The 92,337-nt window shown below is 70.5% G+C and carries 91 protein-coding genes, 1 tRNA gene and 1 pseudogene (1 of these 93 cut by a window edge); 51 read left to right on the top strand and 42 right to left on the bottom strand.

The window, feature by feature from the left end; translation table 11 throughout:
• Positions 1-143 precede the first annotated feature (143 nt).
• Positions 144-1,103, bottom strand: a complete 960-nt coding sequence (locus ACFXJ5_RS24620) for a PAC2 family protein (protein ID WP_384634874.1) — start codon at positions 1,101-1,103, stop codon at positions 144-146.
• 158 nt (positions 1,104-1,261) lie between these two features.
• Positions 1,262-2,359 carry a hypothetical protein gene (locus ACFXJ5_RS24615; protein ID WP_384634870.1) on the bottom strand — a complete coding sequence of 366 codons (1,098 nt, stop codon included), beginning with the start codon at positions 2,357-2,359 and terminating at the stop codon, positions 1,262-1,264.
• Between the two features lie 107 nt (positions 2,360-2,466).
• On the opposite strand from ACFXJ5_RS24615, the gene ACFXJ5_RS24610 reads away from it, so the two are divergent.
• A complete protein-coding gene (locus tag ACFXJ5_RS24610) occupies positions 2,467-3,783 on the top strand; it encodes an L-fuconate dehydratase (protein ID WP_384634868.1) in 1,317 nt (438 codons plus the stop codon).
• Complete coding sequence (locus ACFXJ5_RS24605; RefSeq protein WP_384634865.1) at positions 3,780-4,553, top strand: SDR family NAD(P)-dependent oxidoreductase; 774 nt, start codon at positions 3,780-3,782, stop codon at positions 4,551-4,553. Before ACFXJ5_RS24610 ends, ACFXJ5_RS24605 begins: the two co-directional genes overlap by 4 nt.
• A 9-nt stretch (positions 4,554-4,562) precedes the next feature.
• Here the strand turns inward: ACFXJ5_RS24605 and ACFXJ5_RS24600 are convergent, their stop codons facing one another.
• From ACFXJ5_RS24600 to ACFXJ5_RS24590, 3 genes are all read right to left on the bottom strand, one after another.
• A complete protein-coding gene (locus ACFXJ5_RS24600; protein ID WP_384634862.1) occupies positions 4,563-5,822 on the bottom strand; it encodes a patatin-like phospholipase family protein in 1,260 nt (419 codons plus the stop codon).
• 55 nt (positions 5,823-5,877) lie between these two features.
• Positions 5,878-6,549: a FadR/GntR family transcriptional regulator gene (locus ACFXJ5_RS24595; protein ID WP_384634859.1), complete on the bottom strand. Its 672-nt coding sequence runs from the start codon at positions 6,547-6,549 to the stop codon at positions 5,878-5,880.
• Between the two features lie 81 nt (positions 6,550-6,630).
• Positions 6,631-7,392, bottom strand: a complete 762-nt coding sequence (locus ACFXJ5_RS24590; protein ID WP_384634856.1) for a nucleotidyltransferase — start codon at positions 7,390-7,392, stop codon at positions 6,631-6,633.
• Positions 7,393-7,454: 62 nt separating this feature from the next.
• Here ACFXJ5_RS24590 and ACFXJ5_RS24585 point away from each other — a divergent pair, with 62 nt between their 5' ends.
• Complete coding sequence (locus ACFXJ5_RS24585) at positions 7,455-8,030, top strand: GNAT family N-acetyltransferase (RefSeq protein WP_384634853.1); 576 nt, start codon at positions 7,455-7,457, stop codon at positions 8,028-8,030.
• A complete protein-coding gene (locus ACFXJ5_RS24580; RefSeq protein WP_384634850.1) occupies positions 8,030-9,037 on the top strand; it encodes a hypothetical protein in 1,008 nt (335 codons plus the stop codon). The genes ACFXJ5_RS24585 and ACFXJ5_RS24580 overlap by 1 nt, the downstream gene beginning before the upstream one ends.
• Here ACFXJ5_RS24580 and ACFXJ5_RS24575 read toward each other — a convergent pair.
• The 6 genes from ACFXJ5_RS24575 to ACFXJ5_RS24550 are packed head-to-tail and all read right to left on the bottom strand — an operon-like array spanning position 9,002 to position 13,644.
• Complete coding sequence (locus tag ACFXJ5_RS24575; protein WP_384634848.1) at positions 9,002-9,220, bottom strand: hypothetical protein; 219 nt, start codon at positions 9,218-9,220, stop codon at positions 9,002-9,004. The two genes, ACFXJ5_RS24580 and ACFXJ5_RS24575, sit on opposite strands and share 36 nt — an antisense overlap.
• Complete coding sequence (locus ACFXJ5_RS24570; protein ID WP_384634845.1) at positions 9,204-10,250, bottom strand: lysylphosphatidylglycerol synthase transmembrane domain-containing protein; 1,047 nt, start codon at positions 10,248-10,250, stop codon at positions 9,204-9,206. Before ACFXJ5_RS24570 ends, ACFXJ5_RS24575 begins: the two co-directional genes overlap by 17 nt.
• Positions 10,247-11,110, bottom strand: coding sequence for an SAM-dependent methyltransferase (locus ACFXJ5_RS24565; protein WP_384634842.1), 864 nt, complete (start codon positions 11,108-11,110; stop codon positions 10,247-10,249). Before ACFXJ5_RS24565 ends, ACFXJ5_RS24570 begins: the two co-directional genes overlap by 4 nt.
• A complete protein-coding gene (locus tag ACFXJ5_RS24560; protein WP_384634839.1) occupies positions 11,107-12,231 on the bottom strand; it encodes a glycosyltransferase family 4 protein in 1,125 nt (374 codons plus the stop codon). Before ACFXJ5_RS24560 ends, ACFXJ5_RS24565 begins: the two co-directional genes overlap by 4 nt.
• Entirely contained in the window at positions 12,228-12,626 is a 399-nt protein-coding gene (locus ACFXJ5_RS24555; RefSeq protein ID WP_384634836.1) for a 6-pyruvoyl tetrahydropterin synthase family protein, read from the bottom strand. The genes ACFXJ5_RS24560 and ACFXJ5_RS24555 overlap by 4 nt, the downstream gene beginning before the upstream one ends.
• 4 nt (positions 12,627-12,630) lie before the next feature.
• Positions 12,631-13,644 (bottom strand): dehydrogenase, encoded by a 1,014-nt coding sequence (locus ACFXJ5_RS24550; protein ID WP_384634886.1) that lies wholly within the window; start codon positions 13,642-13,644, stop codon positions 12,631-12,633.
• A 46-nt stretch (positions 13,645-13,690) separates the two neighbouring features.
• Between ACFXJ5_RS24550 and ACFXJ5_RS24545 the strand changes: the two genes are divergently transcribed.
• Positions 13,691-14,524, top strand: a complete 834-nt coding sequence (locus tag ACFXJ5_RS24545) for a CDP-alcohol phosphatidyltransferase family protein (protein WP_384634833.1) — start codon at positions 13,691-13,693, stop codon at positions 14,522-14,524.
• On the opposite strand, the gene ACFXJ5_RS24540 is transcribed toward ACFXJ5_RS24545, so the two are convergent.
• Positions 14,415-15,098 carry a RibD family protein gene (locus tag ACFXJ5_RS24540; RefSeq protein ID WP_384634830.1) on the bottom strand — a complete coding sequence of 228 codons (684 nt, stop codon included), beginning with the start codon at positions 15,096-15,098 and terminating at the stop codon, positions 14,415-14,417. The genes ACFXJ5_RS24545 and ACFXJ5_RS24540 overlap by 110 nt on opposite strands.
• 188 nt (positions 15,099-15,286) lie before the next feature.
• Here ACFXJ5_RS24540 and ACFXJ5_RS24535 point away from each other — a divergent pair, with 188 nt between their 5' ends.
• The 5 genes from ACFXJ5_RS24535 to ACFXJ5_RS24515 are packed head-to-tail and all read left to right on the top strand — an operon-like array spanning position 15,287 to position 19,871.
• Entirely contained in the window at positions 15,287-16,537 is a 1,251-nt protein-coding gene (locus tag ACFXJ5_RS24535; protein WP_384634828.1) for an amino acid ABC transporter substrate-binding protein, read from the top strand.
• 3 nt (positions 16,538-16,540) lie between these two features.
• Positions 16,541-17,419, top strand: coding sequence for a branched-chain amino acid ABC transporter permease (locus ACFXJ5_RS24530; protein WP_384634826.1), 879 nt, complete (start codon positions 16,541-16,543; stop codon positions 17,417-17,419).
• Positions 17,416-18,381 carry a branched-chain amino acid ABC transporter permease gene (locus ACFXJ5_RS24525; protein WP_384634823.1) on the top strand — a complete coding sequence of 322 codons (966 nt, stop codon included), beginning with the start codon at positions 17,416-17,418 and terminating at the stop codon, positions 18,379-18,381. Before ACFXJ5_RS24530 ends, ACFXJ5_RS24525 begins: the two co-directional genes overlap by 4 nt.
• Positions 18,378-19,115, top strand: a complete 738-nt coding sequence (locus ACFXJ5_RS24520; RefSeq protein WP_384634820.1) for an ABC transporter ATP-binding protein — start codon at positions 18,378-18,380, stop codon at positions 19,113-19,115. The genes ACFXJ5_RS24525 and ACFXJ5_RS24520 overlap by 4 nt, the downstream gene beginning before the upstream one ends.
• Positions 19,116-19,121: 6 nt before the next feature.
• Positions 19,122-19,871: an ABC transporter ATP-binding protein gene (locus tag ACFXJ5_RS24515; protein WP_384634817.1), complete on the top strand. Its 750-nt coding sequence runs from the start codon at positions 19,122-19,124 to the stop codon at positions 19,869-19,871.
• An 18-nt stretch (positions 19,872-19,889) separates the two neighbouring features.
• Here the strand turns inward: ACFXJ5_RS24515 and ACFXJ5_RS24510 are convergent, their stop codons facing one another.
• Complete coding sequence (locus ACFXJ5_RS24510; protein ID WP_384634815.1) at positions 19,890-20,705, bottom strand: maleylpyruvate isomerase family mycothiol-dependent enzyme; 816 nt, start codon at positions 20,703-20,705, stop codon at positions 19,890-19,892.
• Between the two features lie 172 nt (positions 20,706-20,877).
• Between ACFXJ5_RS24510 and ACFXJ5_RS24505 the strand changes: the two genes are divergently transcribed.
• Complete coding sequence (locus tag ACFXJ5_RS24505) at positions 20,878-21,633, top strand: GntR family transcriptional regulator (protein ID WP_384634813.1); 756 nt, start codon at positions 20,878-20,880, stop codon at positions 21,631-21,633.
• 72 nt (positions 21,634-21,705) lie between these two features.
• Here ACFXJ5_RS24505 and ACFXJ5_RS24500 read toward each other — a convergent pair whose 3' ends face one another.
• Positions 21,706-22,806, bottom strand: a complete 1,101-nt coding sequence (locus ACFXJ5_RS24500) for a lectin (protein ID WP_384634883.1) — start codon at positions 22,804-22,806, stop codon at positions 21,706-21,708.
• A 297-nt stretch (positions 22,807-23,103) separates the two neighbouring features.
• Between ACFXJ5_RS24500 and ACFXJ5_RS24495 the strand changes: the two genes are divergently transcribed.
• From ACFXJ5_RS24495 to ACFXJ5_RS24485, 3 genes are all read left to right on the top strand, one after another.
• Positions 23,104-23,859 carry a GntR family transcriptional regulator gene (locus tag ACFXJ5_RS24495; protein WP_384634811.1) on the top strand — a complete coding sequence of 252 codons (756 nt, stop codon included), beginning with the start codon at positions 23,104-23,106 and terminating at the stop codon, positions 23,857-23,859.
• Between the two features lie 57 nt (positions 23,860-23,916).
• Complete coding sequence (locus tag ACFXJ5_RS24490; protein ID WP_384634808.1) at positions 23,917-25,845, top strand: primary-amine oxidase; 1,929 nt, start codon at positions 23,917-23,919, stop codon at positions 25,843-25,845.
• Positions 25,846-25,993: 148 nt separating this feature from the next.
• Positions 25,994-26,950 carry an SMP-30/gluconolactonase/LRE family protein gene (locus ACFXJ5_RS24485; protein WP_384634805.1) on the top strand — a complete coding sequence of 319 codons (957 nt, stop codon included), beginning with the start codon at positions 25,994-25,996 and terminating at the stop codon, positions 26,948-26,950.
• 24 nt (positions 26,951-26,974) lie between these two features.
• On the opposite strand, the gene ACFXJ5_RS24480 is transcribed toward ACFXJ5_RS24485, so the two are convergent.
• Genes ACFXJ5_RS24480 through ACFXJ5_RS24470 form a run of 3 tightly spaced genes read right to left on the bottom strand, consistent with a single transcriptional unit; the run spans position 26,975 to position 31,040 of the window.
• Entirely contained in the window at positions 26,975-27,613 is a 639-nt protein-coding gene (locus ACFXJ5_RS24480; RefSeq protein ID WP_384634803.1) for a GNAT family N-acetyltransferase, read from the bottom strand.
• Positions 27,610-29,316 (bottom strand): glycoside hydrolase family 9 protein, encoded by a 1,707-nt coding sequence (locus ACFXJ5_RS24475; protein ID WP_384634801.1) that lies wholly within the window; start codon positions 29,314-29,316, stop codon positions 27,610-27,612. Before ACFXJ5_RS24475 ends, ACFXJ5_RS24480 begins: the two co-directional genes overlap by 4 nt.
• 17 nt (positions 29,317-29,333) lie before the next feature.
• Positions 29,334-31,040, bottom strand: a complete 1,707-nt coding sequence (locus tag ACFXJ5_RS24470; RefSeq protein WP_384634798.1) for a beta-N-acetylhexosaminidase — start codon at positions 31,038-31,040, stop codon at positions 29,334-29,336.
• Between the two features lie 68 nt (positions 31,041-31,108).
• On the opposite strand from ACFXJ5_RS24470, the gene ACFXJ5_RS24465 reads away from it, so the two are divergent.
• The 11 genes from ACFXJ5_RS24465 to ACFXJ5_RS24415 all read left to right on the top strand — a co-directional run bounded on the left by ACFXJ5_RS24465 (position 31,109) and on the right by ACFXJ5_RS24415 (position 41,546).
• Positions 31,109-32,128 (top strand): ABC transporter permease, encoded by a 1,020-nt coding sequence (locus ACFXJ5_RS24465; RefSeq protein ID WP_384634795.1) that lies wholly within the window; start codon positions 31,109-31,111, stop codon positions 32,126-32,128.
• Complete coding sequence (locus ACFXJ5_RS24460; protein ID WP_384634793.1) at positions 32,125-33,012, top strand: carbohydrate ABC transporter permease; 888 nt, start codon at positions 32,125-32,127, stop codon at positions 33,010-33,012. The genes ACFXJ5_RS24465 and ACFXJ5_RS24460 overlap by 4 nt, the downstream gene beginning before the upstream one ends.
• 8 nt (positions 33,013-33,020) lie before the next feature.
• Positions 33,021-34,664, top strand: a complete 1,644-nt coding sequence (locus ACFXJ5_RS24455; RefSeq protein WP_384634790.1) for a hypothetical protein — start codon at positions 33,021-33,023, stop codon at positions 34,662-34,664.
• A 23-nt stretch (positions 34,665-34,687) separates the two neighbouring features.
• A complete protein-coding gene (locus tag ACFXJ5_RS24450; protein ID WP_384634788.1) occupies positions 34,688-35,422 on the top strand; it encodes a ThuA domain-containing protein in 735 nt (244 codons plus the stop codon).
• Positions 35,419-36,234 carry a sugar phosphate isomerase/epimerase family protein gene (locus tag ACFXJ5_RS24445; protein ID WP_384634785.1) on the top strand — a complete coding sequence of 272 codons (816 nt, stop codon included), beginning with the start codon at positions 35,419-35,421 and terminating at the stop codon, positions 36,232-36,234. The genes ACFXJ5_RS24450 and ACFXJ5_RS24445 overlap by 4 nt, the downstream gene beginning before the upstream one ends.
• A gap of 5 nt (positions 36,235-36,239) precedes the next feature.
• On the top strand, positions 36,240-37,241 hold the full coding sequence (locus ACFXJ5_RS24440; RefSeq protein ID WP_384634782.1) for an NAD-dependent epimerase/dehydratase family protein: 1,002 nt from the start codon (positions 36,240-36,242) through the stop codon (positions 37,239-37,241).
• Complete coding sequence (locus tag ACFXJ5_RS24435) at positions 37,238-37,999, top strand: GntR family transcriptional regulator (protein WP_384634779.1); 762 nt, start codon at positions 37,238-37,240, stop codon at positions 37,997-37,999. Before ACFXJ5_RS24440 ends, ACFXJ5_RS24435 begins: the two co-directional genes overlap by 4 nt.
• Before the next feature lie 116 nt (positions 38,000-38,115).
• Complete coding sequence (locus tag ACFXJ5_RS24430; RefSeq protein ID WP_384634776.1) at positions 38,116-39,150, top strand: SIS domain-containing protein; 1,035 nt, start codon at positions 38,116-38,118, stop codon at positions 39,148-39,150.
• Entirely contained in the window at positions 39,147-40,046 is a 900-nt protein-coding gene (locus ACFXJ5_RS24425) for an N-acetylglucosamine kinase (protein WP_384634774.1), read from the top strand. The genes ACFXJ5_RS24430 and ACFXJ5_RS24425 overlap by 4 nt, the downstream gene beginning before the upstream one ends.
• A gap of 1 nt (position 40,047) precedes the next feature.
• Complete coding sequence (locus ACFXJ5_RS24420; RefSeq protein ID WP_384634771.1) at positions 40,048-40,965, top strand: alcohol dehydrogenase catalytic domain-containing protein; 918 nt, start codon at positions 40,048-40,050, stop codon at positions 40,963-40,965.
• 44 nt (positions 40,966-41,009) lie between these two features.
• Positions 41,010-41,546, top strand: coding sequence for an NUDIX hydrolase family protein (locus ACFXJ5_RS24415; RefSeq protein ID WP_384634768.1), 537 nt, complete (start codon positions 41,010-41,012; stop codon positions 41,544-41,546).
• A 27-nt stretch (positions 41,547-41,573) separates the two neighbouring features.
• Here the strand turns inward: ACFXJ5_RS24415 and ACFXJ5_RS24410 are convergent, their stop codons facing one another.
• Positions 41,574-42,341 (bottom strand): PhzF family phenazine biosynthesis protein, encoded by a 768-nt coding sequence (locus ACFXJ5_RS24410; RefSeq protein ID WP_384634766.1) that lies wholly within the window; start codon positions 42,339-42,341, stop codon positions 41,574-41,576.
• Between the two features lie 154 nt (positions 42,342-42,495).
• Here ACFXJ5_RS24410 and ACFXJ5_RS24405 point away from each other — a divergent pair, with 154 nt between their 5' ends.
• The 5 genes from ACFXJ5_RS24405 (at position 42,496) to ACFXJ5_RS24385 (ending at position 46,003) form a co-directional block, all read left to right on the top strand.
• On the top strand, positions 42,496-42,834 hold the full coding sequence (locus ACFXJ5_RS24405; RefSeq protein ID WP_384634763.1) for an aldehyde dehydrogenase family protein: 339 nt from the start codon (positions 42,496-42,498) through the stop codon (positions 42,832-42,834).
• 49 nt (positions 42,835-42,883) lie between these two features.
• On the top strand, positions 42,884-43,336 hold the full coding sequence (locus tag ACFXJ5_RS24400; RefSeq protein ID WP_384634760.1) for a MarR family winged helix-turn-helix transcriptional regulator: 453 nt from the start codon (positions 42,884-42,886) through the stop codon (positions 43,334-43,336).
• A gap of 114 nt (positions 43,337-43,450) precedes the next feature.
• Positions 43,451-43,639, top strand: a complete 189-nt coding sequence (locus ACFXJ5_RS24395; RefSeq protein ID WP_384634757.1) for a hypothetical protein — start codon at positions 43,451-43,453, stop codon at positions 43,637-43,639.
• 178 nt (positions 43,640-43,817) lie between these two features.
• On the top strand, positions 43,818-44,774 hold the full coding sequence (locus ACFXJ5_RS24390; protein WP_384634754.1) for an SDR family NAD(P)-dependent oxidoreductase: 957 nt from the start codon (positions 43,818-43,820) through the stop codon (positions 44,772-44,774).
• A 17-nt stretch (positions 44,775-44,791) separates the two neighbouring features.
• A complete protein-coding gene (locus ACFXJ5_RS24385; protein WP_384634751.1) occupies positions 44,792-46,003 on the top strand; it encodes a low temperature requirement protein A in 1,212 nt (403 codons plus the stop codon).
• A 42-nt stretch (positions 46,004-46,045) separates the two neighbouring features.
• Here ACFXJ5_RS24385 and ACFXJ5_RS24380 read toward each other — a convergent pair whose 3' ends face one another.
• Positions 46,046-46,327, bottom strand: coding sequence for a hypothetical protein (locus tag ACFXJ5_RS24380; protein ID WP_384634748.1), 282 nt, complete (start codon positions 46,325-46,327; stop codon positions 46,046-46,048).
• Between the two features lie 125 nt (positions 46,328-46,452).
• Here ACFXJ5_RS24380 and ACFXJ5_RS24375 point away from each other — a divergent pair, with 125 nt between their 5' ends.
• Positions 46,453-46,902, top strand: coding sequence for a MarR family winged helix-turn-helix transcriptional regulator (locus ACFXJ5_RS24375; protein ID WP_384634745.1), 450 nt, complete (start codon positions 46,453-46,455; stop codon positions 46,900-46,902).
• 87 nt (positions 46,903-46,989) lie between these two features.
• On the opposite strand, the gene ACFXJ5_RS24370 is transcribed toward ACFXJ5_RS24375, so the two are convergent.
• Positions 46,990-47,586, bottom strand: a complete 597-nt coding sequence (locus ACFXJ5_RS24370) for a cysteine hydrolase family protein (RefSeq protein ID WP_384634742.1) — start codon at positions 47,584-47,586, stop codon at positions 46,990-46,992.
• 44 nt (positions 47,587-47,630) lie between these two features.
• On the bottom strand, positions 47,631-49,055 hold the full coding sequence (locus tag ACFXJ5_RS24365; protein ID WP_384634740.1) for an MFS transporter: 1,425 nt from the start codon (positions 49,053-49,055) through the stop codon (positions 47,631-47,633).
• Positions 49,056-49,490: 435 nt separating this feature from the next.
• Here ACFXJ5_RS24365 and ACFXJ5_RS24360 point away from each other — a divergent pair, with 435 nt between their 5' ends.
• From ACFXJ5_RS24360 to ACFXJ5_RS24345, 4 genes are all read left to right on the top strand, one after another.
• Complete coding sequence (locus ACFXJ5_RS24360; protein ID WP_384634737.1) at positions 49,491-49,613, top strand: hypothetical protein; 123 nt, start codon at positions 49,491-49,493, stop codon at positions 49,611-49,613.
• A 128-nt stretch (positions 49,614-49,741) separates the two neighbouring features.
• Positions 49,742-50,539 (top strand): SDR family NAD(P)-dependent oxidoreductase, encoded by a 798-nt coding sequence (locus tag ACFXJ5_RS24355; protein ID WP_384634734.1) that lies wholly within the window; start codon positions 49,742-49,744, stop codon positions 50,537-50,539.
• A gap of 69 nt (positions 50,540-50,608) precedes the next feature.
• Positions 50,609-51,676 (top strand): MBL fold metallo-hydrolase, encoded by a 1,068-nt coding sequence (locus tag ACFXJ5_RS24350; RefSeq protein WP_384634731.1) that lies wholly within the window; start codon positions 50,609-50,611, stop codon positions 51,674-51,676.
• A gap of 138 nt (positions 51,677-51,814) precedes the next feature.
• Positions 51,815-52,699 (top strand): oxidoreductase, encoded by an 885-nt coding sequence (locus tag ACFXJ5_RS24345; RefSeq protein ID WP_384634880.1) that lies wholly within the window; start codon positions 51,815-51,817, stop codon positions 52,697-52,699.
• Between the two features lie 140 nt (positions 52,700-52,839).
• Here ACFXJ5_RS24345 and ACFXJ5_RS24340 read toward each other — a convergent pair.
• The 6 genes from ACFXJ5_RS24340 to mtnB all read right to left on the bottom strand — a co-directional run bounded on the left by ACFXJ5_RS24340 (position 52,840) and on the right by mtnB (position 57,069).
• Positions 52,840-52,913, bottom strand: a tRNA-Pro gene (locus ACFXJ5_RS24340).
• Between the two features lie 34 nt (positions 52,914-52,947).
• Positions 52,948-53,688, bottom strand: a complete 741-nt coding sequence (locus ACFXJ5_RS24335) for a ferredoxin reductase (protein WP_384634728.1) — start codon at positions 53,686-53,688, stop codon at positions 52,948-52,950.
• Complete coding sequence (locus ACFXJ5_RS24330; RefSeq protein ID WP_384634725.1) at positions 53,681-54,301, bottom strand: sulfite oxidase-like oxidoreductase; 621 nt, start codon at positions 54,299-54,301, stop codon at positions 53,681-53,683. The genes ACFXJ5_RS24335 and ACFXJ5_RS24330 overlap by 8 nt, the downstream gene beginning before the upstream one ends.
• Positions 54,298-55,602 (bottom strand): amidohydrolase, encoded by a 1,305-nt coding sequence (locus ACFXJ5_RS24325; protein WP_384634723.1) that lies wholly within the window; start codon positions 55,600-55,602, stop codon positions 54,298-54,300. Before ACFXJ5_RS24325 ends, ACFXJ5_RS24330 begins: the two co-directional genes overlap by 4 nt.
• On the bottom strand, positions 55,599-56,363 hold the full coding sequence (locus tag ACFXJ5_RS24320; protein ID WP_384634720.1) for a nucleoside phosphorylase: 765 nt from the start codon (positions 56,361-56,363) through the stop codon (positions 55,599-55,601). The genes ACFXJ5_RS24325 and ACFXJ5_RS24320 overlap by 4 nt, the downstream gene beginning before the upstream one ends.
• Positions 56,364-56,460: 97 nt before the next feature.
• Positions 56,461-57,069, bottom strand: a complete 609-nt coding sequence (gene mtnB / locus ACFXJ5_RS24315; protein WP_384634718.1) for a methylthioribulose 1-phosphate dehydratase — start codon at positions 57,067-57,069, stop codon at positions 56,461-56,463.
• Positions 57,070-57,351: 282 nt separating this feature from the next.
• Here mtnB and ACFXJ5_RS24310 point away from each other — a divergent pair, with 282 nt between their 5' ends.
• Positions 57,352-58,074 (top strand): ArsR/SmtB family transcription factor, encoded by a 723-nt coding sequence (locus ACFXJ5_RS24310; protein WP_384634715.1) that lies wholly within the window; start codon positions 57,352-57,354, stop codon positions 58,072-58,074.
• Positions 58,071-58,886, top strand: a complete 816-nt coding sequence (locus ACFXJ5_RS24305) for an isocitrate lyase/phosphoenolpyruvate mutase family protein (RefSeq protein WP_384634712.1) — start codon at positions 58,071-58,073, stop codon at positions 58,884-58,886. The genes ACFXJ5_RS24310 and ACFXJ5_RS24305 overlap by 4 nt, the downstream gene beginning before the upstream one ends.
• Here ACFXJ5_RS24305 and ACFXJ5_RS24300 read toward each other — a convergent pair.
• From ACFXJ5_RS24300 to ACFXJ5_RS24250, 11 genes are all read right to left on the bottom strand, one after another.
• Positions 58,867-59,925 carry an LLM class flavin-dependent oxidoreductase gene (locus ACFXJ5_RS24300; protein ID WP_384634709.1) on the bottom strand — a complete coding sequence of 353 codons (1,059 nt, stop codon included), beginning with the start codon at positions 59,923-59,925 and terminating at the stop codon, positions 58,867-58,869. The genes ACFXJ5_RS24305 and ACFXJ5_RS24300 overlap by 20 nt on opposite strands.
• A 41-nt stretch (positions 59,926-59,966) precedes the next feature.
• Positions 59,967-61,094, bottom strand: coding sequence for an LLM class flavin-dependent oxidoreductase (locus ACFXJ5_RS24295; protein WP_384634706.1), 1,128 nt, complete (start codon positions 61,092-61,094; stop codon positions 59,967-59,969).
• 57 nt (positions 61,095-61,151) lie between these two features.
• The gene (locus ACFXJ5_RS24290; protein ID WP_384634703.1) at positions 61,152-62,825 is read right to left on the bottom strand and encodes a dipeptide ABC transporter ATP-binding protein; all 1,674 of its coding nucleotides are present in this window, start codon (positions 62,823-62,825) and stop codon (positions 61,152-61,154) included.
• Positions 62,822-63,724 carry an ABC transporter permease gene (locus ACFXJ5_RS24285; RefSeq protein WP_384634701.1) on the bottom strand — a complete coding sequence of 301 codons (903 nt, stop codon included), beginning with the start codon at positions 63,722-63,724 and terminating at the stop codon, positions 62,822-62,824. The genes ACFXJ5_RS24290 and ACFXJ5_RS24285 overlap by 4 nt, the downstream gene beginning before the upstream one ends.
• Positions 63,721-64,677, bottom strand: a complete 957-nt coding sequence (locus ACFXJ5_RS24280; RefSeq protein WP_384634698.1) for an ABC transporter permease — start codon at positions 64,675-64,677, stop codon at positions 63,721-63,723. Before ACFXJ5_RS24280 ends, ACFXJ5_RS24285 begins: the two co-directional genes overlap by 4 nt.
• Positions 64,674-66,233: an ABC transporter substrate-binding protein gene (locus ACFXJ5_RS24275; RefSeq protein ID WP_384634695.1), complete on the bottom strand. Its 1,560-nt coding sequence runs from the start codon at positions 66,231-66,233 to the stop codon at positions 64,674-64,676. Before ACFXJ5_RS24275 ends, ACFXJ5_RS24280 begins: the two co-directional genes overlap by 4 nt.
• Before the next feature lie 115 nt (positions 66,234-66,348).
• Complete coding sequence (locus ACFXJ5_RS24270) at positions 66,349-66,435, bottom strand: putative leader peptide (RefSeq protein WP_384634877.1); 87 nt, start codon at positions 66,433-66,435, stop codon at positions 66,349-66,351.
• 121 nt (positions 66,436-66,556) lie between these two features.
• On the bottom strand, positions 66,557-68,170 hold the full coding sequence (locus tag ACFXJ5_RS24265; RefSeq protein WP_384634692.1) for an FAD-dependent oxidoreductase: 1,614 nt from the start codon (positions 68,168-68,170) through the stop codon (positions 66,557-66,559).
• Between the two features lie 6 nt (positions 68,171-68,176).
• Positions 68,177-69,703, bottom strand: a complete 1,527-nt coding sequence (gene glpK / locus ACFXJ5_RS24260) for a glycerol kinase GlpK (RefSeq protein ID WP_384634689.1) — start codon at positions 69,701-69,703, stop codon at positions 68,177-68,179.
• A 32-nt stretch (positions 69,704-69,735) separates the two neighbouring features.
• Positions 69,736-70,494: an MIP/aquaporin family protein gene (locus ACFXJ5_RS24255; RefSeq protein ID WP_384634686.1), complete on the bottom strand. Its 759-nt coding sequence runs from the start codon at positions 70,492-70,494 to the stop codon at positions 69,736-69,738.
• A 189-nt stretch (positions 70,495-70,683) separates the two neighbouring features.
• Positions 70,684-71,448, bottom strand: coding sequence for an IclR family transcriptional regulator (locus ACFXJ5_RS24250; protein ID WP_384634683.1), 765 nt, complete (start codon positions 71,446-71,448; stop codon positions 70,684-70,686).
• Positions 71,449-71,665: 217 nt separating this feature from the next.
• Here ACFXJ5_RS24250 and metH point away from each other — a divergent pair, with 217 nt between their 5' ends.
• From metH to ACFXJ5_RS24230, 4 genes are all read left to right on the top strand, one after another.
• Positions 71,666-75,184 (top strand): methionine synthase, encoded by a 3,519-nt coding sequence (gene metH, locus ACFXJ5_RS24245; RefSeq protein WP_384634680.1) that lies wholly within the window; start codon positions 71,666-71,668, stop codon positions 75,182-75,184.
• Between the two features lie 168 nt (positions 75,185-75,352).
• Complete coding sequence (locus ACFXJ5_RS24240) at positions 75,353-76,057, top strand: HAD family hydrolase (RefSeq protein ID WP_384634677.1); 705 nt, start codon at positions 75,353-75,355, stop codon at positions 76,055-76,057.
• A 509-nt stretch (positions 76,058-76,566) separates the two neighbouring features.
• On the top strand, positions 76,567-78,159 hold the full coding sequence (locus tag ACFXJ5_RS24235) for an ABC transporter substrate-binding protein (RefSeq protein WP_384634674.1): 1,593 nt from the start codon (positions 76,567-76,569) through the stop codon (positions 78,157-78,159).
• Between the two features lie 88 nt (positions 78,160-78,247).
• The gene (locus ACFXJ5_RS24230; RefSeq protein ID WP_384634671.1) at positions 78,248-79,846 is read left to right on the top strand and encodes an ABC transporter substrate-binding protein; all 1,599 of its coding nucleotides are present in this window, start codon (positions 78,248-78,250) and stop codon (positions 79,844-79,846) included.
• Between the two features lie 42 nt (positions 79,847-79,888).
• Here the strand turns inward: ACFXJ5_RS24230 and ACFXJ5_RS24225 are convergent, their stop codons facing one another.
• Together ACFXJ5_RS24225 and ACFXJ5_RS24220 are read right to left on the bottom strand one after the other, a co-directional pair.
• Positions 79,889-80,560, bottom strand: coding sequence for a response regulator (locus ACFXJ5_RS24225; RefSeq protein ID WP_384634668.1), 672 nt, complete (start codon positions 80,558-80,560; stop codon positions 79,889-79,891).
• A 9-nt stretch (positions 80,561-80,569) separates the two neighbouring features.
• Positions 80,570-81,466, bottom strand: a complete 897-nt coding sequence (locus tag ACFXJ5_RS24220) for a RecB family exonuclease (protein WP_384634665.1) — start codon at positions 81,464-81,466, stop codon at positions 80,570-80,572.
• 95 nt (positions 81,467-81,561) lie between these two features.
• Between ACFXJ5_RS24220 and ACFXJ5_RS24215 the strand changes: the two genes are divergently transcribed.
• The 3 genes from ACFXJ5_RS24215 (at position 81,562) to ACFXJ5_RS24205 (ending at position 84,479) form a co-directional block, all read left to right on the top strand.
• The gene (locus ACFXJ5_RS24215; RefSeq protein ID WP_384634662.1) at positions 81,562-82,794 is read left to right on the top strand and encodes a site-2 protease family protein; all 1,233 of its coding nucleotides are present in this window, start codon (positions 81,562-81,564) and stop codon (positions 82,792-82,794) included.
• 19 nt (positions 82,795-82,813) lie between these two features.
• Positions 82,814-83,728: a tRNA (adenine-N1)-methyltransferase gene (locus tag ACFXJ5_RS24210; RefSeq protein WP_384634660.1), complete on the top strand. Its 915-nt coding sequence runs from the start codon at positions 82,814-82,816 to the stop codon at positions 83,726-83,728.
• Between the two features lie 190 nt (positions 83,729-83,918).
• Positions 83,919-84,479 carry a hypothetical protein gene (locus ACFXJ5_RS24205; protein ID WP_384634658.1) on the top strand — a complete coding sequence of 187 codons (561 nt, stop codon included), beginning with the start codon at positions 83,919-83,921 and terminating at the stop codon, positions 84,477-84,479.
• 4 nt (positions 84,480-84,483) lie between these two features.
• On the opposite strand, the gene ACFXJ5_RS24200 is transcribed toward ACFXJ5_RS24205, so the two are convergent.
• Complete coding sequence (locus tag ACFXJ5_RS24200) at positions 84,484-84,774, bottom strand: ferredoxin (protein WP_384634655.1); 291 nt, start codon at positions 84,772-84,774, stop codon at positions 84,484-84,486.
• 252 nt (positions 84,775-85,026) lie between these two features.
• Here ACFXJ5_RS24200 and arc point away from each other — a divergent pair, with 252 nt between their 5' ends.
• From arc to prcA, 6 genes and pseudogenes are all read left to right on the top strand, one after another.
• Positions 85,027-86,793 (top strand): proteasome ATPase, encoded by a 1,767-nt coding sequence (arc, locus tag ACFXJ5_RS24195; RefSeq protein ID WP_384634653.1) that lies wholly within the window; start codon positions 85,027-85,029, stop codon positions 86,791-86,793.
• A 275-nt stretch (positions 86,794-87,068) separates the two neighbouring features.
• Positions 87,069-88,580, top strand: a complete 1,512-nt coding sequence (gene dop / locus ACFXJ5_RS24190) for a depupylase/deamidase Dop (protein WP_384634651.1) — start codon at positions 87,069-87,071, stop codon at positions 88,578-88,580.
• Positions 88,581-88,714: 134 nt separating this feature from the next.
• On the top strand, positions 88,715-88,933 hold the full coding sequence (locus tag ACFXJ5_RS24185; RefSeq protein WP_384634649.1) for a ubiquitin-like protein Pup: 219 nt from the start codon (positions 88,715-88,717) through the stop codon (positions 88,931-88,933).
• Positions 88,934-88,994: 61 nt separating this feature from the next.
• Positions 88,995-89,216, top strand: a pseudogene (locus ACFXJ5_RS24180) (endonuclease VII domain-containing protein); the annotation flags it as partial.
• On the top strand, positions 89,168-90,013 hold the full coding sequence (gene prcB, locus ACFXJ5_RS24175) for a proteasome subunit beta (protein ID WP_384634647.1): 846 nt from the start codon (positions 89,168-89,170) through the stop codon (positions 90,011-90,013). The pseudogene ACFXJ5_RS24180 and the gene prcB, both read left to right, overlap by 49 nt.
• Positions 90,014-90,054: 41 nt before the next feature.
• Positions 90,055-90,804 (top strand): proteasome subunit alpha, encoded by a 750-nt coding sequence (gene prcA / locus ACFXJ5_RS24170; RefSeq protein ID WP_384634645.1) that lies wholly within the window; start codon positions 90,055-90,057, stop codon positions 90,802-90,804.
• 30 nt (positions 90,805-90,834) lie between these two features.
• On the opposite strand, the gene ACFXJ5_RS24165 is transcribed toward prcA, so the two are convergent.
• On the bottom strand, positions 90,835-91,833 hold the full coding sequence (locus ACFXJ5_RS24165; protein ID WP_384634642.1) for a LacI family DNA-binding transcriptional regulator: 999 nt from the start codon (positions 91,831-91,833) through the stop codon (positions 90,835-90,837).
• Between the two features lie 178 nt (positions 91,834-92,011).
• Between ACFXJ5_RS24165 and ACFXJ5_RS24160 the strand changes: the two genes are divergently transcribed.
• A protein-coding gene (locus tag ACFXJ5_RS24160; protein ID WP_384634640.1) for an MFS transporter crosses the window boundary here: on the top strand, positions 92,012-92,337 show its start. It continues 922 nt past the right edge of the window; 326 of the gene's 1,248 nt are visible here — the first part of the coding sequence; the start codon lies at positions 92,012-92,014; its stop codon lies beyond the right edge, outside the window.

Here is a 92,337-nt window from a genome sequence, read left to right as displayed (position 1 = left end):
GGGGGGTGGGCACCGGGCCGCCCCGGGTTTTACCCCGGGGGGGGGGCCCGCGGGCGGGGGCGTGGCGGTTTGGCCGGGTCCAGGGGGGGGGGGGCCCGCCCGGCGGGGCGGGCCCCCACCGCCGTTCAGTCTGTTCAGCCTGCTCAGTCCTCGTCGGGCTCGTCCTCTTCCGGCTTCGTCTCGCGCGGCGGCTGCGGGGGGCGGTCCCGCAGGTACGGTCCGTCCATCGGCTCGCCGCTCTGGGTGGCGTGGCCGGGCGAGCCGGGCTCGCGGCGGCGCAGGTAGCGCTCGAACTCGCGGGCGATGGCCTCGCCGGAGGCCTCGGGGAGCTCGGCGGTGTCGCGGGCCTCCTCCAGGCTCTGGACGTACTCGGCGACCTCGCTGTCCTCGGCGGCGAGCTGGTCGACGCCGACCTGCCAGGCGCGGGCGTCCTCGGGCAGCTCACCCAGCGGGATGCGCAGGTCGAGGAGGTCCTCCAGGCGGTTGAGCAGGGCCAGGGTCGCCTTGGGGTTGGGCGGCTGCGACACGTAGTGCGGAACGGCCGCCCAGAGGCTGACGGCGGGGATGCCGGCGTGGGTGCAGGCCTCCTGGAGGATGCCGACGATGCCGGTGGGGCCCTCGTACCGCGACTCCTCCAGGTTGAGCGCGGCGGCCAGGTCCGGGTCGGAGGTGACGCCGGTGACCGGGACCGGGCGGGTGTGCGGGGTGTCGCCGAGCAGCGCGCCCATCACCACCACCATCTCGACGCCCAACTCATGGGCGTAGCCCAGGATCTCGTTGCAGAACGACCGCCAGCGCATGCTCGGCTCGATGCCGCGGACCAGCACCAGGTCGCGCGGCTTGGGGCTTTCGATACGGACGACGGAGAGCCGCGTGGTGGGCCAGGTGACCTTCCGTACGCCGCCGTCCAGCCAGACCGTGGGCCGGTTGACCTGGAAGTCGTAGTAGTCCTCGGCGTCGAGCGCCGCGAAGACCTCGCCCTTGAACTCCCGGTCCAGATGTCCGACCGCCGTTGAGGCGGCGTCCCCGGCGTCATTCCAGCCTTCGAACGCGGCCACCATGACCGGGTCGATCAGCTCGGGCACACCCTCGAGCTCGATCACCCAGCGCCTCCTTCCGGCCGGAGGGGGAGTATCGCCGCCCCCACCGGCTGTCGTACTTTCGTCGCTTCACGTGCGGCACCAGCCTACGGCTTCCGGGGGCCGGTGCCGCAGCCCCCGTAGGGGGATGATCCCCACAGTCATCGGACGTACGCGTCCGGTCACGTCTTGCCCCACGAAGAGCGGTATGCGGCCCAATCCTCCTCGGTCGCGGTGAAGTCGACATAGAGCGCCAGTCCGAAACCCTCACGGCCCGCATCGTGCCGTGCCAGCCCGAGCCGCGCGCCACGCACGGCCGCGGTGACCGTCTCGGCGTCGGCGTGGTGCCCCATGGTGTCCTCGTGGTAGGCGGGCAGTCCGATCAGCAGATCCGTACCGGGCGGGGTCACTTCGAGGGCCAGGGCGGTCTGTTGGGCCACGTAGCCGCCGTACAGGCTCTCCAGCGGCATCGCGGTGTCGTACGCCATCACCGCCACCTGGTCGACCCGGCGGGCGACCTGGCCGAAGTACTTCTGGGTCCACCACTTGGGGTGGTTGAAGAGGGCCCCGGACGGGGAGTGCAGACCGGGGAGCGGGTCGATCTGGTGCGTCGCGACGGAGAGCGGGGCGCCGCGTGCGGCCGTCACGCGGTGAGTGGCGTCGAGCAGGTCCAGAAAACCCTGGTCGCCCGAATACATCGGCTCCAGGTCGAAGTGGACGCCGTCGAAGCCCACGTCGAGCGCCTGCGCCGCGCTCGCGCCGATACGGGAGCGGGTCGCCGCGTCGTCCAGCCGCAGCCCGGGCGAGCCTCCCCCAGACTCCGTCCGGGGGGACCCCCACGACACGATGTCCCCCAGCCAAGCCTGCACCCGCACCCCGGGGAGGGCGCGGTGCACCTCGCGGACCAGCCACGTGGCGTCGGGGTAGAGGGAGGCGTCCAGGCTCCCGTCGTGCGCCAGCGGCCCGGTGTGTACGTACAGGTCGTGGATCCCGGTGCCCTGCACGCGGTGGACCAGGGCCGCCAGATCCGCCGCGTCCCGGCGGCCGTCGACCCATGCGTGGCCGAGCCATACCGCGTCCCGGCCGCGCGTCAGGCCGGCGGCGTCGGGGTCGCCCGCGTACTCCAGCCGCAGGGAGACGCCGATGGCTGTCGCCGAGAGCAGCACCGCCAGGGCGAGGGCGAGTGCGCCCCGGCGCGCCCAGCGGAGGGCGCGGCGCCTTCGGGGCTGTCCCTTGCCGTTTCGCCCCTGCGAGGTCGCTGCTTCTTCGTGGTCAGACATCCGATCCTTCTCCCCCCATCCGCTGCCGACCTCTGGACCCGGCGGCATTCGTCACGCTATACATCGGATGTAAGGTGGGTCATCCGACGTATCAAGGCGGAGTGCGTATGAGTCCGACCATCACCCGCGTCGAGGTGATCGACGTCCGATTCCCCACCTCGGAAGAGCTCGACGGCTCGGACGCCATGAACCCCGACCCCGACTACTCCGCCGCCTATGTCGTGCTCCGCACCGACGCCCCCGGCGGACTGGAGGGGCACGGCCTGTGCTTCACGATCGGCAGGGGAAACGATGTCGTCGCCGCCGCCATCCGGTCGCTCCGACCCTACGTGGAGGGGCGCACCGTCAGCAGCGTGACGGGTGATCTCGGCAGTCTGTACCGCGAGCTGACGCATGACTCCCAACTGCGCTGGCTGGGACCGGAGAAGGGCGTGATGCACATGGCGGCCGGGGCCGTGGTCAACGCGACCTGGGACCTCGCGGCCAAGGAGGCCGGAAAGCCGGTGTGGGAGTTCCTGGCGTCGATGACGCCGGAGGAGATCGCCGACCTCGTCGACTACCGCTACCTGACGGACGCGCTGACCCGCGACGAGGCCGTGGAGATCCTGCGCGCCGCCGAACCGGGCCGGGCCGGGCGCACGGCGCGGCTGCGCGAGCAGGGGTATCCGGCGTACACGACGTCGCCGGGCTGGCTGGGCTACTCCGACGACAAGCTGGTCGCACTGGCGAAAGAGGCCGTCGCGGCCGGCTTCACCCAGATCAAGCTCAAGGTCGGGGGCAGCCTCGACGACGACATCCGCCGGATGCGACTGGCGCGCGAGGCCGTCGGCCCGGACGTCCGGATCGCCGTCGACGCCAACCAGCGCTGGGACGTGGACACCGCCGTTGCCTGGATGACGGCACTCACCCCGTACGACCCGTACTGGATCGAGGAGCCGACCAGCCCGGACGACATCCTCGCGCACGCCGCGATCCGCGCCGGGCAGCCGGTCAAGGTGGCCACCGGCGAGCATGTCGCCAACCGTGTCGTGTTCAAGCAGTTGCTGCAGGCCGGGGCCGTGGACTTCGTACAGATCGACGCGGCCCGGGTCGCGGGGGTCAACGAGAACATCGCGATCCTGCTGCTCGCCGCCAAGTTCGGCGTGCCGGTGTGCCCGCACGCGGGCGGGGTGGGGCTGTGCGAGCTGGTGCAGCATCTGGCGATGTTCGACTACGTGGCGGTGTCGGGGAGTTGGGAGGGCCGGGCGATCGAGTACGTCGACCATCTGCATGAGCACTTCACCGACCCGGTGGTCGTGGAGAACGCCCGATATCGCCCACCGAGCGCGCCCGGCTTCTCGGCCGCCATGCACCCCGAGTCCGTCGCCGATCACCGCTATCCCGAAGGGCCCGTCTGGCAGGCCCGGCCGGGGGCAGGCCGATGACATCCAACGCGGACTTCGCAGGCCTGAACGCGGTCGTCACCGGCGGTGCCTCCGGCATCGGCGCGGCCACCGCCGTGCTGCTCATGGCGCGCGGCGCGCGGGTCGCCGTCCTGGACCGGGACCCGTCGGCCGCACCGGCCGGGGCCCTGCGGCTCAAGGCCGACGTGACCTCGGACGAGACCGTACGGGCCGCTGTGGCCGACGCGGCCGAGGAGTTCGGCGGACTGCACATCGTCGTCAACAACGCGGGCATCGGCGCGATCGGCACCGTCGAGGACAACGCCGACGACGAATGGCACCGCGTCCTGGACGTCAACGTCCTCGGCATGGTGCGCACCAGCCGCGCGGCGCTGCCGCACCTGCGGCGGGCGGCGGCCGAGGGCCGGAACACCTCGATCACCAACACCTGCTCCATCGCCGCCACCGCCGGCCTGCCGCAGCGCGCCCTCTACAGCGCGACCAAGGGCGCCGTGCTCTCCCTGACCCTGGCCATGGCCGCCGACCATGTCCGGGAGGGGATCCGGGTCAACTGCGTCAACCCCGGCACCGCCGACACGCCGTGGGTCGGCCGGCTGCTCGACCAGGCCGACGACCCCGACGCCGAGCGCGCCGCGCTCAACGCCCGCCAGCCCCTGGGGCGGCTGGTCGGCGCGGACGAGGTCGCCGCCGCCATCGTCTACCTGGCCGGCCCCGCCGCCGCGAGCGTCACCGGGACGGCGCTGGCCGTGGACGGCGGCATGCAGGGGCTGAGGCTGCGCCCGGCCACGTAGCCGGCACCGTCACAGGTCCACCCACACCGGCAGGCTCGCGCCGGTCAGCACCTCCGGGTGGAACCGGGTCAGGGCCGCGCCGGTCAGCCACCAGCCGCGCTGGACCAGGCGGTGGCAGATCTCCAGCGGGAAACGGTCGAAGGAGGTCTTGTACTCGGCCAGCTCGATCCGCCACTCCGGATGCTCGTCCCGGTCCGCCCACTCGGGGGCGATGTGGTCCGGCCCGAAGGTGGTCGCCAGGCCGAAGAGCACGCCCTGGCGGCCCCAGGACGGGGGCTCCTGGCCGGCGCGTACGGCCTGCTCCCAGGCCTGGAAGCGGTCCACCATGTCGCGGGCGCGCAGCGCGGTGGACTGGCGGTAGAGCAGCGAGTTGGCGCGGGAGAGGTCCCGGATGACCGGGATACGGCCGTAGGCGGAGCCGGTGTGGAAGAGGCCGCCGGCGTTGACCCCGATCAGCAGGGTCTGCGGGAGGTCGTCGACGGCCTCCAGGCCGGAGTTGTCGTACGCTCCGCCGTCCAGGAGCTTGATCACCTGGCCGTTGGCGCAGGGGAAGTCGACCCCGCGCAGGGTGAAGGGCGCGAAGAAGCCGGGCACGGCGGCGGAGGCGGCTGCCGCCTGTGCCACCCGGATCCCCGTGCCGGCGGTGCTGACCTGCCCCACCACCCAGTCGCCGACCCGGTCGCGCTCGAAGCCGAAACGGACACCGCTGGTGAAGGACGCGGCGTTGAAGACGAAGCGGCAGGACGGCGACAGGCTCTCCAGCTTCCGCCGCCCCAGGAACCACTCGTCGAACTGCTCGGCCAGCAGGTCGGTCCGGGACGTGTGGGGACTCGCGGTACGCCACAGTTTCCGGGCGAGCGTCCAGGTCAGGGACTTGGCGCTGATCCGCTCCACGAACGGCCGGACGACCAGTTCGTCCAGGGCCTCCGGCGCGAACTCCCGCTTCTCCAGCTCCTCGTAATGGCAGGCGAACAGGGAGTTGGCCACCGACCCGCCCGATACGGAGGACACATACCGCACCTGCGGCAGCAGCCCGGCCTGGGCCAGGAACCGCAGTATCCCCAGGGCTGTCAGCGTCGCCCGGAAGCCGCCGCCGGAGAACGCCAGAGAAAGGGCGGGCGCGCGCGGCGGATCGGGCGGAGGCGGCTGCCGGGGCATCCGCACCGCGCAGGCCGTGATCAGGTCGTTGGCGGCGGCGCCGGTCGACTTGGAGGTGAGAGGCGACTTGGAGGTGAGGGGCGACCGGGTGGCCGTCGCGTTCCGTGGCATCGTTTGCACAACCCCCGTTGGTGATAAGGGGAAGTCAATCTACAACGGCCGACTTCTACAACGACGACCGCAGCCACTGCTCCACGCTGGCGATGTGCACCGTCGCCCACGAGCGCGCCGCCTCCGTGTCCCGGTCGCGCATCGCGGCCAGGATCGCCCGGTGCTCGTGCAGGGTGCGGCTCACCGCGTCCTCCTGCGTGATCCCGCGCCAGATCCGCGCCCGGGTGGTCGGACCCGACAGCCCGTCAAGCAGCGAGCACAGCACGGAATTGCCCGAGGCCTGGACGATCCCCCGGTGGAACTCCAGGTCGGCGGCGACCAGTTCCTCCACCGACGGCTGCTCGCCCAGCGCGTCGAGCTGCGCGTCCAGCACGTCCAGGTCGGCGCCGGGGATCCGGGCGGCGGCCAGCGCGGTCGCGGCGGGCTCGAGGATCCTGCGTACGGCGAGGAATTCCAGCACCGTGTCGTCCCGGTGGAAGTCCACGACGAAGCTCAGCGCCTCCAGGAGGAGCTGCGGGTCAAGGCTGGTGACATACGTGCCGTCGCCCTGCCGGACGTCCAGGATCCGGATCAGCGACAGCGCCCGCACCGCCTCGCGCAGCGAGTTGCGGGACAGGCCCAGCTCGGCGGCGAGCTCGCTCTCCTTGGGAAGCCGGTCGCCGGGGCGCAGCGCGCCGGAAACGATCATGCCCTTTATCTTCTCGATCGCCTCGTCGGTGACCGCCATGAGCGACCTCCTTTCCCTTTTCCGGACTCGCCGCGCCGCCGTGGCCGCACTGCCGAGCCAGACCTCCGATGTATCGGTCCATTATGCCCCGGCGAGCGTCCGATCGATTCCGGCTCGGACGAACGTCCTGGCCAGCCACGCCCTCCGCAGCCGCCACCCCCACGACACCGGCCGCTCCGGCCCGTACCGGCGGGCCCGGATGTCGGCGATCACCTCTTCCGGCGCGCCCAGCTCCGCCAGCACCTCCAGCGCCTCGCCCTTGGTGATCAGCCGTCCGTCACGCAGCGTCACCGCGGCCCTGGCCAGGGTCACGGGACCGAGGTCCACCCAGATGTCGCGCAGCCAGTTCGTGGACTTCCTGCGGTCGGTGGCCGGCCGCCAGTATCCGGCCAGGTCGGCCCGGACGAAGGCCTTCAGCTCCTCGTCGCCGACCGGCGGCAGCAGCTCGGCGGGGGAGGGGCCGCACAGGGCGCGGTCGCCGGTCAGCAGCTCGCGCCGGGCGACCGGGGTGACCGGGCGCTCGAAGAGGTGGCCGTGGGCGAAGGTCACATGCCGCAGGGCGGTGTCGGCGAGCCGGGACCGTACGAGATAGCTGCAGTGCAGCGATGTCGCCTGCGGGAACTCCTCGATGAGCCGCCGGTGCAGGCGCGTCACCTCGTCCTTCTGCCTGCGGTTCAGCTCCGCGTCCACCACCGCGATCATGTCGAGATCGCTGCGCCCCGGCTGGTAGTCGCCCATCACCAGCGATCCGTGCGCCCAGAGGGCGACCAGCGGGACGGCGGGCCCGAGCCCGGTGAGGAAGCGGTCGAGAAGCTCGGAGGTCCGGTCGTCATCGTCAGCCATGGCGGTGACTATCGCATTGAAATCCTTGGACAGGACGGCGTTACGGCTGCTTCCGTTGCCCCATGACATCGATGTGGACCGGGCAGCGGGTACGCCTGCGGGGGATAGAGCCGGAAGACTGGGAGCAGTTCCGGGAGTTCGACGCGGACTCGGACATCCAGCGCAAGGGATTCGTCGTCCTCCCGCCGCGCTCGGACGAGGTCCACAAGGCGCGGGCGAAGGAAAGCGCGGAGACGCAGCACAAGGCGGACGACTACGAGTTCGTGCTGGCGGTCGAGTCCCTGGACGAGGGCGTGCTGGTCGGATCGATCAGCACGCACCATGTCGACATCCGCGCCGGCCGCTTCGAGTACGGGATCGGGCTCGGCGGCCAATACCACCGGCGCGGCTACGCCTCGGACGCCGTACGGATCCTGCTGGCCTTCATGTTCCGCGAGCGGCGGTTCCACAAGTGCGAGGCCGCGGCCTGGTCGTTCAACGCCCCCTCGATCGCCTTCCACCTCGGCTTCGGGTTCAGGGAGGAGGGGCGGCTGCGCGAACACGACTTCGCCGACGGGCGCTACTACGACGAGGTCCTGTTCGGGATGACCGCCGAGGAGTTCGCCAAGCTCTACCCGGGCCCCTCTATCCTGGCCTGATGCTGAGGGGGATATGGCTGGGCGGGACGGTCGCGCTGACGCTGGGCTGCTACGTGGCGAGCATCGCGCTCGCCCCGGCCGGCTCGGCGCAGCCGGTGCCGGCGCTCGGCGGGCTGCTGTTCCTGGGCACGTCGGTGCACGTCGCCACGACCGCCTGGTTCTGGAGCGTGCCCGAGGTGCGCGGCCACATGCTGGCGCGGCGCGGCCGTTACGTACTGGCCCCGGTCGCCCTGGTCGTCGGCACGGCGGTGCTCGCGGCCGCCGCGTCGCCCCGGGCCTTCGTCTGGATCCTGCCGGTCTTCCTCGCCTGGCAGTTCTTCCACTTCCAGAAGCAGAACCTGGGCCTGGCCGCGCTCAGTGCCACCGCCTACGGCGCCGGCCGCCTCGACCGCGGGGAGCGGGCCTGCGTCACCGCCGCCGGGGTGGCCGGGATCGTGGCGCTGCTCTCGCGGCCCGAACTGCTGCAGCTGACCGTGGACCTGCGGCTGCGCTTCCTGTTCCCACCGGCGGCCATCGCCTACTCGGCGGCGGTCGGGGCCGGTTGCGTACTGCTGCTGCGCCGCAGGCGGCCCGGCGGGGCCTTCGTGGCGGTGTACGTGATGTCGCTGCTGTTCTTCCTGCCGGTGTTCCTCTTCGCCTCGCCGTACGCCGCCGTCGCGGGCCTCACCGCCGCCCACGGCTACCAGTACCTGCTGATCATGGCCCTGGTCGCCGGCGGTGGCAGGCCCGGGCTGTCGCGGCTGGTCAGCCTGGCGCTGCTGCTCAACATCGGCCTGCTGCTCGGCACCGTACTCAACCTCGCCTCGCACCTGCACGACTCATCCGCCGCCGGGCGCGCGCTCTACGGCGCCTACCTGGGCGCGGTCATGGCCCACTTCGTGATCGACGCCGGGCTGTGGCGGCTGCGGGACGAGTTCCCGCGCCGCTTCCTCACCCGGCGCCTGCCCTACCTCCTCGGTGCGGGACGGCCCTCAGCCGCCGCCGCACCCGCCGACCGCGTTCACTGACGGGGCGACCAGCACGACCAGCCCGACGGCCACGACACCGAGCGCCAGCAGCACCAACAGCCCGACCAGGAGCCTGCCGCGGTTGCGGGGAGCCTCGTCGGCCCCGGCGGCGTCCTCCCTGAAGGGCCACCCGTCGTCCACGGGCTCGGGCTCCGCCGTGCTCATCTCAGGCGCCAACGCCATCCTGACTCCCCTGCTCGGATACTGATGTTCGATACCACTGGGACGCCATAGTGCCTGTTCGGGTTCCTGAAGGGGAAGCCGTCCACCGGCACTTGTCGGCGAACGCCCTGATGCCGGGGAGAGCCAGCACCACGACCCCCGGGAGGCTGGCGACGAGGGTGAGCACGCCGTACACCACGGCGGTGGCGAGTCCCTGACCGGCACCCAGGCCCGCCGCGCCGAAGGCCAGCGTGGAGGCCGCCTCGCGGGGCCCCCATCCGCCGATGTTCACCGGCAGGCCCATGACCAGCAGCGCCAGGACCGTCGGGGGGACCAGCGCGGCGAACGGCGCCGGTGAGCCCGCGACGCGTGCCGCGACGAGGAACAGGGCCACGTGGCCGACCAGTCCCGCCGCCGACAGCAGGATCACCCCCGGCCAGGTGCCGCGGGCCAGCAGTCCCTTGCGTACGTCGGCCAGCCCCCGGGCGAAGGCACGGCGTCCACGCGAGGCCCCCCGCCGGCGCAGCACCCACGCCCCGAGGAGGACCAGGACGGCGACAGCGGTCAGCACGACGGCCAGGACCGCGCCGCTCGGCAGGAAGTGGCCGGCCATGGAGGTGACCAGGGCGGGCCGGGTGAGCAGTACCGCTGCGCCGAGAGCGAGGACGACCACCTGGCCCGCGGCCCGTTCGAGGACCACGGCGCGCACCCCCCGGCCCACGTCACCGGTGCGACGGCCGTGCCTCACGGCGCGGTCGACGTCACCGAGCACACCGGCCGGGAGCACCGCGTTGAGCAGCAGCGCGCGGTAGTAGTCCGACACGGCCTTCGCCAGCGGCAGGCGCAGGCCGAGGCGGCGCGCCACGAGGCACCAACGCCAGGCGCTGAAGACAGTGGTGAGCAGGCCGATCGCCACCGCCGCGAGGATCGATCCGCCGTCGATGACGCGCAGCCCGTCGACGAACGCGGTGGCGCCCATACGCCAGACGAGCGCGCCGAGGATGCCCACCCCGATCAGCAGCCGCAGCCAGGGCCATATTCGCCGCGTCACCGTGCCCCACCTCCCGGCGTCCCCGGCAGGGCCAGCAGATCGCTGTGCCCGACCCGTACGCGCAGCTCACCGGCCGCGCTCGCGCCGAACCGGCGGTCCAGATACGCGTCCCCCTCGGCCGCGAGGTCCGGCCGCTGCTCGCAGGCCGCACCGACCCAGCCCCGCAGCCATTCCCGCGCCAGTTCGCCCTGGTCCGCGCCGAGCCGCCAGGGGCTGGGCCGGGTCAGCAGCCGGGCACCGCGGCGTTCGAACGCCTCGGTGGCGGCGGTGACCGCGTCAGGCCCGAGCAGTTGGCGTCCACCGGACTCACGCCGCTGGTGGGCGTCGAAGGCGGCGGCGACCCCGGCATCGAGCGGGTCGGCCGGGTCGAGCTCGACGCTCCCCACGACCGACAGGGTCAGCAGCGCCGGGCAGCCGGCCCCGACGCACGCCTCGGCGAGCGCGTCGACCTCGCCGAGGGTGAGCAGGTCGAGCAGTGCCGACGCGGTCACCAGCGAGGTCCCGGCGAGGTCCGAGGCCCGCAGCCGGGTGAGATCGCCCTGGCGGGTCTCGACCGTGACCGGGCCGCCGTCCCCGTCGGTCAGACCGGCCAGGCTCGCGGCCGCCAGCGAGAGCAGCCGGGGGTCACGGTCATGCAGGATCCAGTGCTGCGGACCGGGCAGTTGACCGGTGAGCCACCGGCCCAGCGATCCGGTGCCGCAGCCCAGGTCCCGGACGACCAGCGGCCCGGCGCCGCGCTGCGCGCTCTCCAGGTGGGCCCGCAGCGGGTCGAGCAGCGCGGCCGAACGGGCGGCGGCGTCGGCGTCCTCGCGCAACGCCAGCCATTGCGGGCTGAAGGCGGGTGCCTGCGATGCACTCACGACGACCCCTCCCGCAGCAGATCCAGTACCGCGTCCATGCGTTGCGAGACCTCGTCCCATCCTTGGAGCGTGTCGCGCCGCTGCCGCGCCGACGTCCTCAGGCGGTGCCTCAGACCGCCGTCCTCCAGCCAGCCGCGCAACGCCTCGGCGAGCGCCGCGTTCTCGTGCGGGGGTTCCTGCGCGGGCACCAGCACCCCCGGCAGGCTGCCGTCGGGCGCCCTGCCCAGGGCGTCCGGTACGCCGCCCGTGGCCGTCGCCAGCACCGGAATCCCGCGCATCAGGGCTTCGGTCACCACCATGCCGTACGTCTCGGCGCGGGACGGCAGCACCAGGAGGTCGGCCGCCGCGTACGCCGTCTCCAGGGGTTCGCCGGTCAGGGGTCCGGCGAGTCGCACGCGGTCACCGAGACCGTGCTGGGCGATGAGCTCCCGCAGGCGCGCGACGTACTCGGGGTCGCGGCCCAGTGGTCCGACGCAGACGCAGCTCCACGGCAGGTCCGCGACGGCTGCCAGCGCCTCGACGAGCCGGTCCTGCCCCTTGCGTGGGGTCACCGAGGCGACGCACAGCAGCCGTGACGCGCCGTCGGTGCCGGGCGCCAGCGGCGCAGGGTCGGTGCCCGGCGTGACGACGTGCACCCGGTCCGCGGGGAGGCCGTGGTGCTCGGCCAGGCGGCGCGCGGCCCAGGGGCTGGTCGCCACCACGAGGCCCACGCCGCGCAGGGTTTCCCGCTCCAGGGCGTCCAGTTCGGTGGCGAGCGCGGGCGTCAGCCCTGTCTCGTCACCCAGCGGCAGGTGCACCAGCACCGCCACGCGCAGCCTGCGCGCCTGCGGGACGACGATGTCCGGGACACCGCAGGCGACCAGCCCGTCCAGGAGGACGACGGCACCGTCGGGCAGAGCTGCGAGCGACCGGGAAAGGCGCCCGCGCGCGAAGGCGTCCGGCCGTGGCCAGGCCCCCGGTACGGCGATCTCCCGCACCGGGCGGCCGGCCGCCGCGAGGCCCTCGTTCACGCGCCGGTCGAAGACATTGCCGCCGCTGGGCGCGGTCACGTCGTCGACGTCGCCGGGAACGACGACGTGCACCGAGGCCACGTCCGAGGCGGTGGCGCCGCCGGCGGTCACAGCGGCCGCTCGTAGCTCGCCCAGGCGACATGCGACTCGTGCAGGGTGACCGCGATCGTGGTCAGCCCGCGCGCTCCCTCACCGAGCGCTCCGGCACCCACCCGGTCGGCGAGCCGGTCGGCGATGACCTTGGCCAGGTATTCCGTCGAGGTGTTGATACCGGCGAACGCGGGCTCGTCGTCCAGATTGCGGTAGTTGAGGTCGGCGAGTACGAGGCCGAGCTCCTGGGTGGCGAGTCCGATGTCGACGACGATGTTGTCGGCGTCGAGCGCCTCACGGCGGAAGGTCGCGTCCACCAGGAACGTCGCGCCGTGCAACCGCTGTGCGGGGCCGAAGACCTCGCCGCGGAAGCTGTGGGCGACCATGACGTGGTCGCGAACGGTGACACTGAACACGGGCCTACCCTCCAGGGCGGTGAACCGCCCCACGGTGCTGAGCCGGACGATAGGCAATACGGTGGCACAGCCCGGAAAGTTCACCGTCGGCGACGAGGGCCATGATCCGGGGCAGATCCTCGAAGTCGCTTTCGCCGGTGATCAGCGCGTCGAAGCGGGCATCGGCGAGCAGCCGCAGGGCCAGGGACATCCGGTCCCCGAAGCCGCGGCGGGTCCGCCGGTTGGGCGACACGGTGCCCACCTGGCTGCCGCGCACGACCAGCCGGCGGGAGTGGAACGCCTCGCCCAGCGGAACGCTGACCCGTCGGTCGCCGTACCAGCTCAGTTCGAGGACCGTGCCCTCGGGCTCCAGCAGTTCCAGGGACCGGGCGAGCCCCTCCTCGGTGGCGCTGGCGTGCACGACGAGGTCACACCCCGGCTCCGCCTGCTCCGGCTGCGCGAAGCCGACGCCGAGCGCCTCCGCCACGGCCGCCCGCGCGGGGTCGACGTCGACCAGCTGGACCCTGGCCCCGGGGATCCCGGCGGCCACCGCGGCGACGCTGCAGCCGACCATCCCGGCACCGACGACGGCGATCCGGTCACCGATCAGCGGGCCGGCGTCCCACAGTGCGTTCACCGCGGTCTCCACGGTCCCCGCCAGCACGGCCCGCGCCGGAGGCACGGCGTCCGGCACGGGAGTCACCGCGTCGGCCGGGACCACGTACCGGGTCTGATGCGGATAGAGGCAGAAGACGGTGCGGCCGAGCAGTTCCGGCTGCCCGTGCTCCACCACCCCGACGTTGAGGTAGCCGTACTTGACCGGCGCGGGGAAATCGCCGTCCTGGAAGGGCGCCCGCATCACGTCGTACTGGCTTGTGGGCACCCCGCCGCGGAAGACCAGGTTCTCGGTCCCGCGGCTGATCCCCGAGTAGAGGGTGCGCACCACGACCTCGTCCGGCCCCGGCTCCGGGAGGGGGACGGACCGGACCTCTCCCTCGCCGGGGGCACGGAGCCAGAAAGCTCGTGCCGAACGCTCCACCGGTTTCATGCGTACTCCTGCGTGACGGCGACTTTCAGGGGACGTGATGACCGTACGATCCGAACAGCGCAACGGCTCAACGGGGCGGGATCAAGCCGTCGCGGCGGCCGCCCAACTCGTCCTGCTGGCCCTGCTGGGGAACTCCGTGGGCCTGAGCCCGGTGGGCCGGCTGACCGGCATCGCCTACGCCGCGGGCCTCTGGGCCTTTCTCGACACCGCGCTCCGCCGATCGGGGACCCGCTCGCTGGGACCGGCCGACCGCGTCACGCTGGCCCGGGCCGCGCTCGTCGGGGGCGTCACGGCCCTGGTGGCGGCCGGTGCGGGGCAGGGCGTACCGCTCACCTGTCTGGCGTCGGTGGCACTGGTCCTCGACGCGGTGGACGGCCGGGTCGCCCGGCGCACCGGGACGGTCTCGCCGCTGGGCGCCCGCTTCGACATGGAGGTCGACGCCTTCCTCATCCTGGTGCTGAGCCTCCGGCTGGCCACGTCGCTCGGGGCGTGGGTGCTGGCGATCGGGGCCATGCGCTACGCCTTCGTCGCGGCCGCCTGGGTGATGCCCTGGCTGCGGTCGGCGCTGCCACCGAGCTTCGCGCGCAAGACGGTGGCGGCGGTGCAGGGGATCATCCTGGTCGTGGCATGCTCGGGGGTCTGCCCCCGCCCGGTCGCGGCGCTCATCACCGCGTCGGCGCTCGCGTCGCTCGTCTGGTCCTTCGGGCGCGACATCGGGTGGCTGTGGCGGAACACGGCCTCGGCCCGCCGTCCCCGTCCGGTCAGTCGCCGTGTCGCGGGAGGTAGCGCAGCAGCACCACGTCGCCGATCTGCCGTGCCTCTGTCAGTGTCATACGCTGCCCGGGGCCCTGTGGGAACACAGCCGGATTGACCATCCGCGGCGCGTCGGCCTGGCCGACGAAGAACGGGGCGTAGACGAGGTGCAGCTCGTCGACGACCCCGGCCGCGAGGAACATGGTGTGGACCGCGCCGCCGCCTTCGACCATGAGGCGCTCGACCCCGCGCTCGGCGAGATCGGCCAGCACGGCGCGTACGTCCAGCGGATCGCCCGCGCCGATGACGACGGAGACCGATCCGAGGCGGTCGCGGACCGTGGCCAGCGCACCGGTGCTGGTGTAGACGAGCTTGTCGTTGTCCCCGGTGGTGAAGAACCTGGCGGCGGGGTCCAGCTTGCCGCTCTCGGTCAGGGTGACCTTGATCGGCGTCGGCGGCAGCCCCGCGCGTATGCGCCGCTGTTGCCGCGCCTGGGAGCACACCAGCAGCCGGGGGTCGTCCGCCCGTATGGTGTTGGCCCCCACGAGGATGGCGTCGACCCCGGCTCTGACCTCGTCGACCCGGTCGAAGTCCTCGTCGTTCGACAGCAGCAGGCGGTCCGTACTCGTGTCGTCGAGACAGCCGTCGAGTGAAGCGGCGACCGACAGCAGCACATGCGGGCGCGATCTCATGGGGACAATGATCCCTCTCACCGCCCGGCGTGGGTGGGGTTCCGGCACTCCGCGCGAACTCGTCGCACAGCAATCCATTGCAGTCGCTTTGCGCAGCCCTCATTGACAGTGCATGCGGGCCGCAGGACACTCCACCGCAATCGATCGCATCAGAGACCGTCCGAGCCTGCCAGGAAGGGTGTCTGACCATGCGTCATGCACGTCGTGTGCGTCATGGGTGCAACGGCACAGCCGCCGTCGCGGTGGTCGCGGCCGCCGGGCTGGTCCTGGCGGCCTGCGGTTCGCCCAAGCCCACCGCCTCCGCCGGCTCCCACGCGGCGCTGAAGATCGGCATCTCGCTCTCCCTGACCGGGGACTTCTCCGACCCCGGCAAGAACGCGGAGCGCGGCTACCGGCTCTGGGCCGACACCGTGAACGCCAAGGGCGGGATCCTCGGCCGCAAGGTGCAGCTGAAGATCGTCGACGACACCTCCAGCCCCGCGCAGGTGGTCACCAACTACCAGACCCTGATCACCAAGGACCATGTCGACCTGACCTTCGGCCCGTTCTCCAGCCTGCTGACCATCCCCGCCTCCCAGGTGGCCAAGCGGTACGGCTACGCCTTCCTCGAGCCGGCCGGCGGCGGCCCCAAGGTGTTCGCCCAGCACCTGAACAACCTGTTCTTCGTCCAGCCCGCGCCGGTCGTGAAGCAGGGCGACGTGTTCGCCGACTACGTCCTCTCGCTGCCCGCCGCGCAGCGCCCGAAGACCGCCGCCTACCCCGCACTGGACGACCCCTTCGCCTCGCCGATCGCCGACGAGGTACGCGGCCGGCTGGAGGCGGCCGGGATAAAGACCGTCTACCAGCAGATCTATCCGGCCGAGATCACCGACCTGTCACCCGTGGTCGCCGCCATGGCGGCGAAGAAGCCCGACCTGGTGGTCGGAGGCACCCAGGCCGACGACGCCTATCGGATGGTCAAGGCGATGGTCCAGCTCAAGTGGGCGCCCACGATGCTGTACCTGTCCAACGGGGCGAACGACCCGCACAACTTCCCCGGCAACGTCGGCCAGGCCAACGTCAACGGGATCTTCTCCTCCGGCGACTGGTTCCCGAGCTCCAGCACCTACGGCAGTGCCGCGTTCACCAAGGCGTACACGGCCGCGTACGGCGGGACCGCCGACTCCATCGACAGCACCTCCGCCGAGGCCTTCGCCTGCGGACAGCTGCTGGAGCAGGTCGCGGCTAAGACCGGCAAGGTGGACAACGCCACCGTCATCGCGACCCTGCACAAGGGCACCTGGAAGACCCTCGAGGGCAACCTGAGCTGGAACTCCGACGGCGCGGCCAATGCCTCGTACGTCCTGGTGCAGTGGATCGGCGGGAAGATGCTCCCGGTCTACCCCGCCGACCGGGCCGTGCACGCACCCGCCACCGCCGCGCTGCCCTGGAGCGGCTGAACCATGCACGCGACGGTCCAGGCGGTCATCCTGGGAGTCCTCACCGGCGGCGTCTACGCGCTGATGGCCAGCGGCCAGACGCTGATCTTCGGCGTGATGAAGGTGGTCAACCTCGCGCAGGGCGCGCTGGTGATCCTCGCCGCCTTCCTCAGCCACAGCCTGTTCACCGCCTGGGGCGTCGACCCGTTCGTGACCATACTGATCCTCGCGCCGCTGATGTTCGTCCTGGGCGCGGGGGTGCAGTGGCTGTTCCTGCGACCGCTGCACCGCGAGGACGCCGCGCTGCTGTCGCTGCTGGTCACCTTCGCGGTGGCGCTGGGCATCGAGGGCGTCCTCACGCTGGTCTACCACTCCGACTACCGCTCGACCCGGCCGGCTTACGTCGACCGGTCGTGGCGGATCGCCGGGTACCAGGTCAGCGAGGTGCGGCTGGCCGCCTTCGCGTTGTCGCTGGCCACGCTGGGCGGGCTGTGGCTGCTGCTGTCCCGGACACACTTCGGCCGCTCGGTGCGGGCGACCGTGCAGAATCCGGTGGCGGCACGGCTGCTGGGAGTGGAGACCGCGCGGGTCGCGGCCTTCGGCTTCGGGCTCGGCGCCGCGACGGCGGCGGCGGCCGGAGCGGTGTACGGGATGGTCTACTCGTTCAATCCCAACAGCCACTACGACCTGATCTCGCGCCTGCTGTCCGTGGTGATCCTCGGCGGGCTCGGCAGCCTCGGCGGCACGGTGGTGGCCGCACTGGTCATGGGCGTCGTCTCGGCGCTGGTGGGCGCACTGGTCTCGCCGGTCTGGTCCGACTTCAGCTTCTTCGTCGTGCTGCTGGCCGTCCTGCTGCTGCGGCCCCGGGGGATGTTCGGCGCACGGCTGCGGGGGGCGCTGTGAACCTCCGCCACGCGGCAGGCGTCGCGGGACTCGCGGTGCTGGTCGCCTTCCCGCTCGCGGTGTCCGCGCCCTGGGCGGTGAACATCGGCCTGTTCACCCTGATGTACGCGGCGCTGGCCAGCGCCTGGAACCTCGTCGGCGGCTACGCGGGCTATCCGTCGCTCGGCCACGCCGCCTTCTTCGGCATCGGTGCCTACGCGGAGGCGATCTGGTGGACCCATCGCAGCGCGGGCTCCGGGTACGGGCCGTTCTGGACGCTGCCGCTGGTGGGGCTCGTGACGGCGGCCGTGGCCGTCCCGGTGGCGTGGATCGCGATGCGTACGCGTACGGACGTCTTCGCGATCGTCACCATCACCTTCCTGTTCGTCGTGCAGACCCTCGCCTTCAACCTGCGCGGCCTCACCGGCGGGGCCCAGGGTCTCGCCATGCCCATCGCCCCCTTCGCCCCGGGGACGTTCGAGCGGCCCTTCTACTACGCCATGCTGGCGCTCTTCGTGATCGCGCTGGCGTGCTCGTACGGAGTGCTGCGCAGCAGGCTCGGGCTCGCGCTGGTGGCGGTGCGGGCGGACGAGGACAAGGCGCGCGGTGTGGGTGTGCCGGTCACGGCGGCGAAGCTGACGGCGTTCGCCGTGTCGGTGGCGGTCACGGCGATGGCCGGGGGAGTCTGGGCGTACTACCTGTCCTTCATCTACCCGCAGTTCGCCGTCGACCCGCTGCTGTCGATCGGCATGGTGCTGATGGTCTTCCTCGGGGGGCGCGGCACCCTGTGGGGGCCGGTGCTGGGGGCGTTCGTCGTGGCCCCCGGCCAGCAGTATCTGGCCTACCGCTTCGGTGCCAGCCAGCTCTATCTGATCGCGTACGCGGCGCTGTTCGTCGTCGTCATGCTGGTCATGCCGCGCGGCGCGCTGCCGACGTGGCGCGACCGCAGGCGCCGTACGGCGGGGGCGGGGGCCCGGGCATGAGCGGGGCGCCGTTGCTCGAAGTCCGGGGCCTGACCAAGCGGTTCGGCGGGGTCGCCGCGGTCGACGACTGCTCCTTCACCGTCCGGCGCGGCACGGTCACCGGGCTCATCGGGCCGAACGGCTCGGGCAAGACCACCGTCTTCAACCTCGTCACCGGCTACCTGGCCGCCGACGCCGGCGGGATCGTCTTCGACGGCAGGCCCGTCCCGCGCCCCGATCCGGCCCGGCTGTACCGGCGCGGGCTGTCCCGTACCTTCCAGCAGCCCCGGGCCTTCGCCGAGCTCACCGTGCTGGAGAACCTGGCGATCGCCGCCGGGCACGGCTGGCGCGCGCTGGCCGGGCGGCGGCTGGGCGTACGGGACACGGCACGCGGCATGGCGCTGTTGGAGGAGTTCGCCCTCGCCCGGCACCGCGACACACCCGCCGGTGAGCTGTCGTACGGACAGCGCAAGCTGCTGGAGTTCGCGGCGCTGCTGATGAGCGACCCCGCCCTGGTGCTGCTCGACGAGCCGACCGCCGGGGTCAACCCGACGATGATCGCGACCATCGAAGGGCACGTACGTGAGCGCCACGCCTCCGGGACCGCCTTCCTCGTCGTCGAGCACGACATGAACCTGGTCATGCGGCTCTGCGACCCGCTGATCGTGCTCGACGGCGGCGCCGTCATCGCCGAGGGCCCGCCCCCGGTCGTACGGTCCGAGCCGCGCGTCCTCGACGCGTACCTCGGGGGGTGAGGCATCGTGGCGGAACAGCTGCTCCTCCTCGACCACGTCACCGCCGGGTACGGGCTCGGCGACGTCCTGCACGGCGTGGACCTGACCGTGGCGGTGGGCGAGGTGGTCTGCCTGATCGGGCCCAACGGGGCCGGCAAGTCGACCGTGCTGCGCGCCGTCAGCGGGCTGCTGCGGCCGGGCGGCGGGCAGGTGCTGTTCGGCGGCGAGCCGGTCGACCACCTCTCGCCCCGCGAGCGGCTGCTGCGCGGCATCGCGCACGTACCGCAGGAGCGCAGCCTTTTCCCCGCCATGACCGTCTGGGACAACCTGCTGATGGGCGGCCACATCCTGGAGCGCACCCGCGCCGGGCGCACGGCCGTACGGAAGCGGGCCGACGAGCTCGCCGAGCGCTTCCCGATCGTCGCGGCCCGGCGGCGCGAGGCGGCCGGGTCACTGTCCGGCGGTGAGCAGAAGCAGGTCGAACTGGCCCGCGCCCTGATGCTCGACCCTGCGCTGCTGCTGCTCGACGAGCCGTCCATCGGCCTGGAGCCCCGGGCCAGGCACGCCGTCTTCGAGACCGTACGGGCGCTGGCCGCCGGCGGCCGCACCATCCTGCTGGTCGAGCAGAACGCCCGGTCCGGCCTGGCCGTCGCCGACCGCGGGGCGGTCATGGAGTCCGGGCGGATACGGCTGACCGGCAGCGGCACCTCGCTGCTCGCGGATCCGCAGGTCGCACGGCTGTACCTCGGCGCCGGGGCCACGACGGAAGGGGTCTGACGCCTGCCCCCGAACCGGCTACGGCGCCGTGAAGAACCCCGGAAAGCGCGGTGCGAGCCAGGGCTTGCGGCCCCAGGCGACGATCTTGCCGCGTGCGATGACCGACGCCCGGCTGCACCTGCCGAGCGCGAGCAGGAAGAACGCCACCGGCTCCAGCATGATCGTGCAGTCGATGCGACCCGGGGGCTCGGCGCTGACGGTGACGACGCCCTCGGTGAAGGTGACCGCGAACCGGGAACCGCCACGCAGCCTGAGCCGGTAGCGGGCGCTGAACCCCGCGGCGGCGCGTGCGTCGACTATGCGCGACATGCCGGTCATGAGGAACGGCAACGCCAGCTCCACCCGCTCGCGGTCGACCATGTGCGGTTGGCGCAGCGCGACCGCGATGTCGTAGCCGTGCCCCATCATGTGGGTCAGCAGGTAGGCAGCCAGCGTGCCGAGGTCCATGGGGCCCAGCGGGGTCACCGTCGGCTCCGCCGCCGGCCGCCGGGCGGCCGCATCGGCGAAGGCCTGCGCATGCCGGACGATCCCCTCGGCCAGGACCGTGGCGTCGCGCTCGGCGTAACCGGCCAGCGACTCGGCGTTGGCCGCGGCGAGGCTTGCGGCGGTCCCGTCCCCGTAGCTCTGCTCGTGACCCGCCGCGAGGGTGGCCATCAGCTCGTTGGCCACCACCAGATGCGCGGCGGCCTCGCCGACCGTCCACTCGGCTCCGGGGATGGGCACGGTGGTGTCCGTACCGGACCGGAGCGTCCGGGCTGTCTCGGCGGCCGTGTCGCGGATGGCCTGGAGCAGTTCCGGGCGCACATCCGTCTGCGGGTTCAAGGGGGTGGTCACGAGCGTGAAGCCTGGACCAGCGCCCGGGTGCCTGTCCAGAGGCTTCCGGCCTGCGATGTATTCGCCGGCAGTCCCGTGTCCTGGCCAGACCCCCGGCCGGAAAGCTATCCTGAGCGCCACTGCCCATGAGCTGCGGCGGTGGTGCGAGCACATCACTATGGGGGCCTCACGTATGAGCGATATTCGCGAGGTCGCGGGCGTTGTCCTGCCGGACTATCCCGAGCCACTGTGGATTCAGGCGGTCAATCTGATCCGCGGCGAAATCGACAAGAGGGTCCTGAAGGCCGGCATGCGGCTCCCTCCTGAGCGCGAGCTGTGCCAGCAACTCGGCATCAGCCGGGTCACCTTGAGGAAGGCTCTCGGGCGCCTGGTCGAAGAGGGAGTGCTCAACGCGTCGCACGGCCGCGGATGGTACGTCGCTCAGGCCGGAGCCAAGAAGGAATGGCCCAACAGCCTCGAATCCTTCAGTGAGACGGCGGCGCGAATGGGTTTGACACCGCGCTCGGAGGTGCTGCAGGCGGAGGCGAGCCCGGCCACCATTGACGAGGCGGAGCTGCTCGGCATCGCCCCCGGAGCGCCCCTTTTCCGGCTTGAGCGGGTCCGGCTCCTGGAGGGTGTTCCTATTGCCCTCGACCTGACCCGAATTCCCCTCGCGCTCGTTCCGGATATCGGCAAGGTCGACTTCGGAACCCATTCGCTCTATTCCACGCTGTCCGAGGCCGGGGTCGAGCCGATGCGCGCCGACAGCACCATCGAAGCCACCAAGGCCGGGGACCGCGTGGCCGAGCACCTCCGGGTGGCCCCGGGCGATCCGCTCCTCGTCATGCACCAGCTCGCGGTGAACGCGGACGAGGACCCCCTGTTCGCCTCCACGATCCAGTACGCGGGCGATCGCTACCGGCTCCGCACCTCGTTCGCGCGGTCGTAGGCGCCAGAAGTCCGACGGGCGCCGTCCGGGCTGTGCGGTGGCCCGGACGGCGCCCCTCCCAAGGGTCGGACGTCAGCAGTAGAGGTTGGCGCCGGCCGAGACGCCGAGGATCGAGACGAAGCGGTTGTAGGCGTCGACCCGGCTCTGGACCTGGGCGGGGTTGCGGCCGTCGCACTCGATCGAGCCGTTGATGCTGCGGATGGTCTGGCCGAAGCCGGCGCTGTTGACCATGGCGTTGTGGGGGGTCATGGTGCCGGGGCCGGTCTGGGTCATCCAGTACCAGAGGCCGGTCTTCCACGCCACGGCTGCGTCGTTCTGCACCAGCCAGGGGTTGTTGAGCAGGTCGATGCCGAGGGCGTCGCCGGCCGCCTTGTAGTTGAAGTTCCAGCTGAGCTGGATCGGGCCTCGGCCGTAGTACGCCGACTGGCCGGCGGGGCAGCCGTAGGACTGGCTCCAGTCGCAGTAGTTCGGGTAGTTGGCCGTGTTCTGCTCCACGATGTAGACCAGACCGCCGGTCTCGTGGCTGACGTTGGCCAGGAAGGCGGCGGCCTCCTGCTTCTTGACCGTGTCGCTGCCGGTGGTGGCGAAGGCCGGGTAGGCGCTCAGGGCGGCGGTCAGACCGCTGTACGTGTAGAAGCTGTTCCGGCTCGGGAACATCTGGTTGAACTGGGCTTCCGAGACGACGAATCCGCTCGGGGTGCCGCTGGCGGCCGGGGCCGTCCACTTCTGGTTGCCGCCGCCGGTGCAGGACCAGATCTGCAGCCGGGTGCCGTTGGCCGAGTTGTTGCCGGTGACGTCCACGCACTTGTTGGAGGAGGCGCTGACGATGTCCCGTGCGGCGGTCACGGTCCACCGCTGGTTCGCACCACCGGAGCAGTCCCACAGCTGGAGGACGGCGCCGTCGGCGGTCGAGTTGCCGGTGACGTCCAGACACTTGCCGAGGGCCCGGATGGTGCCGTCCGAGCCGACGGTCCACTGCTGGGCGCCGGTGCCGTTGCAGTCGTAGAGCTGCACCGCGGTGCCGTTGGCGCTCGAAGCGCCGGCCACGTCCATGCACTTGCCCGCCAGTCCGCTGATCTGTCCGGTGGCGGCCGCGGCGGGGGATGCGGGCAGGACGCTCAGCAGAGCCACGACAAGGGAGCCGGCGGCCGCGTACGCCGCCTTACGGACCATCGAGCCGGGACGTCGAGGGGCCGTGCGTCTCCAGGGGATTCTCATGCCCATGTCATACCTTTCGCCGATGCGCGCGCATGTGGGGGAGTTACGGGGAGAGTTCAGGGGCTCACTGCTTGATTTAAGGCGTGAGCGAAGTGCGCGTCAAGGGCTTGGTATAGACCATTTAACGAGGCGGGCGATGGCTTCGGTGGTGTACCTTTATAAGACCAAACTAAAACCACTTGGCTATCATGAGAAGTCAGCCCGGGTCCGAAGCCGAACCTTCGCCCGCGGCCGCCCACGAGGGAGAAATGCGTGATCGACGTGGCTCCGGTGCTGGCCGCCGAGTACCCCGAGCCGCTGTGGGTGCAGGCCAAGGCCACGCTGCGCGCCCGGATCGCCGGTGGCGAGGTGGGGCCCGGGTCACGGCTGCCGCCCGAGCGGGAACTGTGCCGGATGCTCGCCATCTCCCGCGTGACCCTCCGCAGGGCCCTGACCGCCCTGGTCGACGAGGGTGTGCTGCGGTCCGCGCACGGCCGCGGCTGGTACGTCGCCGGCGCCCCGGAGCGCAAGGACTGGCCCAACACCCTCGAATCGTTCACGGAGACGGCCCAGCGGATGGGCCTCGTCGCCGGCTCACGTGTGCTGCGCTGTGAACCGGGGCCGTCGACCTTCGACGAGGCCGAGGCGTTCCAGATCGCCCCCGGGACGCCGCTCTACCGACTCGACCGGGTGCGGATGCTCGACGGGGTGCCGATCGCCGTGGACGAGTCGCTCGTTCCCGCCGACGTCGCCCCCGGTCTCGACGGCGTCGACTTCACGACCCGCTCCCTGTACGACACCATCGCCGGACTCGGCTTCCGTCTCGCCCAGGCGGATTCGACGATCGAGGCCCGCCCGGCCGACGCCGTCCTCGCCGGACACCTCGCCATCGCGGTCGGCACTCCCGTGCTGGAGATGCGCCAGATCGTCCGCGACGAGACACAGCGCCCCCTGCTGTCCTCGGTCATCCGGTACGCCGGCGATCGCTACCGGCTGCGCACGTCCTTCGTACGGAGTCCCGGCGCATGAGCCGGCTCCGCGGCCGGACCCGAACCGCCCCGACCCCTGCACACAGCGGAGCCCTCCATGACGACAACGACGCACGACACCTCTCACACAGCCCGTGCCCTCGCCTCGCTCCGTCCGGACGAGATCGCCGCGAGCAAGGCCATCCTCCAGCGGGAGGGGCTCTTCGGACCCGACACCCATGTCTCCTACTTCGGCCTGGCCGAGCAGGACAAGCGCGAACTCCTCGCGGGATCGGTCGCACCGCGCCGCTTCCGCGTGATGCTCATCGACATGCGCTCGGGTGTCTCGCACGACGTCGTCGTATGCCCGCAGGAGGACCGGATCGTCTCCAGCCGGGAACTCGACGTCGCGGTCGACGGGCATGTCCCGGTCGTGGTGGCCGAGTTCTCCATCGTCGAGGAGGTCGTGCACCAGGACGAGCGCTGGCTCGCGGCCATGCGCACACGAGGTCTGACCGACCTGTCGCAACTGCGCGTCAACCCGCTGTCGGCCGGTGTGCCCTCCGACGCCGAGTCCGGCCGCCGCCTCCAGCGCTGCTTCACCTTCGTCCAGAAGACCCCCGACGACCTCGGCTGGGCCCACCCCGTGGACGGCGTCACCGTCATCGTCGACGTGGTGACCCGCGAAGTCCTCGATGTGATCGACTACGTCGACCTGCCCGTGCCCGACGAGGACGGCAACTTCCACGACCCCGCGTGGGTGGACCGACCGCCGCGGGCCGGCATGAAGCCGATCGAGATCACCCAGCCGGAGGGGCCGAGCTTCACCATCGACGAGGACGGCGTCCTGCACTGGCTCGGCTGGTCCCTGCAGGTGGGATTCGACCAGCGCGAGGGCCTGGTGCTCCACAACGTCACCATCGACGACGCCGGAACGCCGCGCCCCGTCCTGTACCGCGCCTCGCTCGCCGAGATGATGGTGCCCTACGGCGACCCGAGCCCGCAGCGCTGGTTCCAGAACTTCTTCGACTGCGGCGAGTACCTGCTCGGCGGCTTCGTGAACTCCCTCGAACTCGGCTGCGACTGCGTCGGCGACATCACCTACCTGGACGCCGTCCTCGCCGACAGCGCGGGCGACGCCCGCGTGGTGCCCCAGGCGATCTGCATCCACGAGGAGGACTCGGGGATCCTGTGGAAGCACTTCGACAACTGGAACGGCTCGACCGCCTCCCGCCGCAACCGGCGCCTGGTCGTCTCCTTCTTCGTCACCGTCGGGAACTACGACTACGGCTTCTACTGGTACTTCTCCCTCGACGGCTCGATCGAACTCGAGGTCAAGGCGACCGGCGTCGTCTTCACCTCCGCCTATCCCGGCCCCGGCCACGAGTTCGCCTCCGAGATCGCCCCGGGCCTCGGCGCCCCGTACCACCAGCACCTCTTCAGCGCCCGGCTCGACATGATGGTCGACGGCACGGACAACGCCGTAGACGAGGTGGAGTCGGCCCCCGTCCCCCGGGGGCCGCGCAATCCCACCGGCACCGGCTTCACGCAGACCGTCACACGGCTGCGCACCGAAGCCGGGGCGCAGCGGCTGGCCGACAACGCGCGCAACCGGTCCTGGCTGGTCACCAACCCCTCGGTGACCAACCGGCTCGGGCAGCCGGTGGGCTACATGCTGCATCCCGAGGGCAAGCCCGTCCTGCTGGCCGACGAGGAGTCGGACATCCACCGGCGGGCGACGTACGCCACGAAGCACCTGTGGGTGACCCCCTACGCGCCGGACGAGAACTACCCGGCCGGCGACCTGGTGAACATGCACTCCGGCGGCAGCGGACTGCCCGCCTGGACCGCCGCGGACCGCGACGTCGACAACACGGACATCGTGTTGTGGCACACCTTCGGGCTCACCCACTTCCCACGGCCCGAGGACTGGCCCGTGATGCCGGTGGACACCACCGGCTTCGTCCTGAAGCCGTACGGCTTCTTCGCACGCAATCCGACCCTGGACATCCCGGCCCAGGGTGGCAGCCACTGCCATGGCGGGTGACCGGAGCCCCAGGTCAGACACAGGTAGAGGCGCGGGAGCCCAGGTCCGGCACAGGTAGGCGTGCGAGCATGCGATCGGCCTGAGGACGAAGGGTGGCGCCCCTGACGGGCGTCTCCCGGTCCCGTCTCATTCATCCTTGGAGCGTCACATGAATCGCCACCGCCTTCGCCACCGCCGCACTCTGCTGCTGGGCGCCATCGCGGTCGCCGGAAGCGCGGCCACGCTCGCGATCGCCCCTGCCTTCGGGGCCACCGCCCCGCTGTCCCAGGCGCGGGAGGTCGCTCACTTCGAAATCACCACCCAGCAGCAGCCGGAGAACATCACCCTGGAGCCCAACGGGGCTGCCGACGTCACCTTCAACCGGGCGAGGCAGATAGCCCGGGTCACCCCGGACGGCACAACGACGATCCTGGCGACGCTGCCCGCCCCCGCCTCGGGCAGCGCGACAGTGTCGGGCATCGTCCGCGCCGCCGACGGCACGCTCTACGTCAACTACAACGCCGGCAGCCTGTCCGGCGTCTGGCGCATCCGCCCGGGCGGCACGCCTGAGCAGTTCGCCGCTCTCCCCGATGTGAAGGTCGTCAACGGCCTCGCGCTCGACGCGCGCAACGATGCCCTCTACGTGACCGACTCCACCTCCGGCACGGTGTGGAAGGTGTCCCTGGCGAGCGGCGCGACCTCCCTGTGGGCCAGCGGCGAGGCCCTTCAGCCGGCCACCACGAATTCCTCCGGGTTCGGGGTGAACGGCATCAAGGTGCACAACGGCGCGGTCTGGGTGAGCAACACCGACAAGGGCACCCTGCTGCGCATCCCGATCGGCGCGCACGGCACCGCGGGCACCGTCACCACGAAGGCCTCGGGCGTGACGAGCTTCGACGACTTCACCTTCGTCGGGCAGGACGACACAGTCCTGGCGGCGCAGAACTTCGCGAACTCCGTCGCCCTGATCAACCCCGACGGCACGCACCAGACGGTGCTCACCGCCGACGACGGGCTGTCCGGCCCGACCTCTGTCGCGGTGCGCGGGAAGACCGTGTACGTAACGAGCGGGGCCTATTTCACCCGCACCGACCCGAACCTGCTGCTCGCCCACATCGCTCACTGATCGCGGTACGGGCGGGTCAGGGGGTCATGGGGTCAGATCCATGACCATGACCGACCCCCAGTCGTCGCGGGACGCCTCCGTGAAGCCGACTGCCAGGTAGAAGGCGTGCGCTCGGGGGTTGCCGCTGCCGACGCCCAGGTGCACACCGCGTACCCCGCGGCTCCGCAGGGCCGTCAGCAGCGTGGTCATCAGACGGCGCCCCAGACCGGTTCGCCGGCCGCGCGGGAGGATGTCGATGTGCAGATGCGCGGGGAAGCGCTCGTAGAGCGGCTCGTCGACCGGCCGGGCGCGGTGGATGTGGGCCACCCGCTGCCAGTCGAGGGTGCCGTCGTCCGGGTCGGTGGCGAGCGCCTCGGGGTAACGCCCGCGCAGCGGCGGCCACCAGTGCTCGGCGAGCCACTCCTCGAAGGCGTAGGTGTCGGCCGTACCGACGACGTAGCCCAGGAGACCCTCCTCGTCGTGTGCGACGAAGGTCAGACCGGGATCGGCGGCGGGGTACGGTCCGGCGTAGATGTGCGCCAGCAGATCCGGATCGCGGTAGAGGCCGGTCGCGTCCCGCCCCGAGTCACCGGTCCGCAGGCACACGCGGTACATGCCGGGCAGGTCGACCAGCTGGAACGGGCGTACGGCGACGGGTGGCGTCGGCGGCCCGGCGGCTGTCACCGGGCCGCCGACATGGCGAGCAGGAACCAGGCGGAGTGCGGGATCCACTGCTCGGCCCACCGCCAGCCGTCGGTATCGCGGTGTTCGTCGGGCATGAAGGCGATGTCCCGCTCGTCCTCGAAGCCGGCCGTGATGCCGTTGAGGATGCCGCCCGGGACGTTGGGATAGTCCGGGTGGTACTCGACGTTGTTGCGGCCCATGCCCTTGATCATCGAGGAGTCGAAGGGGTTGAGCCCGACGACCCACTGCAGTTGGTCGTCCGCGAGCCGGAGCAGCCGCTCGCGCAACCCCTCGTCGCACTCGGGAAGTCCGGCAGTCAGCTCGGCCGCGTACGCGACCGAGCAGATGTTGGCGTTCTCGCCCTGCCACCAGTAGCCGGTCTCGTTCGCGTGCGGAAAGAAGAAGCCGGTACGGGGCGCGTCGTCGGCGGGCTGCGCGTACTGGCGTACGTAGCCGAAGGGGTTGGCCACTTCGTCGGTGAGGGCCGCGGCATCCCGCAGCAGTGCCACGGCGGTCGTACGCGCCCGGTCCGCGAGCGGTGACGACGGGCAGACGCGGGCGAAGCGCAGCAGCGCCACCGCCGGCAGACCGGACTCCGCGGCGTGGAAGAAGGGCCGGCCTTCGACGTCCCCGACCAGATAGCCGAATCCGAGGCCGGTGTCGGTGTCGGCGTGGGTGTAGCGGTCGGCGAGCTGGGCCGCGCGGCGTTCGGCGGCGGCCTCGAAGGCGGGTTCGCCCGGTGCGGCCCGGACGAGTTCGGACGCGGCCAGCAGGGCGCAGTAGTCGTCGATGACCGACTCCTCGCCGTCGTACAGATACTCCCGGTTGTGCTGCTCGAGGTGCTCGAACCCGCGACGGGCGGCGGCGAGATACTCCTTGGACGTGAAGTCGCCGTGGTCGTCGAGCGTCGAGGCGCGGGCGAGCGCCGCGATCGCCAGGCCACCGCCCTGCCGGTAGGCGGCCTGCCAGCGGGTGGTGCGGACCGAGTCCTGCAGCGGGGCGTTGATGACCCGTTCGTCGAGATCCTTGGTGAGGGCGTCGAAGATCGCCGTGTAGAAATAGCCCTCCGGCGACTGGAAACGCACCAGGAAGTCCGCACCGAACAGCGCCTCGTCGCGCATCCGCTCGCCGAGCGTCCTGTGCAGGCGCGGCTGACGCTCGGCGAGTGCACCGGCCGCCTCCATGAACGCCCAGGCACACAGGGGAAGTTGCTGGGGGTTCATCATGCGGGTGTAGTTGAGGTGGCTGAGGAACTTGCTGAAGTCGCCGGAGGCGTCCAGCCACCCGCCGCGTGCGTCCACGGTGCGGCCGGAGTCGTCCGCGTAGAAGTGGGCGTTACGGTCCTTGCGGTCGATCGCGCCGCTGGAGCGTACGCACCGGAAGTAGTGGAGCACGTCGGAGAGCGTGCGGTGCTGGAGCACGCGCTCCCCGATGGTGAACGGCTCGGAGTCGACGTCTTCGTAGGTGATGCGGAAGACGCCCTCCGTCCGGACGCCGGAGAAGTCGATGTGCCGAAAGGTGCCGAGCGACCAGCGGTCGACCCGCAGTTCGGGGCCCACCCGCAGTTCGGTGCGGGTGCCGTCGTCGGCGACGAGGCAGGCGGTCGTGGCTTCGGCCGTGTCATGGGCGCCGGCCAGCAGCACCACGGCCTTCTTCGAACCCGCGCTGTTGTACCCGAGATGGCTGGTGAGGATCTTCGTCACTGCGGGTGCTCCTTGGGTCATGGCCGGCCGGATATCGACTCGAGCCACGCGCGGGTCTCCTTGATGCGGCCGGGCGAGCTCCGCTGCCACACCCCGGTGCCGCCACTCTGCCAGGGAAGGGGCCCGTCCAGCGGCCGGTACTCCACGCCCATCGCGTCCAGTCTCCGCAGCTGCCGTCCCAGGCGGGCACGGAATTCCGCCATGTCGTGCACCCCGCCGGACCACAGCACCTCGGCGAGCGCGCACGCACGCGGAAAGGCCAGATAGTCCAGGTGCCGTTCGGAGGGCACCCACTCCGTCCAGATCTGGAACTGGCCGCCGATGACCCGGTCGCGCTGCTCCGGCGACCAGGAGTCCGGGGCGGGCGCGAAGGCGGCCACGTCCTCGAGGGTGATCGGTCCGCCCTCGGAGCGCCGTTCCTGCTCCAGGTCGGACTGGTCGAAGTTGAAGTACGTCGGGAAGAGCGGGGAGCGTACGAGGTCATGGGTGCCCGCCGCACGCGCCGAGGCCTCCTCGCCGCGCCACGCCATCACGATGGTGTCGTCCAGGACGCCGCCGGTGAGATGTCCTTCGTCCCAGACGATCATGCGCACACCGCGCGCGGCCAGGAAACGCCCGAGCGAGCGCAGGAAGTGGCCGTGCATCTGCTGGGGTTCGGCGCAGTCCGCCGCCTCCATCGCGGCGGCCACCTCGGGATCCTCCGGCCACCAGTCCATGGAGCACTCGTCGCCGCCGAGGTGGACGTAGGGCGCGCCGGTCGCCTCGATGATCTCCTCGAGTACGTCGTGCAGGTAGGCCTCCGTCCCGGCGGTCGGGGCAATCGAGGTGCCGCCGGCCCACACGGTGTCGAGGACGGCCTGCGGCTCGCCGGGTCGGCACAGGCCGGGGGCGGCGGCCCGCAGAGCCGAGGTGTGGCCCGGCACATTGATCTCCGGGACCACGGTGATACCGCGCAGCCGGGCGTACGACGCGATCTCGGCGAGGTCGTCGAGGGTGTAGTAACCGCCGTGCGGCGTACCGTCGTCGGGCCCGTCGGGGCCGAGCCGGGTGGAGGGCCGCCAGGAGCCGGTCGTGTGCAGCTCCGGATGGCGAAGGCTCTGCACCCGCCAGCCCTGGTCGTCCGTCAGGTGGAGATGCAGCCGGTTGAAGCGGTGCGCGGCGAGCAGATCGACGTACCGCAGAACGGTCCGCTTGGGGAAGAAGTGCCGGGCGACATCGAGCATGGCGCCCCGCCAGCCGTACGCGGGCCGGTCCTCCACCACACCGCACGGCACGCGCCAGCCCCCCGCCGGGGGCGCGGCCGCGCGGCGCCAGATGCTGTCGGGCAGCAGCTGCCGCACGGTGGTGAGGGCGCCGGCCACACCTTCGGAGTCGCCCGCGCGGATCTCCAGCCGCTCGGGCATGACGCGCAGCGTGTAGGTGCCCGGGTCGCCCTCGGTGTCGGTGACGACGACAGCCGTGGATCCAGTGGTATTGACTGGTATGGCCCGGTCCTGAGGGCGGAGCAGCTCGGCGAGGAAACTCCGGACCATGGCGTCCGTCGTCCCCGACCCGCTGAGGGTGACCGGGACATCGGGTACCAGATGGAAGAAACCCGAGGTGGGACGGGCTTTGACAGGCCGAGGCAACAGGTCGGCGTAAGCGTCCAAGACGAGTCCCAACTGTGGTCCAAGGGGGGAGTGTTGTTGTCTCGCGTTGGACCAGAGGTTAACCGTTGTATTCACTTGGTTCAAGTGGTACGTTCCTCGCACTTCTTTGCTATCTGCGCAGTTCCGAGCGAGGAGAGGTGCGCATGGCAGTCAACCAAGCACTGCCCCGGGTGCTGAGAACCTTCAAAGGAAAACCTCCGGACTCACCGGACTCACCGAAAGCCCCCGGGAAACCGTCAAGCCCCGCCGCGCGGGCCACATCGTTCGTCATGCGGCTGAAGCAGGACTCACCGCTCCTGCTGATGACCGCACCGGCCGTGCTGGTCCTGTTGCTCTTCACGTACATACCGCTGCTGGGCAGCGTGGTCGCGTTCATGGACTACGTGCCGTTCCTCGGCTTCACCAACTCGCAGTGGGTGGGCTGGAACAACTTCACCGCCCTCTTCCAGGACAACCTCTTCTGGGGAGCCCTGGCCAACACCTTCGAGATCACCTTCCTGCAACTGCTGCTCTTCTTCCCCGTGCCCATCCTGCTCGCCGTGCTGTTCAACTCCGTGGCGATGCCGATGGTGAAGAAGTTCGTGCAGTCGGTGATCTATCTTCCGCACTTCCTGTCCTGGGTCATCATCGTGGCCCTGTTCCAGCAGATCCTCGGCGGCGGCGGTGTCGTCAACCGCGTCCTCGCCACCCACGGCATGAGCGGGTTCGACATCATGTCGGACCCCAACACCTTCCAGTTGCTGCTCACCTCGCAGGCCGTCTGGAAGGACGCGGGCTGGGGAACGATCATCTTCCTCGCCGCGATCGCCGCCATCGACCCGCAGTTGTTCGAATCGGCGGCCATGGACGGAGCCGGTGCCTGGCGCAGGTTCTGGCACATCACCCTGCCCGGCATGCGGCCCATCATCATCCTGCTGCTGATCCTGCGGCTGGGCGACGCGCTGACGGTCGGCTTCGAGCAGATCCTGCTCCAGCGCGACGCGGTGGGCCCCGGAGCGGCCGAGGTCCTCGACACCTACGTGTACTTCAACGGTGTCGTCGACGGGAACTGGGGCGTGGCCACGGCGGCGGGGCTGCTCAAGGGAGTGGTCAGCCTGCTGCTGGTCCTCGCCGCGAACAAACTCGCCCACCGGTTCGGCGAGGAAGGGATCTACCGACGATGAGCGACCGTCCGGTGTGGCAGGGCAAACCCAGGCCGATCGCCCTCGCCCTCAAGGCACTTGCACTGTTCCTGATCTGCGCTGTCGTGATCTTCCCCTTCCTCTCGGTCGTCTCCACCAGTCTGGCGACCAAGCAGCAGATCGACGCCAACGGCGGCTACGTCCTCTGGCCGACCAGCATCTCCTTCGACGCCTACCGGCAGATCTTCGACGGCACGGGCGTGGGCCGTTCCATCGTGATCAGCGTCGGGGTGACCGTCGTCGGCACTGCCTTCAGCCTCTTCTGCACGGTGCTGGCGGCCTACGGCCTCAGCCGCCGCAACATGCTCTTCCAGCGCGGGCTGCTGTCCTTCGTCCTGATCACCCTGCTGTTCGCGCCGGGCATGATCCCGGTCTATCTGATGGTCAAGCAGATGCACATGCTCGACACCTACTGGGCGTTGATCATCCCGTCGGCCGTGAGCGCGTTCAACATCGTGATCGTCCGCGGCTTCATCCAGGCGATCCCGCAGGAGCTGTTCGACTCGGCCCGGATGGACGGCGCCGGCGAATGGCGGATCTTCTGGTCGCTCGTACTGCCCCTGTCCAGGGCCGTGATCGCGGTCGTCGGTCTCTTCATCGCCGTCGGCTACTGGAACAACTACTTCGGACCGCTGCTCTACCTCAACGACCAGACCAAATGGCCGCTTCAGCTCGTCATGCGGTCCTTCGTCCTCCAGAACCACGTCACGTCGAACTCCTCCGCAACGCCAGGACAGGCCGCGCCGCCTGCCCAGTCCGTCCAGATGGCGCTCGTCGTCATCGCCACGCTTCCCATCCTGTGCGCCTACCCCTTCCTGACCAAGCACATGTCCAAGGGGATGCTCACCGGGGCCATCAAGGGCTAGGAGAGAACATGTCGACCCCCAACCTCACCCGCCGCACCCTCTTCAAGGGCGCCGCTCTGACCGCGCTCAGCGGCACCGCGCTCAACTCCCTCACGGCGTGTTCCTCGGGCACCGGGGGCAGCACTGCCGCGGCCGGCAAGGCCGTCCCGGTGCCCACGTACGTCGAACCGGTCAAGCCCAAGCCGCAGTTCGCGGGCAACGCGCAGGGCGTGATGGACGTGTACGCCGCGTTTCCCACCAACGGACCGACCACCGTGACCGGCGGCCCCGTCGGCGACGGGAGCGACTTCAACGTCCTGGTGATGACCTATGGCCAGCCGGCCCCGCCGCTGGACAAGAACGCGTACTGGCAGCTCCTCAACAAGGAGCTGAACATCAACGTCAAGCCGCAGCTTGTGCCTGCCGCCGACTTCCAGACGAAGTTCCCGGCCCTGGTCGCGGGCAACGATCTGCCCGAGGTCGTCTCCATACCCGTCTACATGAACGTCGCCCGGCTGCCGCAGCTCGCCGAGGCCCAGTTCACCGACCTCAGCGAACATCTCTCCGGCGACGCCGTGAAGAAGTACCCGAACCTGGCGGGCATCCAGGAGGCGAACTGGCTCAACGGCTATCTGAACGGCCGGATCTACGGCGTGCCGAAGTCCGACCCCGTGTTCACCTCGACGCTGTACACCAAGACGGACGTCATCAAGAAGGCCGGGGGCAATCCCCAGCCTACCACGCTCGCCGAGTTCAAGGACCTGGCGAAGGCCGTCAACAACCCCAAGGCCGGTATCTACGCGTTCTGCGGTGGCGTCGACGACATCACCTTCGCGGAGTCGCTGATGATGTCGTTCGGTGTGCCCAACAAGTGGACGCAGAAGGGCGACGGCACCTTCGTCTCCTCCTACGAGCACGAGCAGTTCATCCCCGCCGTCGCGGCTGTCGCCGATCTGCACGCGAGCGGCTACTTCCACCCCGACACGGCGACCATGAGCAAGGTGCAGCGCGACGCGCTGTTCCGCTCCGGGAAGCTGGCGGTGGTCGCCGACGGCAACCGCGCCATGGGCATCATCGCCGACGACCACGCCCTGGAGTTCGGGATGATCGCCCCGTTCGCCGCGGACGGCGGCAAGGCCGCGTACTGGCAGGGCGGTGGCGCGTACGCGATCACCATGCTCAAGAAGACCAGCGACAAGAAGAGAATCGACCGCTTTCTGCGGGTCCTCGACTACATCGCCGCTCCGTTCGGCTCCCGGGAGTCCTTCGTCATGAGCTACGGCGCGAAGGGCAGTGACTACACGCTGCAGAACGGCGTACCGGTCCTGACCACCCGTGGCCAGCGCGAGCAGGACCTCGGCCTGGCCTACATCGTGGGCGGCCCCCAGGTGCTGTGCGATCCGCAGGGTGCCCCCGGAGTCGACAAGCAGTACTACGACTGGCAGCAGAAGGCCGTGCCGCTGCTGGTGCCCAACCCGGCCGCCCACCTGTACTCGCAGACGTACAACACGAAGGGCTCCTCCCTGGAGCAGCAGATGCGGGATGCCGTCATCTCGGTCTTCCTCGGCCGCTCCAAGGCGTCCTCCCTGAAGGACGCCGTGGCGACGTGGAAGCGGAACGGGGGCGACCAGATGGCCCGCGAATACGCGGACTCCCTGAAGAAGTCCAGCTGAACGGCACCCCCGGAAGGACCCTGATGAAACTGCGAGGCACGGCCTCGGCCATGGTCGTGGTGGAGGGCACCGACCTCCACCACGACCTGATCGGCGCCGCCCTGGCGCTCCAGGAGATCGTCACGGAGGCGGGCCTGCCCACCGCACGCGCCGTCGGCGTCGACCGGTTCGTCGACCCGCTCGACGCCACGGCCGAGGCCGATGTGTACGTCCTCTACCGCTCGTCCACCGTCTTCGACCCGCGCCAGCAGCAGGCCCTGGCCGACCTCGTGGCGAGCGGCAAGGGGCTGGTCGCCCTGCACGCCAGCAACCTGTTCGGGTTCGGGGACGGGGGCCTCGACGCCGACCGGACCGCGTACGAACTGATCGGATCCCGGTACGTCTCGCACGGCGACGCCGGCTCCGAGGGCCGCTTCGATGTGCGGGTACGCCACGAGCACCCGGTCACCCGCCACCTGGAGGACTTCGCGATCGACGACGAGTACTACGTCCTCGACTACGCCGACGATGTGCGGGTCCTCGCCGACCGCGAGACCGCCACCGGTACCGAACCCCTTGTCTACGTACGCGAACACGGCGCGGGCCGGGTCTGCTACAGCGCGCTCGGCCACGACCCGCGCGCCTGGGGAAACCCCGGCTTCCGGCAGCTCGTCCGGCAGGCCGCGCTCTGGGCGGCCGGAGTGGACGACGACAGCATCCGGACCTGGTCCACCCGCTGGCCGCTGGGCAACGCGCGCACGATCGGAGACCGCCGATGACCACCGCCCATCCCCCCACACCACCACCCCCCACCGCCCCCGCCACGATCGCGGCCCAGCTGTGGTCGCTGCACGAAGAGGCGTCCCGGGACCTGCTCGGCGTCCTGGAACGGGTCGCCGAACTCGGCTATCCGGCCGTCGAGACCATCAGCCTCTACGGCCATCGCCCGGCCGCCGTCCGCGCCAGGCTGCACGCACTGGACCTCACACTGTGCAGCGCCCACGCTCCCTTCCCGGCCGGTGAGGCGGCGACCGCCATCCTGGACGCATACGAGGAAGTGGGCGCCGACACCCTCGTATGGAGCCTGGAACCCGAGGAGTTCAGCAGCGCCGAAGCGATCCTGCGCGGCGCCGAACGCATCAACGAGGCCGCCGCCAACGCCGCGGCACGCGGAATGCGCATCGCCTACCACAACCACTTCGCCGAGTTCCGGACCCGCTTCGCGGGCCTGGCCGGCTACGAAGTCCTCACCGGCTACGACCTGTTGCTCGGCGCGCTCGATCCGGCCGTCCTGATCGAACTCGACACCTACTGGGCCCACACCGGAGGCGCCGACCCCGCGGCCGTCGCCGCGTCGCTGGGCGCACGCCTGGAGTCCGTGCACCTCAAGGACGGACCCGCGCAGGGGATGGACGACCACATGGTGCCCTTCGGCGAAGGCGTCGTCGACGTCGAAGCCGCGGCCCGCGCCAACCCGCAGGTGCGCTGGAACATCGTCGAGATGGACCGTTCCCACCACGACATGTACGCGCTGCTCGGCCGCTGCTACGACTACCTCGTGGGGCGCGGCCTGGCGCGTGGGAGGCGGTGACCGGCATGACCGGGATGCGGGTCCTTCTCCTGGGTGGCACCGGAGTCCTCAGCTCCGCCACCGCGCACGAACTCGCCTCACAAGGTGCCGAGTTGACCGTCGTCACGCGGGGCCGCGACACCCGGCGCCCGCTGCCGGAGGGCGTCCGCGCGCTGTGCGCCGACGTACGGGACGACGCGCAGCTGCGTGGCGTGCTGGCAGCCGACGAGACCTTCGACGTCGTGGTCAACTTCATCGGCTACCACCCCGACGACATCGCCGAGGACGTCGCCCGTTTCGAAGGGCGCACCGGCCAGTACGTGTTCATCTCCACCGGATCCGTCTACGCGCGCCCTGCGCCCCGGCTGCCGGTCGACGAGTCCTCGGCCCGCCGGGCGGGGGCCTTCGACTACCCCCGGCTGAAGCTGGAGTGCGAGGACGCCCTCGAACAGGCCTATCGCCGACGCGGCTTCCCGGCCGCCGTCGTCCGGGCCGCGCATGTGTACGACGAGCAGGTGCTCCCGGTACTCGCCGGCTGGACCGTGATCGACCGCTGGCGGCGCGGCCTGCCCGTCGTCGTGCACGGCGACGGCACCTCGCTGTGGAACCTCCTGCACGCCCGCGACTTCGCCCGCGCCCTCACCGGACTGCTCGGCGACGAGCGGATCACCGGCGAGTCCGTCCACATCACGTCGGACGAGATCCTCACCTGGGACGGTATCCACCGGGAACTCGCCCACGCGGCCGGCGTCGACCCGCTGATCGTGCACCGTTCCAGCGAGGACATCGGCCGTGAGATCGCCTGGATGGGACCCGTACTCACGGAGGACTTCCGTCATTCGCTGCTCTACGACAACAGCAAGCTGCACCGGCTGCTCCCGCGGTTCGCCCCGGGGACGCCCTTTCGGCGCGGCGCCGCCGAGATCGTCGACTTCTTCGACGCGGAACCGGAAAGGCAGCGTATGGACAAGGATGTCGACGCGGGCTTCGACCGGCTCACGGAAGGACGGGGGGAACGGCGAACATGAACACGACGTCCGAGAGAACGGCGCCCATCGCCGCGGACCACCACGAACCTCTGTGGGTCCAGGCGGCCCAGGTCATCGAGCGGCGCGTGACCGACGGCTCGCTCCCGGCGGGACGCCGGCTGCCCGCCGAACGTGAACTCAGCGACGAGTTCGGCATCAGCCGGGTCACCCTGCGCAAGGCGCTGCACCACCTCGTCGAACGGGGCGTGCTGCGTTCCTCGCACGGGCGCGGCTGGTACGCCGCCGAGCGCACCGACCGTGAGTGGCCCAACTCCCTGGAGTCCTTCACCGAGACCGCCCGCCGTAAGGGACTCGTGCCGTCCGCGACCGTCCTGCGCGCCGAGGTCAGCCCCGCGACCCTCGACGAGGCCGACGAGTTCGTGGTGGCCGGCGGCACGGAGCTGTTCCGCCTCGACCGGGTGCGGATGCTCGACAACCTGCCGATCGGCGTCGACGCCTCGCGGGTGGTCCTCAACCTCGCACCGCAGCTGGTGAAAACCGACTTCTCGACATCCTCCCTGCTGGCGGAGCTGACGGCGGCGGGCAGCGAACCCGTCGACGCCGAGTCGGTCATCGAGTCCCGGGGCTGTCCGCCGGAACTCGCTCCTCACCTGGACCTCGCCCCCGGCGACCCGGTGCTCGTCATGCAGCAGTCACTGACGGACGCCAAGGGCCGCGTCGTACTCGCCACCACGATCACCTACCGAGGTGACCGGTACCGGCTGCGGACCTCCTTCGTCCGCGGCGGAGCCGCCTGACCCGCCCACCTCACCGACACCCGCCCGAGGTACCCCACCCGGCCCGCCGCGCCGTCGCCCCACAGCCGAGCGCGTGGCAGGCCCGGGCTCCGTGCGCCGTGAAAGGAAACCATCCAGTGTCCGCAGTGCCCGAAGGGACCATTCCCTATCTCGCAGGACGCGCTGCCCAGCCCGCCGCCCTGGAACGCGTCGCCGCGCGGGTCAGCGAGCAACTCGCCTCGTCCGCACTGCCTTCGGACATCCGACGGCCGGTGTTCGTCGGGATCGGCGCAAGCCACGCCGCGCTCGCCCTTCCGCTGCGCCTGCTCGGCGAGGACGGCATCGCGACGCGCCGCGAACTCGCCGGTGACCTCGGCCCGGGACCCGTACTCGCCGACGCCGACCTCGTCATCGGCGTCTCCCAGTCCGGCCGCAGCACCGAGACCCTGGAAGCCCTCGGCCAGGTCGCCAGGCAGCGACGGGCCGCCCTCGTCAACGCCGCGCCGTCACCGCTCTCCGAGGTGGCGGCACACCGTATCGACCTCGGTGCCGAACCCGACAGCTACGCCTCGACCGTCGGCTACACCGGCACCCTCCTCGGACTCACCATGGCGGCCCGGGCGCTGACCGGCCATACCCCGGGGCAGATCACGGCCGAGTGGGCGGGCATCGGCGCGCAGCTCGAAGCCCATGAGCAGGCGGTGAGCGCCGTGGTCGACGAGGTCGCCGGGCTGGCGGCCGGAGCGGTCGCGGCCGACGTTATCGCTGCGGGCCCCGCACGCTCGGCCTCCGAGGCCGGAGCCCTCCTGCTGCGCGAGGTCTGCCGCGTGCCGGCGACCGCCCTGGTCACCCGGAACTATCTGCACGGCGCCATGGAGTCGGCCGGGCAGACCCTGCACGTGGTGATCGGCGACGGGCGCGAGCTCGAACTGGCCCGCACCCTCGCCGAAGCGGGCCATCTCACCCTCGCCGTCACCTCGGCCGCACTCAGCGGCGGCAAGCGGCTGTACGTCGCCAGGGTGCCGGAGGACGTGCCCCTGGCCGTACGCACCGTGCTGGAGACTGTGGTCCTCCAGCGCCTCGCCGCCGCACTCGCCGGCACGCGGGACGTGGAGATCGAGGACTTCGTCTTCCACAACGCCGACACCAAGACCGAGGAGCCGGTCGCATGACGCCCACCGTGGCCGGAGTGGACATCGGCGGCACCAAGACCCGCATCCTCCTCGCGGACGCCCGCGACGGCACCCAGACCGGCGACCGTACGGTGGACAGCACCGGCTGGCAGACCCGCTCCATCCCGGACGCCGCCGCCTGGCTCACCCGGCAGCTGCGCACGGTCACCGGAGCCACCGTCCCCGAACGGATCGCGGTGGGCGCCCACGGCTGCGAGACCCCCGAGCAGTGCGCGCTCCTCGCGGCCGAACTGCGCGCCCTGACCGGCATCCCGGCCGACGTGGTCAACGACGCCGAACTGCTCGTCCCCGCCGCCGGGTTCGAGCACGGCATCGGGGTGGTCGCGGGCACCGGCTCCATCGCGGTCGGACGGCACCGCGACACCGGGGCGTATCTGTCCGCGGGCGGCTGGGGCTGGGTGCTGGGCGACGAGGGCTCCGGCTCCGCGCTGGTACGGGAGGCCGCGCGCGCCCTGCTGACCGGCGCCGACGCGGGGGCCCCGCCCGACCCCCCGTTGCAGGAGGAACTGTTCGCCGCCTTCGGCGTACGCGGTCTGCCGGCCCTCGCGGCCAGGATGAGTTGGGACGACGGGGTGGAGACGTGGGGCGCGCACGCCCCGGCCGTCTTCGCCGCCGCGGACGCCGGTTCACGGCTGGCCGCCACTGTCGTCGAGGAGGGCGGCCGGGCCCTCGCCGGGCTCGTCACGCACCTCGCGGCACGAGGCGCGCGCACCGACGCCGTCGTCTTCGCGGGCGGCGTCATCACCGGCAGACAGCGGCTGCGCGACGCCTTCACCCGCGCTCTGGCCGACTCGCTGCCGGGGACGGAAGCCGTGCTGCTCCGGGCAGCCCCCGTCCGGGGCGCGCTCGCGCTGGCCCTGCGGCAGGGCCGCTGACATGCGCTGTTCCCAGGTGGTGTCCGCCCGCACCAGCGAGACCGTCCAGGCCCCCGACACCCGGCCGGCCCCGGGACACGTCGCCGTACGCACCCTGGTGTCCGGCATCTGCGCCTCCGAACTGCCCGCCTGGACCGGCCACGACGCAGCCGCGGCACCACTGCGCCTCGGTCACGAACTCACCGGTGAGATCGCCGCCCTCGGGCCCGGCGTGCACGGCTGGACGGTCGGCGAGCGCGTCACCGGCTTCGCCTCGGGTGCCTACGCCGAGGTCGTACACGTGCCGGCGGCCGCCCTGCTGCCGCTGCCGGCGAACGTATCCGCCACCACGTTCCTCGGCGAACCCGTCGCCTGCGTCGTCGAGGCCCTCTCCCGCTGCGGGCTGCGGCCCGGACTGCGGGTCGCCGTCGTCGGCCTCGGCTTCATGGGCCTCATCGCCGTCCAGGCCGCGGCCGCGTACGGGCCGTCCCTCCTGGTCGGGGTCGACCCCCTGGAGCACGCCCGCGAACTCGCCCGGGACCTGGGCGCCCACGAGGTTTGCCGGCCCGACGCCACCGAACCCGCGGCCTTCGACGTCGTGATCGAGTTCACCGGCACCGCCGCCGGGCTGCAGACGGCGGGCCGCCTCGTCGCCGAGCACGGCACCTTGTGCGTGGGCGGATACCACCACAGCGGCGAACGCACCTGGGACGTCGAGCTCTGGTACCGCGGCGTCACGGTCGTGCACGGCTTCACACCGCAGCGCCACCGGCAGCTCGCGGCGCTGCGGGAAGGACTGCGACTGGCGTCCGAGCGGGTGCTGACCCTTGAGCCACTGCTCACCCACGACGTCACGCTGGACGAGGTGGACACGGGCTTCGGCCTCCTGCTCGACCGGCCGCCGGGCTTTGTGAAATGTGTCATCCGGCCCGGCCTGTGAGCGACGCCACTGGTGCCGGCCCGCGATCAACGTACGATCAGCGAATGGCTGACACGACCGAAACCACGCCTGGCTGGCTCGCTCCCGATGAACTCGAACAGACGCGTGCACGGATGCCGATCCTGTACGTCGACGCTGTACCGGTGCGGGTCGACGAATGCGGGGAAGTCACACACATCGGACTCCTGCTGCGCATCGGGCCGGACGGGACGGTCAGCCGTGCCCTCGTGTCCGGCCGGGTGCTGCACCACGAACGGGTCCGCGACGCGCTCCTGCGCCATCTGGAGAAGGACCTCGGCCCGGTGGCGCTGCCCCGGGTCCCGGCCTCCCCGCAGCCCTTCACGATCGCCGAGTACTTCCCGACCCACGGGGTCACGCCTTACCACGACCCCCGCCAGCACGCGGTGTCCCTCGCCTACATCATCCCGGTGGCGGGTGACTGCCGTCCTCGGCAGGACGCTCTCGACCTGGTCTGGTTCAGCCCCCAGGAGGCCTCGTCGCCGGCGGTGCAGCAGGAGATGCCGGGCGGCCAGGGAATCCTCCTCAAGCAGGCCCTCGCGCACGTCGGTTGCCTGTCCTGACCTCAGGGCCTCCCGCAGGGCCCTGGCTCACCAGGGAATGTTCCGGGAAGCCAGGCGTACGGTTCCCGCCCAGTCCATGGGTATGCGTGCACGCGTGGGCGTGGGCGTGGGCGGGGCCGGCTGGGTGAGGCGGACCCGGCCACCGATCTCGATCTCGCCGTCGCGGCCGGGCGCGGTGAGAATCTGGGAGCCCCGGCCCTGGACGATGTTCAGTGCCCGGTCCAGCTGATGGGTGAGGAGCAGGGCCGCCCCGCCCGTCGCCTCGTCCTCGACGATGTCGTCGCCGCGTCGGCAGAATGCCCGGGCCCTGACCCGGCTCGCCGCCTCGTCCTCCCAGGCCCAGGCATACAGCCCGTCCTCGCCGCGCGGTGGCGTCAGAAGTGCGTCCACGTCGTCGGGGGAGGTGTACTGCCGGAGCGTACGAGGGGGTATCCACTCGGCGCGCGCTGTGATCCAGCTGAACTCCCCGTCGTGGCGCCCGTGCACCTCGCCCACCGGCGTGACCAGTTCGTCGAGGTCGAGCAGCCACGCGGTACCGATCAGTGGATGCGCAGCGAAGGGCAGCAGGCAACCGGGGGAGTGGATGTCGACGATTCCGCGTTCGGGATCGTCGACGAACACGGTCTCCCTGTAGCCCAGCCGCGCGGCCAGCGCCTGCCGGTCGCCGGCTGCCCGTACGGCTGCGCCGTCGCGCACCACTCCCAGCTCGTTCCCGTAACGCTCGTCGGGCCCGCAGAACACATGGAGGACGTCGAGCACGACGGATCGTGCGAGGACGTCGGGTATTTCGGTCACGCCGCATTGAAGCACCGGGCGATCGGTCGGAAGGCAGCATTCCGCGGAAAGGCCGGCGAACACGCCGGCAAGCGGTACGTGTACGCGAAAGGGTCTCCACAGGCTCTCGCCTGCGAAGACCCTTCACACAGCGTGGTGATGGGGCTGCCCCTGCGTGCTGGTGTCGCACAGCCGTCGGTGCGGGGGCCGTTACGGGTCAGGCGCCGGGGTCAGTCAAGAATGGCCCGGTGGCCGGCCGACCGGGAACGGCTGGGTCATCGAGCCAACGGTCTACACGGACGTGACCCCGGAGATGCGTATCGCCCGCGAGGAGATCTTCGGGCCGGTGCTCGCCGTCCTGCGCTTCACGGATGAGGACGAGGCGGTGGCCATCGCCAACGACTCGGACTACGGCCTGGTCGCTGCCGTCTGGACGCGGCTCGAGGCGCTGCACCACTACACGCAGACGAAGTTCATTGCCGTCCGGCTTCAGGAGGATCAGCAGGTGTGGTGACACGGCACGGCGGTTGAGGTTGTTTGCTTGAGCACGCTAATCTGCCCTGATGACAGCCGATGATCCGCTGACCGCCCAGGAAGAGCGCCTCTGGCGTGCCCTGATGCGCGTCATCGTCGCGCTGCCGCGCACGCTGGATGACGATCTACTGCGTTCCACGGGGCTGACGCTCACCGAGTACGTCGTACTGATGAACCTCTCCGAGGCCGAGAACCAGGAGCTCCGCATGGCGGATCTCGCCTCGGCGACCGCCTTGTCCGCGAGCCGGATGACGCGGGTCGTGGACGCACTGCAAAGCCGGGGCCAAGTCGTCAAGCGGCGCCACGAGGGTGACGCCCGGGGCAACGTCGCGCGCCTCACACCTGAAGGCCTGAAGCGGCTCCAGGCTGCGTATCCGATCCACCTGGCGAGCGCCCGGGGGCGGGTCTTCGACCACCTCGACGGTCGGTCGCTGTCGGCGATGGTGAGGCAGTTCGAAGCGTTGGTCGAAAAGCTCGACTGAGATACGCCGGCATTTTTCTGCACGCGGAAGGTCCCGGACGCGCTGGTCGTGTCCGGGACCTTCCGCGTGCCGGGGTGGTGCTTCGCACGCCACTAATATACGGGTGTAAAATAGTTGCTGAAGTGCAGCTCCAGCCCGTTACGTGGGGAGAAGCCATGCGCCTTCTACGGCGCCACCGACGAGGCCGAGTCACTGGCCACCATCGACCGGCGCTGGAACTCGGCGTCACAGGCGGTCGCCCACCACGGCGTAGCCACCGGTGACCGCAACGCATCCGAGCTGATCGGGACGCTCAACGGCTGAGAGCCGGCCGGCGCCTCACAAGATCCCATCGCGGGGCCGGAACACCCCGCCCCCAAACACAGCCCCCAAGCCCTCGCGTCTCGAAAGCCGCCCATGCCCCAGCCGGCCATACGGTCCCGAATCCGGAGCTTCCGTCCCGGGTGCGGCCCGGCCGCACTCACGTCAGGAGACACACGTCATGTCCGTACCTCAGTCGCCGCATAGGTTCGGGGCAAGCACAACCGCCGCCGAGGTAATCGACGGCGTCGACCTGCATGGCCGCCGGGCTGTGGTGACCGGAGCCAGCTCCGGAATCGGGGTGGAGACGGCCCGGGCGCTCGCCGCGGCGGGCGCCGACGTCACCCTGGCCGTGCGGGACACCGACGCGGGTGCCCGCGTGGCGGTGCGCCTGCAGAAAGAACTGCCGCCCGGATCAGGACAGTTGACAGTGGGGCGGCTCGACCTGGCCGACCGGTCGACGGTCGCGGCGTTCGTGGCGGCCTGGCACGGCCCGTTGCACATCCTGGTCAACAACGCCGGAGTGATGGCCACGCCGCAACTCACCCGCACACCTGACGGCCGGGAATGGCAGTTCGGCGTCAACCACCTGGGCCACTTCGCCCTCGCCACCGGCCTCCACCCGGCACTCGCGGCGGCGGACGGCGCACGGATCGTCTCGGTGAGTTCCATCGGTCACCTCTTCTCACCGGTCGTCTTCGACGACCTGGACTACCGCTTCCGCCCCTACGACCCATGGACCTCCTACGGGCAGTCGAAGACCGCCAACGCCCTGTTCGCCGTCGGTGCCGCCGAGCGATGGGCCGACGACGGCATCACCGCCAACGCTCTGATGCCGGGCAACATCGGCGAGACGTCCCTGGCCCGGCACATGGACATGGAGCAGGTCGCCGCCTTCATCGCCTCGGGCGAACTCGCACTGCCACCGCAGAAGACGGTGGAGCAGGGCGCCGCGACCTCGGTGCTGTTGGCCGCCTCGCCGACGGTGGAGGGCATCACCGGCCGCTATTTCGAGGACTGTGCGCAGGCCGAGCCGGTCGCTCAGCGAGCCGGTGCCGTCGCCGGCGTCGCGCCGTACGCCCTGGATCGGGAGAACGCGGTCCGGCTGTGGGCCGTGTCCGAGGGTCTCGTCCGCTGAAGTTCTACGCTGCGGGCATGACCTCGCGACACGAGCGGTGGGCCCGGCTGCGCCGTCAGCTGTGGCAGCCTCCGCGCGCCCATGGCGAGCAGCCGCGCGAGCGAGTGGTCGGCCCGCTCGAACTGTTCTACGACCTGGTCGTGGTCGTGCTGGTCGCCCAGGCCGGCCACCACTTCGCCGGGCATCTGACCTGGCGCGGGCTCGGTGAGTTCGCCGCGGTGTTCGCGCTGGTGTGGATCGCCTGGTTCAACGGCACGCTCCACCACGAACTGCACGGGCACGAGGACGCCCGCGGCCGGAGCATGTTCCTGCTGCAGATCCTGGTGCTCGTGCCGCTGGGTGCGTTCATCCCCGAGGCGGGCGGCGCACGCGGAGTCGCGTTCGCGGTGGACGCGGGGGTGCTGTTCGCGGTGCTGGCGGTGCTGTGGCTGCTCGCCGCACGCGGTGACAGCCCCGAATTCCGCCGTCCCAGCACGCTGTTCGTGACCGGGACGGCCGCCTGCGCGGTCGTCCTGGCCGCGAGCGCCGCCCTGCCCGCGGGCGTCCGCGTGCTGACGTGGGGCCTTCTGGCCGTCGCCTACCTGGCGGGGTTCGCGGTCATGGTCGGTACGGCCACCCCGGTACAGGCGGTCGCGCTCAGCGTGACCGACGCGCTGACCGAACGGTTCGGGCTGTTCATCATCATCGTGCTCGGCGAGACCGTGACCGGAGTGGTCGACGGACTGGCCCACGAGCCGACCAACGCGCTCACCCTCGCCGTCGGGCTCGTCGCCGTCGTCGTCGGCTTCGGTGCCTGGTGGACATACTTCGACTTCGCCGGACACCGGCAGCCGAGGCCCACCCGCGCGAGCACCGTGCAGTGGATGCTGGTTCACCTGCCGCTCACGGCCGCGGTGGCCGCCATGGGCGCCGCGATGGTCGGCCTCGTCGAACACGCCCACGACAGCCGGACCCCCGCCGCCACGGCCTGGGCGCTCTGCGGGGGCGCGGCCATCGTGCTCTGCGCGACGATGGTGCTTGCGACCTCCCTGCGCGTCTGGAGCCTGGACCGCGGGCTCTACCGGCCGCTGGCCCGCACCTGCGTCGCCGTGGCCCTCGCGGCCATGGCCCTCGGCGCCGCACGTCCCGCGCCACTGGTTCTCGGACTCGCGCTCGTCGTCCTCCTCGGCATCCCGTGGGGACTTGCCGTGGCACGTCGACTGGCACGGGACGAAACAGCCGACCTGTGACCCCTCAGGGCGCGGAGGGGCGTGTCTCGGTGCAGTCGACCATCAGACGGCGCTCGGCGAAACCTTGACGGTCCCCGACTCGTCGACGACGGCGCACTCGTCGTCGGGTCCTCCCATGGGCGCGGTCGAGGTCGGGTGTCCGTAGGCGGAGATCCCTGGCTCGATCGTCGCCGCCGGCTCCTCGTCACTCCGTACGGCGTCGCCGTGTCCGGCGAGCAAAGAGTCGATCAGTTCCAACTCGGCCGAACGCCCCAGGAGATGGGCCCCGTCTGACCGTGATCGCGTCGGCTCCTCGGCCTGACGACGCCTGTCGGAGGTGGGCACGGCCCGAACGTAGGCCACTTATATGCTTGGAGTTCGCCACCGAGCAGTGCGCCGGCTGGTTGGCGTTGAGTGGCAGGCCGGACCACGTAACGGCAGGTGACCTGCGTACTGGCTATGGTTGGCGGATGACCAGTGACCCGAAGCCCGAAGCCGAGGCCGCCGCTGAGTTGATGAAGGCGATGACCCGGCTGCGAGCACGGATGCGCACTGAGTCGGCGCCGAACGATATGCAGTGGACCTGGTCGCAGCTGACCACTCTGGGCCGGATCGTCGAGGAGGGGTCTGTCACGGCCAGCGCGCTGGCGCAGGCCGAGCACGTGCGCCGTCAGTCGATGGCCGAGACGCTCGCGGCTCTTCGCGCCGGAGGTCTGATCGCCACCAGCAAGGATCCCAGCGACGGCCGTAAGGCGCTCATCCACGCGACACCCGGGGGGCGGGCACTGATCGAAACGATCCCGGCTGCCCGTGTGACCTGGCTCGGCACAGCGATTGAGGCCCACCTGCGAGCGGGCGAGCGCGAGACCCTGCTGAAGGCCGCGGCGATCATGAACCGACTCGCGGACAGCGACAGGTGACGGGAAGGTCCTCACGGGCACGCATACCGACCCTGTCCGGGGTCGGCTTGGGTCCGGGCGGCGCGGGGCACGCCCGGACCGAAGGCCTCAGGCCGTCTTGCTCAGCGTCCCGAGTTCGTCGGTGTCGATGACGTACGCCTGATGGGGGAAGACCTTCTCGGTCAGGACGCGGTGGACCTCGGGGTCGGGGTCGGCGGTCGCGTCTTTGAGGACGTAGAGTTGGAAGTCGTCGTCGGCGGCCTGCCGAAGAGTCGTCAATACCACTCCGCCCGTTGACAGTCCGGCGAGGACGAGCGTGTCGATACCCTGGTCGCGAAGGGTGGTGCGCAGGTCGGTGGTGCCGGCGAAGGCGCTTATGCGGATCTTGCGCACGGTGATGTCCTGCTCGTGCACGTCGAACGACTCGTGCAGTGCGGCCTCAGGGCTGCCGTCGGCGAGGAACCCGTTCTGGGCGACGGCGGCGAAGGCCTTGTTCCGGGCGGGGACGGCGGCGAAGTCCTCGGCGGCGAAGGCGACGCGGACATGGGCGACCTGGACGTCGTTGGACCGGGCCCAGGACAGGGCCGCGTGTGCGCGGGAGAGCACCTGGTCCGAATCGGGGACTGCGGCGAGGACAGCCGGCTGGAAGTCCATGAGGAGCAGGGCGGTGCGGGAGGGGGCGAGGTGCGGGGCGACGGTGGTCATTACCTGATCTTTCTGATCTTTCCGGATGGTTGGGGGCAGGGGTGTCAGTGGGCGGACTGGCGGTCGGTGTTGGCCAGGTGCCGGTCGAAGACCGTCATGACGAGTACGAAGGCAGCGATACCGACCAGAGCCCAGGAGATGTGCTGGAGGCCGGCGTCGTCGACGTGGGTGCGGAAGGCGGCGCCGGTGATGGCCGCCGAGGCGATGGAGCCGATGTAGCCGAAGGTGCGCAGCAGTCCTGACGCGGTGCCGACGCTTTCGGGGGGCGCTTCCTTGTACAGGACCGTCTGATTCGCCACGGTGCCGGCCCCGGAGGTGAGGCCGAACAGTGCCGTGACCGCGATCACCGCGATCACCGGCGTGCTGCCGTCCAGGAACAGGGTGGCGGCGGCTCCCACGAGCAGGAGAAGCGCCGAGACGATCAGCGGTGCCCGGACGCGGGTGCGCCGCGATACGACACGGGCGGAGACCGCCGACAGGACACCCATGGGGACGAGGACCAGGCCTGCCTGGTAGGCGGACAGTCCGCGGGAGGCCTCCAGCCACTGGGTGAGCCCGTAGAGGATCACATAGGTGCCCAGCAGGGTGAGGCCGTTGCGCAGGTAGGTGCGGGTGAGCGCGAGGTTCGAGGCGAGCAGACGGACGTTCAGGAAAGGATTGGCGGCGCGTAGTTCCCATCCCACGAGGCCGGTGGCGATCACGGCGGATATCAACAACGCCGTCCAGTCGGGGTCCGGCAGTGAGGACAAGAAGACCAGCAGCGCGGTGAGCGCCCCGCCGAATCCCACGATGCCGGGTAGGTCGAGGCGGGCGACGAGGGCGCGCGCGGAGCGGCCGCGCACGCGGTCGGAGTCCTTGGCGATCCAGGTGAACGCCATGGCGAAGGCCGCGCCCGCGACGGGGATGTTGATCCAGAAAGCCGTCTGCCAGCCGAGCCATCCGATGAGCAATCCGCCGATGGCGGGGCCTATGGCGACGGTGGCGGCGCCTGCGATCGCCAGGCCACCCAGGACACTGCCGGGCGGTTCCTGCAGGCCGGTTGCTTGCGCCCGCCGCCGGATCAGCAGCATCGCGGACGGGTATCCGGCGGAGGTGCCCGCTCCGATGAGAACGCGGGCCGTGACCAGGGACGGCATGTCACGGGCGACCGCGCCGAGGATGCCCCCCGCGAGGACGAGGAGGATGCCGGCGAAGAAAACCCGCCTGGGCCCGAACTCCTCCGCGAGCCGCCCAGCCGCGGGCTGCGCTATCGCGCTGGTCAGGTACAGGCTCGAGATCAGGATCGCGGTGCCGCCGACGGAGGTGTGCATCGCGGCTGCGATCGCCACCAGGGCAGGCGCGATCATCGAACTGTTGATCGGGTTGAGTATGGCGCCCATGTACAGCGGGGTCACGAATGTCGGCCCGAAGGGCTTTCCCGACCGAGTCTTGTCCTGCTGTACAGAGGTGGCGTCTGTGGTGATTCCCAAGACGCTGCTCCTCCCTTCCTGCTTCCGCTGTCCTGAGAGCCGCCGCGGTAGGCGCGGGCGCCAATTTTGCGCAGGCTGCCTGACAAACTATAGCAGGGAGCCTGCCTATCTCTCCTGTCGTCCTGGCGGAAGCGGCCTCGACCGCTGCCAGGTCTGGGCTGAGAAGCCGCGAGCTCTGGGTGTGCTGCGGCGGGGACGGGTGTCCGCGACGGGTCGAAAACGCGCGGGGCGATCTTTGTCCGGGCGACGGGACGTTCGGCATTGCTGTCATCGCGGGGCTGGCCGAACGGATCCTGGGGGCTCGACGTCGGCAGCCCCCGGCTGCTGGCGCACAACAGCCGGGGGCTGCTTGTGGGAGTTGCTTGACAAGCGATGAGCAGGGGGGAGAATCTTATTGCCGACGCAAGCAAATAATTTGGCCGAGGGTGGGTTGCCATGCCTGAAGTACCTGTGTGCAAGCCCTACGTCGGAGGTCAGTGGCGGCAGGCTGCCGCCGACGGCGGGGGAGCAGAGGCGATCCGCCTCGACCTTGGCGCCGGCTCGCAGGTCCACCCCTGAGCAGGACGATCGCGAAAGTGATCGCCTTCCTCGTCAGCGACGCCGCCGCACCGATCAGCGGAGCGATCCTGCCGACCTACGGCGGCTGACCCCGACTACCGAGTCAAGGCGCTGCAAGGAGAAATCCCATGCCGGAGAACACTGATCCCGCTCAAACCGCACCGCCGGCCACCCACGCGGGCCGTGTCGCGGTCGTCACCGGCGCGGCCCGCGGTCTCGGCGCCGCCATCGCCCGCGGGCTGGCGCGCCGCGGCGCGACGGTTGCCGCAGTCGACCTGACGGCCGCCGAGCAGACCCAGGAGGAGATCGAGCAGGCCGGTGGCACGTGTGTCCCCCTGATCGCCGACGTGTCCGACCCGGCCGCCGTGCGGGCACTGCACGAAGCAGTGCGCGCCGCCTGCGGGCCGACCGACATCCTGGTCAACAACGCCGGGATCGCCGCCGTGGCACCGCTGGCCGACATCGACTTCGCCCATTGGCGCCGCGTGCTGTCGATCAACCTCGACTCCCAGTTCCTGATGGCCACGGCGTTCGCCGCGGACATGCGGGAGCGCAGCTGGGGACGGATCGTCAACATGAGCTCCTCGTCGATCTACACCACCACCAGGGACATGACGCCGTATATGGCCAGCAAGGCCGGGATCCTCGGCCTGACCAGCGGCCTGGCCAACGACCTCGCCGCTTACGGCATCACGGTCAACGCCGTGTCCCCGGCCTTCACCCGCACCCCCCTGATCGACGAAACGGTCGCCGACGGGGCCATGCCGCCCGACATCGACTCGCTCCTCGCCGACGAGCAGGCGATCAAGCGCCCCGCCGCGCCCGAGGACATCGTCGGCACGGTGCTGTTCCTCACCGGCGACGACGCCGAGTTCGTCACCGCCAAGTTCATCGCCGCCGATGGCGGCTACACCCGCAACTACTGACGTTGACTCGCCCGCGAACTACCCCGTGCCTCCGCCCCCGAAGATTCATCGTGAAAGGCCGTAGCGACCATGTCTGAGCTCGATTCCTCCACGAACCGTCGTTCGTTCCTGGCCCGGTCGGCGACGATCGCGGCCGTCCCGGCGATCGCCGCCGTGGCCGGCGGTGTCCTCGCCGAGCCGGCCGCCGCCGACTCCACCGGACTGCCGGACTACGCCCCGATCCCGGCCTCGGCACTCGGCCCGGCGGTCAACGCCCAGGGCTACTACGTCGGCCGGATCAAGCGGAACCTGTACTGGGTCACCGACGCCACCTACCAGGCCGCGTTCCTGACGACCAGGGAAGGCGTCGTACTGTTCGACGCGCCCCCGACCATCGGGCACAACCTGCAGCGCGCCATCGACCAGGTCGCCGCCGCCAACGGCACCTCCAACAAGGTCACCCACATCGTCTACTCCCACCACCACGCCGACCATCTCGGGGGCTCGTCCCTGTTCGGCCGTGACGTGGAGCGGATCGGCCACACCGAGACCCGCCGGCTGCTGCTGCGCGACAACGACCCGGCCCGCCCGGCACCGGACGTCACCTTCGAGCACCACAAGACCCTGCGCGTCGGCGGGGAGCGCATCGAACTGGCCTACCAGGGGACCAACCACACCCCGGACAACATCTACATTCACTTCCCCGACCACGACACCCTCATGCTCGTCGACATCAACCTGCCCGGCTGGGTGCCGTTCAGCAACTTCAACCTCAACGAGGACATCCCGGGCTCCATCGCCGCCCCGGCCAAGGCCCTGGCCTACCCGTGGACCCACCACATCGGCGGGCACATGGGCCGCCTCGGCACCCGTGACGACATGACCACCTACCAGCAATACGTCACGGACATCGTCGACGGAGTCAAGACCGCGATGGCCACCGTCGACCCGACCCCGTTCTTCGCCAAGTACGGCGACAACACCTGGGCCGCCGTCAAGACCTACCAGGACGCCCAGGCCGAGTACGCCGCCGCCCCGGTCATCAAGAAGTACACCGGCGTCCTGGCCGCCGCCGACGTCTACACCGCCAGCCACGCTTTCATAATCCTCGAGTCCATCCGCCTCGACCTCGGCTACGGCTCCCAGGTCCACGCCTGAGCACGGCAAGAGCAGGCCCCCGCCGCCGGGGGGCGTCTCCACAGGCGTTCGGCACGCAGTCCGTCAACACAGCCACACCATCGCGCGCACCCCACGGCCGAGTGGCCTCGGCAAAGGAGAGACTTCGTGTCAGGTTCCATGCAAGATCTCGAACAGGCTGGGTCATTCGCACTCGGCCCCTGGCGCGTACGCCGAGTCGGTTACGGTGCGATGCAACTGGCCGGCGACAACGTCTTCGGGCCGCCGCGCGACCGCGACGAAGCCCTGCGTGTGCTGCGCGCCGCGGTCGAGAGCGGGGTCAACCACATCGACACGGCCCACTACTACGGACCGGGAGTGGTGAACGACCTCATCCGCGAGGCCCTGCACCCCTACCCGGCCGACTTGGCGATCGTGAGCAAAGTGGCCGCCCGCCGCGACGCCGATGGCGCGGTGCTGCCCTTCGACGAGCCGGACCAACTGCGCCAGGGCATCGAAGACAACCTGGCCACCCTCGGCACAAGCCGCCTGGCGGCTGTGAACCTGCGCATCGTGGACCAGTCCGCGCCTGGCAAACGGTTCGACGCCCAACTGGCGAGCCTGATCCGAGCCCGCGACGAGGGCCTCATCGACGGCATCGGCCTGAGCAACATCTCGCGGCAGCACCTGTTGCGAGCCCTTGACCAGACAGAGATCGTCTGCGTGCAGAACCTGTTCAACCTGGCGGACCAGAGCTCTGCGGACATCCTGACCGAGTGCACGGCACACGGCATCGCCTTTGTCCCGTTCTGCCCGCTCGGGTGGCCGCGCGGGGTCCAGAACGAGATCCTCACCAGCCCTGTACTGGCCGCGCTGGGATCCAGGTTGCAGGCGTCCCCGGCGCAGATCGCCCTCGCGTGGCTTCTCGACCTCGCACCGAACATTCTGCTCATCCCCGGAACCCGCACCCGCACGCACCTGACCGAGAACCTCCACGCCGCCGGCGTCGAACTCGACGACGCCTCCCGCACGGAGTTGGCCAGGTACTTTCCGGCCGCTCAATGATCCGGCCGGCCCCCACCCGCGCCGACTGAGGGCGTGTCGTTTCGCCGTGCCTTTGAGTGACCATGCCAACTGCGTCGAGAAGCCCGCCACGAAAAAGAAGGGCCCTCACAGGCTCTCGCCGGCGAAGACCCTTCACACCGTCGGGACGACAGGATTTGAACCTGCGACCCCTTGACCCCCAGTCAAGTGCGCTACCAAGCTGCGCCACGTCCCGGTGGAACGTGCTCAGAATACCCTGTTTCCGCTGATCAGCCGAATCGCTCGATACGGATCCGGTCCACCGGCTGTCCACCGGCGACCAGCAGACGCGAAGCGTGCTCGGCGAAGCCGTTGCTGCCGCAGATGTACGCCTCCCAGCCGCTGGGGGGCTGGTGCCCGCCCAGGTGGGGTTCGAGGTGCGCGGCAGTGAGGCGGCCGTCGGTACGGGTGTGGATGACGGTGGTCTCGGGGCCGTACTCGGCGGCGTAGACGAGGTCGGCGGGGGTGCGGGCCGAGACGAGGAGGCGCAGCGGGAGGTCCAGGCCGCGGAGGCGGTGGTGGCGGATCATGGACATGAGGGGGACGACGCCCGAGCCGGCGCCGAGGAGGAGGGCGGGACGGTCGCCGGGCCAGGCGAAGAAGCCGCTGAGGGGGCCGCGGACCTCGACGGTGTCGCCGGGGCGGGCGGTGGTGTGGAGGTGGCCGGAGACCTCGCCGCCGTCGACGTGGTCGAGGGTGAGCTCGAGGTGGCCCGAATCGTCGGGCGCCGAGGCGATGGAGTAGTGCCGCTGCGCGGTGTAGCCGTCGGGGGCGGTGAGGCGCAGCATGAGGTGCTGGCCCGGGAGATGGCCCTGCCACCGCGGGACCGCCAGCCGGAAGGTGGCGGCGCGCGGGGTCTCGCGGCGGATGTCCGTGATGACGGCACGCTGCCAGGTGGCGGCGGCGCGGTTGCCGACCGCGATCCGGCCGGGGACGGCGAAGGCCGTGGTGGGAACGAAGGTGTCAGTCACCGGAGTAGCGCTCCTCCCGCCAGGGGTCGCCCCGGTGGTGGTAGCCGTTGGCCTCCCAGAAGCCGGGCTGGTCGTGGTCGAGGAGCCGGAGCCCGGCGATCCACTTGGCGCTCTTCCAGAAGTAGAGGTGGGGGACGATCAGCCGGGCCGGGCCGCCGTGTTCGGGGGCGAGCGGCTCGCCGTCGTACTCCCAGGCGATCCAGGCGCGGCCACCGGTCATGTCGGCCAGCGGGAGGTTGGTGGTGTAGCCGGTGTGCGAGTAGGCGAGGACGTGCGTGGCCTCGGGGGCCGGGCGGGCCTCCGCGAGGAAGGCGTCGAGGCTGACACCGGCGAAGCGCACGTCGAACTTCGACCAGGTCGTCACGCAGTGGATGTCGCCCCGGTACTCGGAGCGGGGGAGGGCGTGCGCCTCCTCCCAGCCCCAGGTGCGGGGGGCCGCGACGAGTCCGTCGATACGGAACGTCCAGTCGGCCTCGGCCAGTTGGGGCGTGACCTCGGCCGACAGCACGGGCCAGGTGTCGCGGGCGTCGTACTGGCCGGGCGGCAGCCGGGGGTCGCGGTCCGCGGCGGTGGCGCGGCCGGTGAAGCCCCGGGTGACGGTGCGCTCGGTCATGCGGTGTCGGCCAGTTCGTGCAGGGAGCCGAGGGCGGACGCCTCGTCCAGGGTGCGGAGTTCGCGGTCCCGCATCAGGATCCGGCCGTCCACGACGGTGTCGCGTACGTCGGCGGCGGCAGCGGCGTACGCGACCATCGACCACGGGTCATGACGTGGCGTCAGATGCGGCCGTGCCAGGTCCATAACCAGCAGGTCGGCGCGCTTGCCGGCCTCCAGCGAGCCCAGCCGGTCGGCCAGGCCGAGGGCGCGGGCGGCCTCGATGGTGGCCATCCGCACCGCCTGCTCGGCGGTGACGGCGGTCGGGTCGCCGGCCGCCTTGTGCACGAGGGCGGCGACCCGGATCGCGCCCACCAGGTCCAGGGTGTTGGAGCTGACCGCGCCGTCCGTGCCGAGGCCGACCGTGACGCCCGCCGTGAGAAGGTCGGTGACCCGCGCGATGCCGCAGCCGAGCTTGAGGTTGGACACCGGGCAGTGCGCGACACCCGTCCCGGTGCGGGCCAGCGCCGCGATCTCCGCGTCGGTGAGGTCGACGGCGTGGGCGAGCAGCACGTCGGGGCCGAGCAGCCCGAGGGAGTCGAGCAGTTCGACCGGGCGCTTGCCGTGCCGCTCGACGACGGTCGCGACCTCGGCGGCGTTCTCGGCGGCATGGATGTGCAGCAGCGCGCCGTGCTCGCGCGCGAGAGCCGCGATGTCGGTGAGCTGGGCGGGGGAGAGGGTGTACGTGCTGTGCGCGAAGAGCACCGGCCGGGTACCCGGCGCGGGCGTCCGGGCGGCCAGGTCCTCATGGGCCCAGGCCAGCCGGTCCTCGTACGCCCGTCCGTCCGGCGGGCCCGGCACGTCCATGAAGGTCGGCCCGGTCAGCAGCCGCCAGCCCGCCTCCGCCGCGACCGCCTCGGCCGCCTCGTGGAACCAGTACATGTCCAGCGCCGCGGTCACCCCGGACCGTACGCTCTCCGCCACCGCGACCCGCAGCGCCGAGGCGACGTGGGAAGGGGACAGCAGCGCGGCCTCGCGGGGGATGACGCGCTCCAGGAAGCCCTGGAGGGTCAGGTCGTCGGCGCAGCCGCGCAGCAGCGTCATCGCGAGGTGGGTGTGCGTGTTGATCAGGCCCGGGAGGACGAGGCAGTCGGTGGCGTCGATCTCCTCGGCGGCCTCGAACCGGGAGCGCAGCTCGTCGGCCGGGCCGACCGCCACGATCTCGCCGTCGCGCACGGCCACCGCACCGGCCGGGACGACGGTGCCGGCGGCGTCCACGGTCAGGATGTCGCCGCCGTGCACCAGAAGGTCGATGTCAGTCACTTCGGGTCGCCCTCGGTCGTCGCCAGCAGATGCACAGCGTCCAACGTTACCCGGCTGCCCAGAGCGACCCCGGTGGCGACCACGTCGCGGTGCGGATTGTAGCCGCCGGTGGCCTCCTCGTCGACCAGTTCGTCCGCATTTGCCCCGTCGACCACCAGGATCCCGCCCGCGACCAGGCCCCGGGTCGAGGCCAGTACCAGCAGCGCCGACAGCTCCATCTCGATCGCCGCGATCCCGGCCCGCGTGTACGTGTCCCCGGGCAGCGCGATGAAACCCGGCTGGAAGGCCGCCCGTGTCCACACCACGCCCCGGTGATGCCGCGCCCCCGCCGCCACCGCCGCCCGCTGCAGCGCCAACACCGCCTCCGGCGCCGCGAAGGCCGGGTACTCCGGCGGCAGCAGCTGCTGCGTCACCCCGTCGTCCCGTACCGCCGCCTCCGCGATGACCAGGTCGCCGTCACCGATCCCGGCCCGGATCGCCCCCGCCGTGCCGAGCCTGATGACGGTCCGTACCCCCGCCTCCGCCAGCTCCTGGAACAGGCACATCGCGCCGGGCGCCCCCACCCCGTGCGACGACACCACCAGCGGCGTCCCCTTCCAGCTGCCGGTGAAGGTCCGGTACTCCCGGTGGTGGGACACCTCGCGGCCGTCGTCCAGCAGCGCCGCGACCTCCGCCGCGCGGGCCGGGTCGCCGACGACCACCGCGTGCGGCGGCAGACCGGTGCGGGGGATGCGGGAGATGGGCAGGGCGTGAGCGGTCATGCGTGGCACTCCGGTGTGGTGACGGGGGGTCTTGCGGGTACGTTGCTTCGGTCGACGACCGCCCCGGTGGCCGCCGCTCGGGCGGATCCTACGATGCTCACCCGCCGGCGAGCTCCAGTTCCAGCAGCCACTCGACGACCTCCGTGTGATGGCGCGCCCTGCGAGGGTCCGGCCCCCACGCGTACAGCCCGTGGCCCGCGACCACGACGGCCGGCATCCGGGGGTCGCGGGCGGCCTCGAGCCGGTCCCCGAGGACCCGCATGTCCTGACTGTTGGATATCACCGGCAGGGTGATCTCCTCGTCCTCCGCCGGGTGGCCAAGGATCTTCAGCATCTCCAGGTCCTTGAACACGATGCCGCCCGGCTGCCGGTGCCCGAGCGCCACCGAGGCGACGGTGTGGACATGCACCACGGCGTCGGCGCCGGTCACGCGGGCGACCCTCGCGTGGAGTCCCGCCTCGGCGGAAGGCGTGCCGGGGCCGAGCGCGGCGCCTTCGCCGTCGACCAGAACCACGTCGGACGCGGTGAGTTCGCCCTTGTCGAGACCGCTGGCGGTGACCGCCAGCCGGAGCGGATCACGGTCCAGGACCACCGACAGGTTGCCGGTCGTGCCGCGCATCCAGCCGAACGAGGCATAGCGAGCGGCTTCGGCTGCCAGAACGCCCCCGGCCCGGCGGAGGTCGGAGGCGGCTTCGGTCTCGGTCACTGTGGGGTCCTTTACTGGTCGCCGCCGACGGCGGGGAGTTGTGAGTTGTCGATCTTCGGATCGTAGTCAGACGGTCGCCTCCCGGTTGGCGGATACACGGAAATCGGCCGCCTTCTGTTTCTCGCCGGGTACGCGTTCCGTCAGAACAGAACCCACTCAGCGGTGGTCGCGAGGAGAACGTGGGAAGGGAGTACCCCGGTGGCGGCTCCGACCCCAGAACGAACCGTGCGCCGCGGCAACACTTCGGCGCAGGCCGAACCGTCGGTGCCGCACCATGGACGCATGGCACGCACCGACCACCCCGGCAGCAGCCTCGCGGCACTCGCGGGGCTGCTGGCGGACGACACCCGGGCGACGATGTGCCTCGCGCTGCTCGACGGCCGCGCCTGGACCGCCGGGGAACTCGCGCGGCACGCCCGCGTCGCGCCGTCCACCGCGACGGAGCACCTGACCCGGCTCGTGGCAGGCGGGCTGCTGGCCGAGGAACATCAGGGCCGGCACCGCTACATACGCCTCGCGGACCCGCAGGCCGCCCAGCTCATCGAGGACCTCGCCGCCCACACCGAGGCGGCCCCCGCACTGCCGCCGCATTCGCTCCGGGCCGTAGGAGCGGAACGCGCGATGGCCCGGGCCCGCACCTGCTACGACCACCTCGCGGGACGCCTCGGGATCGCGATCACCGACGCCATGACCGGCCGCGCCCTGCTCGAGCAGCGCACCGGCTTCGCCCTCACCGACGCCGGAATGCGCTGGTACGCCGGCCTCGGCATCGACCTCACCGCCCCCACCCGGAGGCCGCTCGCCCGGCCGTGCCTGGACTGGACCGAGCGCCGCCCGCACCTCGCGGGGGTCGCCGGGGCGGCGCTGTGCAGGCATGCGCTGGACTCGGGCTGGTGCGAACGGATCGGGACGCAGCGGGCCCTGAGGCTCACCACGCAGGGGCAGCGGGACCTGTACGACCACCTCGGTATCGAGGCCGACGATCTGGAGGTCCGTACCGAATGAACCGCTCCGAACAGTTCCGCGCCCTGCATCGGCCGGGCCGGCCGCTGCTCCTCCCCAACGCCTGGGACCACGCCTCGGCCGCCGCGCTCAGCGCGCACGGCTTCCCGGCGATCGGCACGACCAGCCTCGGCGTCGCGGCGGCCGCCGGGCTGCCGGACGCCACCGGGGCCACGCGCGACGAGACCCGGCAACTCGCGCTCGGCCTGGCCCGGCTGCCCGCACTGGTCACCGTCGACATCGAGGGCGGCTTCAGCGAGGACCCCGGCGAGGTCGCCGCCCTCGCCGCCGAACTCGCGGGGGCCGGCGTCGTCGGGGTCAACATCGAGGACGGCCGGGCCGACGAGAGCCTCGCCGACCCGGCCCACCAGAGCGAGCTGATCGCCGCGATCAAGCACGCCGCACCCGAGCTGTTCGTCAACGCCCGCACCGACACGTACTGGCTGCCGGGCCGCGGCCAGGACCACGGGCACGAAACGCTGCCCCGCGCCGAGGCCTACCTCCGGGCGGGCGCCGACGGCGTCTTCGTCCCCGGCCTCCAGGACGCCTCCGCCATCACCGCGCTCGTCACAGCCCTCGACGCCCCGCTCAACATCCTCTTCGCCACCGACGGCCTCAGCCGCGCCCACCTCGCCGGCCTCGGCGTCAGCCGCATCAGCACCGGCTCCCTGCTCTTCCGGGCCGCGCTCCACAGCGCCGTGGAACTGGCCGACGCCATCGCCCAGGACCAGGAACCCGCCCCCGCCGACCTCCCCACCTACGCCCAGGCCCAGCGGCTCGCAGCCGCGTACCGCCTCAGTCCCACAGCGCCGTAGGCGCCTCGCGCCGCACCACCGGCGCGATCTCCTCCGCGAAGCGCTGCAACGTCTCGATCTGCCGGGCCCGGCCGAGCCCGACGCCGTCGACGGTGATGGACTGCAGATCGTGCCGGTACACCGCGTGGTAGCCGAGGATCTTGTCGATGATCTGCTGCGGGCTGCCGATGAGCTGCGGCCCGTTCTCGATCGCGTCCTCGATGGTCCTGAAGGGCGTGTTGTAGCCCGCCTTGCCCACCAGATGCGGCTTGAAGAACTGCCTGACCCGCGCCTCGTACGCCTCCTTGTACTGGTCGATCGCCTGCTGCGTCGTGTCGGCGATGTACAGCCCGCCCGACCCCGACGCGACGTACGCCGTCGCCGGGTCGTGCCCGTACGCGGCGTAGCGCTCGCGGTAGTGGGCGATCAGCCGCGCGTACGCCTCCCTCGGCTGGATGGCGTTCGCGGTGAAGAGCGGGTCGCCGTGCTTGGCGGCCAGCTCGGGGGAGTTGAGGGAGGTCGCCGAGCCGTGCCAGACGCGCGGCGGGCCGGCGTAGGGGCGCGGCACTGTCGTGACGCCCTTGAGTGCGGGCCGGAACTCGCCCTCCCAGTCGACGCCTTCCTCGCGCCAGAGCCGCCGCAGCAGTTCGTACTTCTCGGCCTGGTAGTCCCACTGGTGGGCCTCGTCGAGGCCGAAGAGGTCGAAGTGGCCGGCCTCCGCGCCCTTGCCGATGACGAGTTCGAGCCGGCCGCGCGAGAGCTGGTCCAGCGTCGCGTACTCCTCCGCGACCCGCACCGGATCCAGGATCGCCACGACCGTGACGCCCGTGAGGAGCCGGATACGTGACGTCCGCGCCGCGATCGCGGCCAGCACCACCGCCGGGCTGGAGGACAGGAAGGGCCCCGCGTGCCGCTCGCCGACGGAGTACGCGTCGAAGCCGAGCCGCTCGGCGGCGACGCCGACCTCGATGACGTCGTCGAACCGCTCGGTGGGGGAGGCGAGTTCACCGGTGAGGGGGTCCGGGGAGTGGCCGATCAGACTGAGCACGGAGAATTTCATGGTGGTGGTTCCCTTCGGTCTTTCCGGGCAGCCCGCTTCGGTCAGCCCTGCTTCGCCCAGGCCCGCGCCAGCAACTCGTAGGACCGCACCCGGTCCTCGTGGCCGTGGGTGATCGTGGTGACCAGCAGCTCGTCCGCGCCGGTCGCGTCCCGCAGGACGGCCAGCCGCTCGGCCACCGTCTCGGGCGAGCCGACGAACTGCGTGCCGAGGCGGTCCGCGACCAGTGCCCGGTCCTCCTCCGTCCAGATGTGCGCGGCCGCCTCCTCCGGCGTCGGGAAGGCGATCGCGCCCTCACCGGAGCGGATCGACCGCACCCAGGGGCCGTAGCCGGCCGCGAGTCGGTGCGCCGTTTCGTCGTCCGGGGCGACCACGGCGTCGGCGGACACCAGTACACGGGGCTCGGCGAGCGCGGCGGACGGCTTGAAGGCCCGCCGGTAGCCCTCGACGGCCTCCAGGACGGTCCCGGGGCTGACGTGGTAGTTCGCGGCGAACGGCAGCCCGCGCTCGCCCGCGACCTCCGCGCTCTCGCCGCCGCTGCTGCCCAGGATCCACACGTCGAGGCCGGCGCCCTCGCCCGGCACGACGCGCGGCGCCAGGCCGTCCGCCGACCGGTAGGTCCCGGCGAGCAGGTCGAGGATGGCGTCGATCTGCTCCGCGTACGGCGGGGTCTGCGCCCCGGGCTGCTGCAACAGCCCCTGGAACAGCTTGAACAGCGGCGACCCCAGCAGCTTCGCGAAGCCCGTGAACCTCGGCGGGATGTACAGCCCGTTCTCGGTGTACGTACCTTCAGCCGGCCCGGTCGGCGCCGCCTTCGGCAGCCCGCGCGGCGCGCCCGAACGGCCCAGGCCCAGGTCGATCCGCCCGGGATGCAGCGCCTCCACGAGGCCGAACTGCTCCACCACCGACAGCGGTGTGTGATGCCCCAGCTGTACGGCGCCCGAGCCGACCCGGATCCGCTCGGTGGCGGCCGCCACCAGCGAGATCACCAGTGCGGGGGAGGTGCCGGCCACGCCGGGATTGAGGTGGTGCTCGGCCACCCAGTAGCGGTGATAGCCGAACTCCTCGGCCCGCCGGGCGAGATCGACCGTGTTGCGCAACGCCTGCGCGGCCGTGGAGCCGGAGCTGACCGGGACGAGATCGAGTACGGAAAGGGGTACGGGCAGGGACATCAGCAGCTTCTCGTCTCTCGTCGAATCGTCGAATCGTCGAATCGTCGAACCGCCGGATCAGGTGGCGGCCGCGTGCCGCGAACCCGGGATGGCGGCCAGCAGTTCCTGCGTATAGGGGTGATCGGGGGCGCCGAAGAGTTCCTCGGTGGGGCCCGTCTCGACCAGCCGGCCGCGCTGCATCACACCGACCCGGTCGGCGATCTGCCGTACGACGGCCAGGTCGTGGGAGATGAAGAGATAACTGAGCCCGAGCTCGCCCTGCAGCTCCACCAGCAGCTCCAGGATCTGCGCCTGCGCCGACACGTCCAGCGCCGACACCGGCTCGTCGCACACCACCAGATCCGGCTCCAGTGCCAACGCCCGTGCGATCGCCACCCGTTGCCGCTGCCCGCCCGACAACTCCGCCGGCCGGCGGCTCAGCAGCGCCACCGGCAACCCCACCCGGTCCAGCAGCTCTCCGGCCCGCCGGGCCCGCTCCCTCCGGCCGCCGACCCGGAACACCCGCAGCGGCTCCGCGATCACCTCCGCCACCGAGAACCGCGGATCCAGCGACGCGTACGGGCTCTGGTAGACGATCTGCATCCGCTGCCGCAACCTGCGCAGAGCCCCGCCGTTCAGCCCCGTGATGTCCTGCCCGTCGAACTCGATCCGCCCGTCGGAGGGCTGCGTCAGCCGCACCACCATCCGGGCCGTCGTGGACTTCCCCGACCCGGACTCGCCGACCAGCGCGAACGTCTCGCCCCGGCCGATACGGAAACTCACGTCGTCCACGGCGCGTGGGGTGTGCGGGAAGTCCTTGACGAGCCCGTCGACGACAACGAGGTCACCGTCAGGCCGTCCGGCGCGCACATCGGACGCAACGGGAAGGGGCGGGGTGGTGGGGGCACCTCCCAGACGAAGGTCTGGGGGAGAGATCAACCGCCCTCCGGCCAGGCTGGGCGCGCTCGCCAACAGCCGCTGCGTATAGGGATGCTGCGCATCCCCAAGCACCTGCTCCGTCGACCCCGCCTCCACCACCTCACCCCCCGCCATCACAACAATCCGCTGCGCCCGGTCCGCCGCCACCCCCAGGTCGTGCGTGATGAGCAGCACCGCCGTCCCCGACTCCCGGGTCAGCGTCTCGACATGGTCCAGAATCCGCCGCTGGACGGTGACGTCGAGCGCGCTCGTCGGCTCGTCGGCGATGATCAGCCTCGGCCGGGCGGCCACCGCGACAGCGATCAGTACGCGCTGCCGCATACCGCCGGACAGCTCGTGCGGATACTGCCGGGCCCGGACAGCCGGGTTCGGCAGTCCCGCCTCGCCGAGGATCTCGACGGCCCGGGCGGCGGCCTCGGCGCGATCGGCCAGTCCATGGATGAGCAGCACCTCCGCGACCTGGTCGCCGATCCGCCGCACGGGGTTCAGCGACACCATCGGGTCCTGCGGAATCAGCCCGATCCGCCGCCCGCGCACCGCCCGCAACTGCTTCTCACCGGCCCTGGCCAGGTCCGTACCGTCGAAGAGAATCTCTCCGCCGTCCAGCGAACCGCCGGCCGGCAGCAGGCCGATGACCGAGTGTGCGGTCGTCGACTTCCCCGACCCGGACTCCCCGACCACGGCCACGACTTCGCCCGCCCCGACCTCCAGATCGATCCCGCGCACGGCCGGCACGACACCGGCCCGGGTGCGGTACGAGACGCGCAGCCCCCGAACAGAGAGAAGCGGCGCCACCTCAGGCAGATCACTCATCGCAGCACCTCCCTGCCTTCCCCGTCCAGCGCACGGGAGATCCGGTTGGCGGCCAGCACCGTGGCCGCGATGGTCAGACCCGGAAGCGTCGTGAGCCACCAGGCCGTGGCCAGATAGTCACGCCCTCCCGAGACGAGCGAGCCCCACTCCGGCGCGGGTGGCGTCGCGCCGTAGCCGAGGAAGCTCAGCGCCGACACCGCCAGGACGACCGTGCCGAAGTCCACGGCCGCGTACACCAGGACCGGCCCGGAGGAGTTGGGCAGCACGTGACGGAACAGCACCGAGTACCATCGGGCGCCCGACGCGCGCGACGCCTCGACGTAGACCGCGCTGCGCACCCGGAGCACCTCCGAGCGCATGATGCGGGCGAAGCTCGCCACGCTGGTGACGCCCACCGCGACGGCAACCTTGACCGTGCCGAAGCCCAGCGCGGTCACCAGGGCCAGCGACAGCAGCAGATTGGGGATGGCCAGCAGCACATCGGCGACCCGCATCAGCGCGTCGTCGACCCAGCCGCCCAGATACCCGGCCACCAGGCCGATCCCCGAACCGGCGACCAGGCCCACCGACACCGCCAGCACGGTCGCCTTCAGGGTGAGCGCGGAGCCGTGCACCACCCGTGAGAACAGGTCCCGCCCGAGCTGGTCGGTGCCGAAGAGATGGTGCACGCCCGGGCTCTGCAACTTCTCGCGGGGGATGCCGGACAGCGGGTCCTGCGACGTGAACAGCCCCGGAAAGAAGGCCGCCACGAGCACCAGCGCGATCAGCGCGACCGACAACAGCAGCCCGGGGCGGCGCAGCAGGAACCCGGCAGCGCGGCGCGCTCGCCGCCCCGCACCCTCGGGTTCGTACGCGGGCCGGGGATCCGACAGCGTCTCGGGGACGGTCAGTTGGGTCATCGGGTCACCGCCCCGGCCGTGATCCTCGGGTCGAGCAGCGGATAGACCAGATCGACCGCGAGATTCGCCAGTACGAAGACCACCGCCCCGAACACCACCAGCCCCTGCACCACCGGGATGTCCTGGGCATTGACCGCCGTGGCCGTGATCCGCCCGACGCCGGTGCGGGAGAAGACGGTCTCGACGACCACGGACCCGGCCAGCAGATTGCCCACCAGCACACCCACCACCGTCAGCGCCGGGATGGACGCGTTGCGGGCCGCGTGCCGGAAGTGCACCCGCGCCCGGCTCGCGCCCTTGGCGAGCGCGGTCTCGACGTACGGTTCGCGCAGCGTCGTACGGAGACTCTTGGCGAAGACCTGCGCGATCACGGCCGCCGTCGGCAGCGACAGCGTGATCACCGGCAGGATCAGGCTCTTGAATCCGTCGTTGCCGATGGCCGGCACCAGCCCCCACCGGAAGGAGACGATCTGGACCAGCACCAGCCCCACCCAGAACGTCGGCGCGGACACGCCCAGCGCCGGGAGCGACAGCAGCGCCTGCCTCAGCCACCGCTGCCGGGTGTAGGTGCCCCACAGTGCCGTGCCCGCCCCCAGCACCACCGCCAGGAGCAGCGCCCCCGACGTGAGCTGGAGGGTGGCCGGGAGCTGCGTGGAGATCATGTGGGTGACCTTGTCGCCGCTCTGCACGGAGATCCCGAAGTCACCGTGCAGCGCGCCCCACAGGCGGTGCCCGTACTGCACGGCGACGGGCTGGTCGAAGCCGTACGTCTTCTTCAGCTCGGCCAGCTGCTCCGGGCTGACGTCGTTGGTGTCGCCGCCCCCGGCCGCCATGATGGAGACCGGGTCGCTGGGCAGCAGATACAGCACCGTGAAGGACACCGTGAAGGCCGCCCACAGAACGAACACCGCCTGGAGCAGCCGGCGGCCCAGATAGCGGCTGACGACCGTCATGACAGCCACGTGTCGTGGAACTGCAGCCGGGACGAGGCCTCGAAGTCCAGGCTGTGCACCTTCTTCGACAGGCCCAGGACGGTGGTGAGTTCGAACACCGGCACCTGATAAGCCTTGTCCAGGATGACCTTCTGCGCGTCGGCGACATAGGTCGCGCGCTGCGTGGGGTCGGCCGCCGAGGCCTCCTTCTCCAGGAGGCCGTCGAGCTCGCTGTCGCTGAGGTGCGAGTAGTTGATGCCCTTGCTGTAGAAGCCGGTCCGCAGGATGTCCGGGTCGACGCGGGTGGTGTTGCCCCAGGCGTAGTCGTAGTCGCCCTTCGTACGCAGCGCCAGGAAGTCGCTGATGGGCGCCGACTGCAGGGTCACCCCGACGCCGATCTTCTTCAGCTGCTGTTGGATCAGCTCCAGAGCGGTCTGGTTGGGGCCGAAGACGGTCGCCCAGATGACCTTCAGCGTCAGCTTCCTGCCGTCCTTGACGCGGATGCCGTCCGAGCCGGTCTTCCAGCCGGCCTGGTCGAGGAGCTTCTCGGCGCCGGCGGTGTCATGGCCGAGCTGAGCGGACAGATCGGTGTAGTCGGTCGTGGTGCTCGCCAGGGAGCTGGTGGCCGCCTTGAAGTTGCTGCTGAGCACCGTGTCGACGACCTCCTGGCGGTCGACGGCCTTCTGGATCGCCTCCCGGACCCGCAGGTCCTTGACGATCGGGCGGGCGAGGTTGGCGCTGAGCGCGAACGGCAGCCCCGGGTTGGCCCGCGCCTGCAGTGTGAAGCCGGTGCTCTTCAGCCCCGCCTCGTCCTGCGGGGCCACCCCGCCGATGGCGTCCACCTGGCCGGACTGCAGGCTGCCGGTGCGCACCCCCGACTCGGGGATCACCTTGAAGGACAGCTGGTCCAGATAGGCCGCGCCCTTCTTGCTCCACAGCGACGAGCCCCAGTTATAGCCCTTGCGCTTCTTCTCCTCGACGGACTTGTTGGAGGTGTAGTCCACCAGTGTGAAGGGCCCGGAGCCGATCAGGTTGTCCGTGCAGCGCTCCGCGGCCGGCCGCTTCACCGTGGACTCCGCGAGCAGTCCCAGCGTGAAGGTCGAGGTCGCCTGCAGGAACTGGGCGTTGGGAGCGGCGAAGGCGACCTTGGCCGTGTGGTCGTCGACCACGGTCGTGCCCTTGTAGCCGAGGAGATAGCTGCTGCCCAGCACCGCCTTGGCGCCCAGCTTGACGATGCCGTCGAAGTTGTCCTTGACCGCCTGCGCGTCGACCCTCGTGCCGTCGCTGAAGGTCGCGCCCGTGCGCAGGTGGAAGGTGAAGGTCGTCGCGTCCTTGCTGACCTCCCAGGACTTCGCGAGCCAGGGCACGATCTTCCCGGTCTTGGGGTCCTGGTCGGTCAGCGAGTCGACCAGCTGACGCGCCGGGTAGATGGCGTCGTTGTTGCCCGCCTGCTGCGGGTCGATGCAGATCGGGTCGGAGGCGAGGGCGAAGGTCAGATGGCCGCCGGAGTGCGGGGACGAGTTGCCGGCGCTGTCCTGGCCGGACGAGGAGCAGGCGGTGGCGGCGACCGATATCACCGTAAGGAGGGCAGGCAGGGCAAAGCGACGGCGCGAGCCGAACATGGGTGTGTCTCCAGGTAATCCAGGTAATCCAGGAAGAACGCGAAAGGCCTGACGGGTCGGAAAAGAGCCGTCAGGCCTGACAGATGGCGCTGGAGACGCGCTGAAGATCGATGTGCCGGCGGGCGGTGAGCGCTTCGGCGTGCTGTACGTACGGCATCGCGGGCCCACCCCCTTCATCACCGCGGCACAGATGGTTGCATCCTCAAGCTACCAGGGCGAACGGCCGTGTGAGAAGGAGGACTTCCCACACGGCCCACACGGCCCAACCGCGACAGGGCCTAGGCGACCGCCCGCTTGGCGAGCAGCTCCTCGACCCGGCCGCGTATCTCGTCGTTGTCCAGGCCCCGCACCGTGAGTGTCGTACGGCGGCGCAGTACGTCGTCCGCCGTCTCGGCCCACTCGTGGTCGCGCGCGTACACGACCTGCGCCCAGATCTCCGGGCCGTCGGGGTGGATGCGCTCGCCCAGCGACGGGTCCTCGTTGACCATGCGGGCGATGTCGAAGGACAACGAACCATAGTGCGTGGCGAGGTGACGGGCCGTCAGCGGGTCGATGCGGCTGCCCGGGTCGCGGTCCATCAGCAGGCGGTGGGCGACGGCGTTCGGGTTGGCGACTCCCGGCAGCGGCATCCGCCTGGGCAGCCGTGACAGGGGGACCATGTCGTCGGCGAGCGGCCGGCCGGGCAGCTTGGCCAGCTTCTCCATCACGGTCCGGCCGATGTGGCGGTACGTCGTCCACTTGCCGCCGGCGACCGACAGCATGCCGCCGCGGCCCTCGGTGACGACCGTCTCGCGCTTGGCCTTCTTGACGTCGCCGGGACCGCCGGGGAGCACCCGCAGTCCCGCGAAGGCGTACGTTATGAGGTCCCGGGACAGGTGCTCGTCACGCACGGAGAGCCTGGCCTCGTCCAGGATCTGCTGAATGTCCGACTCCGTCGCCCGTACGTCCGCCGGGTCGCCGGTGTACTCCTCGTCCGTGGTGCCCAGCATCAGCTGGTCCTCCCACGGCAGGGCGAAGGTGATGCGGTACTTGTCGACCGGGGTGGCCATCGCGGCCCGCCACGGCGCCTTGCGCCTGAGCACCACGTGGGCGCCCTTGGACAGGCGGATCGACGGGTCGGCGTCCACGTCCTCCATCCGGCGCAGGTGGTCGACCCACGGGCCGGTGGCGTTGAGCACCATCCGGGCGTCGACGCCGAACTCGGTGCCGTCCAGACCGTCCTTGAGGTCGGCGCCGGTGACCCGGCCGCGGGTGAAGCGCAGCCCGGTCACCGCGGCGTGGTTGAGCACGACGGCCCCGGCCTCGACCGCCGCGCGGACCGTCATGACGGCCATCCGGGAGTCGTTCATCTGGTGGTCGTAGTAGACCGCCACGGCCTTGAGGTTGTCCGTGTTCAGGCCGGGGTTGTCGGCCGCGGCACGGGCCGGGGAGATCACCTTGCCGACGCCGTCGCCGAAGGCGGACAGCGCGGTGTAGGCGAAGACCCCGGCGCCGAGCACGGGCGCGCTCACCGGGCCGCCCTTGTAGACGGGCAGGTAGAAGGTGAGCGGATTGACCAGGTGCGGCGCGACGTCCTTGGCGAGCGCACGCCGCTCGTGGTGGTTCTCCGCGACCAGCTTGACCGCGCCGGTCTGCAGATAGCGCAGACCGCCGTGGACCAGCTTGGAGGAGGCGGAGCTGGTGGCGCCGGCGAAGTCGCCGGCGTCCACCATGGCGACCCGCAGCCCGGACTGCGCGGCGTGCCAGGCCACCGAGGTGCCGAGGATGCCGCCGCCGATCACCAGTAGGTCGTACGTGGCGTGGCTCAGCAGCTCCCGGGTCTCGGAACGGCCGGGGTTGCGTCCGGCGGTCGGGTGCGTCCCAAGGGTCGGGACGCTCTGCAGGGTGCTCATTTCTGTTTACTCCTCGTCGTCGATCCAGCCCATGGTCCGCTCGACGGCCTTGAGCCAGCTCTTGTACTCGCGGTCACGCTGGGCCGCGTCCATGTTGGGCGTCCACTCGGCGGCCCGGCGCCAGTTGGCGCGCAGCTCGTCGGTGTCCGCCCAGAAGCCGACGGCCAGGCCGGCGGCGTATGCGGCGCCGAGGCAGGTGGTCTCGGCGACCATGGGGCGCACCACGGGCGCGTCCAGGAAGTCGGCGAGGGTCTGCATCAGCAGGTTGTTGGAGGTCATACCGCCGTCGACCTTGACCGCGGCCAGCTCGACGCCGGAGTCCTTGGTCATCGCGTCGACGATCTCGCGGGTCTGCCAGGCGGTGGCCTCCAGGACGGCACGGGCGATGTGCGCCTTGGTGACGTACCGGGTCAGGCCGGCGATGACGCCACGGGCGTCGGAGCGCCAGTGCGGGGCGAACAGACCGGAGAAGGCCGGCACGAAGTAGGCGCCGCCGTTGTCGTCCACCGACAGGGCCAGCGTCTCGATCTCGGCCGCGCTCTTGATCAGGCCCATCTGGTCGCGCATCCACTGCACCAGCGAACCGGTGACCGCGATCGAGCCCTCCAGCGCGTAGACCGGCTTCTGGTCGCCGATCCGGTAGCCGACCGTGGTCAGCAGGCCGTTGTACGAATTGACCGGCGTCTCACCGGTGTTCATCAGCAGGAAGGTGCCGGTGCCGTACGTCGACTTGGCCTCGCCCTCGGCGAAACAGGTCTGGCCGAACAGGGCCGCCTGCTGGTCGCCCAGCGCGGAGGCGACCGGGATGCCCGCCAGGAGACCGCCGACGGCGTGGCCGTAGACCTCGGCGGAGGAGCGGATCTCCGGCAGGACGGCGGCCGGGACACCGATGGAGGCGAGGATCTTCTCGTCCCACTCCAGGGTCGCCAGGTTCATCAGCAGGGTGCGCGAGGCGTTGGTGACGTCGGTGACGTGCACGCCTCCGTTCGGGCCGCCGGTGAGGTTCCAGATCACCCAGCTGTCCATGGTGCCGAACAGGATCTCGCCGCGCTCGGCGCGCTCGCGCAGGCCCTCGACGTTGTCCAGCAGCCAGCGGATCTTCGGGCCGGCGAAGTACGAGGCCAGCGGCAGGCCGGTCTCCCGGCGGAAACGGTCCTGCCCGACGTTGCGGCCGAGCTCCTTGCACAAGGCGTCGGTGCGGGTGTCCTGCCAGACCAGGGCGTTGTGCACCGGCTCGCCGGTCGCCTTGTCCCACAGCAGGGTGGTCTCGCGCTGGTTGGTGATGCCGATCGCCTTCACGTCGGCGGCGGTGATGCCGGCCTTGGTGACGGCCCCGTCGACGACCTCCTGGACGTTGGTCCAGATCTCGGCGGCGTCGTGCTCGACCCAGCCCGGCTTCGGGAAGATCTGCTCGTGCTCCTTCTGGTCGACCGCGACGATCCGGCCGTCCTTGTCGAAGACGATGCAGCGGGACGAGGTGGTGCCCTGGTCGATCGCGGCGATGAACGGACCAGTGGTGTGTGCGTCGGTCACGATGTGCTCCTCAAATCCTGGGACTCGGTCGGTCAGAACGCGATCTTGTACAGGCCGGCGGCCAGCGCCGCACCCACTATCGGGCCGACGACGGGTATCCAGGCGTAGCGCCAGTCCGATCCGCCCTTGTTCGGCAGCGGCAGCAGGGCGTGCACGATGCGCGGGCCGAGGTCGCGGGCCGGGTTGATGGCGTAACCGGTGGGACCGCCGAGGGACAGGCCGATGCCGACCACGACGAAGGCGACCATCATGGTGCCGGTGCCGGAGACCGCCAGGCCCTTGGTGAGGCCGAGGGTCAGGATGAACAGGACCAGCACGAAGGTGCCGATGATCTCGGTCGCCAGGTTCTGGACCGTGTTCCGGATCTCGGGGCCGGTGGAGAAGATGCCGAGCACCGGACCGGCGGGGCTGTCGCTGTTCTTGGCGAGGTCCGCGATCTCGGGGTCGTTCATATGGGCCTGGAACTGGCCGTAGTACGCGACCCAGACCAGCGTGGCGCCGATCATCGCGCCGAGGAACTGGCCGGCCAGGTAGACCGGGACCTTGCTCCACTCGCCGGTGTCGATGGCCAGACCGATGGTCACCGCCGGGTTGAGGTGGGCGCCGGAGAGGCTGCCCGAGATGTAGGCGCCGGTCAGGACGGCGAAGCCCCACCCGAAGGCGATGGCCACCCATCCGGCGTTCCGGGCCTTGGAGCTCTTGAGGGTGACCGCCGCGCAGACACCGGCACCGAGAAGAATGAGTATGGCGGTACCGATGGTCTCGCCGATGAAGATCTTGTCGCTGGACACCCGCGACTCCTTTGTCCTTCGTCCAGGGGAGGGGCAACCGGCGGTCTGGACTTCGCACATCCTACCGACTCCGTCGGTCGGTGTTCGACAATGTCGACCGCCGAACGGAAGTGTTCATCTGCGATACCGCATGCGTCAAGGGGTCTGTGAGGCAGGACTCTTGAAAGTACGAAAAGTCTCAGTAACGTCTCAGAAACGTCCGGCGCCCAGATCGCGGGACACCGAACGCGCGCAATCCCTTACCGCGGCGACGAGTTGGGCCCGGATATCGCCGTCCTCGCACAGCCGTTCCACGGCGCCGGTGATCCCCACCGCGCCCACCGGCACCTTCCGCCGGTCGTGGATCGGCGCGGCGATCGACGCCACCCCGTCCCAGGTCTCCTCCAGATCCGAGGCCCAGCCCCGGGCCCGGGTCAGGTCGAGCACGCCCTCGAGGTCGGGCAGCTCGGTGATGGTGCGCGGGGTCAGCGGCTCCCGTTTCAGGTCGGCGAGCTCGTTGTGCGCGACCGGGTCGTACGCCGCCAGAACCTTGCCCAGGGCGCTGCTGTGCAGCGGGTGCATGGCCCCGACCTCCAGCACCTGCCGGCTGTCGTCCGGCCGGAAGACGTGGTGCACGATGAGTACGCCCTGCTGGTGCAGCACCCCGAGGTAGACCGCCTCGCCGCTGGAGCGGGCCAGGTCGTCCGTCCAGACCAGGGCGCGGGCCCGCAGCTCGTGGACGTCCAGATAGCTGTTGCCCAGCCGCAGCAGTTCGGCCCCCAGCTGGTACTTGCCGGACGCGGCGTCCTGCTCGACGAACCCCTCCTGCTGCAGCGTGCGCAGGATCCCGTGCGCCGTGCCCTTGGCGAGCCCCAGTGACGAGGCCACGTCCGACAGACCGAGCCTCCGCTCCCCGCCCGCGAGCAGCCGCAGGATCGCGGCCGCCCTGCTGAGCGACTGGATGGGTCCTGGCATGAAACACCCTCCGTAATGACGCCAGACGTGAGTCGACAATGCTGAACAACGTCAGACCATGCCGACCCCATCTTTTCAGAGTCGAGTCTGACACCTCCCGTCCGCCCCTCGGAATGCCCAGGACCCGGTTCGGGCCGCGCGTTAGTCTGGCCCGGTGCGGGCCCGAGCAATTCGGACACGCAAAGCCGACAGCCGTCGCACCCCAGGGAGCACATTCATGGCCTCGCCATCCCCCTCGTCCGCCAGCACCGCCCGAGCCGCAGCGCTCCGCGAGGCCCTCGCCACCCGTGTCGTGGTGGCCGACGGCGCGATGGGCACCATGCTCCAGTCGCACGACCCCACGCTGGACGACTTCCAGGGGCTCGAGGGCTGCAACGAGGTCCTGAACGTCACCCGCCCCGACATCGTCCGATCGGTGCACGAGGAGTACTTCGCGGTCGGCGTGGACTGCGTCGAGACCAACACCTTCGGGGCGAACCTCGCGGCGCTCGGCGAGTACGACATCGCCGACCGCGTCCATGAGCTGTCCGAGGCGGGCGCCCGGATCGCGCGGGAGACCGCCGACGCCTTCACCGCCGGGGACGGCCGACCGCGCTGGGTACTGGGCTCGATGGGCCCGGGGACCAAGCTGCCGACGCTCGGGCACACCGCGTACCACGCGCTGCGCGACGCCTACCAGAGCAATGCCGAGGGCATGATCGAGGGCGGCGCGGACGCGATCCTGGTGGAGACCACCCAGGACCTCCTCCAGACCAAGGCTTCGGTCATCGGTGCCAGGCGGGCGCTGGACGTGGCCGGTCTCGACCTGCCGCTGATCGTCTCGGTGACCGTGGAGACCACCGGCACCATGCTCCTCGGCTCCGAGATCGGCGCGGCCCTGACCGCCCTGGAGCCGCTCGGCATCGACATGATCGGCCTGAACTGCGCCACCGGTCCGGAGGCCTACAGCGAGCACCTGCGCTACCTGGCCCGGCACTCCCGCATCCCGCTGTCCTGCATGCCCAACGCGGGTCTGCCCATCCTCGACAGGGACGGCGCCTACTACCCGCTCAGCCCGCCCGAGCTGGCCGACGCGCAGGAGACCTTCGTCCGCGAATACGGCCTCTCCCTCGTCGGCGGCTGCTGCGGCACCACCCCCGAGCACCTGCGGCAGCTCGTCGAGCGCATGCGCGGTCTGACCCCGGCCCGTCGTGAGCCGCGCCCGGAGCCCGGCGCCGCCTCCCTCTACCAGACGATGCCCTTCCGGCAGGACACCTCCTACCTCGCGATCGGCGAGCGTACGAACGCCAACGGTTCGAAGAAGTTCCGCGAGGCCATGCTCGAGGGCCGCTGGGACGACTGCGTGGAGATGGCCCGCGAGCAGATCCGCGAGGGCGCTCACCTGCTCGACCTGTGTGTGGACTACGTCGGCCGGGACGGCGTCGCCGACATGAACGAGATCGCCGGACGCCTCGCGACGGCCTCCACACTGCCGATCGTGCTGGACTCCACCGAGCCCCAGGTGCTCCAGGCCGGCCTCGAGAGGCTCGGCGGCCGCGCGGTGATCAACTCGGTCAACTACGAGGACGGCGACGGCCCCGACTCCCGCTTCGCGAAGATCACCAAGCTCGCCACCGAGCACGGCGCGGCCCTGATCGCCCTGACCATCGACGAGGAGGGCCAGGCCCGCACCCCCGAGCACAAGGTCGCCATCGCCGAGCGGCTGATCGCCGACCTGACCGGCAACTGGGGCGTGCACGAGTCGGACATCCTCATCGACTGCCTGACCTTCACCATCTGCACCGGTCAGGAGGAGTCCCGCAAGGACGGCGCCAGCACGATCGAGGCGATCCGCGAGCTCAAGCGCCGCCACCCGGACGTACAGACCACCCTCGGCCTGTCCAACATCTCCTTCGGCCTCAACCCGGCCGCCCGCGTCGTGCTGAACTCGGTGTTCCTGAACGAGTGTGTCGACGCCGGTCTGGACTCCGCGATCGTGCACGCGTCCAAGATCCTGCCGATCGCCCGGATCCCCGACGAACAGCGCGAGGTCGCCCTCGACCTGGTCTACGACCGGCGGCGCGAGGGCTACGACCCGTTGCAGCGCTACCTGGAGCTGTTCGAGGGTGTCGACCTGAAGTCGGTCAAGGCGGGCCGGGCGGAGGAACTGGCGGCGCTCCCGCTGGACGAGCGCCTGCAGCGCCGGATCATCGACGGCGAGAAGAACGGCCTGGAGGCCGACCTCGACGAGGCCCTCACCTCACGCCCCGCCCTCGACATCGTCAACGACACCCTTCTGGAGGGCATGAAGGTCGTCGGCGAGCTCTTCGGCTCCGGCCAGATGCAGCTGCCCTTCGTGCTGCAGTCCGCCGAGGTCATGAAGACCGCCGTGGCCTACCTCGAACCCCACATGGAGAAGACCGACGACGAGGGGAAGGGCACCATCGTCCTGGCCACGGTCCGTGGCGACGTCCACGACATCGGCAAGAACCTGGTCGACATCATCCTGTCCAACAACGGCTACACCGTGGTCAACCTGGGCATCAAGCAGCCCGTCTCCGCGATCCTGGACGCCGCCGTGGAGCACCGCGCCGACGTCATCGGCATGTCGGGCCTCCTGGTCAAGTCCACCGTGATCATGAAGGAGAACCTGGAGGAGCTCAACCAGCGCAAGCTCGCGGCCGACTACCCCGTCATCCTCGGCGGGGCCGCCCTGACCCGCGCGTACGTCGAGCAGGACCTGCACGCCATCTACGAGGGCGAGGTCCGTTACGCCCGCGACGCCTTCGAGGGCCTGCGCCTGATGGACGCCCTGATCGCCGTCAAGCGCGGCGTGCCCGGCGCCACCCTGCCCGAGCTCAAGCAGCGCCGCGTACCCCAGCGGGCGGCCGCGCAGGTCGAGGAGCCGGAGGGGCCCGAGGAGCAGAGGGGCCAGGTCCGCTCCGACGTCAGCACCGACAACCCCGTGCCCACCCCGCCGTTCTGGGGCTCCCGGGTCGTCAAGGGCATCCCGCTCAAGGACTACGCCTCCTGGCTGGACGAGGGCGCCCTGTTCAAGGGCCAGTGGGGGCTCAAGCAGGCGCGCGCCGGCGGCCCGACGTACGAGGAACTGGTCGAGAGCGAGGGCCGGCCCCGGCTGCGCGGTCTGCTGGACCGTCTCCAGACCGACGGCCTGCTCGAAGCCGCCGTCACGTACGGCTACTTCCCCTGCGTCTCCAAGGGCGACGACCTGATCATCCTGGGCGAGGACGGCACCGAGCGCACCCGCTTCACCTTCCCGCGCCAGCGCCGGGGCCGCCGGCTCTGTCTGGCCGACTTCTTCCGCCCCGAGGACTCCGGCGAGACCGACGTGGTCGGCCTCCAGGTCGTCACCGTCGGCAACAAGGTCTCCGAGGCCGCCAACGAGCTGTTCGCCACCGACTCCTACCGCGACTACCTGGAGCTCCACGGTCTGTCCGTCCAGCTCGCCGAGGCCCTCGCCGAGTACTGGCACGCCCGGGTCCGCTCCGAGCTCGGCTTCGCCGGCGATGACCCCGCCGATGTCGAGGACATGTTCGCCCTGAAGTACCGGGGCGCCCGCTTCTCGCTCGGGTACGGCGCCTGCCCGGACCTGGAGGACCGCGCCAAGATCGCCGCGCTGCTGGAGCCGGAGCGGATCGGCGTGGTGCTGTCGGAGGAGTTCCAGCTGCACCCCGAGCAGTCCACGGACGCCATCGTCATCCACCACCCCGAGGCCAAGTACTTCAACGCCCGCTAGCGCAGCCCAGAACGGCTCACGAGCCGTCCACGAGGCGCCCCGGAGGCACTTCCGCCGCCGGCGACGTAGACTGGACGGTCCGGTAGAGGCCGGTCGCCCCGCCCCACCACCGTGGAGCCATGGCGACCGGCCTTCGTCTCCCCCTGGACAGCGCGAGGAGTGGGCCGTATGACCAGCACGATTCCCGCCGTGGACAGCAGCCGCCCGGCTGACGGTTCCGCACTGCAGGCCGTACTCCTGGACATGGACGGCACCCTCGTCGACACCGAGGGCTTCTGGTGGGATGCGGAGGTCGAGGTCTTCGCCGAGCTGGGGCACGCCATCGACGAGATCCACCGCGAGGTCGTGGTCGGCGGCCCGATGGCCCGCAGCCTGGGCCACCTGATCTCGGTCACCGGCGCCGACGCCACCCTCGCCGAGCTGTCGGCGCTGATCAATGTGCGCTTCGCCCAGCTGATCGGCCGGGGCGTCCCCCTGATGCCGGGCGCACGGCGGCTGCTGACCGAACTGGGCGCCCACGGGGTGCCCACGGCGCTCGTCTCGGCCTCGCAGCGGCACGTGATCGACTCCGTACTGCGGTCGCTGGGGCACGAGCACTTCGCGCTGTCGATCGCGGGCGACGAGGTCGCCAGCCCCAAGCCGCACCCCGAGCCGTATCTGCTCGCGGCGGCCCGGCTGGGGGCCGACCCGGCGCGCTGCGTGGTCATCGAGGACACCCCGACCGGAGTGGCGGCGGCGGAGGCGGCCGGCTGCCGGGTGGTGGCCGTGCCCTCGATCGCGCCGATCGCGACAGCACCGGGACGCACCGTCGTGCCCTCACTGGAACACGTGGACCTGCCTTTTCTGCGCTCTCTGATTACGTCCGTGCACTGAGCGTGCGCCGATAACCGCTTTCGGAACTGTGGGCGCCTGACCGATTGTTTTGCGTGACGAATGCTCCTGTCCGAATTCATCTGCCCGGCGAAAACAGCGGGTGCGTGATTCTTGTCACGTCAATGCCCGTCGACAGGCGCACCGTTGGGTGCTGCGCACGCCCGACGGGAGTCGACGGCCGGGTCGTTGTGTCCCCTTTGCTGTGCTAACCCACCAGATCGTTCCCGTGTTCGGATATCGGAGTGGCGCGCCCCGTTACAGGCTCGTGATTCGCGCTCAACTTCCCCGTGTTCCAGTGACGTCGATCGTTCGAAGTACTGTCCTGGCACGTCAACACCACCGCCGTCACGGGTCCCACCCAAGTTCGCCCCATCCTTGGTGCCACACCTTCGCATTCTCGGTATCGTCGCCCAAGCGTGCGAGCCCCCACCCTCCGTCGACGGCCAGCACCTTGACGTACCAGTACGACACAGCACGGCCGAAGGCCGGAAACAGGGAGAACAACGAGGATGAAGCGCAAGCTACTGGTGCTGCCGGCCCTGGTGGGTCTGATCGCGCCCGTACTGGCTGGTTGCGGGGGCTCCGGCAGCGGTTCCAGTGATCAGGCCATCGTGATCGGCAGTACGGATTCCATCGTTGCCTCGAAGGACAATCCGGCGCCGCTCGACCCGGCCACCTCGTACGACGCGGCCACCTGGAACATCCTGTCCAACACGTTCCAGATGCTGCTGCGCCTCCCGCGCAGCGGCACCACGCCGGAGCCCGACGCCGCCAAGAGCTGCGCGTTCTCCGACACGCAGTCGGAGACCTACCGTTGCACGCTCCGGGACGGCCTGACCTTCTCCAACGGGCACGCGCTTACTGCCGAGGACGTGAAGTTCTCCTTCGAGCGGATGCTCAAGATCAACAGTGACCTCGGCCCGGCCAGCCTGCTGTCCGGCCTCAAGAAGGTCGAGACCCCCGACGACAAGACCGTGGTCTTCGACCTCAAGGCTCCCGACGCCACCTTCCCGTACAAGCTGGCCACCCCCGCCGGGGCCATCGTGGACAGCCAGGTGTACCAGCCCGACAAGCCGTACGACGGCCTCAAGGTCGTCGGCTCGGGCCCGTACAAGCTGGATTCCTTCAGTCAGGGTGACAGCGCTGTCTTCTCCAAGAACGACAGCTACAAGGGCAATGTCACCCTGAAGAACAGCAAGATCGAAGTGAAGTTCTTCGACGACTCCAGCAAGATGAAGGACGCGCTCGCCGCCGGCAGCATCGATGTCGTGGCAGGCTCCAACGCCTTCAAGCCGGCCGAGATCAAGTCCATGCAGGACGGCAAGGTCAAGGACGTCACGCTCACCGAGGGCTCCGGCACCGAGACCCGCTACCTCATCTTCAACACCAAGTTCCCGTCCGTGCAGCCCAAGGCCGTCCGCGAGGCCGTCGCCGAGCTCCTCAACCGCTCGACCCTGGCCCGCGACACGTACGAGCGCACCGTGGATCCGCTGTACTCGATCGTTCCGCAGGGCATCAGCGGCCACAAGAACTCCTTCTACAACCTCTACGGTGACCCGAGCACGGCCAAGGCGTCGCAGACACTGCAGGCCGCCAATATCTCGACTCCGGTGAAGATCACGTACACCTACCGCACCACCGCCGGCTCCTCGGCCGGTGAAGAAGCCCTCTGGCTGCAGAAGTCGCTGAACGCGACCGGGCTGTTCGATGTCAGCCTCAAGAAGGTCGACTACGGCTCCTTCGTCGGCAACGCGATCAAGGGCAAGTACGCCTTCTACGGCATCGGCTGGGCCCCCGACTTCCCCGACGCCGACAACTACATCGCCCCCTTCATCAGCGACAACTTCCTGCAACTGCCCTACACGAGCCCCACCATCACCGGCACGCTGCTCCCGCGCACCCGCGAGCTGGCGGCTCGTGAAACCACGTCCGCGGACTTCGGCAAGATGCAGGACATCGTCGCCCGGGACATCCCGCTCATCCCGCTCTGGCAGGCCAAGGGATACGTGGCCTCCCGTTCCGACATCACCGGCGTCGAATGGGTTCTTAACTCTTCCTCCACAATCCAGTACTGGGAACTGGGTCGCGGCATGACAGGATGACCCACCGGTCGCGCGGATCCGGGACGTTCGCGTCCAGCGATCCGCGCGACCTTTTGGTGATGGGTCGAGAAACCTGTGAGGAATGCTCGTGAGGAATCGAGTCCAGCGGCTGGCGCTACCGCTCTCTGTGACCCTGACGGCGGCGGTGGTCGCCGGGTGCGGCTCGGCGTCGTCGGCCGGGGACAACGCCGGCGAGGCCATCACCATGGGCATCACCGACAAGGTGAGCTCCGTCGACCCGGCGGCCGGCTATGACGTGGGTTCCTGGATCGTCTTCAACAACGTCTTCCAGTCCCTCCTCAGCTTCCCCAACGGCGGCACCACACCCGTGCCCGACGCCGCCAAGAGCTGCAAGTTCACCGACACCGCCAGCAAGACCTACTCCTGCACCCTGAGGCCGGGACTGAAGTTCAGCAACGGCGACAGTCTGACCTCCGAGGACGTCAAGTACTCCTTCGAGCGCACGATCAAGATCAATGACGACAACGGCCCGGCCAGTTCGCTGCTCGGCTCCATCAAGACCGTCGAGACCCCTGCGACCGACAAGGTCGTCTTCCATCTCAAGTACTCCGACGCGACCTTCCCCATGAAGATCGCCTCGGGCGCCGGCTCCATCGTGGACCACAGCCAGTACAAGATGGACGCCCTGCGCACCGACGGCAAGGCCGTCGGCTCCGGGCCGTACACCCTGGAGTCGTACGACAAGGACAAGGAAGCCGTCTTCAAGGTCAACGGCAGCTACAACGGCGACGACGTGATCAAGAACGCGGGCATGACCATGCGCTTCTACAACGACGAGACCACCTTGAAGAAGGCCGTCAACGACGGCACCGTCGACCTCGCCTACCGAGGCCTGGAGACGGGGGACATAGCCAGCATCCAGGCCGCCTCCACCAGCGGCAAGGGCCACCTGGAGGTCGTCGAGGGCAGCGGCGCCGAGGTCCAGCACCTGGTCTTCAACCTGAACGACCCCGTGGTGGGCAACAAGGCGGTCCGCCAGGCCATCGCCTACATCGTCGACCGGCAGTCCATGATCCGCGACGTCTACAAGCGCACCGTCGACCCGCTCTACTCGGTCGTCCCGGCCGGCATCACCGGCCACAACACCGCCTTCTTCGACCGCTACGGCGAGGGCGGCGACACCGCCAAGGCAAGCGCCGTGCTGCGGAACGCCGGCATCGCCGGCAAGGTGCGCTTCACCCTGTGGGCCACCCCGGTCCGCTACGGCACGGGCACCGTCGCCGAGCTCAAGACCATCGCCACACAGCTCAACGACACCGGCCTGTTCGACATCACGGTCAAGAGCGTCGACGCCGACACGTACGCCAAGAACATCGAGGCCGGCAAGTACGCCGCCTACGTCAAGGGCTGGGTCCCCGACTACCCGGACCCCGACAACTTCACCGCCCCGTTCTTCGGCGACGGCAACGTGCTCTACAACCACTACACCAACACCCGGATCACCGCCGACCTGATCCCCGCCACCGCCGCCCAGTCCGACCGCAGCAGCACCGTTCCCGACTTCCAGGAACTGCAGGACCTGGTCGCCAAGGACGTGCCGGTCATCCCGCTGTGGCAGGGCAAGCAGTACGTCGTCGCCCAGAACAACATCAACGGCCTGGAGTGGACCCTCGACGCCTCGACCGTCTTCCGCTTCTGGGAGATCGAGAAGGTCGCCCAGCAGTAGCCCTGGGACGGGCCACCGGGCCCCTGCCGCCCCGGGGAGCCGTCACTGCGCCCCGGGGCGCACCAGTCCGCTCTCGTACGCGTAGACGGCCGCCTGCACCCGGTCGCGGAGCGCCAGCTTGGTCAGCACATGCCCGACGTGGGTCTTCACCGTCGTCTCGCTGACGAACAGCTCCGCGGCGATCTCCGCGTTCGACAGGCCGCGGGCCACCAGCTTCAGCACCTCGACCTCGCGCTCGGTCAGCGTGTGCAGCGGCTGCGGCACCGCCTCGTCGCCCGAGGGCAGCCGGCCCGCGTACTTGTCCAGCAGCCGCCGGGTGATGCTCGGCGCAAGCATCGCCTCGCCGTCGGCGACCACCCGGATCGCCTGCACGAGCTCGTGGGCGGGCGCGTCCTTCAGCAGGAAGCCGCTGGCCCCGGCGCGCAGCGCCTCGACCACGTACTCGTCCAGATCGAAGGTGGTCAGGACCAGCACCTTCGCCGGGCCGTCGCGGCCGGGGCCGGTGATCTGGCGGGTCGCCTCCACCCCGTCCATCCGCGGCATCCGGATGTCCATCAGCACCACGTCGGGCTGCAGCGCCCGCACCTGGTCCAGGGCCTGCTGGCCGTCCCCGGCCTCCCCGACCACGGCCAGGTCCGGCTCGGCCTCCAGGATCATCCGGAAGCCGGTGCGCAGCAGCGGCTGATCGTCCACGAGCAGGACGCGAATCGCCACGGGGTCTCCTTATGCGGTCGCCGAGGAATCCTGATTCTTCCCCACCGGCGCCAGCGGATAGGGCGGGGGAGTGCCCCCGAAGGACGGGCACACCGCCCGGTGGTCGCACCAGTCGCACAGCCGCCCCGGACGCGGACGCCAGTCACCCGTCTCCGTCGCGAGCCGGATCGCCTCCCACAGCGCCTCCAGCTTGCGCGCCACGGTCCGCAGATCCGCCTCCGACGGGTCGTACGTCAGGACGTCACCGCTGCCCAGATAGACCAGCTGGAGCCGGCGCGGCACCACGCCGCGCAGCCGCCACAGCACCAGCGCGTAGAACTTCATCTGGAACAGCGCCTCGTCCGCGTACTCCGGCCGGGGCGCCTTGCCGGTCTTGTAGTCCACCACCCGGAGGTCCCCGGTGGCCGCCGCGACATCCAGCCGGTCGACATAGCCGCGCAGGGTGAGCCCCGACTCCAGCTCCGTCTCCACGTACAGCTCGCGCTCGGCGGGCTCCAGGCGGGTCGGATCCTCCAGGGTGAACCATCGGTCGACCAGCGAGGCGGCGCTTTCCAGCCATGCCGCGAGCCTGGTCCCCGCGCCCTCGGCCGGATCCTCGCCCGGGAACAGCTCGGCCAGCTCCGGCCGCGCGGCCAGCAGCTTCTCCCACTCGCCCGGCACCAGCGCCCGTGCCCGCTCGGCCGTCCGCTCCACCGCCGGCGCGTCGAACAGCCGCTCCAGCACCGCGTGCACCACCGTGCCCCGGGTCGCCGCCTCGCTGGGCTTCTCCGGCAGCTTGTCGATCACCCGAAGCCGGTACAGCAGCGGGCACCGCATAAAGTCCGAGGCGCGGGACGGTGACAACGACGAGGGTGGTCGCGGTCCCGGCTGCCGCTGCGGGGGAATGCTGTCAGTACTGGTGCCCATGGCAGGACCCTACGGCGTCTCACTGACAGTCGGTGTCAGCACCGCGGGGCCGGGCAAATACCATCGACGTCACCAGCGTCCAACGAGGGGAAACAGTGAGCGAGAACGGGCAGCCGCCGTCCGACGGCGAGCGCACTCCCGGGCCCGGCAACGGCCCCGGCGGCACAGGGAAGCGCCCGCCGGGCGGCGGATTCCTGATGGGCCGCATCTTCGGCGTGCCCGTCTACGTCGCCCCCAGCTGGTTCCTCGTCGCCGCACTCATCACCTGGGTCTTCGGCGGCCAGCTCGACCGCGTCCTGCCCGAGCTGGGCAACCTCCGCTACCTCGTCTCGCTGTTCTTCGCGGTCGCCTTCTACGCCTCCGTACTCGTCCACGAGCTCGCCCACACCGTGGCGGCGCTCCGCTTCGACCTGCCCGTACGGCGCATCCAGCTGCAGTTCTTCGGCGGCGTCTCGGAGATCGAGAAGGAGTCCGAGACCCCGGGCCGCGAATTCGTCCTGGCCTTCGTCGGACCGCTGCTCTCGCTCGTCCTGTCCGGGCTCTTCTACCTCGGCCTGAAGCTCGTCCAGCCCGGCACCGTCCCCGGCGTCCTGCTCGCCGGCCTCATGATCAGCAACCTCATCGTCGCCGCCTTCAACCTGCTGCCCGGCCTCCCGCTGGACGGCGGTCGCATGCTGCGCGCGGTGGTCTGGAAGCTCAGCGGCAAGCCCATGACCGGCACCGTCGCCGCCGCCTGGACCGGGCGGGCGCTGGCCATCGCCGTCCTCATCGGCCTGCCCCTGCTCTCGTACGCGGGCGGGGTGTCCAACGGCAACACCACCAGCGGCGTCGACTCCCTCACCGACGCGCTGCTGGCCGCCATCCTCGCCGCCATCATCTGGACCGGCGCCGGCAACAGCCTCCGCATGGCCCGGCTGCGCGAACACCTCCCCGAGCTCCAGGCCCGCACCCTCACCCGGCGGGCCGTCCCCGTCGCCTCCGACACCCCGCTGTCCGAGGCCCTGCGCCGCGCCAACGAGGCCGGCGCCCGCGCCCTCGTCGTGGTCGACGGCCACGGCGACCCCACCGCCGTCGTCCGCGAAGCCGCCATCGTCGGCGTCCCCGAACACCGCCGCCCCTGGGTCGCCGTCTCGGGCCTGGCCCAGGACATCAAGCCCGGCATGAAGGTTTCCGCGGAGCTGGCCGGCGAAGACCTCCTGGACACCCTGCGGGCCACCCCGGCGACCGAGTACCTGGTCGTCGAGCCGACCGGCGAGATCTACGGCGTCCTGTCCACGGCCGACGTCGAGCGGGCCTTCCTCGCCGCCATGGCACGACCCCAGAGTTAGGGCCGGTAGGCTTACCCGCATGTCCGAACCGACCGGTGCCGCCCGTCGTCGCGGCCCCTTCCAGGTCGGGGACCAGGTCCAGCTCACCGACCCCAAGGGACGCCACTACACCTTCACGCTCGAAGCCGGGAAGAATTTCCACACCCACAAGGGTTCCTTCCCGCACGACGAGCTGATCGGTGCTCCCGAGGGCAGTGTTGTCCGCACCACGGGAAACGTCGCCTACCTCGCGCTGCGCCCCCTGCTCCCCGACTACGTCCTGTCCATGCCCCGCGGCGCCGCCGTGGTCTACCCCAAGGACGCGGGGCAGATCCTGTCGATGGCCGACATCTTCCCCGGCGCCCGCGTCGTGGAGGCGGGCGTCGGCTCCGGATCGCTCAGCACCTTCCTGCTGCGCGCCGTCGGCGACCAGGGCATGCTGCACTCCTACGAGCGCCGCGCCGACTTCGCCGAGATCGCCACCGGCAACGTCGAACGCTACTTCGGCGGCCCCCACCCCGCCTGGCAGCTCACCGTCGGTGACCTCCAGGACAACCTCAGCGACACCGACGTCGACCGCGTCATCCTGGACATGCTCGCCCCCTGGGAGTGCCTGGAGCCCGTGTCCAAGGCCCTGGTCCCCGGCGGCATCCTGTGCGCGTACGTGGCCACCACCACCCAGCTCGCCCGCACCGTCGAGGCGATCCGCGAGCACGGCACCTTCAACGAGCCGTCCGCCTGGGAGACCATGGTCCGCACCTGGCACGTCGAGGGCCTGGCGGTACGCCCCGACCACCGCATGATCGGCCACACCGGCTTCCTGCTCACCGCCCGCCGCCTCGCCGACGGCGTCGAGCCCCCGCTGCGCCGCCGCCGCCCCGCCAAGGGCGCGTACGGCGAGGACTACACCGGCCCGGGCAGCGGCAGTGCGGGCACGCCCGCCGCCGAGGGCTGAGCCCGACCGACACGACGAAGCCGCCGCCGGATTCCCGCCAGGGGACCGGCGGCGGAGGCGTTTGCGGCGCCGTTTCACGGCCGTCACGCGAGTCACACCCCGAAACACCGGACCCGGTCGTTCCACCCCCCTGTGACGTATGGCACCATGCTGGCCACCCCCGCAGTTCGACCTCCCAGGAGACAGGCGCGTGCAGCCTTCCGCAGGCCCGGCCCTTCCGCACACCCGAGCCGGATCGGTGCACTGGATCACCACGGCCGCGGTCGTCGCCGCCGTCATAGGCGCGGGCGTACTCGTCCAGCCCGCCGACGCCTCCCCCCGCGGCTCCAGGGCCCCCGTGGCCGACGCCCCGGACGCCAAGGCGGCCCGTTACCCCCTGGACTGCGCCGGAGGCCCCGTGGACGTCGTGGACCACGTCTCCGGTGACCTGGACCGGGACGGCCGCCCGGAGACCGTGGCCGTCGTCCGCTGCCACTCCGAGACCGGCACCCCGCCCAGCGGCGTGTACGTCCTGTCCCAGGGCGCGGCGGGCAGCACCACGCCCCGGATCGTCGAGACCCTGGTGAACCCCAAGGACCAGCGCAACGTCAAGGACCTGCGGATCAGTGACGGCGCCGTCAAGGCCACCGTCCTCGGCTACTCCAGCCAGGACGTCCCCCGCTGCTGCCCCGACCAGCAGCGCACGTACACCTGGGAATGGCGCTCGGGGACCTACTACGTGATCCCGGGGCCCCTCGCCTCCAGCGTGTGAAGGATCACTCCGCGTCGGGCCCGTAGACCTCTACACTGTCCGAAACCCGACGCACATGAATGCAATCGCCAGGGCACTCCTTGGCGGAATCCACCACATCGGTCAGCAGCGGCAGCGGCACCGGCGCGGTGGCCCCCGGCGCCTGGCGAAGCTCTTCGTCAGAGCCCTTCACATACGCGAGCCCATCAATATCCAGCTCGAAGACCTCGGGCGCATACTGCACACAGATCCCGTCGCCGGTGCACAGGTCCTGGTCGATCCAGACTTCCAGCGCCTCGCCGGCCAGCTCGCTCACGGGTATCTCGCCTGCCGTTCGTAGTCCGGTCTCGAACCGGGATGGAACCGCCCCTGACGGGCGTTGACCGAATCGACGATACAACCGCCCGCTTTCCGATGTTGCTGGGTGGGTATCTCCCTCGCGAGAGGACGTGCGCAAGGGTGAAGATCGGACACACCCCGACCGTCTTTAGTGATCTAGGGGTTTACACCCCTACCGGCACAGGTAGGGTCTGGAAACGTCCAGCTCCCCTTGGAGGAGGTGAGGACCGTGGCGGCCCACGACGACGACATCAACCGTGGCGGCCGATCGACCCGTGGTCAGGATGACCCAACGGGCCAGGTCGCCTTTCTTGAGCAGGAGATCGCCGTCCTGCGACGTAAGCTCGCCGACTCTCCGCGTCACACGAGAATTCTCGAAGAGCGGATCGTCGAGCTGCAGACCAACCTGGCAGGCGTGTCCGCTCAGAACGAGCGGCTGGCGAACACGCTCCGCGAGGCCCGCGACCAGATCGTGGCCCTCAAGGAGGAGGTCGACAGGCTCGCGCAGCCGCCTGCCGGATTCGGCGTGTTCCTGCAGGCGAACGAGGACGGGACAGCCGACATCTTCACCGGCGGCCGCAAGCTGCGGGTGAACGTCAGCCCGTCCGTCGAGCTGGAAGAACTCCGGCGCGGCCAGGAACTGATGCTCAACGAGGCACTCAACGTGGTGGAAGCCATGGCCTTCGAGAGCATCGGCGACATCGTCACCCTCAAGGAAGTCCTCGAGGACGGCGAACGAGCCCTGGTCATCGGCCACACCGACGAGGAGCGGGTGGTCCGGCTCGCCGAACCGCTGCTCGACGGCGCCCTGCGCGTCGGCGACGCCCTGCTGCTCGAACCGCGCTCCGGATATGTCTACGAACGCGTGCCCAAGAGCGAGGTCGAAGACCTCGTCCTCGAAGAGGTCCCCGACATCGACTACCGCCAGATCGGCGGCCTCGGCAACCAGATCGAGCAGATCCGCGACGCGGTCGAACTGCCCTATCTGCACGCCGAGCTGTTCAAGGAGTACGAGCTGCGCCCGCCCAAGGGCGTCCTGCTGTACGGCCCTCCGGGCTGCGGAAAGACCCTCATCGCCAAGGCGGTCGCCAACTCCCTTGCGAAGAAGGTCGCCGAGGTCACCGGACAGCCGCAGGGCAAGAGCTACTTCCTGAACATCAAGGGTCCCGAGCTCCTCAACAAGTACGTCGGCGAGACCGAGCGGCAGATCCGCCTGGTCTTCCAGCGTGCGAGGGAGAAGGCCAGCGAGGGCACCCCCGTCATCGTCTTCTTCGACGAGATGGAGTCCCTCTTCCGCACCCGCGGCTCCGGTGTCAGCTCGGACGTGGAGAACACCATCGTCCCGCAGCTGCTGGCGGAGATCGACGGTGTGGAAGGCCTGGAGAACGTCATCGTCATCGGCGCCTCCAACCGCGAGGACATGATCGACCCCGCGATCCTGCGGCCCGGCCGCCTGGACGTGAAGATCAAGATCGAGCGGCCGGACGCAGAGGCGGCCAAGGACATCTTCTCCAAGTACCTCGTCCCGACCCTCCCGCTGCACAGCGAGGACAAGTCGGAACACGGTGGATCGAGCGCCGGCACCGTCGACGCGATGATCCAGGCCGTGGTCGAGCGGATGTACACCGAGACCGAGGAGAACCGCTTCCTGGAGGTCACCTACGCCAACGGTGACAAGGAAGTCCTGTACTTCAAGGACTTCAACTCCGGCGCCATGATCCAGAACATCGTGGACCGGGCCAAGAAGATGGCGATCAAGGACTTCCTCGACCACAACCAGAGGGGTCTGAGGGTCTCCCACCTGCTCGCGGCCTGCGTCGACGAGTTCAAGGAGAACGAGGACCTGCCCAACACCACCAACCCGGACGACTGGGCCCGCATCTCCGGCAAGAAGGGCGAGCGGATCGTGTTCATCCGCACGCTCGTCACCGGCAAGCAGGGCGCCGACACCGGTCGCTCCATCGACACCGTCGCCAACACCGGTCAGTACCTGTAAGCGACACCTCCGGCTGCGGGTGCCCACGCCGGGTGCCCGCAGCCGGAGTCTTTGAAGGCAGGACGACCTCCAAGGACCACAGGCACACAGACCGGCCATAGCAAGGTAATGAGGGAAATGATCTCCCCACCGCCGCCATCGCGTTCTAGGCTCTTCGGTACCGCGCCATGCAGTGCGGCGACGCATCATGGGACTGCAGCCGCACTGGGGCCATATGTGCAGCGGTACTTGAGCGTCCGGTCCAGCACGGGCCGGAGCCGGGCAAGGAGGGCCGCATGACCGTACGGCGAGTAATGGGTATCGAGACGGAGTACGGGATCTCCGTCCCCGGTCACCCGAACGCCAATGCCATGCTCACCTCATCCCAGGTCGTCAACGCCTACGCGGCGGCGATGCACAGGGCGCGTCGCGCTCGCTGGGACTTCGAGGAGGAGAACCCGCTGCGGGATGCCCGCGGTTTCGACCTCGCGCGGGAAACGGCGGACTCCAGCCAGCTCACCGACGAGGACATCGGCCTGGCCAACGTCATTCTGACCAATGGCGCCCGGCTGTACGTCGACCACGCCCACCCCGAATACTCCTCGCCCGAGATCACCAACCCGCGCGACGCCGTGCTGTGGGACAAGGCCGGCGAGCGCATCATGGCCGAGGCCGCCGAACGAGCCGCCCAGCTCCCCGGTGCCCAGCCCATCCATCTGTACAAGAACAACACCGACAACAAGGGCGCGTCGTACGGCACCCACGAGAACTACCTGATGAAGCGGGAGACCCCCTTCTCGGACATCGTGCGCCACCTGACGCCCTTCTTCGTGTCGCGGCAGGTTGTGACCGGCGCCGGCCGGGTCGGCATCGGCCAGGACGGCCACGAGCACGGCTTCCAGATCAGTCAGCGGGCGGACTACTTCGAGGTCGAGGTCGGCCTGGAGACCACCCTCAAGCGCCCCATCATCAACACCCGCGACGAGCCGCACGCCGACGCCGAGAAGTACCGCCGGCTGCATGTGATCATCGGCGACGCGAACCTCTCCGAGATCTCGACCTACCTCAAGCTGGGCACGTCGGCCCTGGTGCTGTCCATGATCGAGGACAGCTTCATCAACGTCGACCTCGCCGTCGACCAGCCCGTACGCACCCTCCACCAGGTCAGCCACGACCCGACCCTGCGGCGGCTGGTCACGCTGCGCAGCGGCCGGACACTCACCGCGGTGCAGTTGCAGATGGAGTACTGCGAGCTGGCCCGCAAATACGTCGAGGACCGCTACGGGACCGACGCGGACGACCAGACCAAGGACGTGCTCGGGCGGTGGGAGGACGTCCTCAACCGGCTGGAGAGCGACCCCATGTCCCTGGCCGGCGAGCTGGACTGGATCGCCAAGCTGGAGCTCATGGAGAGCTACCGCCGCCGTGACGGCCTCGACTGGTCCGCCGCCCGGCTCCAGCTCATCGACCTCCAGTACGCCGACGTACGGCCCGACAAGGGCCTCTACAACCGCCTCGTCGCCCGCGGCCGCATCCAGCGCCTGCTGGACGAGGACGACGTCACCCGGGCCCGCACCAAGCCCCCGGAGGACACCCGCGCCTATTTCCGCGGCCGCTGCCTCGAGCAGTACGCCGACGACGTCGCGGCCGCCTCCTGGGACTCCGTGATCTTCGACCTGCCCGGCCGTGACTCCCTGCAGCGCGTCCCGACCCTGGAACCCCTGCGCGGGACCCGCAACCACGTCAAGGAGCTGCTTGACCGGTGCCGGACGGCAGAAGACCTGGTCCGGATCTTGTCCGGGGGCTGATACGCGGCTGAAATGCTTCTGAACCGGGAATCATCTCAGTGGCTCCCGAACGTTAGAGCAATCGAGGGCCGATGTCAGACCCTCCTAGTAGGGTCTGATCTTGTAGGACATGACACCGGAGCGGGGTGAGGGACATGGCTACCAAGGACACCGACGGCGGACAGCAGAAGGCCACGCGTTCGACCGAAGAGGTCGAGGAGACCGCGCAGGACGCGCAGGCATCCTCCGATCTCAAGGAGCGGCAGGAAAAGCTGTCGGACGACGTGGACGACGTGCTGGACGAGATCGACGACGTGCTCGAGTCCAATGCTGAGGATTTCGTACGTTCGTTCGTACAAAAGGGCGGACAGTAGATCCCGGCGACTGGGGCCATGGCAGCAGCGCGCCGGGCGGACGTCCGGCGCGCTGTTCGCTCAATTCGGCATCTGCCGCATCAGTTTGGCTGTCCCCGCAGAACATGTGGATCACGACCACGAGACGGGTAGGGTCCGTGGCGTACTGTGCTTCAGCTGCAACGCGGCACTGGGGCAGTTCAAGGACCGGCCCGACGTCATACGGCGGGCGGCCGCATATCCGGAAGGAAACGCGTGGAAGCCAACACTCGTAGCACCGGGCGTCTACCAGCTGCCTTCCTGACGCCTGGCTCGTCCTCGTTCATGGACTTCCTGGGCGATCACTCGCCCCAGCTGCTCCCGGGCAACCGGCCGCTGCCCGCGACGCTCGGCGCGGTGGAACTGCCGCACGGCACGACGATCGTGGCGGCGACCTTCCCCGGTGGGGTGGTGCTGGCCGGTGACCGGCGGGCGACGATGGGCAATGTCATCGCGCAGCGGGACATCGAGAAGGTGTTCCCGGCCGACGAGTACTCGGCCGTGGGCATCGCCGGCACCGCGGGCCTGGCCGTGGAGATGGTGAAGCTGTTCCAGCTGGAGCTGGAGCACTACGAGAAGATCGAGGGGGCGGTGCTGTCCCTGGAGGGCAAGGCGAACCGCCTCTCGACCATGATCCGGGGCAATCTCGGGATGGCCCTCCAGGGCCTGGCCGTCGTCCCCCTCTTCGCCGGGTACGACACGGACCGCGAGAAGGGCCGGATCTTCTCCTACGACGTGACCGGCGGGCGCTCGGAGGAGCACGGCTTCGCGTCCACCGGCTCCGGCTCGGTGTTCGCGCGCGGCGCGCTGAAGAAGCTGTACCGCAAGGATCTGACGGAGCAGCAGACCACGACGCTCGTGGTCCAGGCGCTCTACGACGCGGCCGACGACGACTCGGCGACCGGCGGTCCGGACGTGGCGCGCCGGATCTTCCCGATCGTCACGGTCATCACGGACGAGGGCTTCAAGAAGCTCTCGGAGGCGGAGTCCTCCGAGATCGCCCGTTCCATCATCGAGCGGCGCCTGGAGCAGCCGGACGGCCCCCGGGCCGAGCTGCTCTGAGCCCGATGCACTCGTATCCGACAGAAAGGGACGGATAGCCGGTGTCGACGCCGTTCTACGTTTCACCCCAGCAGGCCATGGCGGACCGCGCCGAGTATGCCCGCAAGGGCATCGCGCGCGGCCGCAGCGTCGTCGTTCTGCAGTACACCGACGGCATCGTCTTCGTCGCCGAGAACCCGTCCCGTGCCCTGCACAAGGTCAGCGAGATCTACGACCGGATCGCCTTCGCGGCGGTGGGCAAGTACAACGAGTTCGAGAACCTGCGGATCGGCGGCGTCCGCTACGCCGACCTGCGCGGCTACACCTACGACCGCGACGACGTCACGGCCCGTGGTCTGGCCAATGTCTACGCCCAGACACTGGGCACCATCTTCTCCAGCGTGGGCGAGAAGCCGTACGAGGTGGAGCTGATCGTCGCCGAGGTCGGAGCGGCGCCGGAGGACGACCAGATCTACCGGCTGCCGCACGACGGCTCCATCGTGGACGAGCACGGTGCGGTCGCGGTCGGCGGGAACTCCGACCAGATCGGCAGCTATCTGGACCAGCGGCACCGTGACGGCATGTCGCTCGCGGAGGCGCTGAAGCTGGCCGTGGACTCGCTCAGCCGGGACAACAACGGCGCGGACCGGACACTGACGGCCGAGCAGCTCGAGGTCGCGGTGCTGGACAGAACGCGGCCGCAGCAGCGGAAGTTCAAGCGGATCCTGGGCCGTCAGCTCAGCCGTCTGCTGGAGGCGGAGGACGCCTCGGTGACGAAGACGGACGAGCCGTCCGACGAGGCCGAGGAGTAGGCCGAGGAGTAGGCCAGGTCCCCGCGATCATCACCCCGTGCGCCCCGGTAGGCCCTGTGCCTGCCGGGGCGCTGCCGTGGAGCCGCGTACGACGAGTTCGACCGGCAGGTCGGTTCCGGTGACGGGGCGGCCCTCCAGGGCGTCGAGGAGCGCGGCCATGCCGCCGGCGCCGACCTCCTCGGCGGGCAGCCGGACGGTGGTGAGCTCGGGTTCGATGGCGGTGGCGAGGGCGAAGTCGTCGTAGCCGGTGACGGACACGTCGTCCGGCACGCGCAGCCCCATCCGGCGCAGGGCCTTGCAGGCGCCGACCGCGAGGATGTCGTCGTCGCAGACCAGGGCGGTGGGGCGGGCGCCGGGGCGGGAGAGGAGGCGTTCCGTGGCGCGGCGGGCGTCCTCGAAGGTGAGGGCGGAGTGCGCCGGCGCCGGCGGGGTGCCGAGGGTGTCGTGGAGTGCCTGGGCGCGTACCCGGAAGGTCCAGCTGTCGATGTCGGCGGCGAGATGGGCGATCCGGTCCGGCCGGTGTCCGAGGGCGAGCAGGTGCCGGGCGGTCTGGCGCATGCCGTCGGCGATGGCGAGGTTGACGGTGGCGACCGGGCCGGGTTCGCCGGGGTCGGCGTCGAGCATGACCAGGGGCAGGCCGCCGTCCCCGATCGCGGCGAGGGCGTCGGCGGCCATGGAGGAGGCGATGATGCCGTCCAGGGCCGCCTGGGCGGAGCCGAAGGGGTCCCTGGCGGGGCCGACGCCCTCGGGGGAGGGGTAGAGGACGACGCCGAAGCCGTGCTCGGAGGCCACCCGGGCGGCGCCGGTGTAGACGCGGGCGAAGTACTCGTTGGTGATCGTCGGCACGACCAGCAGGGCGGTGCGGGTGCGGCCGAGCCGCAGATTGCGGGCGGCGAGATTCGGCCGGTAACCGAGGCTCTCGGCGGCGGCGCGCACCGCGTCGGCGGTGCGTTCGGATACCCGGCCGCGCCATTTCTCGCCGAGGACCAGCGACACGGTGGCCTGTGACACCCCTGCGGCGCGTGCCACGTCCCGGCTCGTGGGCCGGGACGCCGGCGCCGAACTGCCCGTACGCGTCACGTCGGCGCCCGGTCCTCTCGTCTGGCGGCGAAGTCCGTGGGGTGGACCCGCCCGTCCGGCCATGCTACGTATAGAAGGGCACGTTATACGTAACACTACCGGGTCTCCCGGAGAGACGGGGGCACACATGGCAGCCGGGTACGCGGATCTGCTGCGCACAAGGCACGCGACACGGCTGCTCACCGGCACCCTGATCGGCCGGCTGCCGAACGCGACGGCGGCCCTGGGCATCGTGCTGCTCACCCGCTCCCAGGGCGGCGACTTCACCCTCGCGGGCATCCTGTCGGCTGTCTACGGCATCGCCAACGCCGTCGGGCAGCCTCTCCTCGGCCGGGCAGTCGACCGCCACGGACAGCCCCGCGTCATGCTCCCCGCCGCGCTGCTCTCCGCCGCCGGGATGGCGCTGTTCGCCCTGACCGGGCCGGACCCGCTGCCGCTCGCCTACGCCGCGAT

This window comes from Streptomyces sp. NPDC059373, assembly GCF_042751495.1.
Lineage (GTDB): Bacteria > Actinomycetota > Actinomycetes > Streptomycetales > Streptomycetaceae > Actinacidiphila.
Note: the sequence above shows the minus strand (reverse complement) of the source record. Positions and strands in the feature narration are given on the sequence as shown.

Coding starts and splice junctions, on each gene's coding strand:
- ACFXJ5_RS24360 (WP_384634737.1), top strand. CDS start 49,491: ATGCCTGAAGTACCTGTGTGCAAGCCCTACGTCGGAGGTCAGTGGCGG.
- ACFXJ5_RS24595 (WP_384634859.1), bottom strand. CDS start 6,549: ATGGCGGTCACCGACGAGGCGATCGAGAAGATAAAGGGCATGATCGTT.
- ACFXJ5_RS24575 (WP_384634848.1), bottom strand. CDS start 9,220: ATGGCGTTGGCGCCTGAGATGAGCACGGCGGAGCCCGAGCCCGTGGAC.
- ACFXJ5_RS24445 (WP_384634785.1), top strand. CDS start 35,419: ATGACCACCGCCCATCCCCCCACACCACCACCCCCCACCGCCCCCGCC.
- ACFXJ5_RS24505 (WP_384634813.1), top strand. CDS start 20,878: ATGAGCGATATTCGCGAGGTCGCGGGCGTTGTCCTGCCGGACTATCCC.
- ACFXJ5_RS24235 (WP_384634674.1), top strand. CDS start 76,567: ATGAAGCGCAAGCTACTGGTGCTGCCGGCCCTGGTGGGTCTGATCGCG.
- ACFXJ5_RS24605 (WP_384634865.1), top strand. CDS start 3,780: ATGACATCCAACGCGGACTTCGCAGGCCTGAACGCGGTCGTCACCGGC.
- ACFXJ5_RS24485 (WP_384634805.1), top strand. CDS start 25,994: ATGAATCGCCACCGCCTTCGCCACCGCCGCACTCTGCTGCTGGGCGCC.
- ACFXJ5_RS24450 (WP_384634788.1), top strand. CDS start 34,688: ATGAAACTGCGAGGCACGGCCTCGGCCATGGTCGTGGTGGAGGGCACC.
- ACFXJ5_RS24520 (WP_384634820.1), top strand. CDS start 18,378: ATGAGCGGGGCGCCGTTGCTCGAAGTCCGGGGCCTGACCAAGCGGTTC.
- metH (WP_384634680.1), top strand. CDS start 71,666: ATGGCCTCGCCATCCCCCTCGTCCGCCAGCACCGCCCGAGCCGCAGCG.
- ACFXJ5_RS24220 (WP_384634665.1), bottom strand. CDS start 81,466: ATGGGCACCAGTACTGACAGCATTCCCCCGCAGCGGCAGCCGGGACCG.
- ACFXJ5_RS24280 (WP_384634698.1), bottom strand. CDS start 64,677: ATGACGGTCGTCAGCCGCTATCTGGGCCGCCGGCTGCTCCAGGCGGTG.
- ACFXJ5_RS24305 (WP_384634712.1), top strand. CDS start 58,071: ATGAACCGCTCCGAACAGTTCCGCGCCCTGCATCGGCCGGGCCGGCCG.
- ACFXJ5_RS24385 (WP_384634751.1), top strand. CDS start 44,792: ATGACCTCGCGACACGAGCGGTGGGCCCGGCTGCGCCGTCAGCTGTGG.
- ACFXJ5_RS24490 (WP_384634808.1), top strand. CDS start 23,917: ATGACGACAACGACGCACGACACCTCTCACACAGCCCGTGCCCTCGCC.
- ACFXJ5_RS24400 (WP_384634760.1), top strand. CDS start 42,884: ATGACAGCCGATGATCCGCTGACCGCCCAGGAAGAGCGCCTCTGGCGT.
- ACFXJ5_RS24355 (WP_384634734.1), top strand. CDS start 49,742: ATGCCGGAGAACACTGATCCCGCTCAAACCGCACCGCCGGCCACCCAC.
- ACFXJ5_RS24250 (WP_384634683.1), bottom strand. CDS start 71,448: ATGCCAGGACCCATCCAGTCGCTCAGCAGGGCGGCCGCGATCCTGCGG.
- ACFXJ5_RS24300 (WP_384634709.1), bottom strand. CDS start 59,925: ATGAAATTCTCCGTGCTCAGTCTGATCGGCCACTCCCCGGACCCCCTC.
- ACFXJ5_RS24240 (WP_384634677.1), top strand. CDS start 75,353: ATGACCAGCACGATTCCCGCCGTGGACAGCAGCCGCCCGGCTGACGGT.
- ACFXJ5_RS24415 (WP_384634768.1), top strand. CDS start 41,010: ATGGCTGACACGACCGAAACCACGCCTGGCTGGCTCGCTCCCGATGAA.
- ACFXJ5_RS24460 (WP_384634793.1), top strand. CDS start 32,125: ATGAGCGACCGTCCGGTGTGGCAGGGCAAACCCAGGCCGATCGCCCTC.
- ACFXJ5_RS24610 (WP_384634868.1), top strand. CDS start 2,467: ATGAGTCCGACCATCACCCGCGTCGAGGTGATCGACGTCCGATTCCCC.
- ACFXJ5_RS24290 (WP_384634703.1), bottom strand. CDS start 62,825: ATGAGTGATCTGCCTGAGGTGGCGCCGCTTCTCTCTGTTCGGGGGCTG.
- ACFXJ5_RS24435 (WP_384634779.1), top strand. CDS start 37,238: ATGAACACGACGTCCGAGAGAACGGCGCCCATCGCCGCGGACCACCAC.
- ACFXJ5_RS24540 (WP_384634830.1), bottom strand. CDS start 15,098: ATGAGATCGCGCCCGCATGTGCTGCTGTCGGTCGCCGCTTCACTCGAC.
- ACFXJ5_RS24350 (WP_384634731.1), top strand. CDS start 50,609: ATGTCTGAGCTCGATTCCTCCACGAACCGTCGTTCGTTCCTGGCCCGG.
- ACFXJ5_RS24585 (WP_384634853.1), top strand. CDS start 7,455: ATGACATCGATGTGGACCGGGCAGCGGGTACGCCTGCGGGGGATAGAG.
- ACFXJ5_RS24425 (WP_384634774.1), top strand. CDS start 39,147: ATGACGCCCACCGTGGCCGGAGTGGACATCGGCGGCACCAAGACCCGC.
- ACFXJ5_RS24185 (WP_384634649.1), top strand. CDS start 88,715: ATGGCTACCAAGGACACCGACGGCGGACAGCAGAAGGCCACGCGTTCG.
- ACFXJ5_RS24330 (WP_384634725.1), bottom strand. CDS start 54,301: ATGACCGAGCGCACCGTCACCCGGGGCTTCACCGGCCGCGCCACCGCC.
- ACFXJ5_RS24580 (WP_384634850.1), top strand. CDS start 8,030: ATGCTGAGGGGGATATGGCTGGGCGGGACGGTCGCGCTGACGCTGGGC.
- ACFXJ5_RS24545 (WP_384634833.1), top strand. CDS start 13,691: ATGACCGTACGATCCGAACAGCGCAACGGCTCAACGGGGCGGGATCAA.
- ACFXJ5_RS24390 (WP_384634754.1), top strand. CDS start 43,818: ATGTCCGTACCTCAGTCGCCGCATAGGTTCGGGGCAAGCACAACCGCC.
- ACFXJ5_RS24440 (WP_384634782.1), top strand. CDS start 36,240: ATGACCGGGATGCGGGTCCTTCTCCTGGGTGGCACCGGAGTCCTCAGC.
- ACFXJ5_RS24210 (WP_384634660.1), top strand. CDS start 82,814: ATGTCCGAACCGACCGGTGCCGCCCGTCGTCGCGGCCCCTTCCAGGTC.
- ACFXJ5_RS24530 (WP_384634826.1), top strand. CDS start 16,541: ATGCACGCGACGGTCCAGGCGGTCATCCTGGGAGTCCTCACCGGCGGC.
- ACFXJ5_RS24320 (WP_384634720.1), bottom strand. CDS start 56,363: ATGACCGCTCACGCCCTGCCCATCTCCCGCATCCCCCGCACCGGTCTG.
- ACFXJ5_RS24465 (WP_384634795.1), top strand. CDS start 31,109: ATGGCAGTCAACCAAGCACTGCCCCGGGTGCTGAGAACCTTCAAAGGA.
- dop (WP_384634651.1), top strand. CDS start 87,069: ATGACCGTACGGCGAGTAATGGGTATCGAGACGGAGTACGGGATCTCC.
- ACFXJ5_RS24375 (WP_384634745.1), top strand. CDS start 46,453: ATGACCAGTGACCCGAAGCCCGAAGCCGAGGCCGCCGCTGAGTTGATG.
- ACFXJ5_RS24600 (WP_384634862.1), bottom strand. CDS start 5,822: ATGCCACGGAACGCGACGGCCACCCGGTCGCCCCTCACCTCCAAGTCG.
- ACFXJ5_RS24285 (WP_384634701.1), bottom strand. CDS start 63,724: ATGACCCAACTGACCGTCCCCGAGACGCTGTCGGATCCCCGGCCCGCG.
- ACFXJ5_RS24310 (WP_384634715.1), top strand. CDS start 57,352: ATGGCACGCACCGACCACCCCGGCAGCAGCCTCGCGGCACTCGCGGGG.
- ACFXJ5_RS24590 (WP_384634856.1), bottom strand. CDS start 7,392: ATGGCTGACGATGACGACCGGACCTCCGAGCTTCTCGACCGCTTCCTC.
- ACFXJ5_RS24295 (WP_384634706.1), bottom strand. CDS start 61,094: ATGTCCCTGCCCGTACCCCTTTCCGTACTCGATCTCGTCCCGGTCAGC.
- ACFXJ5_RS24500 (WP_384634883.1), bottom strand. CDS start 22,806: ATGGTCCGTAAGGCGGCGTACGCGGCCGCCGGCTCCCTTGTCGTGGCT.
- ACFXJ5_RS24420 (WP_384634771.1), top strand. CDS start 40,048: ATGCGCTGTTCCCAGGTGGTGTCCGCCCGCACCAGCGAGACCGTCCAG.
- ACFXJ5_RS24615 (WP_384634870.1), bottom strand. CDS start 2,359: ATGTCTGACCACGAAGAAGCAGCGACCTCGCAGGGGCGAAACGGCAAG.
- ACFXJ5_RS24455 (WP_384634790.1), top strand. CDS start 33,021: ATGTCGACCCCCAACCTCACCCGCCGCACCCTCTTCAAGGGCGCCGCT.
- ACFXJ5_RS24270 (WP_384634877.1), bottom strand. CDS start 66,435: ATGCCGTACGTACAGCACGCCGAAGCGCTCACCGCCCGCCGGCACATC.
- ACFXJ5_RS24345 (WP_384634880.1), top strand. CDS start 51,815: ATGCAAGATCTCGAACAGGCTGGGTCATTCGCACTCGGCCCCTGGCGC.
- ACFXJ5_RS24535 (WP_384634828.1), top strand. CDS start 15,287: ATGCGTCATGCACGTCGTGTGCGTCATGGGTGCAACGGCACAGCCGCC.
- ACFXJ5_RS24265 (WP_384634692.1), bottom strand. CDS start 68,170: ATGAGCACCCTGCAGAGCGTCCCGACCCTTGGGACGCACCCGACCGCC.
- ACFXJ5_RS24370 (WP_384634742.1), bottom strand. CDS start 47,586: ATGACCACCGTCGCCCCGCACCTCGCCCCCTCCCGCACCGCCCTGCTC.